The 114,370-nt window shown below is 63.5% G+C and carries 101 protein-coding genes and 1 tRNA gene (2 of these 102 running past the window's edge); 52 read left to right on the forward strand and 50 right to left on the reverse strand.

What is annotated here, in order from left to right:
* The 7 genes from NRG23_RS07455 to NRG23_RS07480 all read left to right on the forward strand — a co-directional run.
* Positions 1-1,260, forward strand: the 3' portion of a protein-coding gene (locus NRG23_RS07455) for an S-type pyocin domain-containing protein (RefSeq protein WP_257374260.1). The gene continues 57 nt to the left of window position 1, outside the view; only the last 1,260 of its 1,317 coding nucleotides appear in the window; the start codon falls outside the window, past its left edge; its stop codon occupies positions 1,258-1,260.
* Positions 1,261-1,267: 7 nt separating this feature from the next.
* Positions 1,268-1,519 carry a bacteriocin immunity protein gene (locus NRG23_RS07460; RefSeq protein WP_038631509.1) on the forward strand — a complete coding sequence of 84 codons (252 nt, stop codon included), beginning with the start codon at positions 1,268-1,270 and terminating at the stop codon, positions 1,517-1,519.
* A 113-nt stretch (positions 1,520-1,632) separates the two neighbouring features.
* Complete coding sequence (locus NRG23_RS32800) at positions 1,633-1,773, forward strand: pyocin S6 family toxin immunity protein (protein WP_235184599.1); 141 nt, start codon at positions 1,633-1,635, stop codon at positions 1,771-1,773.
* 47 nt (positions 1,774-1,820) lie between these two features.
* Positions 1,821-1,895 carry a bacteriocin immunity protein gene (locus tag NRG23_RS32805; protein WP_115344063.1) on the forward strand — a complete coding sequence of 25 codons (75 nt, stop codon included), beginning with the start codon at positions 1,821-1,823 and terminating at the stop codon, positions 1,893-1,895.
* 5 nt (positions 1,896-1,900) lie between these two features.
* Positions 1,901-2,164 (forward strand): bacteriocin immunity protein, encoded by a 264-nt coding sequence (locus tag NRG23_RS07470; protein ID WP_038631508.1) that lies wholly within the window; start codon positions 1,901-1,903, stop codon positions 2,162-2,164.
* A 4-nt stretch (positions 2,165-2,168) separates the two neighbouring features.
* Positions 2,169-2,429 (forward strand): bacteriocin immunity protein, encoded by a 261-nt coding sequence (locus tag NRG23_RS07475; protein WP_038636525.1) that lies wholly within the window; start codon positions 2,169-2,171, stop codon positions 2,427-2,429.
* 57 nt (positions 2,430-2,486) lie between these two features.
* On the forward strand, positions 2,487-3,107 hold the full coding sequence (locus NRG23_RS07480) for a hypothetical protein (protein ID WP_257374263.1): 621 nt from the start codon (positions 2,487-2,489) through the stop codon (positions 3,105-3,107).
* 97 nt (positions 3,108-3,204) lie between these two features.
* Here NRG23_RS07480 and NRG23_RS07485 read toward each other — a convergent pair whose 3' ends face one another.
* Both NRG23_RS07485 and NRG23_RS07490 read right to left on the reverse strand, forming a co-directional pair.
* Positions 3,205-6,294 (reverse strand): efflux RND transporter permease subunit, encoded by a 3,090-nt coding sequence (locus tag NRG23_RS07485; RefSeq protein ID WP_124310860.1) that lies wholly within the window; start codon positions 6,292-6,294, stop codon positions 3,205-3,207.
* On the reverse strand, positions 6,291-7,400 hold the full coding sequence (locus NRG23_RS07490) for an efflux RND transporter periplasmic adaptor subunit (RefSeq protein WP_257375132.1): 1,110 nt from the start codon (positions 7,398-7,400) through the stop codon (positions 6,291-6,293). The genes NRG23_RS07485 and NRG23_RS07490 overlap by 4 nt, the downstream gene beginning before the upstream one ends.
* Before the next feature lie 218 nt (positions 7,401-7,618).
* Here NRG23_RS07490 and NRG23_RS07495 point away from each other — a divergent pair, with 218 nt between their 5' ends.
* Positions 7,619-9,079 carry an efflux transporter outer membrane subunit gene (locus tag NRG23_RS07495; RefSeq protein ID WP_257374264.1) on the forward strand — a complete coding sequence of 487 codons (1,461 nt, stop codon included), beginning with the start codon at positions 7,619-7,621 and terminating at the stop codon, positions 9,077-9,079.
* A gap of 132 nt (positions 9,080-9,211) precedes the next feature.
* On the opposite strand, the gene NRG23_RS07500 is transcribed toward NRG23_RS07495, so the two are convergent.
* Positions 9,212-10,483 carry an OmpP1/FadL family transporter gene (locus tag NRG23_RS07500; RefSeq protein ID WP_257374266.1) on the reverse strand — a complete coding sequence of 424 codons (1,272 nt, stop codon included), beginning with the start codon at positions 10,481-10,483 and terminating at the stop codon, positions 9,212-9,214.
* Between the two features lie 197 nt (positions 10,484-10,680).
* Complete coding sequence (locus tag NRG23_RS07505; RefSeq protein WP_009048299.1) at positions 10,681-11,301, reverse strand: TetR/AcrR family transcriptional regulator; 621 nt, start codon at positions 11,299-11,301, stop codon at positions 10,681-10,683.
* A 365-nt stretch (positions 11,302-11,666) separates the two neighbouring features.
* Here NRG23_RS07505 and NRG23_RS07510 point away from each other — a divergent pair, with 365 nt between their 5' ends.
* On the forward strand, positions 11,667-13,883 hold the full coding sequence (locus NRG23_RS07510; protein ID WP_257374267.1) for an OsmC domain/YcaO domain-containing protein: 2,217 nt from the start codon (positions 11,667-11,669) through the stop codon (positions 13,881-13,883).
* 85 nt (positions 13,884-13,968) lie between these two features.
* On the opposite strand, the gene NRG23_RS07515 is transcribed toward NRG23_RS07510, so the two are convergent.
* The 3 genes from NRG23_RS07515 to NRG23_RS07525 all read right to left on the reverse strand — a co-directional run bounded on the left by NRG23_RS07515 (position 13,969) and on the right by NRG23_RS07525 (position 18,371).
* Positions 13,969-16,806 (reverse strand): TonB-dependent receptor, encoded by a 2,838-nt coding sequence (locus NRG23_RS07515; protein ID WP_257374273.1) that lies wholly within the window; start codon positions 16,804-16,806, stop codon positions 13,969-13,971.
* 96 nt (positions 16,807-16,902) lie between these two features.
* Complete coding sequence (locus NRG23_RS07520; protein WP_257374274.1) at positions 16,903-17,868, reverse strand: FecR domain-containing protein; 966 nt, start codon at positions 17,866-17,868, stop codon at positions 16,903-16,905.
* A complete protein-coding gene (locus NRG23_RS07525) occupies positions 17,865-18,371 on the reverse strand; it encodes a sigma-70 family RNA polymerase sigma factor (RefSeq protein ID WP_101282154.1) in 507 nt (168 codons plus the stop codon). The genes NRG23_RS07520 and NRG23_RS07525 overlap by 4 nt, the downstream gene beginning before the upstream one ends.
* Positions 18,372-18,643: 272 nt before the next feature.
* Here NRG23_RS07525 and NRG23_RS07530 point away from each other — a divergent pair, with 272 nt between their 5' ends.
* Positions 18,644-18,946, forward strand: a complete 303-nt coding sequence (locus tag NRG23_RS07530; protein ID WP_009048294.1) for a hypothetical protein — start codon at positions 18,644-18,646, stop codon at positions 18,944-18,946.
* Positions 18,947-19,211: 265 nt separating this feature from the next.
* Positions 19,212-19,964, forward strand: a complete 753-nt coding sequence (locus NRG23_RS07535; RefSeq protein WP_101282153.1) for a carbonic anhydrase — start codon at positions 19,212-19,214, stop codon at positions 19,962-19,964.
* Positions 19,965-20,086: 122 nt separating this feature from the next.
* Here the strand turns inward: NRG23_RS07535 and NRG23_RS07540 are convergent, their stop codons facing one another.
* Complete coding sequence (locus NRG23_RS07540) at positions 20,087-20,365, reverse strand: hypothetical protein (RefSeq protein ID WP_101282152.1); 279 nt, start codon at positions 20,363-20,365, stop codon at positions 20,087-20,089.
* A gap of 495 nt (positions 20,366-20,860) precedes the next feature.
* Between NRG23_RS07540 and NRG23_RS07545 the strand changes: the two genes are divergently transcribed.
* Positions 20,861-22,660, forward strand: a complete 1,800-nt coding sequence (locus tag NRG23_RS07545) for a hypothetical protein (protein ID WP_101282151.1) — start codon at positions 20,861-20,863, stop codon at positions 22,658-22,660.
* 187 nt (positions 22,661-22,847) lie between these two features.
* Here NRG23_RS07545 and NRG23_RS07550 read toward each other — a convergent pair whose 3' ends face one another.
* The 6 genes from NRG23_RS07550 to NRG23_RS07575 all read right to left on the reverse strand — a co-directional run bounded on the left by NRG23_RS07550 (position 22,848) and on the right by NRG23_RS07575 (position 30,052).
* Positions 22,848-23,942: a hypothetical protein gene (locus NRG23_RS07550; RefSeq protein WP_157832215.1), complete on the reverse strand. Its 1,095-nt coding sequence runs from the start codon at positions 23,940-23,942 to the stop codon at positions 22,848-22,850.
* Between the two features lie 209 nt (positions 23,943-24,151).
* Entirely contained in the window at positions 24,152-24,622 is a 471-nt protein-coding gene (locus tag NRG23_RS07555; RefSeq protein ID WP_101282149.1) for a hypothetical protein, read from the reverse strand.
* Between the two features lie 305 nt (positions 24,623-24,927).
* Positions 24,928-25,476, reverse strand: a complete 549-nt coding sequence (locus NRG23_RS07560) for a cupin domain-containing protein (RefSeq protein WP_009043206.1) — start codon at positions 25,474-25,476, stop codon at positions 24,928-24,930.
* 339 nt (positions 25,477-25,815) lie between these two features.
* Complete coding sequence (locus NRG23_RS07565) at positions 25,816-27,096, reverse strand: FAD-binding oxidoreductase (RefSeq protein WP_257374282.1); 1,281 nt, start codon at positions 27,094-27,096, stop codon at positions 25,816-25,818.
* A gap of 55 nt (positions 27,097-27,151) precedes the next feature.
* A complete protein-coding gene (locus tag NRG23_RS07570) occupies positions 27,152-28,642 on the reverse strand; it encodes an aldehyde dehydrogenase (RefSeq protein WP_257374284.1) in 1,491 nt (496 codons plus the stop codon).
* Between the two features lie 33 nt (positions 28,643-28,675).
* Positions 28,676-30,052, reverse strand: coding sequence for a glutamine synthetase family protein (locus tag NRG23_RS07575; RefSeq protein WP_038580134.1), 1,377 nt, complete (start codon positions 30,050-30,052; stop codon positions 28,676-28,678).
* A gap of 265 nt (positions 30,053-30,317) precedes the next feature.
* Between NRG23_RS07575 and NRG23_RS07580 the strand changes: the two genes are divergently transcribed.
* The 8 genes from NRG23_RS07580 to NRG23_RS07615 all read left to right on the forward strand — a co-directional run bounded on the left by NRG23_RS07580 (position 30,318) and on the right by NRG23_RS07615 (position 38,899).
* Positions 30,318-31,079, forward strand: a complete 762-nt coding sequence (locus tag NRG23_RS07580; protein ID WP_009048286.1) for a gamma-glutamyl-gamma-aminobutyrate hydrolase family protein — start codon at positions 30,318-30,320, stop codon at positions 31,077-31,079.
* Positions 31,080-31,316: 237 nt separating this feature from the next.
* On the forward strand, positions 31,317-32,459 hold the full coding sequence (locus NRG23_RS07585) for an ABC transporter ATP-binding protein (RefSeq protein ID WP_009048285.1): 1,143 nt from the start codon (positions 31,317-31,319) through the stop codon (positions 32,457-32,459).
* 44 nt (positions 32,460-32,503) lie between these two features.
* On the forward strand, positions 32,504-33,385 hold the full coding sequence (locus tag NRG23_RS07590; protein ID WP_164485211.1) for an ABC transporter permease subunit: 882 nt from the start codon (positions 32,504-32,506) through the stop codon (positions 33,383-33,385).
* Positions 33,382-34,269, forward strand: coding sequence for an ABC transporter permease subunit (locus tag NRG23_RS07595; protein ID WP_009048283.1), 888 nt, complete (start codon positions 33,382-33,384; stop codon positions 34,267-34,269). Before NRG23_RS07590 ends, NRG23_RS07595 begins: the two co-directional genes overlap by 4 nt.
* A gap of 163 nt (positions 34,270-34,432) precedes the next feature.
* Positions 34,433-35,530 (forward strand): polyamine ABC transporter substrate-binding protein, encoded by a 1,098-nt coding sequence (locus NRG23_RS07600; RefSeq protein WP_053268688.1) that lies wholly within the window; start codon positions 34,433-34,435, stop codon positions 35,528-35,530.
* Positions 35,531-36,562: 1,032 nt separating this feature from the next.
* Positions 36,563-37,087, forward strand: coding sequence for a DUF2867 domain-containing protein (locus NRG23_RS07605; RefSeq protein ID WP_257374289.1), 525 nt, complete (start codon positions 36,563-36,565; stop codon positions 37,085-37,087).
* Between the two features lie 24 nt (positions 37,088-37,111).
* Positions 37,112-38,284: an N-methyl-L-tryptophan oxidase gene (gene solA / locus NRG23_RS07610; protein WP_257374290.1), complete on the forward strand. Its 1,173-nt coding sequence runs from the start codon at positions 37,112-37,114 to the stop codon at positions 38,282-38,284.
* 174 nt (positions 38,285-38,458) lie between these two features.
* Positions 38,459-38,899 carry a CBS domain-containing protein gene (locus NRG23_RS07615; RefSeq protein WP_007930897.1) on the forward strand — a complete coding sequence of 147 codons (441 nt, stop codon included), beginning with the start codon at positions 38,459-38,461 and terminating at the stop codon, positions 38,897-38,899.
* A 54-nt stretch (positions 38,900-38,953) separates the two neighbouring features.
* Here the strand turns inward: NRG23_RS07615 and NRG23_RS07620 are convergent, their stop codons facing one another.
* Entirely contained in the window at positions 38,954-40,279 is a 1,326-nt protein-coding gene (locus NRG23_RS07620) for an ATP-binding protein (protein WP_257374292.1), read from the reverse strand.
* A complete protein-coding gene (locus NRG23_RS07625) occupies positions 40,276-40,935 on the reverse strand; it encodes a response regulator transcription factor (RefSeq protein ID WP_053268685.1) in 660 nt (219 codons plus the stop codon). The genes NRG23_RS07620 and NRG23_RS07625 overlap by 4 nt, the downstream gene beginning before the upstream one ends.
* A 237-nt stretch (positions 40,936-41,172) precedes the next feature.
* Between NRG23_RS07625 and NRG23_RS07630 the strand changes: the two genes are divergently transcribed.
* The 5 genes from NRG23_RS07630 to NRG23_RS07650 all read left to right on the forward strand — a co-directional run bounded on the left by NRG23_RS07630 (position 41,173) and on the right by NRG23_RS07650 (position 45,609).
* Positions 41,173-41,643, forward strand: coding sequence for a DUF2271 domain-containing protein (locus NRG23_RS07630; protein WP_257374293.1), 471 nt, complete (start codon positions 41,173-41,175; stop codon positions 41,641-41,643).
* 26 nt (positions 41,644-41,669) lie between these two features.
* On the forward strand, positions 41,670-43,865 hold the full coding sequence (locus tag NRG23_RS07635; RefSeq protein ID WP_257374294.1) for a PepSY domain-containing protein: 2,196 nt from the start codon (positions 41,670-41,672) through the stop codon (positions 43,863-43,865).
* A complete protein-coding gene (locus NRG23_RS07640) occupies positions 43,849-44,829 on the forward strand; it encodes an FAD:protein FMN transferase (protein ID WP_124301331.1) in 981 nt (326 codons plus the stop codon). Before NRG23_RS07635 ends, NRG23_RS07640 begins: the two co-directional genes overlap by 17 nt.
* Positions 44,830-45,043: 214 nt before the next feature.
* Complete coding sequence (locus NRG23_RS07645; RefSeq protein WP_009048274.1) at positions 45,044-45,274, forward strand: type II toxin-antitoxin system ParD family antitoxin; 231 nt, start codon at positions 45,044-45,046, stop codon at positions 45,272-45,274.
* Entirely contained in the window at positions 45,271-45,609 is a 339-nt protein-coding gene (locus NRG23_RS07650) for a type II toxin-antitoxin system RelE/ParE family toxin (RefSeq protein WP_041986958.1), read from the forward strand. Before NRG23_RS07645 ends, NRG23_RS07650 begins: the two co-directional genes overlap by 4 nt.
* A 6-nt stretch (positions 45,610-45,615) precedes the next feature.
* Here NRG23_RS07650 and NRG23_RS07655 read toward each other — a convergent pair whose 3' ends face one another.
* Positions 45,616-46,527, reverse strand: a complete 912-nt coding sequence (locus NRG23_RS07655; RefSeq protein WP_124301329.1) for a LysR family transcriptional regulator — start codon at positions 46,525-46,527, stop codon at positions 45,616-45,618.
* A 128-nt stretch (positions 46,528-46,655) separates the two neighbouring features.
* Here NRG23_RS07655 and NRG23_RS07660 point away from each other — a divergent pair, with 128 nt between their 5' ends.
* The 3 genes from NRG23_RS07660 (at position 46,656) to NRG23_RS07670 (ending at position 51,150) form a co-directional block, all read left to right on the forward strand.
* A complete protein-coding gene (locus tag NRG23_RS07660) occupies positions 46,656-47,732 on the forward strand; it encodes an AbrB family transcriptional regulator (protein ID WP_257374295.1) in 1,077 nt (358 codons plus the stop codon).
* Positions 47,733-47,954: 222 nt separating this feature from the next.
* Positions 47,955-50,180, forward strand: coding sequence for an LTA synthase family protein (locus NRG23_RS07665; RefSeq protein ID WP_257374296.1), 2,226 nt, complete (start codon positions 47,955-47,957; stop codon positions 50,178-50,180).
* 130 nt (positions 50,181-50,310) lie between these two features.
* Positions 50,311-51,150 (forward strand): NAD-dependent protein deacetylase, encoded by an 840-nt coding sequence (locus tag NRG23_RS07670; RefSeq protein ID WP_038631458.1) that lies wholly within the window; start codon positions 50,311-50,313, stop codon positions 51,148-51,150.
* Here the strand turns inward: NRG23_RS07670 and NRG23_RS07675 are convergent.
* Positions 51,147-52,052, reverse strand: a complete 906-nt coding sequence (locus tag NRG23_RS07675; RefSeq protein WP_257374297.1) for a LysR family transcriptional regulator — start codon at positions 52,050-52,052, stop codon at positions 51,147-51,149. The two genes, NRG23_RS07670 and NRG23_RS07675, sit on opposite strands and share 4 nt — an antisense overlap.
* 246 nt (positions 52,053-52,298) lie before the next feature.
* Here NRG23_RS07675 and NRG23_RS07680 point away from each other — a divergent pair, with 246 nt between their 5' ends.
* From NRG23_RS07680 to NRG23_RS07695, 4 genes are all read left to right on the forward strand, one after another.
* Entirely contained in the window at positions 52,299-52,997 is a 699-nt protein-coding gene (locus NRG23_RS07680; RefSeq protein ID WP_007920583.1) for a CoA transferase subunit A, read from the forward strand.
* Positions 52,998-53,030: 33 nt separating this feature from the next.
* Positions 53,031-53,690: a CoA transferase subunit B gene (locus NRG23_RS07685; protein ID WP_135006399.1), complete on the forward strand. Its 660-nt coding sequence runs from the start codon at positions 53,031-53,033 to the stop codon at positions 53,688-53,690.
* 14 nt (positions 53,691-53,704) lie between these two features.
* Positions 53,705-54,883, forward strand: coding sequence for an acetyl-CoA C-acetyltransferase (locus NRG23_RS07690; protein WP_257374298.1), 1,179 nt, complete (start codon positions 53,705-53,707; stop codon positions 54,881-54,883).
* Between the two features lie 341 nt (positions 54,884-55,224).
* On the forward strand, positions 55,225-55,815 hold the full coding sequence (locus tag NRG23_RS07695) for a hypothetical protein (RefSeq protein ID WP_038631453.1): 591 nt from the start codon (positions 55,225-55,227) through the stop codon (positions 55,813-55,815).
* Positions 55,816-55,835: 20 nt separating this feature from the next.
* On the opposite strand, the gene NRG23_RS07700 is transcribed toward NRG23_RS07695, so the two are convergent.
* Positions 55,836-57,041, reverse strand: coding sequence for an MFS transporter (locus NRG23_RS07700; protein ID WP_257374300.1), 1,206 nt, complete (start codon positions 57,039-57,041; stop codon positions 55,836-55,838).
* Between the two features lie 72 nt (positions 57,042-57,113).
* Positions 57,114-58,040: a LysR family transcriptional regulator gene (locus NRG23_RS07705; protein ID WP_009048262.1), complete on the reverse strand. Its 927-nt coding sequence runs from the start codon at positions 58,038-58,040 to the stop codon at positions 57,114-57,116.
* Between the two features lie 136 nt (positions 58,041-58,176).
* Here NRG23_RS07705 and lysA point away from each other — a divergent pair, with 136 nt between their 5' ends.
* Positions 58,177-59,415, forward strand: a complete 1,239-nt coding sequence (gene lysA / locus NRG23_RS07710) for a diaminopimelate decarboxylase (RefSeq protein ID WP_009048261.1) — start codon at positions 58,177-58,179, stop codon at positions 59,413-59,415.
* Positions 59,416-59,522: 107 nt separating this feature from the next.
* Here the strand turns inward: lysA and NRG23_RS07715 are convergent, their stop codons facing one another.
* The 9 genes from NRG23_RS07715 to NRG23_RS07755 form a co-directional block, all read right to left on the reverse strand.
* The gene (locus tag NRG23_RS07715) at positions 59,523-59,816 is read right to left on the reverse strand and encodes a DUF3144 domain-containing protein (RefSeq protein ID WP_009048260.1); all 294 of its coding nucleotides are present in this window, start codon (positions 59,814-59,816) and stop codon (positions 59,523-59,525) included.
* Positions 59,817-59,930: 114 nt separating this feature from the next.
* Complete coding sequence (locus tag NRG23_RS07720; protein ID WP_009048259.1) at positions 59,931-60,560, reverse strand: glutathione S-transferase family protein; 630 nt, start codon at positions 60,558-60,560, stop codon at positions 59,931-59,933.
* A gap of 25 nt (positions 60,561-60,585) precedes the next feature.
* A complete protein-coding gene (locus NRG23_RS07725; protein ID WP_257374301.1) occupies positions 60,586-60,822 on the reverse strand; it encodes a hypothetical protein in 237 nt (78 codons plus the stop codon).
* A 43-nt stretch (positions 60,823-60,865) separates the two neighbouring features.
* Entirely contained in the window at positions 60,866-61,897 is a 1,032-nt protein-coding gene (gene rtcA / locus NRG23_RS07730; protein ID WP_257374302.1) for an RNA 3'-terminal phosphate cyclase, read from the reverse strand.
* An 8-nt stretch (positions 61,898-61,905) separates the two neighbouring features.
* Positions 61,906-62,694 (reverse strand): nucleotidyltransferase domain-containing protein, encoded by a 789-nt coding sequence (locus NRG23_RS07735; protein WP_124303652.1) that lies wholly within the window; start codon positions 62,692-62,694, stop codon positions 61,906-61,908.
* Between the two features lie 67 nt (positions 62,695-62,761).
* Positions 62,762-64,105, reverse strand: coding sequence for a PBS lyase (locus NRG23_RS07740; RefSeq protein WP_257374303.1), 1,344 nt, complete (start codon positions 64,103-64,105; stop codon positions 62,762-62,764).
* A gap of 4 nt (positions 64,106-64,109) precedes the next feature.
* Positions 64,110-65,336 (reverse strand): RtcB family protein, encoded by a 1,227-nt coding sequence (locus NRG23_RS07745; RefSeq protein WP_257374304.1) that lies wholly within the window; start codon positions 65,334-65,336, stop codon positions 64,110-64,112.
* A 123-nt stretch (positions 65,337-65,459) separates the two neighbouring features.
* Positions 65,460-65,596 (reverse strand) — tRNA-OTHER (locus NRG23_RS07750).
* Between the two features lie 433 nt (positions 65,597-66,029).
* Positions 66,030-67,580 carry an RNA-binding protein gene (locus NRG23_RS07755; protein ID WP_257374305.1) on the reverse strand — a complete coding sequence of 517 codons (1,551 nt, stop codon included), beginning with the start codon at positions 67,578-67,580 and terminating at the stop codon, positions 66,030-66,032.
* A 204-nt stretch (positions 67,581-67,784) separates the two neighbouring features.
* Here NRG23_RS07755 and rtcR point away from each other — a divergent pair, with 204 nt between their 5' ends.
* Positions 67,785-69,392 carry an RNA repair transcriptional activator RtcR gene (gene rtcR / locus NRG23_RS07760; protein ID WP_257374307.1) on the forward strand — a complete coding sequence of 536 codons (1,608 nt, stop codon included), beginning with the start codon at positions 67,785-67,787 and terminating at the stop codon, positions 69,390-69,392.
* 167 nt (positions 69,393-69,559) lie between these two features.
* On the opposite strand, the gene NRG23_RS07765 is transcribed toward rtcR, so the two are convergent.
* A complete protein-coding gene (locus NRG23_RS07765; RefSeq protein WP_009048251.1) occupies positions 69,560-69,973 on the reverse strand; it encodes a PaaI family thioesterase in 414 nt (137 codons plus the stop codon).
* Positions 69,974-70,191: 218 nt separating this feature from the next.
* On the opposite strand from NRG23_RS07765, the gene NRG23_RS07770 reads away from it, so the two are divergent.
* From NRG23_RS07770 to NRG23_RS07815, 10 genes are all read left to right on the forward strand, one after another.
* On the forward strand, positions 70,192-70,980 hold the full coding sequence (locus NRG23_RS07770; protein ID WP_009048250.1) for a DUF4349 domain-containing protein: 789 nt from the start codon (positions 70,192-70,194) through the stop codon (positions 70,978-70,980).
* Between the two features lie 1,622 nt (positions 70,981-72,602).
* Positions 72,603-73,424: an energy transducer TonB gene (locus NRG23_RS07775; protein WP_257374308.1), complete on the forward strand. Its 822-nt coding sequence runs from the start codon at positions 72,603-72,605 to the stop codon at positions 73,422-73,424.
* A gap of 50 nt (positions 73,425-73,474) precedes the next feature.
* Positions 73,475-74,182, forward strand: a complete 708-nt coding sequence (locus NRG23_RS07780) for a MotA/TolQ/ExbB proton channel family protein (protein ID WP_009048248.1) — start codon at positions 73,475-73,477, stop codon at positions 74,180-74,182.
* On the forward strand, positions 74,182-74,583 hold the full coding sequence (locus tag NRG23_RS07785; protein ID WP_009043172.1) for a biopolymer transporter ExbD: 402 nt from the start codon (positions 74,182-74,184) through the stop codon (positions 74,581-74,583). Before NRG23_RS07780 ends, NRG23_RS07785 begins: the two co-directional genes overlap by 1 nt.
* A gap of 207 nt (positions 74,584-74,790) precedes the next feature.
* Complete coding sequence (locus tag NRG23_RS07790; protein ID WP_103331652.1) at positions 74,791-77,514, forward strand: TonB-dependent receptor; 2,724 nt, start codon at positions 74,791-74,793, stop codon at positions 77,512-77,514.
* A gap of 135 nt (positions 77,515-77,649) precedes the next feature.
* Positions 77,650-79,530, forward strand: a complete 1,881-nt coding sequence (locus NRG23_RS07795; RefSeq protein WP_257374309.1) for an extracellular solute-binding protein — start codon at positions 77,650-77,652, stop codon at positions 79,528-79,530.
* Position 79,531: 1 nt separating this feature from the next.
* Complete coding sequence (locus tag NRG23_RS07800; RefSeq protein ID WP_009043169.1) at positions 79,532-80,596, forward strand: microcin C ABC transporter permease YejB; 1,065 nt, start codon at positions 79,532-79,534, stop codon at positions 80,594-80,596.
* Positions 80,596-81,618, forward strand: a complete 1,023-nt coding sequence (locus NRG23_RS07805; protein ID WP_028682947.1) for an ABC transporter permease — start codon at positions 80,596-80,598, stop codon at positions 81,616-81,618. The genes NRG23_RS07800 and NRG23_RS07805 overlap by 1 nt, the downstream gene beginning before the upstream one ends.
* 1 nt (position 81,619) lies before the next feature.
* Positions 81,620-83,230: an ABC transporter ATP-binding protein gene (locus NRG23_RS07810; RefSeq protein WP_257374310.1), complete on the forward strand. Its 1,611-nt coding sequence runs from the start codon at positions 81,620-81,622 to the stop codon at positions 83,228-83,230.
* Positions 83,231-83,362: 132 nt separating this feature from the next.
* A complete protein-coding gene (locus NRG23_RS07815) occupies positions 83,363-83,803 on the forward strand; it encodes a phage infection protein (RefSeq protein ID WP_257374311.1) in 441 nt (146 codons plus the stop codon).
* Positions 83,804-83,903: 100 nt separating this feature from the next.
* Here the strand turns inward: NRG23_RS07815 and NRG23_RS07820 are convergent, their stop codons facing one another.
* Positions 83,904-85,001 (reverse strand): DUF1615 domain-containing protein, encoded by a 1,098-nt coding sequence (locus NRG23_RS07820; protein ID WP_009048241.1) that lies wholly within the window; start codon positions 84,999-85,001, stop codon positions 83,904-83,906.
* Between the two features lie 186 nt (positions 85,002-85,187).
* On the opposite strand from NRG23_RS07820, the gene NRG23_RS07825 reads away from it, so the two are divergent.
* From NRG23_RS07825 to NRG23_RS07835, 3 genes are read left to right on the forward strand one after another with little or no spacing between them, the layout of a single operon-like run.
* Positions 85,188-85,556, forward strand: coding sequence for a VOC family protein (locus tag NRG23_RS07825; RefSeq protein ID WP_257374312.1), 369 nt, complete (start codon positions 85,188-85,190; stop codon positions 85,554-85,556).
* A 33-nt stretch (positions 85,557-85,589) separates the two neighbouring features.
* Positions 85,590-86,219 carry a LysE family translocator gene (locus NRG23_RS07830; protein WP_257374313.1) on the forward strand — a complete coding sequence of 210 codons (630 nt, stop codon included), beginning with the start codon at positions 85,590-85,592 and terminating at the stop codon, positions 86,217-86,219.
* 52 nt (positions 86,220-86,271) lie between these two features.
* A complete protein-coding gene (locus NRG23_RS07835; protein ID WP_016703312.1) occupies positions 86,272-87,792 on the forward strand; it encodes an FAD-dependent oxidoreductase in 1,521 nt (506 codons plus the stop codon).
* A gap of 180 nt (positions 87,793-87,972) precedes the next feature.
* Here NRG23_RS07835 and hemB read toward each other — a convergent pair whose 3' ends face one another.
* Positions 87,973-88,947 (reverse strand): porphobilinogen synthase, encoded by a 975-nt coding sequence (gene hemB / locus NRG23_RS07840; protein ID WP_009048237.1) that lies wholly within the window; start codon positions 88,945-88,947, stop codon positions 87,973-87,975.
* A 501-nt stretch (positions 88,948-89,448) separates the two neighbouring features.
* Between hemB and NRG23_RS07845 the strand changes: the two genes are divergently transcribed.
* A complete protein-coding gene (locus tag NRG23_RS07845; RefSeq protein WP_009048236.1) occupies positions 89,449-89,991 on the forward strand; it encodes an Hsp20/alpha crystallin family protein in 543 nt (180 codons plus the stop codon).
* 119 nt (positions 89,992-90,110) lie between these two features.
* Here NRG23_RS07845 and NRG23_RS07850 read toward each other — a convergent pair whose 3' ends face one another.
* From NRG23_RS07850 to NRG23_RS07890, 9 genes are all read right to left on the reverse strand, one after another.
* Positions 90,111-90,515: a DUF1801 domain-containing protein gene (locus tag NRG23_RS07850; protein WP_257374314.1), complete on the reverse strand. Its 405-nt coding sequence runs from the start codon at positions 90,513-90,515 to the stop codon at positions 90,111-90,113.
* Positions 90,516-90,868: 353 nt separating this feature from the next.
* Positions 90,869-92,104 carry a saccharopine dehydrogenase family protein gene (locus NRG23_RS07855; protein WP_257374315.1) on the reverse strand — a complete coding sequence of 412 codons (1,236 nt, stop codon included), beginning with the start codon at positions 92,102-92,104 and terminating at the stop codon, positions 90,869-90,871.
* 26 nt (positions 92,105-92,130) lie between these two features.
* Positions 92,131-93,228 carry a carboxynorspermidine decarboxylase gene (gene nspC, locus NRG23_RS07860; protein WP_124301317.1) on the reverse strand — a complete coding sequence of 366 codons (1,098 nt, stop codon included), beginning with the start codon at positions 93,226-93,228 and terminating at the stop codon, positions 92,131-92,133.
* Positions 93,229-93,464: 236 nt separating this feature from the next.
* Positions 93,465-94,973, reverse strand: a complete 1,509-nt coding sequence (locus NRG23_RS07865; RefSeq protein WP_016703306.1) for a tripartite tricarboxylate transporter permease — start codon at positions 94,971-94,973, stop codon at positions 93,465-93,467.
* Positions 94,974-94,996: 23 nt separating this feature from the next.
* The gene (locus tag NRG23_RS07870) at positions 94,997-95,503 is read right to left on the reverse strand and encodes a tripartite tricarboxylate transporter TctB family protein (RefSeq protein ID WP_028682940.1); all 507 of its coding nucleotides are present in this window, start codon (positions 95,501-95,503) and stop codon (positions 94,997-94,999) included.
* Position 95,504: 1 nt separating this feature from the next.
* Positions 95,505-96,476, reverse strand: coding sequence for a tripartite tricarboxylate transporter substrate binding protein (locus NRG23_RS07875; RefSeq protein ID WP_038631415.1), 972 nt, complete (start codon positions 96,474-96,476; stop codon positions 95,505-95,507).
* A gap of 285 nt (positions 96,477-96,761) precedes the next feature.
* Positions 96,762-97,175 carry an arsenate reductase ArsC gene (locus NRG23_RS07880; protein WP_016703304.1) on the reverse strand — a complete coding sequence of 138 codons (414 nt, stop codon included), beginning with the start codon at positions 97,173-97,175 and terminating at the stop codon, positions 96,762-96,764.
* 223 nt (positions 97,176-97,398) lie between these two features.
* On the reverse strand, positions 97,399-98,334 hold the full coding sequence (locus tag NRG23_RS07885) for a Ppx/GppA family phosphatase (RefSeq protein WP_038631411.1): 936 nt from the start codon (positions 98,332-98,334) through the stop codon (positions 97,399-97,401).
* A gap of 313 nt (positions 98,335-98,647) precedes the next feature.
* Positions 98,648-101,152 carry an alpha/beta hydrolase fold domain-containing protein gene (locus NRG23_RS07890; RefSeq protein ID WP_257374318.1) on the reverse strand — a complete coding sequence of 835 codons (2,505 nt, stop codon included), beginning with the start codon at positions 101,150-101,152 and terminating at the stop codon, positions 98,648-98,650.
* A gap of 200 nt (positions 101,153-101,352) precedes the next feature.
* Here NRG23_RS07890 and NRG23_RS07895 point away from each other — a divergent pair, with 200 nt between their 5' ends.
* Entirely contained in the window at positions 101,353-102,378 is a 1,026-nt protein-coding gene (locus NRG23_RS07895; RefSeq protein WP_257374319.1) for an AraC family transcriptional regulator, read from the forward strand.
* A gap of 33 nt (positions 102,379-102,411) precedes the next feature.
* Here NRG23_RS07895 and NRG23_RS07900 read toward each other — a convergent pair whose 3' ends face one another.
* Positions 102,412-103,254: a PhzF family phenazine biosynthesis protein gene (locus tag NRG23_RS07900; RefSeq protein WP_103331661.1), complete on the reverse strand. Its 843-nt coding sequence runs from the start codon at positions 103,252-103,254 to the stop codon at positions 102,412-102,414.
* A gap of 210 nt (positions 103,255-103,464) precedes the next feature.
* A complete protein-coding gene (locus tag NRG23_RS07905; RefSeq protein WP_053268653.1) occupies positions 103,465-104,169 on the reverse strand; it encodes a glutathione S-transferase family protein in 705 nt (234 codons plus the stop codon).
* Between the two features lie 332 nt (positions 104,170-104,501).
* Here NRG23_RS07905 and NRG23_RS07910 point away from each other — a divergent pair, with 332 nt between their 5' ends.
* The gene (locus NRG23_RS07910) at positions 104,502-105,176 is read left to right on the forward strand and encodes a hypothetical protein (RefSeq protein WP_009048222.1); all 675 of its coding nucleotides are present in this window, start codon (positions 104,502-104,504) and stop codon (positions 105,174-105,176) included.
* Positions 105,177-105,186: 10 nt separating this feature from the next.
* Here the strand turns inward: NRG23_RS07910 and NRG23_RS07915 are convergent, their stop codons facing one another.
* The 4 genes from NRG23_RS07915 to NRG23_RS07930 are packed head-to-tail and all read right to left on the reverse strand — an operon-like array spanning position 105,187 to position 108,694.
* Complete coding sequence (locus NRG23_RS07915; RefSeq protein WP_257374320.1) at positions 105,187-106,476, reverse strand: FAD-binding oxidoreductase; 1,290 nt, start codon at positions 106,474-106,476, stop codon at positions 105,187-105,189.
* Positions 106,473-107,219, reverse strand: a complete 747-nt coding sequence (locus NRG23_RS07920; protein WP_009048220.1) for an amino acid ABC transporter ATP-binding protein — start codon at positions 107,217-107,219, stop codon at positions 106,473-106,475. The genes NRG23_RS07915 and NRG23_RS07920 overlap by 4 nt, the downstream gene beginning before the upstream one ends.
* Entirely contained in the window at positions 107,216-107,872 is a 657-nt protein-coding gene (locus tag NRG23_RS07925; protein ID WP_009043142.1) for an amino acid ABC transporter permease, read from the reverse strand. The genes NRG23_RS07920 and NRG23_RS07925 overlap by 4 nt, the downstream gene beginning before the upstream one ends.
* A 60-nt stretch (positions 107,873-107,932) precedes the next feature.
* Complete coding sequence (locus NRG23_RS07930; protein ID WP_041989152.1) at positions 107,933-108,694, reverse strand: ABC transporter substrate-binding protein; 762 nt, start codon at positions 108,692-108,694, stop codon at positions 107,933-107,935.
* A 165-nt stretch (positions 108,695-108,859) separates the two neighbouring features.
* Here NRG23_RS07930 and NRG23_RS07935 point away from each other — a divergent pair, with 165 nt between their 5' ends.
* Together NRG23_RS07935 and NRG23_RS07940 are read left to right on the forward strand one after the other, a co-directional pair.
* On the forward strand, positions 108,860-109,636 hold the full coding sequence (locus NRG23_RS07935; protein WP_257374321.1) for an IclR family transcriptional regulator: 777 nt from the start codon (positions 108,860-108,862) through the stop codon (positions 109,634-109,636).
* Positions 109,637-109,818: 182 nt separating this feature from the next.
* Entirely contained in the window at positions 109,819-110,874 is a 1,056-nt protein-coding gene (locus NRG23_RS07940) for a permease (protein WP_124313205.1), read from the forward strand.
* A gap of 127 nt (positions 110,875-111,001) precedes the next feature.
* Here the strand turns inward: NRG23_RS07940 and mnmH are convergent, their stop codons facing one another.
* The 3 genes from mnmH to NRG23_RS07955 form a co-directional block, all read right to left on the reverse strand.
* The gene (gene mnmH, locus NRG23_RS07945; protein WP_257374322.1) at positions 111,002-112,105 is read right to left on the reverse strand and encodes a tRNA 2-selenouridine(34) synthase MnmH; all 1,104 of its coding nucleotides are present in this window, start codon (positions 112,103-112,105) and stop codon (positions 111,002-111,004) included.
* Positions 112,105-113,139, reverse strand: coding sequence for a selenide, water dikinase SelD (selD, locus tag NRG23_RS07950; RefSeq protein WP_257374323.1), 1,035 nt, complete (start codon positions 113,137-113,139; stop codon positions 112,105-112,107). Before selD ends, mnmH begins: the two co-directional genes overlap by 1 nt.
* A 207-nt stretch (positions 113,140-113,346) precedes the next feature.
* Positions 113,347-114,370, reverse strand: partial view of an autotransporter-associated beta strand repeat-containing protein gene (locus NRG23_RS07955; RefSeq protein ID WP_257374324.1) — the 3' portion only. It continues 9,524 nt past the right edge of the window; the window shows 1,024 of its 10,548 coding nt (coding positions 9,525-10,548); its start codon lies beyond the right edge, outside the window — the gene reads right to left on this strand; its stop codon occupies positions 113,347-113,349.

Genomic DNA, 114,370 nt, shown 5'->3' on the forward strand with positions numbered 1-114,370 from the left:
GTCACCTACCGAGACATGCCCCCCGGCGAACTGGCGGAACAAGACGCCAGGCAACACGCCTATGAGCGGATGCTGGCCCGCCAACAAGCCTATGCCGACAGCCTCGCCTGCCCACCCCGCAAGCAACAGGCGATGGCCGGCTGCACCTTTACCAAATCCTGCAAGCTGCCCGACGGGGTCATGGACTACCTCAGCCCATCCGGGGCGATCCCCACCGACGCCATCAAGGACTATGGCGAGCTTGTCTTGCTGGGTGGTCGTCGGGCGGACGCTGCGGGGAATATCCCGCTCAAGAAAATCAGCGGCGGCGCCCTTCCCGCCGCGCTGGGCAGCCTGGCGCTGGGTGGCGAGGCCATGGCGTCTGCCGGGGCTGGCGTGGCAACCAACGGAGTTGTCGCGGGTGCCCTGGCTGGCGTGGTGGCCATGCTCTGGCCGTCGAGCCTGGGCGATAGCGCCTTGTACACCCCCGAGCAACTCGACGCCCTGAAAGAAGGTCGCACCCGCGTGCGCCTGCATATCGAACAACGGCCCGACGGCACGCTGAAGGGCTACGGCTACAACACGCAAAAGCAGCGTGGCTGGGAAATGGTCCCGGTGGTGCGCTTCGTTACCAAAGGCCAGCAACAGGTGGCCGACTTCGGCGACGGCGTCACCCTGATCTGGCCCCCAGCAGTCAACCCGTCCAGCACATCCGGCATCCCCCCACTGGAGTCCGCGCCCCAGGCGCCGCACATCTGGATCTTTCCGCCCACCGAACAGGCGGACACCATCATCGTCGACCCGATCTACCCACCGGAGTACAAGGATTTCATCCTGGTGTTCCCGCCGGGGTCAGGGGTTCAGCCGCTCTATATCGTGCTGAGCGTGCGCAAGACGCCCGGTGTGGTTACGGGTCAGGGGCAGGATATAAATGGAGTCTGGCTTGCTGGGGCCGGCTCCGGGTTGGGCTCTCCGATACCCACGGAGATTGCTGATCAGTTGCGCGGGAAGGAGTTCAGAAGCTTTGATGCTTTTCGGAGAGCATTTTGGAGGACCGTTGGTGAAAACCCTACACTGTTCGGCCAGTTTAATCAGCGTGCCCAAAAGCGCCTAAGTACAGGTAATGCACCAGCTGTTCGCGATAGAGACGCAGTAGGAAAAAGAGGTACTTTCGAGTTGCACCATATTGAGCAAATTGCAGATGGTGGTGAGGTTTATAACGTAGACAATTTACGGGTAACCACACCTAAAAATCACATCAACATTCACAGAAATCGGTAGGCGCCACATGAAAAAAATCTCCGATTACACCGAGACCGAATTCGTTAACTTCATCCACAAGATACTCGTCATCAACGAAGGTGGTTCCGATAAAGACCTTGGCGAACTACTGATGCAATTCAGACAGCTTACCGAGCACCCAAACGGTACTGACCTTATCTTCTATCCAGAAGATGGGGCTGATGACTCCCCCGAAGGCATAACCAAGACCGTTAAAGAGTGGCGCAAGGCAAATGGGCTACCAGGATTCAAGTCGTGACGGTATTTCGCGCTGGGAAAGCCCCACTGAAATTCGAGATACACGGCGCACCTACAAACAGTGACGACGCTGTATTCGAGACAAAACTACCGACTCTCACTACAGAAATGCTGATGCCGATCATGGATTGGCAGAGCGAAGCAGACGCCGTACATAGCTACCTCCTCACCCAAGAGCAAGCCAGCGCCATAGAACGACTTACAGCCATCCCACTCCCCAAAGATCTGGAGCTGTACATCAGCTGCCACTGCTGACCAACGCTATATGACCGGCCTGACACACCCTCCATGAAGGAAAAACCATGTCCATCCTGGATACCCGAATCGTCAAAGAGTGGCGCAAGGCAAACGGCTTGCCTGGGTTCAAGGAGCCATAAAAGCAATGGCCGCCAAAAGTCGCCTGGATGAATACACCGAAGCTGAATTCATAGAATTCATGCAGGAATTATTCGCTGCAAACAAAGGGGCTCCTGATGAAGTCCTCGACCCGTTACTCGATGAGTTCGAGCGAATCACCGAGCACCCCGCCGGCTCCGACCTGATCTATTACCCCGAAAACGGCGCCGACAGCTCCGCCGAGGGCATTATCAAGACCGTGAAAGAGTGGCGCTCGGCCAACCACCTGCCGGGTTTCAAGGAGGCTTAAGGTGATGACCTCAAGGGGCAGTATTTCTGATTACACAGAGCAAGAGTTCCTTCAACTTCTGACAGATATCTGTGAGGTTAGCTGTCAGAGTGAGGACGACCACTCTGTTTTAGTCCGACACTTTCAGGAAATCTCAGAACACCCCGAAGGCTCAGATCTGATTTTCTATCCTGCTGACGATGCTGATGACTCGCCAGAAGGGATCTTGAAAACAGTCAAGGAGTGGCGCAGAGCAAACGGTTTTCCAGGTTTCAAGGAAACCTAAATCAATGGCCTTGAAGAGCCATTTCAATAAACCCACCAAAGCTGAATCAAGGACGATATGAATTTTTTCAGCCGTATCGCAGCTCTTTTTGACCGAGCCCCCAAAGAGCAGATTGCTGGCTACTCCCTGTCAGAACTCCAATCAATTTTCACCAAACCTCTGCCACACACCACTCCTGCCCTGCCCCTTCCACTGCGCGCGGTTTCTTTGGAAGGCACAGGCGTGCCGGCTTATTACGGGGCCTTGCTGATCGATGGAAGCGATAGGGATTCTTTCCAGGCCCTTATCGAATCCAGCTTCATCCTGACCCACGAGCGAAGCTTCAACGAGCTTCCCGTCAGGCAGTATGAAAACGCCCAGAACAACCAGCGCCTGATTTGCTTTATATCCAGCCGGGAATTCAACGCCGTCACGGTGCGCCTGGTAACCAACAGCACTGACTTCCTCGAGGCCATTCAGCACCAGCGTTTCGCCGTTCCGCCGCCCTGGATAGCCTTCGAGGGCTACAACCCGGCATGGTGGGGAACGCAGTTGCAAGGTGCCCAGGGCTACTACAACGACCAGTACTTCCTGCCGTTTTTTACCGGCTTGAGCGAGGCAGAGAAGCGGGTTTATTACGCCCGCTACACTGCCACGCAAGAGTGGGCTGCCAGCCTGGCGTTAATAGGTGATGAGTGAGAGAAGCTTGCAGACTGGGTATTGAGAACCCAGCTTTGTAGTGAGGTGCACGACGAGAGGACGGGGTGGCGTCCTCTCTTTTGGTAAGTTCGCGTGCTTACGCCAGTTCTGCTGTTTCAGTTTGCCTTTGACTGGCATGACTGATCTTGAACCAGATGGAGTACATCGCCGGCAGGAACACCAGCGTCATGATGGTTCCGACGAACGTGCCTCCGATCAAGGTGTAAGCCAGGGTCCCCCAGAAGACGGAGTGTGTCAGGGGGATGAACGCCAGGATGGCCGCCAGCGCTGTCAGCAGCACCGGGCGAGCACGCTGTACTGTGGCTTCGATCACGGCATGGAACGGATCCAGTCCTTCTTGTGCGTTGTGATGGATTTGTCCAATCAGAATCAGCGTATTACGCATCAGAATGCCCGAAAGTGCGATCAGGCCGACCAGGGCGTTGATACCAAACGGTTGCTGGAAGATGAGCAATGTCGGGACCACGCCAATCAATCCCAGCGGCGCGGTGAGAAACACCATGATCATCGCCGAGGTCGAGCGTACCTGCAGGATGATGATCAGCAGCGTGATGGCAATCATGATCGGGAGCAGCGGCAATATCGCCTGGCCGGCCTTGCCCGACTCCTCAATGGCCCCCGACTGCTCGATACGATACCCATCAGGCAGCTTGTCGATGACCGGCTGCAGCGCCTTCATGATCACGCTCGAGACGTCCGGTGGCTGCAAGCCTTCGGCAATGTCGCCGCGCACGGTAATGGTCGGGGTGCGGTCACGACGCCGAAGGATCGGATCCTCCATACGCACGCCGACTTCCCCTACCTGGGACAACGGAATCCGCTGGCCCGCCGTGCCCACGAGCGTAAAGCCTTCTATTTTTGCAGGGTCGAGCCGGATATCACCCGCAGCACGCCCGATCACCTGCACCGAACGAATGTCCTCACGAACGGCCGTGATCGGTACTCCCGCGAGCAGGAACTGCAGCTGCTGCGCGACAGCGCTGGACGTCAGCCCCACCGCCTGCAAGCGGTCCTGATCCAGGGTGAAATGCAGCGTCGGCGTTAGCGGGCCCCAGTCAGTGTTGACGGTTCTCATCAGGGGACTCGCCTGCATCACGTTCTGTACCTGGTCGGCGATCTCACGCAATGTTGATGGGTCAGGCCCCATCACCCGATAGGCGACAGGAAAGGGTGAATACGGACCAAACACCAGCTGCGTAACCCTGACACGCGCTTCTGGTGCAAGCCCTTGAGCAATGGCCTCACGCATACGGAACTTGAGGGCCTCACGTGCCTCCTGACTATCCGTCAGCACCACAACCTTGGCGAATGATGGATCCGGGAGCTCCGGCGCCATCGCCAGGTAGAAGCGCGGCGCACCTTGCCCGATATAGGCCGTGACGATTTTGGCTTCAGCCTGCTTTTGCAGCCAGGCCTCGATCTTGGCGGTGGTGGCGCTGGTCTGCTCGATGGAGGTTCCATAGGGCATTTGCACTTCGACCAACACTTCTGGACGGTCCGAGGTGGGGAAGAACTGCTTCTTGACCAGGCCCATGCCGAGAATCGCCACGACAAAGGTAGCGATAACGGTACCGGCCACCAGCCATTTACGGGCGATGACGCGCGTCAAGATCCGGCGGAAGCGGTTGTAGCCAGGGGTGTTGTAGATGGCCGCGTGACCCCCTTCGACCGTCTTGATCTTCGGCAACAGCTTCACACCCAGATAGGGGGTGAAGGCCACCGCCACTACCCACGATGCAATCAGGGCAATGCCCACGATCCAGAACATGTTGCTGGTGTACTCGCCGGCTGTCGACTGGGCGAAGCCATTGGGCAAAAAGCCGATAGCGGTCACCAGCGTACCGGAAAGCATCGGTGCGGCCGTATGACTCCAGGCATAGGCGGAAGCCTTGATGCGGTCGTAGCCCTCCTCCATTTTCACCACCATCATCTCGATAGCAATGATGGCGTCGTCCACCAGCAGTCCGAGCGCCAGAATCAGCGACCCGAGGGTAATGCGGTCAAAGTTCTTTCCGGTAGCCGCCATCACCACAAACACCACGGCCAGCGTCAGCGGCACAGCCGCCGCCACCACAATACCTACATGCCAGCCCATGCTGAGAAAGCAGACAAGCATAACCACCAGCAGGGCGACGAAGAACTTGACCATGAACTCGTCGACGGCCGAACTGATATTCACAGACTGATCGGTGACCTTGGTGAGCGTCATGCCCAGCGGCATGCCGTCATTGATCTTCGTCGTCTCCGCGTCCAATGCCTTGCCCAGGTCCAGACCGTTCCAGCCCTCACGCATCACCACGCCCAGTAACAGGGCCTCCTCACCGTTGTTACGCACGAGGAAGGTTGCCGGATCTTCATAACCCCGCTCGACCGTCGCCACGTCCGAGAGCTTCAGTGTTCGACCTTGGACCGCAAGAGGCGTGTCACGAATTTTCTGCACCTTATCGAAGGCACCGTCGAGGCGGAGGAAGACTTGCGGCCCATCGGTTTCAATTGAGCCGGCAGGCGTGAGCACGTTCTGATTGTTCAGCGCGGCAAAAATGTCCTGGGGGGATACGCCCAGCGTGGCCAACCGATCATGGGAGAAGGAAACAAAGATGCGTTCGGCCTGCTCACCAATGATGTTGACCTTCTTCACGCCCGGCACGTGCAACAGGCGCTGGCGCAACGATTCCGCATCACGCACCAACAGTCGCTGCGGCTCGCCTTTGGCTTTCAAGGCGAACAGCGCAAATGTCACATCTGCAAACTCGTCGTTGACCATCGGGCCAATCACCCCCGCCGGTAACTTGATGGCCTCATCGTCGAGTTTTTTACGCGCCTGATAGAACTCCTCCTGCACCTGGGAAGGCGGTGTGCGATCGAGCAGTGTCACCATGGTGAAGGCGAGACCCGGACGGGTGTAGGTTTCCGTGCGGTCGTACCATTTCAGTTCTTGCAGGCGTTTTTCAAGTGGCTCTGCAACCTGGTCCTGCATCTCCTGCGCCGTAGCGCCCGGCCACGCGGTAATGACCGTCAGTTGCTTGACCGTAAACGGCGGGTCTTCCGCACGCCCCAGCTGGAAAAACGACAGGATCCCTGCCACAGCGATCAGGAAGATCAGGAATACCGTGATCGAGCGCTCGCGAACAGCGATCGCCGAAAGATTGAAGCGCCCCTGGCTCATGGATGGCTCCCGGCAACCTTGATGTCACCCTGTTGAGCCAGCCTCACCTCCTCACCATCGCGCAGCAGATGTGCGCCTAAGGCGACAATCTGCTCGCCGGCCTTGAGATCGCCTGCAACTCGCGCTGCGTCGTCGCTCAAGCCCAGGACCCGGACAGGTCGCCAGGTCACCTTCGCTGGTTCGCCAGCAATGACCCACACGCCAGTGCCTTTGCCCGGGTCATAAACAGCAGCGATCGGCACTTGCAGCACCTGTCCATTGGCGGCGTCTTCGGCGATCCGAAGCGTGACGGTCGAACCTAACGGCGCATTGGCCAACGCGCCCTCAAGCACATACCGCGCCTCAAAGGTGCGCGTCATACGGTCGGCCGAGTCAGACAGCAGCCTCAGCCTCGCTGTAACAGCACCCGCGGTGTTGCCGTAAAGCGTCGCCTGCGCAGTGGATCCTGCTGCCGGGCGTAGCGTCTCGGGCAGGTGCACGATGGCTTCGCGCTGCCCGGCCCGCGCCAGTCGCACCACAGGCTGCCCTGGGCTGACGACTTGCCCGGGCTCGGCGAGCGTCTCCACCACAACGCCGTCGGAATCGGCAAACAGCACCGCATAACCGGAAGCATTGCGAGCCACGTCAGCCTGCGCTTGAGCAGCGCTGAGCTGCGCCTTTGCGCTATCAGCCGCGGCTTTGACCTGATCGTACGCCGATGCAGAAATAGCACCTGCGCCGACCAGGTCGCGATATCGGGCCTCATCATCGGCTGTCTGCCTGGCTCGGGCCCGAGCGGCCATGACCGACTCTTGCTGTGCTCGCGCCTGCAACCCCAGGTCGATGGGGTCGAGACGCATGAGCGGCTGACCTCGCTTGACGGTCTGACCCGTATCAACCAAGCGCTCAAGTATCTTGCCTGATACCCGAAAGCCCAGGTCGCCCTGGACGCGGGCAGCCACGACGCCAGTGAAGGAGCGTGAAACGTCGGACGCCCCCTGAACCGCAGAAGCCCTCACCAGAGGGGCATGGGTGCGTGGATCTTCAACGGTGGATGAGTCGCCACACGCCGCCAGGACTAGAGGCAACAAGCAAGCGGCAATGGGGACAGGTCGAGGCCGGCGCATAGGTTCCCTTACTGAACAATAGGACATGGCCCACATTCTCAGTACAGTGACCACATCTGTCAATAGTCACAAATTAACATCCATTGAGACTGCCAGCGATTACGCGAAAAACTCCGTATTCATTGAGTGTTTTTTGAAATACTGGTCAATGCTATTGATTGACAGCTTGTGACCATAACGTAATATGGTCACAAATATCCTCGATTGAAGGAACCTCAATGCCTCCCCTTCGCCCCCTTGCTCTTTTGGTGAGCGCCAGCTTGATGGCAGGCTGCGCGGTCGGTCCGGACTATCAACGTCCGGACGCTCCTCTCTCGGATCGTTACCTGGATCAGTCCGCTGTCGAGCTGAGGCCTGTAGCGACGCCGGCCAGTCTCGTGGCCTGGTGGGAAGGTTTTGGTGATCCGGTGCTAACCGACTTCGTCTCCAAGGCTCTTGAACAGAACCTGGATCTGGCGCAGGCGTCGGCGCGCGTTACGCAGGCACGGGCAGGATTGGCTGCGGCAAATGCCGCCTTGCTGCCCTCGGGAAACATCAGTGGCCAGGCCGCGCGCTCCTACCAATCCATCGAGACCCCGCTCGGCCAGGTGCTGAACTCGACGCCTGGCTATGATCGGTACGGAAGCGCCTACGAGGTTAACCTCGGTGCTGGCTGGGAGATTGATGTCTTTGGCGGCCTGCGACGCGGACGCGAAGCCGCACTCGCCGAGTACCAGGCCTCCGAGGCAGGCGCCGCTGCCACACGACTGGCCATCGCCGCGCAAACCGCCGATATCTACATCAGCATCCGCGGATTGCAGGCGCGGCTGGACATTGCGAATCGACAAGTCAAAACGCAGCAGGGACTGCTGGAGAAAGTCCGCTTGCTCTACGGCAAGGGCCTCGCTGCCCACTATCAGGTTCACCAGACTGAGGGAGCGCTATCGCAGGTCCAAGCGACAGTGCCGGTCCTGCAGACCGGCCTGGATGCTGCCATGAATGCACTGGATGTAATGCTCGGTACACCGCCGGGCACCCATCGCACGCAACTGGCAAATGCAGGGAGTATTCCTCTTGCGCCGCAGATAAAGGCCACGGGAACGCCGGCCGATCTGCTGCGCCGCAGGCCGGATCTCATCGTGGCTGAGCGCCGTCTTGCAGCCTCCAATGCACGCATCGGGGTGGCGATTGCCGAGTACTACCCGAAATTCTCCCTCAGCGCCTTGCTCGGTAGCGCCACGGCTGTATCCGGGGGCAACCTTTTCACTGGCGGCGCCAATCAGTCGGCGGGCGTACTGGGGCTGCGCTGGAGACTTTTCGACTTTGGCCGCATAAACGCTCAAATCGATCAAGCCACGGGACAAGAAGCCGAAGCCCTGGCCGCTTACCGTCAGTCGGTATTACGCGCCACCGAGGATGTCGAGAATGCCTTCTCCGCCCTGGTGAATCGGGACGCTCAGGCAGCCACCCTGACTGAAGGCGAGGCATCTCTGGCACAGGCTCGCCAATCGTCGTTCATTGCCTACGAAAAAGGCACGGCCAGCCTGATTGATGTTCTGCACGCCGACGAAACGATGCTTCAGGCTTCCGATGCCCGAGCGCAGGCGCGGACGGAATCGGCACGGGCGGCGGTCGCGGCATTCAAGGCGCTCGGTGGTGGCTGGCAACCTCCTGAGACCCGGTCCGTAGCGACTCGATGACTTGACCAGGCGACGTGGCGCTCCGACGAAACCGCTTCCCTCCAAGGGGAAATGCCAGGGATGTGCTTTAAAAGGCCGGGGCGTAACCTGCGCTCCCGGCCGGACAATTATCGTAGAACGGCGCTCTGTCTATCAGAAACGATAGCTGACGGAAGTGCCGAGCCCGCTCGCGCTGTTCTTATACTTGGAACTGTATGCGCCCCGGGTCGCGGAAGTATCGTTGACCCGCACACTCTCTTCCCACAGATAGGAATAAGCAACGTCGATCGTGACATTGTCCACCGGGGTCCAGCCTGCACCGAAGCTGATAACCGTTCGGTCGCCCGTTGGAATGCGTGGTCCACGATTGGTGTTGTTGGCGGGCGACTGGTCGACTGACAAGCCTGCCCGAAGAACCCAATGGTTGTTCAGTTGGTACGACGTACCGATAGCGTGCGCCCACGTATCACGCCAGTTCTGTTCTTCGGTAACAGTGCCCAGCGAGCCGCTCAACAAAGGGGGCAACCCCGTGTTCTCGATGGTCAGTTCCTTGAAGCGACTCCAGCGGGTCCAGGTGCTCCCCAGATACAGGGTCCAGTCATTATTGAGCTGATGAGTCACCGAGAAATCCACTGATTCCGGCGTATTCACATCCAGAGAAGCGTCATAGCTTCGGCCGCTAACCCCCAGCACGCTAAAGATGCCGTCGGTGACCTTGGTCTTGGCATCCAGGTGGTAACTAACCTTGGAGTGGTAGGTCAAGCCGAGGCGAGTTCGATCTGTAGCCTGCACCAGAATGCCGGCGTTGAAACCAAGGGCCGTGTCGTCGCCCGTGCTTTTGAGTTTTCCGTCGTTGCGACCAGGGCTGAGCGGATTGGGCACCATCCCGGACAACTCGCCGCTGATACGGTTGATGGTGGGGCCGAACCCGATCGAAACTGTGTCGTTAAAGGCATAGCTGATGGTGGGCTGGAACGTAAGGGTCGTGACCTCGCTTTTGTTGGCGTAGTAACGCCCCGCAAAGCCGCTGCCATAATCGGTGATCAGGCCAAAAGGCACATAAAACCCAACACCGAACGCCCAATGCTCATCAATGGGTTTGACGTAGTACCCCATGGGTACCGTAGTCGCAGGCACCATGTCGCCGTCTTCCTGGCCTCCGAATGTACTGCGGGTCTGGCTTATGTCGGACTTCGCAAAAAGAGTCGCCGCCCCTACGCTGGCTTGTTCTCTTTTCAGACGAGACATGCCCGCCGGATTGCCGAAGACCGTGCTCGCATCTTCAGCAGAGGAAGAGCGACCGGCAAATCCAGAGCCCATCCCGCTGATGCTCTGTTCATTGAGAGCGAAACCGCTCGCAAACACATGGGAAGATGCGAGCACAACAGCGAGGCCAAGTGGGCTCTTGAGCAATATTTTTTTCATTATTGGAACTCTATGGTTATCGCCGAGATGAAAGGGTAGAAACAACGGACGACCATATTTATTCACGTGACCATTTCAGTCAACAGTCACATTACGGATAAATAAATGCCCTTCGACGGTGGGAGGAAGGGCAAAGTGAAAAGCTGATGGAGTGATATGTCGCTTAGCCTGGCAGGCGTGCGACCGTTAGCCGAAGGTCAAGGCATGAGGCTACGCAGGATGAGGTTGGAAGTGAGCGTGGGCGCCTCTTCGACGAAATCGAGGTTGTACTGCAGCAGTAGTGGATTGACGAATGGCCGCAGAGCAAGATGTATCGCCTCTACTGTCTCGTCCAGGGGAGTCTTGCGTTCGAACTCACCAACCTCTCGCCCTTCACGCACAATTTGCAAAATGAATTGCTTGATCTGGGCGTCATAAATTTGCGAGCTGGGCCAACGCTCCGACACAGAAAACGCGGCGATGTCATAGAGTTTCCGGTCATTGAAGAACAGGTTCACCCCTGTGGCGATCACCGTTTTGACCAAGCGTCGAAAGCGCTCCGTTGGTGAAAGGGTCTCGACATTGATGGCCTGCTCGACAGCCGCAACGATTTCTGCCAGACAATTTGTACAGATGGCTTCACCGATCGCCTGCTTGGAATCAAAAAACTTGTAGATATAGGCCTTGGAAAAGCCGATGGCTTTAGCCAGGTCGGAGACCGTGGTTTTGCCATAGCCGTACTGGCTGAAGTGTTCGTTGGCCGCCGCGACAATCTGGTTTCGAATGTCGTGATCGGCTGGGCCGCGGGCGCTGGGCGAAGATATCGATGGCTGATTCATGGGAACAGCTTACTCACCCTATGGCGGACTGACAACTTGTGACCGATAAGATATATAGTCACAAATCGACCGTTCCGAATGCCCCTCCAGGGCGACTGAGAAAACACCAGCGAACATGCGAACAGGCTGAGGTCGGGGCAATCCACATAGCAAATCCGCTGGCCCGAGGAAGGCGCAGCACCTGAAAGCACATTCGATGATCGATCCCACACCCAAGGCCGCGACCTCCTCCCCCAGCGCAAGCCAACGCCCTGCCACCCCACGCGCCCCAGCGACCTGCCCCGCTTGCCGAAAAGCGCAAGACTTCGCGCTGAAAAACCGGATAATGGCCGCCATTTCGTTTTGCTCGTTATTCGGTGTTCCCCATGGAAATCAAGGTCAACTTTCTCGACAACCTCCGACTTGAAGCCAAGTTCGATGACTTCACGGTGGTGGCCGACCAGCCCATCCGCTACAAGGGCGATGGCTCGGCACCGGGTCCGTTCGACTATTTCCTGGCGTCATCGGCGTTGTGCGCGGCGTACTTCGTGAAGTTGTACTGCGACACTCGCAATATCCCCACCGACAACATTCGCCTGTCGCAGAACAACATTGTCGATCCGGAAAACCGCTACAACCAGATCTTCAAGATCCAGGTCGAGTTGCCGGCGGATATTTCCGACAAGGACCGCCTGGGCATCCTGCGCTCCATCGACCGTTGCACCGTCAAGAAAGTGGTACAGGCCGGGCCTGAGTTTGTGATTGAAGAGGTGGAAAACCTCGACGCCGATGCCCAGGCCCTGTTGATGCCGAGCGCGGGCTCGCACAGCACCTATATCGTCGGCAAGGACCTGCCGCTGGAACAGACCATCGCCAACATGTCCGGCATCCTGGCCGGCCTGGGCATGAAGATCGAGATCGCTTCGTGGCGCAATATCGTGCCCAACGTCTGGTCGCTGCATATCCGCGACGCGCAGTCGCCGATGTGCTTTACCAATGGCAAGGGCGCGACCAAGGAAGGCGCGCTGGCCTCGGCGCTGGGTGAGTTCATCGAGCGCCTGAACTGCAACTTCTTCTACAACGATCAGTTCTGGGGCGAGGAGATCGCCAACGCGCCGTTCGTGCATTACCCGGACGAGCGCTGGTTCAAGCCGGGCCCCAAGGATGAGCTGCCCAGCGAAATCCTCGACCCCTACTGCCTGAAAATCTACAACCGCGACGGCGAACTGCGCGGCTCGCACCTGTTCGACACCAATTCCGGCAATGAAGAGCGCGGCATTGTTTCGCTGCCGTTCGTGCGCCAGTCGGACGGCGAAGTGGTGTACTTCCCGTCCAACCTGATCGAAAACCTCTACCTCAGCAACGGCATGAGCGCCGGCAACACCCTGGCCGAAGCCCAGGTGCAGTGCCTGTCGGAGATCTTCGAGCGCGCCGTCAAACGCGAAATCATCGAAGGCGAGTTCGCCCTGCCGGATGTACCGGCAGAAGTCTTGGCCAAATACCCGGGGATTCTCGCCGGCATCCAGGGCCTGGAAGCCCAGGGCTTTCCGGTGCTGGTCAAAGACGCATCCCTGGGCGGTGAGTTCCCGGTGATGTGCGTGACCTTGATGAACCCGCGTACCGGTGGCGTATTTGCCTCGTTCGGCGCTCACCCAAGCCTGGAAGTGGCGCTGGAGCGCAGCCTCACCGAACTGCTGCAAGGCCGCAGCTTCGAGGGCTTGAACGATTTGCCGCCGCCGACGTTCGAAGGCCAGGCGGTCACCGAGCCGAACAACTTCGTCGAGCACTTCATCGACTCCAGCGGCGTGGTGTCGTGGCGCTTCTTCAGCGCCCAGTCGGATTATGAATTCGTCGAGTGGGACTTCTCCGGCCAGGGCGGCTCCAGTGAAAAAGAAGGGTCTAACGCCCAGGAAGCCGCGACCTTGTTCGGCATTCTCGAAGGCATGGGCAAAGAGTCCTACATGGCCGTGTACGAGCACCTCGGCGCAACCGCCTGCCGCATCCTGGTGCCGGACTACTCGGAAATCTACCCGGTGGAAGACCTGATCTGGGACAACACCAACAAGGCGCTGTTCTTCCGCTCCGACATCCTCAACCTGCACAGCCTCGACGAGGATGAGTTGCAGGCGTTGCTCGAGCGCCTGATAGAAAGCGAGCTGGACGACTACACCGATATCACCACCCTGATCGGCATCGAGTTCGACGACAACACCGCCTGGGGCCAACTGACCATCCTGGAGTTGAAGCTGCTGATCTTCCTGGCCTTGCAGCAATATGAAGAAGCCAAGGAGTGCGTGGAGATGTTCCTGCAGTACAACGACAACACCGCCGAGCGTGGCCTGTTTTACCAGGCGATGAATGCGGTGCTGGAGATGGAACTCGACGAAGATCTGGACCTGGCGGATTACGAAGTCAATTTCCGTCGCATGTTCGGCAACGAGCGGATGGATGCGGTGATTGGCTCGGTGAATGGCGAAGTGCGCTTCTATGGCCTGACGCCGACCAGCATGAAGCTGGAAGGGATCGACCGCCACCTGCGTCTGATCGACAGCTACAAGAAGCTGCACGCGGCGCGGGCCAAGGTGACGGCTCTCTCCAACTGATGGCTGTTGTCGATAGTTGCCCCGTCGCGGCGGGCAACTATCGGTCTGGCCAGCCACAAATGGCTGGCCGCCCCTCCCTCTCCCCTTAGAACTTCGTCAACACCCCCACCCGTAACGTCCGCCCCGGCGCCGGCATGAAGCTCTGTGCCAGCGGGTCCAGGTAGTAGCGATCGGTCAGGTTCTGCAGCGACACGCTGAGTTGAGTGTGTTCCTTCAACTTGTAGTTGAGGAACAGGTCGAACAGCGCCACCTCGCGGTAGACCAGCTGCGGTGTGGTGGCGCCGGTCTGCCAGTTCTCGTCGGCCTTGACCGTCGGGCCGGAGCTGTAGGTGGCGCGCCCGCCAAGGGTCAGGGCTTGGTCGAAGAAGCGCAGGCCCGAGGTCAGGTTCGCCGAGAAGCGTGGCGGGTTCTGGGTGTTGGAGTACGAGCCCATGAAGCTGCCCGGCGTACAGTCCGGCGTGTTGCTCAGGTCCCGATAGCGATTGCTGCTGGCCCGCAGCCGAGCGACGAAGGCCGAGTCGCAGGTTTCGGTCTTCAGGTAGTAGGTGGACGAAAAGTCCGCGAACACCCGTCCAGCGTCATAGTGCGACTGCAGCTCCAGGCCGCTGGTCTTGTAGCTGTCGGTATTGCTGAAGCGCATCAGGCCCATCAGGCCCGGGCTCGGGTCGTAGTAGCGAGTGATGTAGTTCTTGATGCTGTTGTTGAAGTAAGCCAGCTTGATCGCCGCCGAGTCGTTGTCCAGCAGCAGGCCTTTGTGCAGGGTGCTGGCGCCGATTTCCCAACTGCTGGAACGCTCGGGCTTCAGGCCCTTGCCCGGCATGGTCTGCAACACGCCCTGGCTGGTTTCAAACAGCGAGGGCATGCGCAGGCCCTGGGTGTAGGAGGCATAGACGAAGGTGTCCGGCGCCACTTCGAGATTGATGCCGAAGGCCGGGGCGAAGGCGCCGCCGCTGTTGCGGTTCTTTCCAGAATAGTCATAACCGCTGACCACCTCGCCGACCTCGGACGGATAGACCCTCGAGTCGGTCGCGCCGAAGTCGTTGTAGCGAATACCCTCGAACGGATAGTTGGTGTTCTTGAACACGATCCCGTTGTTCAACCGCGGATCCGTGGCGTCGGTGTACTGCCCGTTCGAGTCCGGGAACCACATCATGTTGCCGTAGCTTTGCTCGTTGGAAACGCTCAGGTAACGCAAGTCGCGCTCCTCCCGACGCGCCGTCGCATGGGCGACCTTATCCTGGGTGCGGTAGTAGGTGTAACGCCCGCCGCCCCACAGCGTCAGGCTGTCGATCGGTTTGTACTCCAGCTTGCCGTTCAGGCTGAACTCCTGCCGCTCCCCTTCGCGCAGCATGCGGTTGGCATTGATGTCGTGCTGGGTGGTGACCACGCTTTTTTGCGGGCGCAGGTCCTCGACCTGGAACGAGCCGCCCAGGTCCAGCTTGAAATCGCCATAGTCGCTCTGCATGTGCGAGGTGTTGGCCAGGTCGCCACCAATGCGGCGGTCGGCCTGGCGGCTCCAGCTGCGATCCGAGCGATAGGCTTGCGAAGCCGGCGCCGCCACCGAGGTCAGCTGGCTGGTCTGCGCGTCGGTCATCCACAGGCTGGCCGTCAGGTCCACCAGCGGATTGCCGTCGGGCAGGTAGTGGTAGCGCGCGGTGTAGGTGTCGATCTTGGTGTGGCCCAGTGGGTACTGGTAGATGCCGCCGGTGCCGAAACGGAAAATGTCCGACGGCATGATCTCGCCGATGCGCCCGTCGTAGCGGCGGTAGCCCAGGTCGAAGCTGTGGCCGTCTGCCGGGCGCAGGGTGGTCTTGAGCAGGAAGGATTCGGTCTGCGAAGAGGAGTTCAGCACTTCCTCACCGGCGTTATAGGTGGTGGCCACCGTCATCTCTTCACCGCCGTAACGGTCGTAGGTGCGATAGCGGTCCTGGCCCTTCTTGCCGGCGAAATAGTTGCCCTGGTTGCGGTGGGCATAGGCCGCCACCACATCGAAGAATTCATGGCTATAGGCGAACGCGGCACTGCCGGACTCAGCCTTCGAACCGAACAGGCCGCCACGGCTCTGGTGCGGCTCCGAGAACAGCTCCTCGGTCATCGAGTGGCCGTCGCGCGAGGCGGGAGCGACGCCGTTGTTCCACAGGTCACCCTTCAAGCGCAGGCCGATGCTCTTGCCGTCCTGCAGGATATCCTCGACGCCGAGGGTGCGCATCTTCACCGTGCCGCCGATGGCGCTGGAGGTCAGGCTCGGGCCCTTGTCGATGGCGATGTCGCTGATCAGGTCCGGGTCGATGTAGCTGCGTTGCTGGGTGCCCGCATAACCGCGATAGACATCCAGTGCCTGTTGCGAACCGTCGACGGTCACCGCCACCCGGCTCTGGCCCTGGATGCCGCGGATGTTCACATCCAGGCCGCCACCGTTGCGGCTGTCGCCGACCTGGACCCCAGGCTGGCCCTTGAGCAGGTCACCGACCGAGATCACGCCAAAGCGCTGCATGTCCTCGCCGGAGATATACAGCGACGATCGCGGCGCCGAATACACCTCCTTCTGCTCAAGGTCTTCGCCAACGACTTTCTGCGATGGCAGCACCATCTCCCCGCCCGCCCGATACAACTCGAAGCTGCCGTCCACCTGGCGCTGATAGCCCAGGCCGGTTCCCGCCAGCAACCGTGCCAGGCCCGCCTCGGTGCTGAAATCGCCTTGCAGGCCCTGGCTGCGCTTGCCTTCCGTCAGCGTGGCGCTGCCCGCCATATTGATGCCCGCCTGCACGCCGAAACGCGACAGCGCCTGGTCCAGCGGGCCGGCGTCGATGCTGTAGTGCTGGCGCTCGCCAGCGGCGAACACGGCCGCGCCGCAGAGCGGCTGCAAACTGAGGAAAAGCAGACCAAAGGTGCGGGTACACAAGGCACGGGCGGGGAAAATCATGCAAGGCTCCTAGGGGTTGGCACCCACCTGTCCCGGTGGGTCATACCTAAAGGCCAAGCCAGATCGAAAAAACTATCGCCCCGGAGAAAAAAAGTTTCAGGCCGGCACCACAGTCACCCAATAACGGGTTCGTCGCTCGATGCGCACCGGCAGCGTATTGGCCACCAGCGCCAACGCGGCATCGGTGTCGTCCAGCTGGAAACTGCCGGTCACGCGCAAGGCCGCGACCTCTGCGCTGCAACGCAAAAAGCCCGGGCGGTAGCGCGAGAGTTCAGCCAGCAATGTGTCCAGGCGCATGCGCTCGGCCGGCAAGATGCCCCGCAGCCAGGCCTGGGCCATCAACAGATCAACGCGGCTCGGCGCCCCGACGCCCTGGCTGTCGACCCGGGTTTGCCAACCGGCCTCCAGCGGCACCGGTAGCCAATGGCGCCGGGCACTGAGCTGCACCAGACCGCGCAGCACCCTCACCTGGGTGCCCTGCCGATCGTGGCGCACCAGCAGATGGGCGCCACGGCCGTACAGCACCGCGTCCGGGGTCAGCAGTTGCACAGCCGGCGATTCGGCCCGCGCATCCAGCGCCATCTCGCCCTCGATCAACTGCACGGTGCCCTGCTGCGGAGTCAGCTCCAGGTTCACCGCGCTGGCGGTGTTCAGCCACAGCGAGCTGCCGTCCGCCAGGGCCCAGCGCCGACGTTCGCCGATACTGGTGCGGTAAGTGGCCAGGGCCGAACGCACCAGGGTCGAATCCGCACCCTGCCAGGAAGCTCCGCCAAGCAGGCTCAGGGCGAGCAGACACTTGAGCACCTGTCGACGGCGCTGCGGATCGGCCCCGGCCGACTCCAGTGCCCGACGCGCCGTGGCATCGGCCAACAGATTGGCTCCGGGTTGCAGCATCAACGGCAAACTGCTGACCCGCTGCCAGGCGTACTCATGCTCGGCGCTCGCCTGCCGCCACTGCTGCAAGGCCTGATGCTCGGCGGCAGTCATCAGCCCGGACTGCGCCCGGACCATCCAGTCGATGGCACTGTCCCGCACCCGCGGGTCGACAACCGCACTACTCATTCAAAACGGCTCGCGTAACAGACACTGAACGCCTTGCCCATGGCCCGCTGCACCTGGGCCACGCTCAGGCTCAACCGCGCGGCGATCTGCGGGTAGGTCAAGCCGTCGAGCTGGGACAAAAAGAAAATCTGCCGCACCCGCGACGACAACCCCACCAGCAGCAAATCCAGCTGCAACAGGGTTTCGATCATCAGGTGCCGCTCTTCCGGCGAAGGCTCCTCGGCCACTGGCCGCGCCGCCAGGGCTTCCAGGTAAGCCCGCTCGATCGCCTGGCGCCGCCAGCGATTGATCAGCAAGCCATTGGCAATGGTCGCGAGAAACGCCATGGGCTGGCGCAACTCGCGCACATCCTCCTGCGAACGCATCACCCGGACAAAGGTGTCGTGAGCCAGGTCCTCGGCATCGGCACTGTGCCCCAACCGTCGATGCAACCAGCCCCGAAGCCAGCCGTGATGGTTCGCATACAACCGGGCGACGGGCGAGGCAAAGCTGTCGTCGTGCATGTCAGATTCGCATTAATGATAATGCTTCTCATTTTATTATTTGCGGGCGAGAGTTGTACAGCGCCGAGGAGTGGCGCGGGCTTGGGAAGGCCTCCTGAATAGCACATATGACCTATAGGCGCGCCCCAGGCGCCATGCTGAAATGAGTCACTCTACCGAGTCAGATTCAAGAGGGGGTGGCTGGTCAGAATCCCCTGCTTTACGTCTTCCGACGTGCCCCCTGTCGAGGATCGAGGATAACCAGGGCGAAACACTATTAAGGAAAATATGCCATGAACAAAAACTACATCTTTGCCCCCGCGTTACTGCTTCTGGCGGGTACCTTGGCGGGTTGCTCGACCACTCCCAATGTCTTGCAAATACACAAGGTCACCTCGGAAACCATTGGCCTGGCCTCGACCGACGAACTCACCATGGGGCCCGTCACCAAAAGCAAAGAAGACTTTCTCGGCGGCGCGGAACTGAACTTCAAGGCCACCACCGCCAAGGGCCGCGTGTTCAACTGCTCGACCTTCATGACCCCGGGGATTCTGCTCGATCCGCCGAAATATTCACGGCTTACTTGCACGAACTGAGCTGGCGGCAGCGGCTTAAAGCAAAAGGCCCCGACTTGTCGGGGCTTTTGTTTTGATCGGTCGGTAGATTGCCGGGATTTCACATAGTCTGATCTCAGGCCCGACTGTGCGGCGATCTGCGGGTAGGTGATTTGCCATCTGGCCGCATTCAAAGGCGGATACAACGACCCACACAGCACCGTCTAGACTCCAACACTCCAGGGCCGAAGGTTCCTGGCCCCCAACGGCAGTCATTCCCATCGAGTCGACCCGAGTACACAAAATCATGTGTGAATCATGTGATTCAAACTCCGCCGCAAACACCCACGATCGTCGTCGTTTTCTTCGCTTCGCCGGACTGGGAGCAGGCGCCCTGCTGATAGCCGGCGTACTGCCAGACAGGCTGGTCCATGCCGCCGAAAAAACCGCCGCGCCGCCCAAACCACAGAACGCCATCAGCCCCGACCAGGCACTGCAAAGGCTGGTCGAAGGTAATGAGCGTTATGTCAGCGGAAACTCAAAGACCCACGACTTCAAGGACGAGCGCGAAGCCCTGGTTTCCGGGCAGAACCCGTTCGTGGCGGTGCTCAGTTGCTCCGACTCGCGGATCGCTCCCGAATACGCTTTCGACACAGCCCGAGGCGATCTTTTCGCCATACGCGTTGCGGGCAACTTCGTCACCGGCGAAGGCCTGGCCAGCCTCGAATACGCCGTCGCGGCACTCGGCGCCCCGCTTATTCTGGTACTGGGGCATGAGAGCTGCGGCGCCATCGAGGCCGGCATCAAAGCAGTAAAAGACCACGCCGTTTTTCCTGGGCATATCCAGAAACTGACCGATGCACTCAAGCCCTCTATCGAGAAAGTGCTCAAGCAACCCGGGGCGCTTATGGAAAATGCCACAGTGCAAAACATCAAGGACTCGGTCGCCAGCCTTAAACAGGCCACGCCACTGCTCACCGATGCGCTCGACAAAGGCAGGTTGAAAATTGTAGGCGGCATCTACCGCCTTGCCACCGGTAAAGTCGAGTTGATTGCCTGAACCGGACAGTGCGCATCGCCTACCGATAAACCGAGAAAGAGCCCTGCGCGCCGGCTGGGCTCTGCTGGTTTTCGCCGCCTGGATAAACGACCGGGCTTGCACTGCCCGGTCGTGGTTGAGGATCAGTGTCGAGCGTTCAGCGCCAGGGTTCTATCGCCCAGGGTACTCAGCAGATCACAGCCGTCGCTGAGCAGCAGGCCAATGGCAAAACGGATTTGAGCAACATCTTGAGCGCCGGAAGCGCAGTCGAGGATTTCCAGCAGATTGCGGGCAGCGCCGATGCGTTGTTGGGCGCAAGTGTAGAGATCAGAGAGTGAGGCGTTGGCGTCCAGGTAGAGGACGGGGCGGTCGGTGTCGTTGCGGGTGAGTGGAACGAGGTTGCAAATTTCTGTGCGGGTCATTGGTGACGCTCCATGAGTATTTAAGTCCTGCTCCCATCCTGCAACCAAACAGGGAGTCGGTTGATGGATGAGGCGCTATGCACATAGTTTTTGGCCCGCGATGACCAGTCATCAGTCAGCAATGACGTGCTGAACTATAGAAGCTGTGTTCACTTGAGGACAGTTTTTAGGTGGAAGGTTTTTTCGGTTTATCGTTTCAAAAATGTGCCGTGAGCAGCTTGTGAATGGCGGCTTTCGGCCAAAAGCAGTCGTTCAGAGCAGAGCCACCTTCTGTCATACGCACGTGTCGTACGGGACGCGTTCGGCAAAACGCAGTTAGTCCATTATTCTCAAAGATTTGGTAGTGCCTCGGCCTCGCGAAACTCTATGGTGCGTCCAAAAACCAGCTACATTTTATTTGTAGCGCAGCAGGTGGTACTGATTGCTTTCCCTAATGAGTTTATATGTGACCCTATTTTTCCGTTCATAGGTAACAGAGCTTAAAAGGAAGAAGGAATGTCCACAAATACCAGCGAAGCGATAAATGGTGTTTATGACGAAGCAAAGAGCTTTCTAATAATTGGTCTAACGGGGCGCACAGGTTCAGGTTGCTCCACTGCGGCTAGTAAGTTGGGCGCTTCGAGTTTCGACTTTCCAGCCGATGGCTATGAAGGCCTTACAAAAAACGAACTTAAAAAGCATAAAATAATACATAAATACTTAAAGGGAGACGAATGGACCCCATTTTACAAGCTCGAGGCACGTTCGATAATTACATATCATCTGTTGCTACTGGATAAAGAGTCATTCATATCATATCTGACAAGTGTCGCGGGCGCGGATATTCGTCAAGAAAAGGCAATTGAAATTTATAACAACCTGAATTGTGTACGAGAAGAGATACTTCGGCTTCACTCGTTTAACGGAAAAGTTGAGACGGGCGAAATTGCGTCGTGGATGGAGTTGTACTTCTCAACGCTACCCTCTGTGACTGAGAGATTAAAAAACAACTTGGGAGGAGCTACTTTCACCAAGCTCTATCAAGAGTCGGGAGACAACATCAGATCATCAGGCTTTGCAAATAGCAATCTTTTTGATGCCGATAAACTATTCAACTTTCCTAAGCATTTGAATTTTATAATTAAACTTGTTCGCAAGTTTACAAAATCAAAAGGAGCGCCATGCAGAATTGTTATAGATGCCATTAGAAATCCGTACGAGGCATTCTTTCTGAAAAGAAGGTATGCGAATTTCTACCTAATGTCGATAAATACATCAAACTCGAAGAGACTGAATAGTCTACATGAGTATAGAAAGCTTTCAATAAAAGAAGTATCTGATCTCGATAACAAAGAGTATCCTGGGAAAATTTCCGGAACTAGTAAATTTATTGCACAAAATATTCAAGCTTGCATCGAGATCGCTGACATCCACATTCATAACTCAAAAACAAGTGAGTTTAATCAGAATGATCTTGTGAGTCAGTTAGCATGGTATCTAGCACTTATGATGCATCCAGGTTTAGTAATGCCTACATCGGTTGAAAACTGTATGCAAATAGCGTACACAGTTAAGCAAAGCTCAGGTTGTATATCGCGACAGGTTGGGGCTGTAGTAACTGATGATAGCTACAGTGTGAAATGTGTTGGTTGGAATAGTACCCCTCAAGGACAAACCCCATGTTTACTGAGAAGTGCTGAAGACTTGCTAGGCGGAGTTAATATTTTTGATTATAGTGAGTATGAAAAAAACGACAATGTATTCCGCAAAGCATTAAGTGACAAGTATTTTGATTTGATAAAATCTGGTGCTACTCAAAAGCGAAACATTCCATTTTGTTTCAAAGCTATACAAAATGAAATTGAGGGAGAAAAAAATCAGGTTCATACTAGGTCGTTGCATGCGGAAGAGAATGCTTTTTTACAAATAGCGAAAAATGGTGGACAAAAACTTCTTGGCGGCATTCTGTTTACTACTGCCAGTCCCTGTGAGCTTTGTGCAAAAAAAGCTTATCAATTAGGTATTGTGAAAATCATATATATCGATCCCTATCCGGGCATCGCTACTGACCATATTCTTTCTGTTGGTGCAAACAAACCAGTGCTCGAGTTATTTCGAGGTGCGGTTGGGCGTGCTTTTTATCAGCTATACCAACCTTTGATGCCTTACAAAGATGAACTGGAGTTACTCTACACTATTCCCTCGTATCATAATCCAGAGAGCCCATCAAAAAGCTTTCTAAAACAGGAGAATAAAAAATTGCTCGCTGAAATCGATGCACTAAGAGATGAATTGCGCAAAACAAAAGAAAATTGAACAACGGCAGCTAACGCCCCAAAGCGGACGCTAACACTATAGGTTGTCCGGCACCGTGGTTCGCAGAAGGGAGGGTACCAGAGCTGGTCATGAAAATGCCGAAGGCATGGCCAGCTTTGGCGTTCGTGTTGAATCGACAGTTGGGCGAGTAAACGGAAGCACGGTGTTGCAATTACGCTTAACCGCGCTACGTTCCTCGGATGCTCTTGATGAGGTTAGCAAGTTGCTCAGCGCCATCAAAGGTGGAGGGGATGCCTTCGCTTTCTGAGACAAGGCTGCTGAAGACAACGGCCTCGAACTTCGCGAGAGCGCTCGGGTCATCTTTCTTTATCTTCATCGAGTACTCCGCATAGCTTTGTACGAACTGGCACAAAGCTATTCGCAGGTCGAGCTGAAGAACTTGTGCTTTGACGGATCGGAATTGCGCAAGGACAACGCGAAAGAAGTAGATGAGGATCACTTCGATCGCGAGAATCGTTGGAAGCGTATACAGCAGCAGCCCTTTTTTCGACTCTATGGCGTCTAAGTGAGAAACTACGTAAGAAATCTGAAAGGTTGGTGGCGCGATCATCGCTAGTGCGAGCACAATCAGCGACCAGAATGCAACTCTACGTTCAATGAGCTTTGTGGCTGCCAACTGGCGAAACCCATCAACAAGACCAACGAAGTTGTAGGACGAGGTTGCGTCTTTTAGTCCCTGCTTAATGGCCTCGACATGTAGTCGTCGCTCGTCGAGTTCGGAGTCCCAGTCCACTTTGAGCTTCGACGCCGCTTCGACTGTTTGCGAGAATTTTCGAAACTCGGCGATAGCAGGATCGTTCAGGAGTTTCTTCGCTACTTGAACTGGCATCGAGTATCTTGCGAATGTGATCTGGTGCCGGTCGTTCCCGGTGAACAGTTCAAGGTTTTCATCAACGAAGTTTCCGATCCGCCGGACTTCAATGCTTGGTTCTGCAGGCTGCACAAACTCTAGCTCGCACAAGAAGCGGAAAGCTGACGTGAAAGCTGAGTTAATCGCCTCAGATCTCTTGTCGTCGGCAAGATTTGGAAACTCTCGAACCTCTCGCATGAAGTGATCACCGATCCACTCGATGTTCGAAGTGCAATACTCATCAAATCGAGCCGCGTTTGAAATCATCAGCTCGATGATCTGCAGCAGCGATTTCGCGACCTGAGAGGAATCAGATGCTGCTGCGAAACTTCTGAGTGTTCGGGAATAGAGTCGAAGTGACTCCAGGTTTTCTGGTGCGGCGAAGAATGGTGTGTGGGAAGGGGTTGTCATGGGAATTGATGATACCTAACGATTTAGCTAACAGACTCGCAAAGTCGTAGCTTTTACGAGTCCAATGAATGAAGTGAACGGTGTCGAACGCGCCGCTAGAAGCTATATACAAAATTGCCCAGTAAGTCGCCAATGGTTCGAAAAGGGGATAGATATATTTTTCCCACTCTAATGTCCCCTTTTGGCCGAAAGCGAGCGTGTAAGGCTGTTTATAAACTGGCCGTATGCTTCTTGATCAACCCATCAAACTTTTCCAACGCAGCATTGAAGTTCACTAAATCAAAGCACACTGGCTGGCTATTGGCGTCCCACCGGGTCGAAACACCTACTTCGAGCTTTCCGGAAACACTCCAACCAAAACGAGCCCAGCGCACTATGTCGCCTTCGACAACTTGCTCCGCTACCATCACGGTACAGTCAAAATCCATGTCATCGCTACATACCAACAGCGGGACGATTGTGGAAGTGCCCTCTTGTCCAGGGATGAAGCGCCGTTTCGCAAGCGCATCTTCATCCTCATCCAACAACCACATCAGCGAAAGACCAAGTTTGGCGACATCTGGCTCATTTAGATGACTGGATAGCCATTGCTCAATAGCGACGTCATCGATAGTCAACCATGCACAACTACTGCGGGAGAATGACGCTTGGTGGTAAGTAGCATCGATACGGTGAAGCATGGGAGAAATCCTTCGGATTGGCCTTGAGCCTCACTAGCTCAGACGAATTAAAGATCGGAGTACAAGCCGATGATCGACCTGTTGTCAGCCATGATTACATATAGCGAAGCGGTTGCTTTGATGAATGACTGCTTCTGGCCGAAAGCAGACGCTCCTCAACCAAACAGATATCTACATTACTCGTCAGTATTCAAGAACCGAGAGATAGCTCAGAAGCACCCCGTAAAATCACAGTCGTTATAAGCGCGCTAAGCGGCTATCAATAGCCGCTCAGGATTAAGAGAGCGTTTCAGGAATTGCCCGACTCAAAAATTCGCCGGCGTATTCGCACTAATAATCTCCGCCTCATCCTGCCCAATATTGCGAAACTTATGCGGCAAGGTGGTCGGAAAATAATACCCATCCCCCGGGTTCAACACGCTCACCTGCCCATCCACCGTCAATTCCACGGTGCCGCGGGTCACAAGCCCACACTCCTCCCCTTCGCTGTGCACGATCGGTTCGTCGCCGGAGCTGGCGCCGGGGGCGTATTGTTCGCGCAGAAAGCGCATCTGGCGGGTTGGCAGGGCGGCGCCGATCAGCAGCAGGCGGGCGCCGTCGCGGCCGAGGTCGGGTTGTTCGTTGGCGCGGAAGACGTATTGGTGTTCGCGCGGGGGCTGGTCGAAGGTGAAGAAGTCCGCCAGGGACATGGGGATGCCTTCGAGGAGTTTTTTCAGGGAGCTGACGGAGGGGCTGACGCGGTTCTGTTCGATCAGGGAGATGGTGGCGTTGGTCACGCCGCTGCGCCGGGCCAGCTCGCGCTGGGACAGTTTGTAGCTTTCGCGAACGAGTTTGAGTCGAGTGCCCGTGTCCATAGCAGCCTTGTGTGAGGTGTACGTGGGGGGTGTTGCAAGTTGGAGTGCGGCCGGTGACGTTTAGTTGCGAAGTTCGCCGATCCAGTGGCCCCGGAACCTGAAAGGCGGCTATTAAATCACGTTTGTGGGTGGAGCTGTAGCAGTGGCCGACGGTGGTGATTGGCCTTGCCGCAGGGTGTGCCAGGCGTTGAAAACCGGCGGTGTTCTTTCGGGCCTCGGGAGGGCCTGCGGCCCTTATCGCAGCCTGCGGCAGCGGCTACAGGTTTGCGGGTTCGGGGCGGGTTTCGGGGCTGAAAAAAGCCCGCGCAAGCGCGGGCAAACGCAGGAAACGTATCGGGATCAGATGCCGAAGCGATCACGCAGCGCGTAGTACGCCGCACCCATGGCGGTCAGCGGGGCCTGGAAGGTGCGGCCGCCGAACATCGGCATGTGCGGTAGCGAGGCGAAGGCGTCGAAGCGTTCGGCGTCGCCGCGGATCATCTCGGCGATCAGTTTGCCGGCCAGGTGCGAGCAGGTGACGCCGTGACCGCTGTAGCCCTGCATGTAGTAGGCGTTCTTTTCGATGCGGCCGAATTGCGGCATGCGCGACATGGTCAGCAGGAAGTTGCCGGTCCAGCGGTAGTCGATCTTCACGTCCTTGAGCTGGGGGAAGGTCTTGAGGATCTTCGGCCGGATCAGTTGCTCGATGTCGTTCGGCTCACGGGCGCCGTAGACCACGCCGCCGCCGTACAGCAGGCGGTTGTCGGCGGTGAGGCGGTAGTAGTCCAGCAGGTAGTTGCAGTCCTCGACGCAATAGTTGTTGCGGATCAGGCTGCGGGCCATTTTCTCCGACAGCGGCTCGGTGACCACGATCTGCGAGCCGCACGGCATGCTCTTGCGCGTCACCCGGGGGTCGAGGTCTTGCTGCAGGTAGGCGTTGCCGGCGATCAGCAGGTACTTGGCGCGGACCACGCCCTTGGCGGTGCGCACGATATTCGGTTCGCCGTAGGTGATTTCCACCGCCGCCGACTGCTCGAAGATCTTGCCGCCCAGGCCGATGATGGCGCTGGCTTCGCCCAGGGCCAGGTTCAGCGGGTGGATGTGCCCGCCTTGCATGTCCAGCAGGCCGCCGACGTAGGCGTCGGAGCCGACTTCCTGGGCGATCTGCGCCTTGTCCAGCAGCTTCAGGTTGTGGTTGCCGTAGCGCTCCCAGCTGGCCTTCTGTTCGGCCAGGCCCTTGAGCTGCTTCTTGTTCATGGCGGCGAAGATGCCACCCGGGCGGTAGTCGCACTGGATGTCGTAGTGCTGGATGCGCTGGCGAATGATGTCGGCGCCTTCGAAGATCATGCTGCCCAGCACTTCGGCGCTTTTCTCGCCGTAGCGCGACTCGATCACGTCGACGTCGCGGCTGTAGGAGTTGACCAGTTGCCCGCCGTTGCGCCCGCTGGCGCCGAAGCCGACCTTAGCCGCTTCGAGCACGGTGACGCTGTAGCCCGCCTCGGCGAGGAACAGCGCCGAGGACAGGCCGGTGTAGCCGGCGCCGATCACGCAGACGTCGCACTCGACCATTTCTTCCAATACCGGAAAGTCAGTGGTCTGGTTGCGGGTCGCGGCGTAGTAGCTGTTTACGTAGGTTTGCATTATCGAATTCTCCAGCAGGTGCCAGCCGCAGCCAGCCCCGCCGTTGTTATCAGAGTCAGAGCTTGATCCAGGTCGCTTTCAGCTCGGTGTACTTGTCGAAGGCATGCAGCGACTTGTCGCGACCATTGCCCGACTGTTTGAAGCCGCCGAACGGCGCGGTCATGTCGCCGCCGTCGTACTGGTTGACCCACACGCTGCCGGCGCGCAGGCCACGGGCGAAGCGGTGGGCGCGGCTGAGGTTGCTGGTCCAGACCCCGGCGGCGAGGCCGAAGATGCTGTCGTTGGCGATCGTCAGCGCCTCTTCCTCGGTGTCGAAGCTGATCACCGACAGCACTGGGCCGAAGATCTCTTCGCGGGCGATGGTCATGGCGTTGGTCACGCCGTCGAAAATGGTCGGCTCGACATACAGCCCGCCGGTGCTTTCCAGGGTCCGCGCGCCGCCGGCCAGCAGTTGGCCGCCCTGCTCCTTGCCGATGTCGATGTAACGCAGCACGTTGTCCAGCTGGCGCTGATCCACCAGCGCGCCGACGCGGGTCTCCGGGTCCAAGGCATGCCCGGGTTTCCAGGCCTTGATGGCCTCCACCAGCAACGGAATGAACTGCTCGCGGATCGAGCGCTCCACCAGCAGGCGCGAGCCGGCGGTGCAGACTTCGCCCTGGTTGAAGGCAATGGCGCTGGCCGACGCCTCCGCCGCCGCGCGCAGGTCCGGCGCGTCGGCGAACACCACGTTGGGGCTCTTGCCGCCCGCCTCCAGCCAGACGCGCTTCATGTTGCTCTGCCCGGAATACACCAGCAGTTGCTTGCCCACCGCGGTGGAGCCAGTAAAGGCCAGCACGTCCACGTCCATATGCAGGGCCAGGGCCTTGCCGACGGTGTGGCCGTAGCCCGGCAGCACGTTGAACACGCCTTTGGGGATGCCGGCATCCAGCGCCAGCTGGGCGATGCGGATCGCGGTCAGCGGCGACTTTTCCGAAGGCTTGAGGATGAACGAGTTACCCGCCGCCAGGGCCGGGGCGAATTTCCAGCTGGCCATGATCAGCGGGAAGTTCCACGGCACGATGGCCGCCACCACGCCGGAGGCCTCGCGCGTCACCAGGCCCAGTTGATCGTGGGGCGTGGCCGCCACTTCGTCGTAGACTTTGTCGACGGCCTCGGCGCTCCAGCGGATCGCGTTGGCAGTGGCCGGCACGTCGATGCTCAGGGAATCGCCGATGGGCTTGCCCATGTCCAGGGTTTCCAGGAGCGCCAGTTCTTCCTGGTGCTCGAGGATCAAATCGGCGAAGCGGATCAGCACGCGCTTGCGCTCGGCCGGGGCCTTGCGCGACCAGACGCCGGACTCGAACGCCTGGCGCGCCACCTGCACCGCCCGGTTGGCGTCGGCCTCGTCGGTGCTGGCGACGTTGGCCAGGAAACGCCCGTCCACCGGGCTGATGCATTCGAAGGTGGCCGCGCTGGCGGCGTGGCAATACTGGCCGTCGATAAAGGCGCGACCTTCGAGGGTCAAGGACTGGAAGCGCTGCTCCCAGTCGCTGCGGGATTTAGTCATGGCAAATACTCAACGCAGGAAAAGGAATGGCCGTCAGACCGTGTGCAGGTACCAGTTGTATTCGAGGTCGGAGATCGAGTTTTCGAACTCGGCCAGCTCGCTTTCCTTACAGGCGACGAACACGTCGATGTACATCGGATCGATGTACTTGGCCATCACCTCGCTGTCGTCCAGCACCCGCAGGGCGTCGCGCAGGTTGCTCGGCAGGCTCTGTTCGTTCTGCTCGTAGGAGTTGCCTTCCACCGGCGCGCCGGGCTCGATCTTGTTGGTCAGGCCGTGGTGAATGCCAGCCAGTACCGAAGCCATCAGCAGGTAAGGGTTGGCGTCGGCGCCGGCCACGCGGTGTTCGATGCGCACCGCATCCGCCGAACCTGTCGGCACGCGCACGGCCACGGTGCGGTTGTCGATGCCCCAGCTCGGCGAGTTCGGCACGTAGAACTGCGCGCCGAAGCGGCGGTAGGAGTTGACGTTCGGGCAGAGGAAGGCCATCTGCGCCGGCAGGGTTTCCAGCACGCCGCCGATGGCGTGGCGCAGGGCGTCGTTGGTTTCCGGGTCGTCGCTGGCGAAGATGTTGTTGCCTTGCTTGTCGAGAATCGAGATGTGCACGTGCAGGCCGTTGCCGGCCTGGCCCGGGTACGGCTTGGCCATGAAGGTGGTGTCCATCTCATGGTCGTAGGCGATGTTCTTCACCAGGCGCTTGAGCAGCACCGCGTAGTCGCAGGCCTTGATCGGGTCGGAGACGTGGTGCAGGTTGACTTCGAACTGCGCCGGAGCGCTTTCCTTGACGATGGCGTCGGCGGGGATGCCCTGCTCTTTCGCGCCTTCGAGGATGTCTTGCAGGCAGTCGACGTATTCGTCCAGGTCGTCGATCAGGTAGACCTGGGTCGACTGCGGACGCTTGCCGGAAATCGGCGAGCGCGGCGACTGCGGACGACCGTTCACGTTGTCCTGGTCGATCAGGTAGAACTCCAGCTCGAAGGCCGCACAGAGGGTCAGCCCCAGGGCGTCGAATTTACTCACCACCTGCCGCAGCACTTCGCGTGGGTCGGCGAAGAACGGCTCGCCTTCGATCTCGTGCATGGTCATCAGCAGTTGCGCGGTCGGGCGCTTCTGCCAGGGCTCGACGCTCAGGGTGCCGGGGATCGGGTAGCAGATGCGGTCGGCGTCGCCGATGTCCAGGCCCAGGCCGGTGCTTTCCACGGTGGAGCCGTTGATGTCCAGGGCGAACAGCGAGGCCGGCAGGTTGATGCCCTTCTCGTACACCTTGTGCAGGGCGGTGCGTTCGATGCGCTTGCCGCGCACCACGCCGTTCATGTCGGCAATCAGCAGGTCGACGTAGAGGATCTCGGGATGGTTCTTCAGGAAGGCGTTGGCTTCGTTGAGCTGAACGGCACGCAGTGGGACCGACATGATGCACCTATGTGTTAATTATTATGTTCAAAGCGGTTTCGTGGCAGCAGTCAATCCGAAAGGAAAAGTGAAGTCAAGCGCCAGAAATGGCCGCCGATCGTCAATTATTTTGCGCCTCAAGATCTTTATTTACCCCATAACCCGTGCCGTTCGCGGGTTTCAGACGAAAAACGTTTAGAATTTTTTACACAGAAGTTGTTAATTAAAATCAACGAGGATAAGCTCTCGAAAAACTCGTTCCAGCGTGAATTTCGAGGTGATAAAAATGGCATTCAAGCCATTGATCGGCGTTACTGCGTGCGTCAAAGAGATCGGGCTGCACCCCTACCACGTCAGCGGCGACAAGTACTTGCGTGCTGTCAGCAGCGCGGCCGAGGGCCTGCCCCTGATCATTCCTTCCCTGGCGGACCTCATCGATACCGAGGCTCTGCTGCAGAACCTGGACGGCCTGCTGTTCACCGGCTCGCCATCGAATGTGGAGCCCTTCCACTATCAGGGCCCGGCCAGCGAACCGGGCACCGCCCACGATCCCCAGCGCGATGCCACCACCCTGCCCCTGCTGCGCGCGGCGATTGCCGCCGGCGTGCCGGTGCTGGGCATCTGCCGCGGCTTCCAGGAGATGAACGTGGCCTTCGGCGGCAGCCTGCACCAGAAGGTCCATGAGTTGCCGGGCTATCTCGATCACCGCGAAGCCGACCACCCAGACCTGGCCGTGCAATACGCCCCCGCCCATGCCGTCAGGGTGCAACCGGGCGGCGTGTTCCAGGCCCTGGACCTGCCCCAGGAATTCCAGGTCAACTCGATCCACAGCCAGGGCATCGACCGCCTGGCCCCCGGCCTGCGCGCCGAGGCCCTGGCGCCGGACGGCCTGATCGAAGCGGTGTCGGTCGAACACAGCACAGCCTTTGCCCTGGGCGTGCAGTGGCATCCGGAATGGCAGGTGCTGTCGAACCCGGTCTACCTGCGGATCTTCCAGGCCTTCGGCGATGCCTGCCGGCAACGGGCGGCGCAGCGCAACGGCCACTGACTAAAAGCTTCACCCGCGAAATTGACTGCCACGCCCCCCGGCCGGCGGCGGTGCGCCCTTGTGCGCCCGCCTTGGCCTCTGGGGCGGTTCAAGCCACACCCAGCAACATGAAAAACAAGAACCAGCGTCAGGCCGCCAGGACGGCAGCGTCGAATAAACCCGCCACCACGGGTTTGTCATCCATCTATTAAGCCGGGCCGTTTTGGCCCGACGACTGACATCTGTTGGGAGTTCCACATGGCAAACGCCTCCAGCACGTACAGAAAGGCTCTGGAAGGTCACCCGCAACCGCAGAAGGTGCTGGTGAGAGTCGACCGCGTGACCAAGAAGTTCGATGAAACCGTGGCCGTGGACGATGTGTCCCTGGACATTCACCAGGGCGAGATCTTCGCCCTGCTCGGTGGCTCGGGTTCCGGCAAGTCCACCCTGCTGCGCATGCTGGCGGGCTTCGAGCGACCGACGGAGGGGCGTATCTACCTGGACGGCGTGGACATCACCGACATGCCGCCCTACGAGCGGCCGATCAACATGATGTTCCAGTCCTATGCGCTGTTCCCGCACATGACCGTGGCCCAGAACATTGCCTTCGGCCTGCAGCAGGACAAGATTCCCAAGGCCGAGATCGATGCCCGCGTGGCCGAGATGCTCAAGCTGGTGCACATGACCCAGTACGCCAAGCGCAAACCGCACCAGCTGTCCGGCGGCCAGCGCCAGCGCGTGGCCCTGGCCCGCTCCCTGGCCAAGCGGCCGAAGCTGCTGTTGCTCGACGAACCCATGGGCGCCCTGGATAAAAAGCTGCGTTCGCAGATGCAGTTGGAACTGGTGGAGATCATCGAGCGGGTCGGCGTGACCTGTGTGATGGTGACCCACGACCAGGAAGAGGCCATGACCATGGCCCAGCGCATCGCCATCATGCACCTGGGCTGGATCGCCCAGATCGGCAGCCCGGTGGACATCTACGAGGCCCCGGTGAGCCGCATGGTCTGCGAGTTCATCGGCAACGTGAACGCCTTCGACGGCACCGTCATCGAAGACCTGGAAGGCCACGCGGTGATCCATTGCCCGGAGCTGGAACAGAAGATCTACGTCGGCCACGGTGTCAGCACCTCGGTGCAGGACAAGTCGGTGACCTACGCCATCCGCCCGGAAAAGATGCTGGTCAGCACCACCCGGCCCGAGCACCGCTACAACTGGTCCCAGGGCAAGGTGCATGACATCGCCTACCTCGGCGGGCATTCGGTGTTCTACGTCGAACTGCCTGGCGGCAAGATCGTCCAGTCGTTCATGGCCAACGCCGAACGCCGTGGCGCGCGGCCGACCTGGGACGACCAGGTCTACGTCTGGTGGGAAGACGACAGCGGCGTGGTACTGCGCACATGAGTACGTCAACCATGAGCACTCTCAATCAGCGTTTGACCCGTGTGCTGCCCAGCGGTCGCAAGCTGGTGATCGGCATTCCCTTCCTCTGGCTGTTCCTGTTCTTCATGCTGCCATTTTTCCTGGTGATGAAGATCAGCTTCTCGGAAGCGGCCCTGGCCATTCCCCCCTACTCGGAGATCTACAGCTTCGCCGAACAGAAATTCCAGCTGCTGCTCAACGTCGGCAACTATGCATTGCTGGTGGGTGACGAGCTGTATATTTCGGCCTACCTCGGCTCGCTGAAAGTCGCCCTGCTCAGCACCCTGATGTGTCTGGTGATCGGCTTCCCCATGGCCTACGCGATCACCAAGGCCAGCAAGGAAACGCAGAACGTCTTGCTGCTGCTGATCATGATGCCGACCTGGACCGCGATCCTGATCCGCGTCTATGCCTGGATGGGCATCCTCAGCAACAACGGTTTGCTCAACGGCTTCCTGATGTGGAGCGGCCTGACCTCGGCACCGATCGAGATCCTCAACACCAACACCGCGGTCTACATAGGGGTGGTCTACGCCTACCTGCCGTTCATGGTGCTGCCGCTGTACGCCAACCTGGTCAAGCACGACCAGAGCCTGCTGGAAGCCGCGTCGGACCTGGGTTCGAGCAACTTCAACAACTTCTGGAAAATCACCGTGCCCCTGGCCAAGAACGGCATCATTGCCGGTTGCATGCTGGTGTTCATCCCGGTGGTCGGCGAATTCGTGATCCCGGAACTGCTGGGCGGCCCCGAGACCCTGATGATCGGCCGCGTGCTGTGGCAGGAGTTCTTCAACAACCGTGACTGGCCGGTGGCCTCCGCGCTGGCGGTGGTGATGCTGGCGATCCTGATTATTCCGATCCTGCTGTTCAACCGCAGCCAGGCCAAAGAGATGGAGGGACGGGCATGAAACGTTTCGGATTTTCCAGCCTGATGCTGGTGCTCGGCCTGGCGTTCATTTACCTGCCGATGCTGATCCTGGTGATCTACTCGTTCAACGCTTCCAAGCTGGTAACGGTCTGGGGCGGCTGGTCGGTGAAGTGGTACGTCGGCCTGCTGGACAACCAGCAGTTGATGGGCTCGGTGGTGCGTTCCCTGGAGATCGCCTGCTACACCGCGATTGCCGCGGTGGCCCTGGGCACCCTGGCGGCCTTTGTGCTGACCCGGGTCACCCGCTTCAAGGGCCGCACCTTGTTCGGTGGCCTGGTCACCGCGCCGCTGGTGATGCCGGAAGTGATTACCGGCCTGTCGCTGTTGCTGCTGTTCGTGGCCATGGCGCAGATGATCGGCTGGCCGCAGGAGCGTGGCATCGTCACCATCTGGATCGCCCACACCACATTCTGCGCCGCCTATGTGGCCGTGGTAGTCTCCGCGCGCTTGCGTGAGCTGGACCTGTCCATCGAAGAAGCGGCCATGGACCTGGGTGCGCGGCCGTGGAAGGTATTTTTCCTGATCACCATCCCGATGATCGCGCCGTCGCTGGCGGCGGGCGGCATGATGTCCTTTGCCTTGTCCCTGGACGATCTGGTGCTGGCGAGCTTCGTCTCCGGCCCAGGCTCCACCACCTTGCCGATGGAAGTGTTCTCGGCGGTGCGCCTCGGCGTGAAGCCAGAGATCAACGCGGTGGCCAGCCTGATCCTGCTGGCGGTGTCGCTGGTGACTTTCCTGGTCTGGTACTTCGGCCGTCGCGCCGAAGCGGCCCGCAAGCGGGCGATCCAGGAAGCCATGGAATACACCGCCAACGAAGCGTTCCAACCCGCTGCGCAACAGCGCATGCAAGCGACGACGGCCTAGGCCGTCGCGCTCACGACACACAGCGGCGCCTGGATCGCGAGCAAGCTCGCTCCTACAGACATGCACCCTCCCTGTAGGAGCGAGCTTGCTCGCGAAGACGTGCAACCTGACACCCCACGTTCCACATGCAGCAATCTGCACAATAAGAAATGGAGTTGTACCGATGAAAATGCTTGGCAGGACTCTGCTATCACTGTCCCTGATGGGCGCCCTGGTTACCGGCGCCCAGGCCAACGACAAGGAGCTGCGTGTCTACAACTGGTCGGACTATATCGCCCCGGACACCCTGAAAAAGTTCGAGGCCGAGACTGGCATCCACGTCACCTACGACGTCTTCGACAGCAACGAAACCCTGGAAGCGCGCCTGCTCACCGGCAAGTCCGGCTATGACATCGTGGTGCCTTCCAACAGTTTCTTGGCCAAGCAGATCAAGGCCGGGGTCTACCAGGAACTGGACAAGTCGCGGCTGCCGAACTGGAAGAACCTCAACCCGGTGCTGCTGCAGAACGCCGCCGCCAGCGACCCGGGCAACGCCCACGCCTTCCCCTACATGTGGGGCTCGATCGGCATCGGCTACAACCCGGACAAGGTCAAGGCGGTGCTGGGTAGCGACGCGCCGACCAACTCCTGGGACCTGCTGTTCAAGCCGGAGAACGCCGAGAAGCTCAAGGCCTGCGGCATCAGCTTCCTCGACTCGCCAACGGAAATGCTCCCCGCCGCCCTGCACTACCTGGGCTACCCGGTGACCAGCAAGGACAAGGCGCAGATCCTCGAGGCCGAGGCGCTGTTCATGAAGATCCGTCCTTCGGTGACCTACTTCCATTCCTCCAAGTACATCTCCGACCTGGCCAACGGCAACATCTGCGTGGCCGTGGGTTACTCCGGCGACGTGCTGCAGGCCCGTTCGCGCGCCGAAGAGGCCGGTAACAAGGAGAAGGTCGCCTTCAGCATTCCCAAGGAAGGCGCCGGCAGTTTCTACGACATGATGGCCATGCCCAAGGACGCGGCCAACGTCGACAACGCCTACCTGTTCATGAACTTCCTGATGCGCCCGGACATCATCGCCGAGGTCACCAACAGCCTCGGCTACAGCAACGCCAACTCCGCCGCCACGCCGCTGGTGGATGAAGCCATCCGCAACGACCCGGCCTCGTACCCGCCGCAAGCGGTGCTCGCCACCCTGTACGCGGTGCCGGACCAGCCGATCGCTATCCAGCGCGTGATGAACCGTGGCTGGACGCGGATCAAGCTCGGCAAATGACAGCCCGCGCCCGCCCGGCCATCGCGGCGGGCGCTGCTGCCCTCTTCCGTTCAGTCGCGCCTTACCACCGCGACACCCCTGCGAACGGGCTCGCCTGGCTCCCTCGGTTCAGGTGACTCCTTGGCGCCCTCCTCGGGCGCCTTTTTTGCTTTCAGGCCGCACAAAACCCTGTAGCCGCTGCCGCAGGCTGCGTATATGCCGAAGGGGCGCGGCGATCTCGAGACCGATGAAGGCCCTGCGGGCCTTATCGCAGCCTCGCGGGCTCGGCAGCGGCTACAGGCGGCGCGGGATCAGGCTTTGTGTAGCCGCTGCCGCAGGCTGCGATCGACCCGAAGGGGCGCAACAATCTCGAGACCGATGAAGGCCCTGCGGGCCTTGTCGCAGCCTCGCGGGCTCGGCAGCGGCTACAGGGGCGCGGCATCAGGCTTTGTGTAGCCGCTGCCGCAGGCTGCGTACGTCCCGAAGGGGCGCAACAATCTCGAGACCGATGAAGGCCCTGCGGGCCTTGTCGCAGCCTCGCGGGCTCGGCAGCGGCTACAGGCGGCGCGGGATCAGGCTTTGTGTAGCCGCTGCCGCAGGCTGCGTACGTCCCGAGGGGGCGCAACAATCTCGAGACCGATGAAGGCCCTGCGGGCCTTATCGCAGCCTCGCGGGCTCGGCAGCGGCTACAGGGATCGGGGTCTGGCTTCGTGTAGCCGCTGCCGCAGGCTGCGATCGACCCGAAGGGGCGCGGCGATCTCAAGACCGATGAAGGCCCTGCGGGCCTTGTCGCAGCCTCGCGGGCTCGGCAGCGGCTACAGGGGCGCGGCATCAGGCTTTGTGTAGCCGCTGCCGCAGGCTGCGATCGACCCGAAGGGGCGCGGCGATCTCAAGAGCGATGAAGGCCCTGCGGGCCTTGTCGCAGCCTCGCGGGCTCGGCAGCGGCTACAAGGGATCGGCATCATCCAGCGGGTCCCCCCAACCACAAACAATGATATTTTTCGCCGCTTGCGGTGCAGCCGGGCATCGCCACGTTTACAGGGAACCGTATCGATGCAGACCGCTGTCCAGCCTTGTCCATTGCCCAGTCAATCCAGCATTGCCAACCTGGCGGTCGGGGCGAGCTTCATCGATTGCCGCCAGGTGCTGGCCAACGACCCCGAGCGCACGGCCATGCGCCACCTGCTCAACCTGATGAGCCAGACCCCGGCCTGGATCGACCGGATGATGGGCCTGCGCAACCGTGTGGTGCAGTTGTTCGGCCTCAAGGACCTGGGGCGCCTGACACGCATCGACCTGGCCAGGGCGGACGAGGATTACCGGCCGGACGACCGGGTCGGCATCTTCACCCTGCTTGCCCAGGCCCCCGACGAGGTGCTGGTGGTGGACCGCGACAAGCACCTGGACGTGTACCTGTCCCTCAACCGCCTGCCGCTGACCGCCGAGGGCCTACGCCCGGTGGTGCTGTCCACCGTGGTCCATCCGCACAACCTGCTGGGGCGCCTGTACATGCTGCCGGTGGCGCCGTTCCACCGGCTCATCGCGCCCATGACCCTGGCCAATATCAATCGCCGCTGAGCCGCCACTTTCAAGGACACTGCCATGCAGACACCCGAGTTCGACGTTGTTGTAGTAGGCCTGGGCGCCATGGGCGCCGCGACCCTGTACCAGTTGGCCAAGCGTGGGGTGAAGGTGGCCGGCATCGACCGTTTTGCCCCGCCCCACGACCAGGGTTCGAGCCATGGCGACACCCGCATCACCCGCCAGGCGGTGGGTGAAGGCGCCGCCTATGTGCCGCTGGCGATCCGCGCGCAGAAGATCTGGCGCGAGCTGGAAGCCGAGCAGAATGAACCGTTGTTCGAGCAGTGCGGCGTGCTGGTGATGACCTCCAGCGCCACCCCGAGCGGCCAGGACGCCACGCCGGATTTCACCGAAAACACCCTGGCCCTGGCCCGCCAGTTCGGCATCGAGCATGAGGTGCTGGACGCCACGCAGATCCGCCAACGCTTCCCGCAGTTCACGCCGATCCACGACAGCTCCCTGGGCTACTTCGAACCCGGCGGCGGTTATGTGCGGCCGGAGCGTTGCATCGATGCGCAGCTGAGCCTGGCCCGCCAGTTGGGCGCGACGCTGATCACCGGCGAGACGGTGCTGGATATCAAAAACGAGCAGGATCTGGTGCAAATCACCAGCCAGCACCGGCGCATCAGCGCGGCCAAGGTCGTGGTCTGCGCCGGCATGTGGTCCAGCCAATTGCTCGGCGCGCCGTTCGACAAGTTGCTGCGGGTGTGCCGGCAGACCTTGTACTGGTACCAACTGGCGGAACCGGTGATCTTCCCCGAGCACTCGCCGAGCTTTATCGTCCACGGCGCCAGCGACGAGCAGACCTGCTACGGCTTTCCGCCGATACCCGGCGAAGGCAGCATGAAGATCGCCACCGAGCAGTACAGCGAGACCTCGACGCCGGACAGCCTGGACCGCCAGGTCAGCGCGGCGCAGAGCGAGGCGATGTACCGCGATCTGGTACAGGTCAATATCGCCGGGGTCACGTCGCAACGGGTGAAGTCCGCGGTCTGCGCCTACACCGTGACCCCGGACTCGCACTTCATCATCGACGAGCACCCGTGCCTGGCCAACGTCACGGTGGTCAGCGCCTGCTCGGGCCACGGTTTCAAGCACTCGGCGGCGATTGGCGAAGCCCTGGCCCAGCAACTGGTGGACGGACGCAGCGAGATCGATTTGAGCGCGTTTTCCCTGGCGCGCTTCGGCCATTGAGTAGCGCCAGGACGCTCCTGGATGGGGCGCTTTCCAGGCAGAAACGATTCAGTGACGTTTTTCCTCCTGTGGGCGCCGCTTTCAACCTTGCCCCTTCGTTCACTCTCTACGATTCTGTAGAGACCCCCGCGGGGCGGCGCCAGGCCGTCCCAGGCAAAACAACAGGAGCGCCCCATGAAGAGCGTCGCTGAAGTACTGAAGTTGAAGGCCAAGCACAACCAGCAAGTGCACACCATCGCGCCCCACCAAATGGTGCTCGAGGCGCTGATGCTGATGGCCGAGAAGAACGTCGGCGCCCTGCCCGTGATGCAGAACGGCGAAGTGGTCGGGGTGATCAGCGAACGCGACTACGCGCGCAAGCTGGTGCTGCACGGCCGCTCCTCGGTGGGCACGCCGGTCAGCGCGATCATGAGTTCGCCGGTGATCACCGTGGACTCGCACCAGAGCGTGGAAACCTGCATGGGCATCATGACCGACAGCCACCTGCGGCACCTGCCGGTGGTGGAAGACGGCCAGTTGCTGGGCCTGCTGTCGATCGGCGACCTGGTCAAGGAAGCCATCGCCGAACAGGCCGACCTGATCCGTCAGCTGGAACAGTACATTCGCGGCGAGTAAGCCCGCCCCCACGACCCAATCCCCTGGAGCCGGCGGCGCCTTCGCACGCCGGCCCTACACGGGAAATTGCACGCGCACTTCGAACCCATCGCAACGGCCACTGGCCGGTGATGCCAGGTGCAGTTCGCCGCCCACGCCGTGAACGATGCTCTGGGCAATCGCCAGCCCCAGGCCGGAGCCGCTGGCCTCGCTGTTGCCGCGGACAAAACGCTCGGTCAGGCGTTGCAGCACTGGCGGCGGCACCACCGGTCCGCCATTGACCACCCGCAGGCAACCATCGGCGCCAAGGCTGACGTCTACCGGCTGCAACGGATCGCCGTACTTCAGGGCGTTTTCGATCAAGTTGCGCAGCAGGATGCCAAAAGCGTCCGGGTCGATGGCAGCACACACCCGGGCCGTCTGCGGCAACTGCAGCCGGATGCGCGGCGCAGCGCCGCGATTCCACTCCTCCACGCCATGGGCCAGCAGCGGAATCAAGTCCTCGGGGGTTTCGGACAACAGCCCGCCGCCCTCGGCCTTGGCCAATTGCATAAGTTTTTCCGAGAGCCGGGCCAGCTCCCGCAGGGCGTTCTCGATCTTCGCCGCCCGTAGCTGCAACGGCCCCTCCGGGGCTTCATGGCGCAGGCGCTGGATCTGCGCCAGGGTCGCCGCCAGGGGCGTGCGCAATTCATGGGCGCTGTTGGCGGTAAAGCTGCGTTCGGTTTCCAGGGCTTTGCGCAGGCGCTCCAGCAAATGATTGACCGCTTCGGCCAGGGGATCGATTTCCGCCGGCAGGCGCGCCACCTTGATCGGTGACAGGTCGCCCACCCCCCGGGCCTCCACCGCTCGCCGGTAGGCCAAGACGCTGCGCAGGCTGATGCGCACGAACAGCCAGGTGCCCAGCAGGCTGATGGGAATCAACCCGAGCAAGGGCACCAGCAAGGCGAACAGCGCCTCCCGGGAAGCTTCGCGGCGCTGGGCCAGGGGCTCGGCGATCTCGATGACGATCGAGTCGTTCTCGGCGCTGGCGCTGTACAAGCGGTATTTGCCCCGGGTGGTAAAGCCCGGGCTGGGCCGGTGGCTGAAGATCTTCAGCTTGGCGTCGTGGGAGCGCATCAGAATCTGCCCCTCGGCGTCGCGCACCACGTAGGTCAGGTATTCGCTGTCCATCTTCAGGGTCGCCACATGCCGGGCCCGGCGCGGCCCGGAACGGTTGCCGATTTCCAGCGCGGCCAGGGGCAGGATGCGCTGGGCCGTGGCTTCCAGGGCGCTGTCGAAGGTTTCTTCCAACTCATGCTGGACCGCCAGCCAGGTGCCGGCGGTGGCCCCCAGCCAGAGCAGGGTCATGCCCAGGGTCAGCCCCAGGCTCAGGCGCTTTTGCAGGCTGGTCGGACGCTTCATCCGGGCATCAGCCGGTAGCCCATGCCGCGCACGGTTTCGATCAGTTCGCGCCCGAGTTTCTTGCGCAGCCGGCTGACGTAGACCTCGATGGTGTTGCTCTCGATTTCCGCGCCGAAGGCATACAGCCGCTCCTCCAACTGAGACTTGGAGAGCAAGGCGCTGGGGCGCTGGACAAAGGCCTCGAACACCGCCCACTCACGGGCGGTGAGATCGATGATGGCGCCGCCGCGCTGCACGGTGCGGGCGCTGATGTTCACCTGCAGCTCGCCGAGGCGGATCTGCGGGTTGGGGTTGCCGCTGTAGCGCCGGGCCACCGCCGCGACCCGCGCCGACAGCTCAAACAAGTCGAAGGGCTTGACCAGGTAATCGTCGGCACCGGCGTTGAGCCCGGCGATGCGCTCGGAAATCTGGTCCTGGGCGGTGAGGATGATCACCGGCGTCACGTCCCCGGCACCGCGGCGCTGGCGCAGGAATTCCAGGCCACGCCCATCGGGCAGCATCAGGTCCAGCAGGATCAGGTCGTAGGCTGTGCTGGCGACACTGGCCCGGGCCTGCTCCAGGCGCTGCACCCAATCCACGGCGTGGCCATCGTCGGCAATCTGCTCGCGCACCGCTTCCCCGAGTACCGCCGCGTCCTCAATCAATAACACCCGCATGACGCCCTCCCCTGATCTGTGTGGTGACGCACCTTAACCGCCGAACCTGACGCCAACCTGAAGATTCAGCTGGCCATCAAAAACCCCTCATCAGGGTAGCCACACACGCCCCGCGACAGCCGGAGCCAGATCATGAAAAGCCCATTCGCCCGGCCTCGAAGTTTTTTCAACGTCCTTCAGGTTGCTGTCAGCTAAGCGGCTCAGGCTGCAGCCACATCACTTGAAAAGGACACCCTCATGAACAAGCTTTTCGTCGCCAGTTGCCTCGCCGCGGTTCTGGCCTTGCCTGGGCTGGCCCAGGCCCGTGAAGTGACCCTGACCACCCGCCTGAAGGACTACGGCGGCAATGACGCTTACCTGGCGATCTACCTCACCGACGCCAATGGCACCTACCAGCAGACCCTGTGGGTCGCCGGCAAGAAGGCCAAGTACTACAAGCACCTGCCGGACTGGGCCCGGGGCAGCCGCATGGCCGCCGCCCAGTACGACGGCATCAGCGGTGCCAGCGTCGGCAGCGGCGAGACCCTGACCGTCAGCGCCGAGCTGGCGGACAGCCTGATCGACGCCGGGTATCAGATCCGCATCGACAGCGCCGTGGAGGACCAGCGCGATGTCCGCGCCGACGTGGTCCTGCCCCTGACACTCCAGGGCGCAGGCCAGCCGGCCAGCGGCAGCACCTACGTGCAATCCCTGCGCTACGACCTGTAATGCCCACGCCGTCAGGAGGCACAACCATGTTGCGCTCGTTGCACTCGATTCCCGGGCTGATCGCCGCCCTGCTGGTGATGCTGCTGGCCATCAGCGGCGCGACCCTGGCACTGAACCCGGCGCTGGAACGCCTGCACACACCCCAACCGGCCGTGGCGCAAGTCTCGGTCGGGCAACTGGCCGGACGCATTGCCGGCCATCTGAGCGGGATCGAGCAGATCCGGCGCACGCCCTCGGGCTCGGTGATCGTCTACCACAGCCAGGACGGCCAGGCGCTGGCCAGCACGGTCGACCCACTGACCGGCTCGGTGCTCGCGCCCTACACCCCCTCGGCGTTTGCCCGTTGGGTCAAGGAACTGCACCGCTCGTTGTTTCTCGACACGACGGGCCACGCCGTATCGGCCCTGGGCGCCCTGGCGATGCTTTTGCTGGCGTGCTCCGGTGCCGTGTTGCTGGCCCGCCGCGTCGGCGGCTGGGGCAACCTGCTGCGGCCCTTGCGGGGCAGCTTCAGCCAGCGCTGGCATGCCGAGCTCGGACGCCTGACCACCCTGGGCCTGCTGCTGTCGGCCCTGAGCGGGTTGTACCTGTCGGCCGGCACCTTCGGCTTGATTGCCGACGGCAGCCAGGCCGAACCGGCCGTCCCCACCCCAGTCAGCGCCGGCCCGGCCTTGCCGGTGGCCAGCCTGCCGGCGTTGCAGGCCCTGGACCTGAATGACCTGCGCGAGCTGGTCTACCCCAGCCCTGGCAACCCCCAGGACCTGTACAGCCTGCGCACCACCGCCGGCGAGGGCTATGTCGACCAGGCCAGCGGCGCCCTGCTGTCCTTCCAGCCCTACGCCGGCGCGCATCAGGCCTATGAGCTCATCTACCGGCTGCACACTGGCGAAGGCCTGTGGTGGCTGGGCCTGCTGCTGGGGACCTGCGCCCTGGGCGTGCCGCTGATGAGCGTCACCGGCCTGTGGCTGTGGTGGCGTCGACGCCAAGGCGCCACGCCGATCCACGACAACAGCACGGCCGCCAACGCCGACTGCGTGATCCTGGTGGGCAGCGAGAACAACAGCACCTGGGGCTTTGCCCACACCTTGCACCAGGCCCTGGTGATGGCCGGGATCAAGGTCCACAGCGCACCGATGAACCAGCTGCAAAGCGACTACCCCAAGGCGCGCCACCTGCTGATCCTCACGGCCACCCACGGCGATGGCGATGCCCCGGCCTCGGCCACGGCTTTTCTCGCGCGCCTGGGGCAAAACCCGCCGGGGCCGGGGCTGCCATTTGTCGTGCTGGGTTTTGGCGACCGCCAGTTCCCACGCTTCTGCGGCTTCGCCGAGCAAGTGCAGAACGCCCTGGCCGCCAGCGGTGCGCGCCCCCTGCTGCCCCTGGACTGCATCCATCGCCAGTGCGCCCAGGAGTTCCAGCGCTGGGGCCAGGCGCTGGGAGCGGCCCTGGGGCTGGAGCTGGACTTGCAGCACCACAGCCAAACCCCGCCCAGCCATGACTTGGAGCTGGTCGAGTCCGTGGCCTATGGCGCCCAGGTCCAGGCACCGACCCGGATCCTGCGCTTCAAGGCCCCAGCCGACGGCAGCGGCCAAGGCTTGCCCGAGTTCCAGGCCGGCGACCTGGTGGGCATCCTGCCCCCCGGCACTGCGCAGCCGCGTTTCTACTCCCTGGCCAGCAGCAGCGCCGACGGGGTCCTGGAGATCTGCGTGCGCAAGCACCCTGGTGGCCTGTGCTCGGGCTTTCTCCATGACCTGCAAGCGGGAGCGCGGATCCAGGGCTTCATCCAGCCCAATCCGCAATTTCGTCCGCTCCAGGGCTCGCAACCGGTGATCCTGATCGGCGCCGGCACCGGAATCGGCCCCCTGGCAGGCTTTATCCGCGGCAACCGGGCCCGGCAACCGATGCACCTGTACTGGGGCGGGCGCCACCCGGCCTCGGACTTCCTCTACGAGCCGGAACTCAAGGGCTATCTGGCCGACCGACGCCTGACCGCCCTGCACGCGGCCTTCTCCCGGGTCCCGGCGCGCGGCTACGTGCAGGACCGGCTGCTCGCCGATGCCCTGGCGCTACGCCGGCTGGTGGAAAAAGGCGCCCAGGTGCTGGTCTGCGGCAGCCGGGACATGGCCAAGGGGGTGATCCAGGCCCTGGACGAAGTGCTGGCGCCGCTCAACCTCAGCGTACTGACCCTCAAGGCCCAAGGACGTTACCGTGAAGACATCTACTGAAACCGCCGGACTGCAACGCTACAGCCTCAACGGCCCGACCATGGGCAGCCGCTACACCGCGCTGTTCTATGCCGCCCCGGGATTCGCTACCCGAGACATCGCGGACCGCCTGGCCCAGGCGGTGGAACGGGTTGAGCAACAGATGTCGAGCTGGAACCCCACGTCCGATCTCAACCGACTCAACTCGGCGCCCAGGCACCACTGGGTCAGCGTGCCCAGGGAACTGATGAACGTCATCACCACGGCGCTGCAGGTCAGCGAGCAATCCGCCGGGGCCTTCGAGATCGCCGTGGGTGAACTGGTCCAGGGCTGGGGCTTCGGCCCCACGGCCCGGACACTGGATCAGCCAGCGCTGGCCGAACTGGGCCGGCAGCGCCTCGCCCCCGCCAGCTACGCCCTGGAGCTGGAACCCCGGCGCCACCGCTTGCGCAAGCGGGCGAAGCTGCGCCTGGACCTCAATGGCATTGCCAAGGGTTTTGGCGTCGATGAACTGGCCCGCGCCCTGGAAGCCTCGGGCATCCGTGACTATCTGGTGGGGATCGACGGCGAAATGCGCGCCAGGGGCAGCAAGCCCGCCGGGCAACCCTGGACCGTGGCCCTGGAGAAACCCCTGCGTGGGGTCCGCCAAGTCATGGGGGTGATGGAGCTGGGCAATGCGGCCATTGCCACCTCCGGCGACTACCGGCGGTGGGTGGAGATCGCCGGGCAGTCCTATGCCCATACCCTCGACCCGGCCACCGGCGCGCCCCTGGACAACCGCCTGGCCTCGGTCAGCGTGGTGGCCGCCAACTGCATGCTGGCCGATGCCTGGGCCACCGCGCTGTTGGTGCTCGGCGAAGTCGAGGGACCGCGGTTGGCCCAGGAGCGCGGCATGGATGCCTTGTTCGTGATCCGCGACGGCGCGCAGTTGCGCGAGGTGTCTATCGTGGGCGGACAGTTGCAGGCGCAGATCGAGACCCGCTGAAGCCGGTGTCTGTTGCCCCGATGAAACTCATGTACCGGCACTGCGAACGGCACGCTAACGACCGCATCGGTTGGCCGCGAGCTTGGTGGTTGGCCCTTGCGGTGGGAGCACAGCGTGGCGCCATGGATCGGCGGCATGTCCCTGATGTTCCTCGCTGGCAAGGTGAGGCTGCAGGCGTATACTTTGGCAAATTTTGTCAAACGTGGACAAAACCATGAGCACCATGAACATTTCCCTGCCAGAAGCCCTCAAGGCCTTCGTCGACGATCAGGTCAGCCAGCGGGGCTACAGCACCAGCAGCGAGTACGTGCGGGAGCTGATCCGCAAGGATCAGGATCGACAGCACCTGCGCGGCCTGCTGCTGGCGGGTGCTGAATCGGCGCCTGGCACTCCCGTGGACGATCGTTACTTCGACGCTCTTCGCGCCAGAGTCCGCAAGGAATGAAGGCACAGCGGGTCATTCCAAGGGCCCTGGCCAATCAGGATGTAGAAGACGCTGTCGACTACTACCTGGCTCAACAGGCCGAGCAGGCAGCCTTGGGCTTCATCGACGACCTGCAAGCTGCCTATGCGCATATCGCCCGGCATCCGGCCTCAGGCCTTTCCCGCTACCCCCATGAGCTCGATTTGCCAGGGCTTCTTTACTGGCCATTGAGTCGCTATCCCTTTCTGGTGTTCTACGCCCGGCACGACGACCACATTGACGTGTGGCGCGTCTTGCACGCCATGCGGGACATTCCCGCCTCGCTGACGGAAAGCCCCGCACACGGATCGACCTGACGCGGGCTACAGCGCCCCATCAGCGGTAAAGAACTGCCGCCCATCCTGCTTGAGCAGATCCAGCAGCAGCTGGGCCGCCGGCGACAGGTAGCCTTCGGTCCGTACCAGCACCACGATGCTGCGATGCATGCGGGTTTGCGCCAGCGGCACTTCCCGCAGGTGGGCGATGCCCTTGAAGTCGTCCAGGGTTTCCCGGGCCAGGAAGCTCAGCAGCCCGGTCTTGGCGATCAGCCGCGGCAGCAGGGAGATGGTGTTGGTCTCGATCTGCACCGAGGGCAACGGCAGCTTGTGGCTCTGAAACACATTGTCGATCCAGCGCCGGGCCGAGACCCCGGTCCCCGGCAGCACCCAGCGGTAGTCGCACAGGTCGCGCAGGCGCATCGGCGTATCGAACACCGGGTGGTCGCGGCTGGCCACCACCACGGCCTGGTCTTCGAACAGGGTGTGGTGGCTCAGGTGCGGGTCGCCCTCGAACAGCGGGCAGATCACCATGTCCAGGCGCCCCGAGCGCAGGGACTCGCGGAGCACGTCGTCCTGGCCGATCACCAGGTTCAGGGTGATGTCCGGGGCGCGCTCCAGCAAGGTCGCGGTCATCTGCGGCAACAGGTGCTCGGCCATGCTGGCGGCGCACCCCAGGCGGATATTGCCGAGCACGCCGCTGGCAAAATCGCGCACCTCGCGATGGGTCTCGGCGATGTTCTGTTGCAACTGCCGGGCGCGCTGTTGCAGCAACAGGCCCACCGCCGTCAGCTTGATCCGCCGCCCGTCACGCTCGAACAGCTTGGTGCCGAAGGACTCCTCCAGGCGCTGGATGCTTTTGGTCAGCGCCGGCTGGCTGCGGTTGAGCTTCTGCGCCGCGCGCCCGAGGTGGCCGAGCTCGGCGATGGTTTCGAAATAGGTCAGGTCGCGCAGGTCCATGATCGATAAACCAGAGTTATTGGTTGATCACAATTAGAAACTGGACTTGATCAATTGCGCTATCAATAATTTGCTCCGAAGCGCTGGTAGCAACGGTCCCGCAACAGGAACGGCCAGCGCGCTGGAGAATGCCCTTGCCTCGTCCCTCGCCTTTGTCCCTGTCCACCTGGCCCCTTGCCCTGCAATGGCTGGCGCTGCTGATCCTCGCTGGCAGCGCCGGGCAGTTGCTGAAACACTTCGAAGTTCCCGCCGGACAGTTCCTCGGGCCGATGCTGGTGGCCATCGGTTTCGGCATCAGCGGCGCCAGCATCCGCGTGCCGCGCCAGGCCTTCCGCCTCGGCCAGGGCTCGGTCGGGGTCCTGGCTGCCCACTCCATGACCATGGCCGTGCTGGCCTCGATGGCCCAGTCCTGGCCGGTGATGCTGTTCGCCACCCTGCTCACCGTCTGCCTCAGCGCCCTGGTCGGCCTGGCGCTGGTGCGTCTCGGCGGCCTGCCGCCCAGCACCGCGGCCTGGGGCACCGCGCCGGGGGCGGCTTCGGCCATGGTGGCGATGGCCGACGACTTCGGCGCCGACTCGCGGGTGGTGGCCACCATGCAGTACGTGCGAGTGGTGTGCGTGGTGATGATCGGCGCCCTGGCCAGCCACTGGATCGGTGTCCCGGCCGGCGGCAGCCAGGCCCACAGCACCGAGGTGGTGCTGCAGACCTTCACCCTGCTCAACCTCGGCCTGACCCTGGCCACCATAGTGCTCGGCGTGCTGCTCGGTTCACGGGTGCCGGCCGGCGCCCTGCTGGTGCCGCTGCTGATCGGCGGCGCGCTGCAGATCTCCGGGCTGCTGCACATCACCCTGCCCGGCTGGCTGCTGGCCCTGGCCTACGGCGCCATCGGCTGCTACATCGGCCTGCGCTTCGACCGGCCGACCCTGCGCTACGTCTGGACCCGCCTGCCGGCGATGATCTTTGGCGCGGTGCTGCTGATCGCCCTCTGCGCGCTGTCGGCCTGGCTGCTGGCGCACTGGCTGGACAAGGACTTCCTCTCGGTCTACCTCGCCACCAGCCCCGGCGGCCTGGACGCCATGACGATCATCGCGGTGGACACCCACGCCGACGTCGGCCTGGTGCTGGCCATGCAGACCCTGCGGCTGTTCGCGGTGATCGTAAGCGGCGCTTTTTTCGCCCGGCTGATCATCAGGTGGTCGCGCTGAACCCGGGAGACGCGCGTCTTTAAACACTCTGAAATAGTAAATCCGAGCGCCATCCCTCCTTCCCTGGCTCCGTCGCCAGGCGCCTGAATACGGGCGTCAAGGCGCCGCCCTGCAGTGCCCAGGGCCGTTTCGCCAGCGGCCCGGGAGCTTATTTCCCTGTCGAATAAGAAACGTCTTGCCGCCGGCTGTTGTTACCATGGCGCACATTTGCATGACGATTTAATGACTGGCAGGTTTTTCGTGAATTTCATCCGGCGTGTTTTCCATCATCCCCTGGCTCCCCTCGGCGCACTGCTGAGCCTGGTGCTGCTCGTGCCCCTGGTGGCGCGTGCGCTGCTCGGCTGGTCCGACCCTTTGGGTTATCTCTCGGACCTGGGCACCGCGGGTCTGTTGACCCTGCTGCTGTACCGCCGGCCCTGGTGGCTGGCCTTGCCGGTGCTGCTGGTGTGGGCCCTGCTGAGCATCGCCAGCGCCGAGCTGGTCAGCGCCGTGGGCCGCCTGCCCAATGCCTCTGACCTGCATTACCTGTTCGACTCGCAGTTCGTCGGCAACTCCACCGGCGGTGGCCTGGCTCATCCCTGGCTGGCCGCGGCGCTGCTGTCCGGCCTGGTGCTGTGGCTGACCGTGCAATGGGCGGCCCGCGGCACCCGCGCCCCGCGTTTGCCGCGCCATGCCTGGACCGCCCCGGCGCTGCTGTGGCTGGCCCATGGCGGCGTGCAATACCTGAACCCCAGCGAGGCCGACCAGTGGCGCCTGTTCAACCTGCCGCACCAGTTGCTCGCGGCCGCCGCCGGCCAGGGCCAGGTGCAGCTGGAACAATGGCTGGAAGGCGATGTGCCCGAGCTGCCGGTGCAGATGGCCGGCCTGACCCAGCTCGACCTCGACGGAGAGCCATTGCTGGCCGCCCCGGGCCAGGCACGCAACGTGCTGGTGATCGCCCTGGAAGGCATTCCCGGCGCCTATATCAAGACCAACCGCGAGGCCCTGCACAGCCGCTACCAGGACAACCTGATGCCCAAGCTCGGCGCCTGGGCCGAACGCGGCATGAACACCCCGGACTACGTACTGCACAGCCACCAGACCATCCGCGGCCTGTACGCCATGCTCTGCGGCGATTACGACAAGCTCGACAACGGTACGCCCAAGGGCATCGAGCTGCTGACCCAAAGCCAGCGCAACCAGGCCTGCCTGCCGGCCCAGCTGCGCAAGCAGGGTTTCAATACCCATTACCTGCAAGGCGCCGGCCTGCGCTTCATGGCCAAAGACAAGATCATGCCGCACATCGGCTTCGACTCGACCCACGGCCTGGAGTGGTTCAGCAACGCCAACTACCTGGACTTCCCCTGGGGCAAGGACGACAAGGCCTTCTTCGAAGGCGCGCTGGAGTATGTCGGCCAGCTGAAAAAGCAGAAGCAGCCGTGGATGCTCACCCTGCTGACCGTCGGCACCCACCAGCCCTACTCCGCGCCCGAGGAATACCTCAACCGCTTCGACACACCCAAGCAGGCCGCGGTGGCCTACCTGGACGACGCCATCGGCGAGTTCATGGACCAGCTGGAGCGCCAGGGCGTGCTGAAGGACACCCTGGTGGTGATCACTTCGGATGAGTCCCACGGCATCGATGGCGTGCGCCTGGCCTCGTCCTGGGGCTTCAACCTGATGCTCGCCCCGGAACAGGCGCAACTGCCCAGACTCAAGTCCGGGACCTACGGCCATGTCGACCTGAGCGCCTCGGTGCTCGACTACTTCGGCTTCCAGGTGCCGGACAGCCTCAGCGGCCGCTCGCTGTTTCGCGACTACGCCCTGGGCCGGGAAATCATGTCCTACACCAACGGCAAGCTGCGTTATCACGATGGCCAGGGCACCCTGACCGAATGCGATTTCCAGCAGCGCTGCCGCTACTACGCCAGCACCGGTTTCATCGCCGACAGCGCCACCTTCAAGGGCCAGTACGGCGGCCTGCGCGCGCGCCAGATCAGCGCCCGGGCCGAGGGCCTGGACCGTACCCTGCTGCAATCGCCGCTGAACCTGCACTACCAGTTCGGCAGCCCGGCGATCATCCCGCTGCAAGCGCAGATCAAGGACGACTGGGCCGACAACCTGATCGGCGCGCAGTACCTGGAAATGCCCAAGGGCTCGCTGACCCGCGTGCGCTTCACCGTGCGCTCGGCCGACCCGCAGCAGAACGCCTACATCCTGCTCAAGGGCAAGGAGCGCGAGCAGGACGTGCCCCTCGGACTGCCGGAAGAGATGCTGGTCACCCCCGACCAGCCGCTGGAAATGGACTTCAGCTTCGCCAACCCGGAATCGCGCAAAGCCTTCTCCTTCCACCTGCTGGGCTACGGCCTGGGCGCGGTGGAAGTCAGTGACTTCAGCGTGATCACCGAACTGCCGGGGCAAGAAGAAACCAGCGAAGAACCCCAGGACGACAGCGCGCAGTCTTCCTGAATCCCCGCCCCGGGAAGCTGGACGGCAGCACAGCCATCCAGCTTCCGCGCCCTTGTCTAAACTCCTCGTCAGGCACAAGGTATGGCCTCGCTGCGGACCGCAGCGCCACCACCAGAGTATGAGGACGCACATGACCGACACCCTGGACACCCCTCTGGAGCAGTTGCAGCGACTGATGGCCGAGCGCCCCTTCATGGTCCTCACCGGCGCCGGCATCAGCACCCCTTCGGGGATTCCCGACTACCGCGACAACGACGGTGTGCGTCGCGGCAACCAGCCGATGATGTACCAGGAGTTCCTGGCCGAACCCAAGGCCCGGCGCCGCTACTGGGCGCGGGCCATGCTCGGCTGGCCGCGGATCCGCCAGGCGCGGCCGAACGCGGCCCACGAAGCCTTGGCGCATTTGCAGGCGCGACAGAAGATCGCCGGGGTCATCACCCAGAACGTCGATACCCTGCACGACCAGGCCGGCAGCCGCGACGTGATCGAACTGCACGGCAACCTGCACCGGGTGGTCTGCCTGGACTGCACGCAACGCAGCGATCGGCAGGCGATCCAGCAGTTGCTGGAACTGCACAACCCCTACCTGGCTGGCGTCGACGCGGTGCAGGCACCCGACGGCGACACCCTGCTCGACCCGGTATTCGAAGAGCGTTTCCAGGTGCCCCGCTGCCCTCATTGCGATGGCGAACGGCTGAAACCGGATGTGGTGTTCTTCGGCGAAAACGTGGCCCAGGCCACCGCGGCCAAGGCCCTGCACAGCGTCGAGCAGGCCGCCGGCCTGCTGGTCGTGGGCTCGTCCCTGATGGCCTATTCGGCCTTTCGCCTGTGCAAGGTCATGGCTGACCAGGGCAAGCCGCTGATCGCCATCAACTTCGGCAAGACCCGCGCCGACGAGCTGCTGGACCTGAAGATCGCCGCCTCCTGCGAACAGCTATTGCCGCTGCTGGCCGAACGCCTGAGCTCCTAGGAAACCACCGCCAGGCGCTCGGCCAGACCGGCCCCGCGCAGAATGTCGAACAGCGCCTGGGCGGCACTGGACAGCTCATGCCCGGGCTTGGTCAGCACGCCGATGGCGCGTTCCACCACCGGGTCGCGCAGGGTGATGCAACGCGCGCCCAGCTCGCGCATCTGCCCGGCGCACAGGGCCGGCACCGCGCTCACGCCAAGGCCGCTGGCGACCATGCGCCCCACCGTCGCCAACTGATGGCTTTCGAATTCCACCGGCAACTTCATCTGCCGCGCCAGCAAATGTTCTTCGAGCATCACCCGCACCGTGGACGGCCGTTGCAGGGTGATAAAGGGCTGTTCCAGCAGCGACTGCCAGTCGATGTCCTTCAGGTCGGCCAGGGGTGAATCGCTGGGCACCACGGCGACGAAACGGTCGATGTACAGCGGGATGAATTGCAGCGATGCGCTTTGCTGCGGCTCGAAGGCCACCCCCAGTTCCACCTGGCGGTCGCGGACCATCTCCAGCACCTGCTCGTTGATCACATCGTTGACCGTGACGTTGACCTGCGGGTAACGCGCGCGAAAGGTCTTGAGGATCGGCGGCAGCAGGTTGCCGGCAAAGGACGGCATGGCCGCCAGGGTCACCCGCCCGCGTTGCAGGGTGAAGCGCTGGCGCAGTTCGTCCTCGGCGTTGTCCCAGTCGGCGATCAGGCGCCGCGCCAGGGGCACCAGGGCCTCACCTTCCGGGGTCAGGGCGACGTTGCGCGTGTTGCGGCTGAACAGCCGCCCGCCCAGGCCGTCCTCCAGGGCCTTGATGGTCAGGCTCAGGGCCGACTGCGACAGGTGCAGGCGCTCGCAGGCCACGGCGAAACTCAGGCTCTGGGCCACGGCCAGGAAGGCGCGGATCTGTTTCACGGTCATAGGAAGCTCCAAGAGAGAATCAGCTGCAAGCTGCAAGCTAGATGCGGCTTGCGGCTTGCGGCTTGCGGCTTGCGGCTTGCGGCTTGCGGCTTGCGGCTTGCGGCTAATTATCCTGTTTTATAAATCAATCAACCTTAAAAATAAACTTAACAAATGAATGCCTCGGCGCAACACTGCGGCTCACTCTCTTCATACGGCCGGCCAGCCGGCTGGCAACGCAAATACCCATAACAAGAGGATGTGCAGATGGCAGGTTTCGACAAGCGCGTGGCGTCCTACGAGGAAGCCCTCGAAGGTCTCAAGGACGGCATGACAGTGATCTCCGGCGGCTTCGGCCTGTGCGGCATTCCGGAAAACCTGATCGCCGAGATCAAGCGTCGCGGCACCCGCGACCTGACCGTGGTCTCCAACAACTGCGGCGTCGACGGTTTCGGCCTCGGCGTGCTGCTGGAAGACCGGCAGATCAGCAAGGTGGTGGCCTCCTACGTCGGTGAAAACGCCCTGTTCGAGAAGCAACTGCTGAGCGGCGAAATCGAAGTGGTGCTGACCCCCCAAGGCACCCTGGCCGAAAAAATGCGCGCTGGCGGCGCCGGCATCCCGGCCTTCTTCACCGCCACCGGCGTCGGCACCCCGGTCGCCGACGGCAAGGAAACCCGTGAATTCAACGGCCGCGCCTACCTGATGGAAGAGTCCATCACCGGCGACTTCGCCATCGTCAAAGGCTGGAAAGCCGACCACTTCGGCAACGTGGTCTACCGCCACACCGCCCAGAACTTCAACCCGCTGGCGGCCACCGCCGGCAAGATCACCGTGGTCGAGGTCGAAGAGATCGTCGAGCCGGGCGAGCTGGACCCGACGCAGATCCACACCCCCGGCATCTACGTCGACCGGATCATTTGCGGCACGTTCGAAAAACGCATCGAACAGCGCACCGTGCGCAAGTAATCGCCCGCCCAACGACTGACGGAGAATAAAAAAATGGCTCTTACCCGCGAACAAATGGCTCAACGCGTCGCCCGCGAACTGCAGGACGGCTTCTACGTGAACCTCGGTATCGGCATCCCGACCCTGGTGGCCAACTACATCCCCGACGGCATGGAAGTGATGCTGCAATCGGAAAACGGCCTGCTCGGCATGGGCGCCTTCCCCACCGACGACGAAGTCGATGCGGACATGATCAACGCCGGCAAGCAGACCGTCACCGCGCGCGTCGGCGCGTCGATTTTCTCTTCCGCCGAATCCTTCGCGATGATCCGTGGCGGCCATATCGACCTCACCGTGCTCGGCGCCTTCGAGGTCGACGTGCAGGGCAACATCGCCTCGTGGATGATCCCCGGCAAGCTGGTCAAGGGCATGGGCGGCGCCATGGACCTGGTGGCCGGTGCGGACAACATCATCGTCACCATGACCCACGCCTCGAAGGACGGCGAGTCGAAACTGCTGTCGCGCTGCAGCCTGCCGCTGACCGGCGCCAACTGCATCAAGCGCGTGCTGACCGACCTGGCTTACCTGGAGATCGAGAACGGTGCGTTCATCCTCAAGGAGCGCGCCCCTGGCGTGAGCGTCGAGGAAATCGTCAGCAAGACCGCCGGCAAGCTGATCGTGCCGGCCCACGTGCCTGAAATGCAGTTCGCCTGAGGAGCAACCAGACCATGCAAGACGTCGTAATCGTTGCCGCCACCCGCACCGCGGTCGGCAGTTTCCAGGGTTCGCTGGCCAATATCCCCGCGGTCGATCTCGGTGCCGCGGTGATCCGCCAGCTGCTGGCCCAGACCGGCCTGGACGGCGCCCAGGTCGATGAAGTGATCATGGGCCAGGTGCTCACCGCCGGCGCCGGACAGAACCCGGCACGCCAGGCCGCGATCAAGGCCGGCCTGCCCCACGCGGTGCCAGCGCTGACCCTGAACAAGGTCTGCGGCTCCGGCCTCAAGGCCCTGCACCTGGGCGCCCAGGCAATTCGCTGCGGCGACGCCGAGGTGATCATCGCTGGCGGCCAGGAGAACATGAGCCTGGCCAACTACGTGTTGCCCGGCGCCCGCACCGGCCTGCGCATGGGCCATAGCCAGATCGTCGACAGCATGATCAGCGACGGCCTGTGGGACGCCTTCAACGACTACCACATGGGCATCACCGCCGAGAATCTGGTGGACAAATACGGCATCAGCCGCGAAGCCCAGGACGCCTTTGCCGCCGCCTCGCAGCAGAAGGCCGTGGCCGCCATCGAGGGCGGGCGTTTTGTCGATGAGATCACCCCGATCCTGATTCCCCAGCGCAAGGGCGACCCTGTGGCCTTCGCCACCGACGAGCAGCCGCGCGCCGGCACCACCGCCGAATCCCTGAGCAAGCTCAAGCCAGCCTTCAAGAAGGACGGCACGGTCACCGCCGGCAACGCTTCGTCGCTGAACGACGGCGCCGCCGCGGTGATCCTGATGAGCGCCGCCAAGGCCAAGGCACTGGGCCTGCCGGTGCTGGCGAAGATCGCCGCCTACGCCAACGCCGGCGTCGACCCGGCGATCATGGGCATCGGCCCGGTGTCGGCCACCCGTCGCTGCCTGGACAAGGCCGGCTGGTCCCTGGAGCAACTGGACCTGATCGAAGCCAACGAAGCCTTCGCCGCCCAGTCGCTGTCGGTGGGCAAGGAACTGGGTTGGGACGCGAGCAAGGTCAACGTCAACGGCGGCGCCATCGCCCTCGGCCACCCGATCGGCGCCTCGGGCTGCCGGGTGCTGGTGACCCTGCTGCACGAAATGCTCAAGCGCGATGCCAGGAAAGGCCTGGCCACCCTGTGCATCGGTGGCGGCCAGGGCGTGGCATTGGCCATCGAACGCTAACTTACCGCGCACCACGGCCGGCCCTCGGACCCACGACATCCGGCGGCTGGCCGGCAACACACCCGGCGCACCTCATGGTGCGCCGGGTTCATTCTGCGGCCCGGCCGACGCTGAACAGAGGCCGCTGGCAGCCGCCCATCCGTCAGCTACATTCAACTCATACGGCTGGCGAGCCCCGTTTTCCACGCCTTCCTGCCCACTGACTCACGGCTGAAACAGTCCAGGCCGGTGCGCGGTGCGTTATCTGTCGAAGCCGGAGCACAGCGCTCAAGCATGGGCAGCGCCCGGCATGCCAGCCAGCCCTTCGCCTGCTTCATCGACCCGATAACGAGGAGCGGAACATGCGCCTGACCAGATGCCTGCTCTACACCGGCTTTTGCATAGTGCTGGCGGGGCTGGCCAGCCTCCAGGCCACGGCCGGCCCCTCCTTCGATGCGGACAGGAAAGGACTCGAGAAACTCTCGGCCAACGCCGGTGCCGAGCTGCACCGAGGCTTGCAGAAATTCCACGAAATGCTGATGTACCTCGAACTGCAGGACACCCTGCACGCCACCGAGGCCAAGGCAGCGGCCCTGGAACACTTCAGCGAGTCGGTCGTGCTGTTCAAGAAAGTCACTGCAAGCGCCCCCGAGCGCAAGATCCTCTACCAGCCCCGGGATGACAGTGAAAAAGAAGCCATCGCAGCCTTCCAGGACCGCTTGAAAGAGTTGGATATCGCGGTGCCCGATACCGAGAAACAGCTGGCCAACCTGGCCGTCACTGTGCTGACCAAGCATATCCATGTGCTGGAAAAGTCCAGCTTCAAGGCGACCAAGGCCGACTACAGCCCCTTGCGCAAAACCCTGCGTTCACAAGCCCTGCTGCTCGACCTGGGCATCCTGACCTCGATTGTCTGGAGCCTGTCGGCCGATCAGCCCGGCGGGAGCGGCTAGCGCCCTGCCCCGAGAGACCATCACTGCGACTTCGGCTTGCCCATCAGCAACAGCAACGACAAAGCGGCAAACCCCGCGCCGGCGTAGAACGTCAGCGCCGCGCCATGGGCCTGCCACAGCCAGCCGGCGATCACGCTGGCCAGCAACAGGGCGATCCCGCTCAGCAGGTTGAACACGCCAAAGGCGGTGCCCTTGAGGTCGGCGGGCGTGGTGTCGGCCACCAGGGTGGCGAGGATGCCCTGGCTGAAGCCCATGTGCAGGCCCCACAGGGCGACGCCGAGCAGCACCATCGGCACCGAGTCGGCATAGGCCAGCACCAGGTCGGCGAGGATCAGCAACAGCAGGCCGACGCTGAGCAAGGCACTGCGGTTGATGTGGTCCGACCATTTGCCGACCGGATAGGCCGAGACCATGTAGAACCCGGCCATGACCACCATCACCAGCGGCACCCAGGCGGCGGCGAAGCCCAGTTGCTGGGCCCGCAGCACCAGGAACGCCTCGCTGAAGCGGGCCAGGGTGAAGGCCGCGCCGATGGCCACCACCCACCAGTAATACCGGGAAAACCGCCGCAGCGAGGCCAGGCGCAATGGCGAGTGGAAGTGCCGGGTACCGGGGGCGTGCTCGGGTTCGCGGATGGCGAAGATCAGCAGCGCCACCGCCAGCGCCGCAGGGATCACCGCCAGCCACAGGACCTGGGCGATATCGTTGGCCAGCCACAGCATCAGGCCGATGGCCAGGATCGGCCCGACGAACGCCCCCACGGTGTCCAGCGACTGGCGCAGGCCAAAACAGGCGCCGCGAATTTCCGCCGGGGCCACGTCCGCCACCAGGGCATCCCGCGGCGCGCCGCGAATGCCCTTGCCGATACGGTCGAGCAGGCGCGCGCTGAACACCAGTTCCGCCGAAGCCGCCAGGGGGAACAGCGGCTTGGTCAGCGCCGCCAGGCCGTAACCGAGCAACAGCAGTTCCTTGCGTCGACCGATAAAGTCGCTGAGGGCCCCGGAAAAGACCTTCACGATCAGCGCCGTGGCTTGCGCCACGCCCTCGATGATGCCGACCACCAGCATGCTGATCCCCAGGGTACCGACCATGTACAGCGGCAACAGGCTGTGCACCAGCTCGGACGACACGTCCATGAACAGGCTGACGAACCCCAGCGCCCAGACCGTGCGCGGAATGCCGCGGCTCAAATGCTTCCCGGATTCGCTCGTTACAGGTCCCGCCATGACAGACATCCCCCAGGGTTTACCAAGAATCCGGTTGCTCCAAGCCTAGGCCGACAACGGCGGCAATGCCTGTCATGGCTCCCGTTGCAATCGACGCTCGAGGGCCGCGGCCAGGGCCGACGCCTCCTGTTTCAAGGAGGCGCAGAAGGCCTCGACGAAAATCGACGACGGTCGGTAATCCGGGCGGATCAGCATCACCCGGTACGGCACCGACAACTGCAGCGGCCGGATCGCCAGGCCCCTGCCCGCCTCCTCCATGGCGCTCAGCGGGTTGATGATCGCCACCCCCAGTTGCTGGCGGACCATGGCGCAGACCGAGGCGGCGTTGGTGGTTTCGACTACCACCCGACGGTCGATGCCGGCCTGGCGAAAGTGCTCGTCGAGGGTCTGACGATAGATGTCCAGGCCTGACAGGTTGATGAAATCCACCCCGCGAAAGTCTTCGCTGTGCAGCAGCGGCTTGGCCAGCAACGGATGCCCTTCCGGCAGGATGCACACCATGTCGGCGCAGAACAGCAGCTCGCCCTGGGTGCCCCGCGGCAGGTGCTCGCTTTCGGTCAGGCCCAGGTCGTGGCGCTGGGCGCTGAGGGACTCTTCGAGCAAGGGCGATTCCTGGGCGGTGATGCTCAGGCCGATGCCGGCGTGGCGTTGCTGGAAGTGCTTGCACACCCGCGGCAGCAGGGTCTGGGAGAACAGCGGCAGGCAGGTCAGGCTCAACTGGCCGTGCTCGAAGCGGCGGATCGACTGCGCCACGCTGTTGATCCGTTCCAGGCCGACATAGGCCCGTTCCACCTCCTCCAGCAACAGCATGGCCTGGGCGGTCGGCAGCAGGCGGCCGCCCTCGCGGTCGAACAGGCTCAGCCCGGACAGGCTCTCCAGCCGCGCCAGTTCGCGGCTGACCGTGGGTTGCGAGGTGAACAGCAGGCGCGCCGCGCCAGTGACGCTGCCGGCCTGCATGATGGCGCGGAACACCTCGATATGGCGCAGGGAAATGTCCACCGCTTGCTCCTTGGTTTGAGAGGTTGACTCATTCAACCCATATCAAAACTGAATCGAGATACAAAGAATAGATATTTTATTGAATACACCACCCTCGGCATCATGCAGGCCTCTTTCCTCGCCACAGACGATTGCCATGGCCATTCCCTTTTCTCCCGAGCAACTGACCGCCGCCGCCCGCCAGTACGGCACCCCGTTGTGGTGCTACGACGCACGGACCATCAAGGTGCGCATCCAGCAACTGAAGGCCTTCGACGTGGTGCGTTACGCGCAGAAAGCCTGCTCCAACCTGCAGGTGCTGCGCCTGATCCGCGAGGCCGGGGTGCGGGTGGACGCGGTGTCCCTGGGGGAAATCGAGCGGGCGCTGCTGGCCGGGTTCAGCCCGGAAGGCGACCCGGCCGGCATCGTCTTCACCTGCGACCTGTTCGACACCGCCACCCTGCAACGGGTGGTGGAGCTGAACATCGAGGTCAATGCCGGTTCCATCGACATGCTGCGCCAGCTCGGCGAGAAATCCCCGGGCCACCGCGTGTGGCTGCGGATCAACCCGGGCTTCGGCCACGGCCACAGCCGCAAGACCAACACCGGCGGCGAAAACAGCAAGCACGGCATCTGGCACGAACAGGTCGACCAAGCCCTCGCGGTGATCCGCCAGTACGGCCTGAAACTGGTGGGCCTGCACATGCACATCGGTTCCGGCGTGGACTACGGGCATCTGGAGCAGGTCGGCGCGGCCATGGTGGCGACGGTCAAGTCCCTGGACCACGACATCGAGGCCTTCTCGATCGGCGGCGGCCTGTCCACCCCGTACCGCGCCGGCGACGAGCCGGTGGACGTGCGCCGCTATGCCAACGCCTGGCGCCAGGCCCGCGAGGAAATCGAAGCCTGGCTTGGCCACGGCGTGCGCATGGAAATCGAACCCGGGCGTTTCCTGGTGGCCGAGGCCGGCTGCCTGGTCAGCGAAGTGCGGGTGGTGAAAGACGCCGGCAATCATCACTTCGTGCTGGCCGACACCGGCTTCAACGACCTGATGCGCCCGGCCATGTACGGCGCCTATCACGCCATGAGCCTGATCGACGCCAACGGCCAGTCGGCCCAGCGCGAACTGCGTCCCACCGTGGTCGGCGGCCCGCTGTGCGAGTCCGGCGATATCTTCACCCAGGACGACGAAAGCCTGACCCCGCAGCTGCTGCCCCAGGCCCGGGTCGGCGACCTGCTGGTGATCCACGACACCGGCGCCTACGGCGCCAGCATGTCCTCCAACTACAACAGCCGGCCGCTGCTACCGGAGGTGCTGTTCGAGGACGGCCAGGTAAAACTGATCCGCCGCCGCCAGCCGCTGGCGGATCTGCTGGAACTGGAAATGGGGTTGTAAGTCCGCTTTTTTTGCGGCGACACCACTGACGCTATCGCGGGCAAGCTCCGCTCCTACAGAAGCTCACGGTCTTCTTCTGTAGGAGCGAGGCTTGCCCGCGATGCCTTTCAGCTGTCCTGAGGCGTCATGTACAGGCTGAAATTCTCGATGTAGTCGGTGAGGTTCTCTTCCATCATCAGGCGGAACTCCTCGACGAAATAATCCACCGCCTGCTGCTTGGCCGCCGCCAGTTCTTCGGCGTTGCGGCAACCGCAGGCGCTGACCCAGGCGGCAAACCGCGAGTTGGCGTACATCAGCGAGGCACTGGCCTTGCCGCGGCTGCTGTCGCTGATATGGGTGTTCGCCAGTTCGATGATGGCATCGGCGCGGTTGTAGAAGTCCTGATCCGGTTCGTTGGCCAAGGGGCGTTCCTCTTGAGTAATAGGCGGTGAGTAGTAGGCATAAAGAAAGCCGGTGAGTATAAGAGCCTCGCGCTCAACCATCGACGGCTTTTGCTGCCTCGCGCCCTGCCGTATTCAGTCCGGCCAGTGCCGCTCCAGCACCTGCGCCACCTGCGGATGGCGGTCGATGCGCTCCAGCAGATCGCAACACTCGGGGCGTTCGCGCCGCAGGTGCTCGCGCGTGCCGCACCAGCGCGACACCACCGCCGCCTGGACATCCAGGGCCGCCAGGGGTGAACCGCTGGCGTACAGCTGTGTGGCGAACTGATCGGCGAACACCTCCCAGTTGCGGTGCAGGCGCTCCCGGGCCGCATCCCGCACCCGTTCCTTCAGCGCGTCATCGGCGCCCTGCAGCCAGCGCTCCGGGTAATCGATCACGCTGATCGCCGAGTAACAATTGGCGGCGATAAACACCAGGCCGCGAATCGCCTGCGCCCGGGCGCTCTCATCCTCGGGCAGCAGCGCCGAGCGCGGATAACGCAAGCCCAGCTCGATCAGGATCGCCGCGCTCTCGGTGAGGACACTGCCGTCCGGCAGTTGCAGGGTCGGGACCTGTTTCAGCGGGTTGAGCCGCGCCAGCTCGTCGGCCCCGGGCGACGGCGCCCAGGACGAGGCTTCGACGATGCGGTACGGCACCTGGCAACACTCCAGGGCGATCTCGACGATGGCCGAGCCGGAGCCTTGTGTCCCATAAAGTTGATACATGACCATCCCCTCGCTTGACTGGGCCTTACATCTGACGGGTTGCTTGCGCGGGTTGTTCACTCCAGTGCCGGAAGTCCGCGAGACGGTAGTTCGGATGCTGATGGATAGCCTCGGCCGGCACGCGCAACACGCTTCCACGGTAGCTCAAAAGGTAAAGGCTCAGCGGCTCGGGAATCCGCATGCATCGCACCAGGAAATGGATCAAGCGGTTAAGCAGCCCGAAGCGCTCGATCTCCAGCCGCATCCCGGCCTTGACCTGCAAGAACTTGCCGTAAGCAGAGAACCGGGTCTGGTGAGGGACAAGCTCAATGATGCAGGGGGAGAACCTCGACGCGCAGCCCCCCGTGGGTGCTCGCCGAACAGTCGATACGCACCGGCAAAAATGCCTCGATCACCCGGATATTGCTTTGCAGGTGCTCGCTCATGCGTGGGGTGGTGAAGCTCCCGCCGCCGGCCAGGGCCATGGGCAGCAGCAGTTGATCGGCCAGGTGCTCGGCCACCGCCGCGCCGGAATCCAGCCAGTCGCGGGCCTGGTCAATAGCCCGATCGGCCACGCTTTCGGCCCGCAGGCTGCTCTGGCCAAACCCGCTGAACAGCTCGGTCAGGTGCTCGAAGACGAACTCCAGCAACAGCACGTTGCCCGGGCCGCATTGTTCATCCAGCCGCACCGGGCTCAGGTGTTCCCGAGGCAGTTCCAGGCGAGTGCCGACCCGGCGCAATTCGCGTTCCGCCACATGTTCCGGCAGGCCGGCACTCAGGGCCCAGGCCCGGCGCCCGAGCAGTTCGCCCCGCTGTTCCAGGTACAGCGGTTGCAGGGTCGAGGGCTCGATAAAAGCCTCCAGCTCGCCACCGCCGGCGGGAACGAAGCCATGGCGCAACAGCTGCAACTCCACCTGCCCGCCCATGCGCCGCAGTTGCGGCAGCCAGGCCTGCTGGAGGAAATCCACCGGCGGCGCCAGCGGGTTGTGGGTGCCGCCGCTGATGCTCACGCGGCTCGGCGCCGGGGCCTGCAACAGGGCTGGCAGCAGGGTCTGCAACACCAGGGTGCAGCTGCCGGCGGTGCCGATGGCGAAGCGGTAGTCGCCGCCGCGAATCGGCCCCGGCTCGAAGGTCAGCGCCCGGGAGCCCAGCTCGGCGCCCGAGACCCTGGCCGCGCAGACCTGCGCCGCCGCCAGCACCGCGGTCAGGTGCTGGCGCAGCAGCCCCGGGCGAGCGCGCCGGGCCCGTATGTTGTGGATACGCAGGGTCTTGCCGGTGAGCATCGACAGGCTCAGGGCACTGCGCAGGACCTGGCCGCCGCCGATGGCGCCGTCCAGTTCGATGACATCCTGTTTCATTACATTCCTCAGGCATAACGCCGGACGCTGTCTCGCAAGTAGGCGTCCAGCAAAGCATTGTCTTGATGGGTGCGCGCCAGCTTGGGCACCGGGCGTTCCAGTTCGGCGGCGATAAAGGCGTGCAACGCCGGGCGCCTGGGCCCGTAAGCGGCCTCGTCGGCGCTGCGCTTCAAGGCCAGCAACTCATCCACCTCGTCCAGCAGTGGCCGATGCTCGACGGTGCTCAGCAGGTCGGCGAAGGTCATCGGCGGGCGGCCGCGCCCCTGATCGATCCAGCGCACCGCCAGCAACGGCCGGAGCACGTAGAAGTACTTCTTGAACCGCACGCTGTCGCCTTGCAGGTAACCGCGAAAGTTCTTCCTGGCCATCGACAGGTAGTGATGACGGGCCGCCGGCGGGCTGTAGAAGGCCTCCGCCAGCTCGCGCAGGCGCGCGGTTGCCGCCGGCTCGCTGCGATACACCAGGGGCGAATCCAGCCACTCCAGCAGGGTCGGGTTGGATTTGCGCAGCAACCCGAGGGTCTTGCGCAGTTCCCAGCCGCTGATGTCCAGTTCGTCGTCCAGCGGCCGCTCGATCACGTCCCGCCCGGCGTCCACCTGGATGAACCACTCGGGCTTTTCCACATAGACGAAACGCACATCGTAATCACTGTCGGTGGAGGCAAAGCCCCAGGCCCGACTGCCCGATTCGCAGGCATACAGCACCCGCACATTGCGCTCGCGCTCGATCCGCGCCAGCTCATCCAGTACCCGTGCGCGCATGGCGCTGCTCAGCGGGTGACGTTCATGAAGTTCCATGGTTCCTTGTCCTATTCAATCGACAATCGTCAGCCGCTTCTCGCGCTGGCCTGATCGTCCTCTTCGTTCACAACAGGCGCTTGAGCGATCCCCGAGGCACGTCGCCGGCCTCCTCCATCGCCTGTAACCGCTGCGCCAGTGCTTCTCGCAGCGGCTTGGGGGTTACCGGGTCGAACATCGCGTAGCGGCTATCGCACCAGCGGGCCAGGGCCTCGCGCCAATAAGCGGCTTCGCTGCCCGCCTGGTCCAGGCGATGCAGCAGGTATTGCAACTGGCGCCAGCCTGGCTTGAGCCCCAGCAAGGCCCAGCGCCGCGCCTTGGGCAGGTCATGCCAATGCTGGTCCAGACGCTGCTCCAGAGCCTCCTCGAACGCCGCCCAGGGCTGCTCGCGCAGCAGGCCGAGGGCGCAGTCGAAGACCTTGTCCGACGGATCGTCCAGGGCCGCCAGCTGCTGGGCCAGGCCACGCTCGCCGAGGGTTCGCAAGGCCAGCAGGCGCACGGTCAGCGCCTTGGAGGCGAGGGCCTGTTGCAGCATGGCGTCGGCCTGTGGCTCCCGCAGTTCCTTGGCCAGCCCCAGCAGGCCCAGCCACTCGCGCTTGTTCAGCGGTGCCGGCTCGAGCAGCCGGGCCAGCAATACCTCCCGCGGGTCGAGCCGATGGCGCGGCGCCGCCCAACGGGCCAGGCAACGCAGGGCTCCCGAAGGGTCCAGCAAGGCCTGGCGCAGATGCGCGCCCGGGTCGGCCAGCAACGGCAGCAACAGCCGCAAGGCCTTGACCCGCACACTGGCGCCACAGCTGCGCATCACCTCTTCCAGCAAAGGCAGCGCCTGCTCGTCGGGCAGTTCGGCGCAGGCATCCACCGCCATCTGCCGCACGCTGACCTCGGCGTGGCGCAACGCCATGGCCAGCAGCGCCGGCCGGTCCTCGACGCCCTTGAGCAACAGCTCGAAGACAAAGCGCGCGGCCTTGCCCCGGCAATCGCCAAAGGCCCCTTGCACTTCGTCGCGCACCTGGGCCAGTTGCAATACCGCAGTGGCCCGCTCCAGGGTCGCGCCGTGGTCGGCCCGCTGCTTGCTGGCAAGGGCCAGCAACGGTGCCAGGGTCTGCAACAGCAGCCCGGCGTGCTCCGGCGCCCAATACGCCTCGACTGCCGCGGCCGCTTCCTGGCGAACCTGGGGCACCCAATCGTTGAGGCGCTCCAGCAAGGCGGCCAGGGCCTCTGCCGAAGGCTGTGCGGCCAGGCCGCGCACCGCGGCCTGGCGCACGAACCCGTTGCCGAAGCGGCTCAGTTCCAGCCAGGCGCTGTGCCTGTCCAGGGTGTCCATCACCTCCCGCACGCGGCGGGCTTCGTAGTCGCTCAGCTGGTCATGCCAGCTGGGCGGGGCCGCTATCACTGCATCCATGTCGTCCATTGTTCTACCCCTTGACGCACACCACCTGACGCAGGGTGTGCAGCACTTCCACCAGCTCGCGCTGGGCGTGCATGACTTGGTCGATGTCCTTGTAGGCCATCGGGATTTCATCGATCACCGCGGTGTCCTTGCGGCACTCCACATGGGCGGTGGCGCGGATCTGGTCGGCCAGGGTGAAGGTGTTCTTGGCCTTGGTGCGGCTCATGGTGCGCCCGGCACCGTGGCTGCAGGAGCAGAACGCCTCCTCGTTGCCCAGCCCGCGAACGATGAAGCTCTTGGCGCCCATCGATCCGGGGATGATCCCCAGCTCGCCCTTCTGCGCCGACACCGCGCCCTTGCGGGTCACCAGCACCTCTTCACCGAAGTGGCGCTCCTTCTGCACGTAGTTGTGGTGGCAGTTCACCGCCTCCAGCGCCACCTCGAAAGGCTTGCGGATCACCTGGCGGGTGGCCTGGATCACCAACTGCATCATCAATTCACGGTTATGCCGGGCAAAGTCCTGGGCCCAGGCCACGGCCTCGACGTAATCGTCGAAGTGCCGGCTGCCTTCCTCGAAGTAGGCCAGATCGCGGTCCGGCAGGTTGGCGATGTGCTGGCGCATGTCCGCCTGGGCCAGGTGGATGAACAGGTTGCCGATGGCGTTACCCACGCCACGGGAACCGCTGTGGAGCATGAACCAGACCCGGTTGGCTTCATCCAGGCAGACCTCGATGAAGTGGTTGCCGCCGCCGAGGGTACCCAGGTGCTGGCGGTTGTTGCTGTTGGCCAGAGCCGGGTACTTGTCGGTGATCGCCTTGAAGCGTGGCTGCAAGGCCGCCCAGGCATGGTCGGCCTGGCGCGGCACGTCGCCCCATGCGCCCTTGTCACGACCGCTGCGCGGCGAAGTACGACCGTGGGGCACCGCCTGCTCGATGGCGCTGCGCAAACCGTGCAGGTTATCCGGCAGGTCGGCAGCGGTCAGCGAGGTGCGGGCGGCAATCATGCCGCAGCCGATATCCACCCCGACCGCCGCCGGGATGATCGCGCCCAGGGTGGGGATCACGCTGCCGATGGTCGAACCCTTGCCCAGGTGCACATCCGGCATCACCGCCAGGTGCTTGAAGATGAACGGCATCTTCGCGGTGTTCATCAGCTGCTGGCGGGCTTCGCTTTCCACCGGCACGCCCTCGGTCCACATCTTGATCGGCTTGCCGTTGGCGACTTCCAGCAGTTGGTAGGTCTTGTGTTCCATGTTCCTGACTCTTTTTTCTGTGGTCGAAAATCCGACCTTGTTCGGTGGCCGGTGGTCCGGCATAAACGGCGACCAGTGAAGGTGAAACATGCAGCGCGCTCTACCACTGAGCTAGCCCCTTGCGGTTGGCGGGAATCGAACCCGCGACCACGCTGCCCTGTAGTTCCACCGGCATTCGCCGGGTCAATCGGTGCAGGCCGGGCCTGCGGGCAGCGACAAGAGAACAGGCACATTTGCTCTACCGACTGAGCTACAGCCTTGCGGCTGGCGGGACTCGAACCCGCGACACCTTGTAGTACCTGTGGCATTCGCTGCCATCCCGCTCGGGCGGGAGAAAAACCTGCGACGACAAGGGTCGATGAAACCGTGCACTCGTGTTCTGACCGTTGAACTACGGCGCCTTTCCAGGCACCGGCGGGACTCGAACCCGCATCACGAATCTGGGATGTAGTTCCATCAGCATTCGTCGCTGAAACTGCAAAAAAGGTGGCACGACAAAAGAAGTGACTGATCGCCGGAATCGAACCGGCATCACCAGGATGTACAGCCACTGGCATTCGTGCCTTCACAGGCCCTGACTAAATCTGCTGGGACGTCTTTGGATGTAGTCACAGCGGCATTCGGGGCCAATGAACAAAAATTCTTCGGCGTGCGCCGGGTGAGCGGCGCACGGTTTATCTCATGTCTTGCCGATCAGGGCGCCATCGCCTCGATCGCCTCGACCCAGTGCTGCGCACCGTAGTTGCCCGCGGTGAACTGCTGGATCACATCGAACACCGCGTCACTGAAGCCGCCGACGTTGAGGATGTCCTCGCGGTCCGGCGCCTGGGTGGTGGCCCCGGGCTGCATATCGATGCACACCAGCCGCGCCTGCGGGTTGATGGCCTTGATCCGCTCCCACTGGCGCAGGGTTTCAGTCGCCCCATGGCGCCGCGCATCGATCCACGACTCGTTGTCCGAGACCAGGATCAGGGTGTCCACCTTGCACTTGGCGTTGGCCAGTTGTGCCAGGGGCGCCGAGCAGTTGGTCCCGCCACCGCCGATGGCCGCCAGTTTCTGCGCATTGCTCATCACGCTGTCCCGCGGGTTGAGGCGAATATCCACCACCCCGACCTCGAACGGCATGACCCGCGCCGCCGGCTGCTTGCGCAACACCGCTGCCGCCACCAGCGCCGCCACATCGATGCAGCGCACCGCCGTGGTGGCGCCCTGGCGATAACCGGTGACCGGGCTGTGCATCGACCCCGAGACATCCGGGCACACCACCACCGCGCCTTGCAGCGCCGGCACGTTGGCCAGCGACAGCTCCAGGGCATCCTGCAACGCCTCGCGAACCTGTTGCGGCACTTCGTCCCCGGCCATGCGGTAGGCCGCCAACAACTGGTACGGGTAGACCCGGGCCTTGGCCACTTCGGCGGCATCCGCCAGCCGCACCGCCACATACTCGGTGCAACCCGGCACCTGGAACGCGCCATGGCGGGCCAAGGTGTTGAGGTTCATGCGCAGCCCCTGCCAGCCCATATTGTGCGCCTGTTCGGCCCATTGCTCGCGGCTCAGGGTTTCGTTGCCGAGCAACTGGAACGGCACCTGCGGCACCGCCGTGGTCGCACCGCTGCGAAACGCCAGCAAGGCGCGGGTCAGCTCGGGCAGCGCCTGCGCATCCACCGGCTTGCCGATCAACCAGGCGAAGAAGGCTGCGCGCCAGGCCTCGCTTGGCTTGGGGTGAACCATCTTGACCACGTCCGCCAGCGACGGCTGGTTACCCACCGAGGCCTGCAACAGCTGGCGTTCGCTGGCGCTGTTCAACCAGTTCTGCACCAGGCGCTTGGGCTGCGACCCCAGGGATCTGCGCCCGGTCGCCCCACTGCGCAGGATCTGCACGAAGTTGCGCAGCATCTTGCCGTTGTCCACCACCTGGGCAAACAGCTCCGGCACCAGGGCCGAGCGTTGCGCGGTCAACGCCGCCAGCAGCAAGGCCGGCATGTCTTTCATATGACCCTGCTGCCGAGCGTAACGCGCGGCCTGGGCGACGAAACGGCTGTCGACTTCGCTCACCAGCTGCAGCACCGCGTCCAGCTGACCTTCAGGCGAGGTGTAGAAGGTCGAGTTCAGGCAACCGGTCACCGCCAGTTGGGCCAGGCGGTGCTTGGCGTTGTAGGCATAGGCCGGGGCCTGGGCAGCGTTCCGGGTGTTGCTCGCCGGCGCTTTTGCCTGTTGGGTGTTGAACAGCTGGAAGTTGGCCATCTTGGCGTCTCGCTCTGTTGTCTTGTTCGTTGCCAGAGAGATTGCAGCCGCTGTGCCAGTTTTATTTTTTCCTGCGAATTATTTTTTAACTTATTGATTTATAACTATTTTATTTTTAAATCATTTTTCCTCTGCAAGTCTTCGAGACAAAGCTGTCGATAATTTTATATCTTTGTTTATCGCTTTTTATCTTCAGGTATAAGTATGTCAGGCAAGCCCACGGTCGCCATAGGTTTTGTCGGTTCCACCCTCGATCGCGTCGGCAAGGGCGCCAACCGCTGGAGCCACTGGCGCCCCAGTGTCGGCCTGTGCCAGCAGCAGGACGTGCTGATTAATCGCCTGGAACTGATCCACGGTGTCGACGCCCGGGACGTCAGCCTGGCCGAGCGGGTGGCCAACGACATTCGCCAGGTGTCGCCGCAAACCACGGTGCGCCTGCACCCCATGGGCCTGAAGAACCCCTGGGATTTCGAAGAGGTGTACGGCGCCCTGCACGACTTCACCAGCGCCTACCCGTTCGACACCGAGCGCGAGGAGTACCTGGTGCACATCACCACCGGGACCCACGTGGCGCAGATCTGCTGGTTCCTGCTGACCGAGGCGCGCTACCTGCCGGCGCGGCTGATCCAGACCTCCCCGGCGCGGCGCCGCGACCCGGAGCAGCACGCCACCGGCACCCATGCCCTGATCGACCTCGACCTGTCGCGCTACGACCGCATCGCCTCGCGCTTCGCCGGCAAGCGCCTGGAGGGCCTGGCCTTCCTCAAGTCCGGGATCGCCACCCGCAATGCCGCGTTCAACCGCTCCATCGAACAGATCGAACGTGTCGCTGTGCGCTCCAGGGCGCCGATGCTGCTGATCGGCCCCACCGGTGCCGGCAAGTCGTTCCTGGCCCGGCGCATCTATGAGCTCAAGCGCGGCCGGCATCAGGTCCAGGGGCGTTTTGTCGAGGTCAACTGCGCCACCCTGCGCGGCGACGGCGCCATGTCGGCGCTGTTCGGGCATATCAAGGGCGCCTTCACCGGCGCCCAGAACGCCCGCGACGGCCTGTTGCGGGCGGCGGACGGCGGCATGCTGTTTCTCGACGAGATCGGCGAGCTGGGGCTCGACGAACAGGCGATGCTGCTCAAGGCCATCGAGGAAAAACGCTTCTTCCCCATGGGCTCGGACAAGGAAGTGGACAGCGACTTCCTGATCATCGCCGGCACCCACCGCGACCTGCGCGGCCGGGTCGCCCAGGGCCTGTTCCGCGAGGACCTGTATGCGCGGATCAACCTCTGGACCTTCAACCTGCCGGGGCTCGCCGGGCGGCGCGAGGACATCGAGCCGAACATCGATTTCGAACTGGAGCGCCACGCCCGGGAACAAGGGCGCCTGGTGCGCTTCAACCTCGAGGCGCGGCGGCGCTACCTGGCGTTTGCCAGCTCCAGCGAGGCGGCGTGGCTGGGCAACTTCCGCGAGCTGTCGGCGTCCATCACCCGCATGGCCACCCTGGCCGACAGCGGGCGCATCGACGAAGCCCAGGCCGAGGAAGAAATCGAGCGGCTCCGTTATGCCTGGGGCTTGAGCCAGGCGCAGGATCCGTTGGCCAGCCTGCTGGGCGACACAGCCGAACTCGACCTGTTCGACCGCCTGCAACTACAGGCGGTGCTCGAAGTCTGTCGCCAGGCCGACAGCCTGTCCGATGCCGGACGCAAGCTGTTTGGCGTGTCCCGCCAGACCAAGGCCCAGCCCAATGACGCCGACCGCCTGCGCAAGTACCTGGCGCGCTTCGGCCTGGAGTGGAAGCAGATGGTTGCACCAGCGGACTAAGAGGGGTTGCCTGCGAGCGCTGCGCGCTCGATCGCAGCCTGCGGCAGCGGCTACACAAGCCCACGGCCCCTCCCGCCAACGGCACAGATCGCTTCCCCGGTAGCCGCTGGCGAAGCCTGCGATCGAGCGCGCAGCGCTCGCAAAAGCGCCCCCCCCCACACCTGCCCTCAGCCGCCCGGCACCGCGAACACCGCGTTGGCCCTGGCCACCACCCGTTCGCCGACCTGCAGGGTGACGGTGGCAAAGGCCATCTGCCGGCCGCGCTTGGAGTGCTCCAGGCGCACGTCGATCCACTCGCCGACCTGCACCGCACCGAGGTAGTCCAGGTGCATGCTGGCGGTGATCAGCGGCAGCGGTGGGTCACTGGCAAAGGCCATGGCGTAGCCCATGCCGATATCGGCCAGGGTGGCGAGGATGCCGCCGTGCACGGTGCCACGCCCGTTGGCGTGACGGCTGTCGGCGCGCAGGCCGATCTCCAGCTGCAGGCCACTGCCACGGCAATACACCGGGCCGATCAGCTCCAGCAACGGGCTGCTGCGGGACAAGGGGGCATAACCTTCGGGTAACTCGGGCGTGCTCATGGCGGGTCTCCGTTGCCGATGGTGATGACCGGGGTGCGGGTCATCGGCCCCCGAGGTGTACCCCGAAGCAGCACCCGCGCCCAGCCGTATCCATCCGGCAAATCCCTGGCGATAAGCCGCGGCGACACCACATCCTCGCCCCTCATGAGGCAATCGACGATAAGATACGCAGCCGTCCCGCCAGCCCCGGGCACGATCATTTATTTCAAGGAGCGACCATGCACCCTCAGGACGACACCCCCACCCCGCTGCGCAGCCTCGCCGTGCTGCTGCTCAGCACCCTGCTGGCCGCCTGTTCCCCCAGCGATCGTTCGTCCTCGGTGGCGGTCGGCGGTGCCCAGGGCAAGGCCGGTGCGCAACTGGCCTACGAACACGAGCTGAGCCTGTCGCTACCCTCGGCGCAGATCGCACCGCGCCTGGCCGCCACCCGCGAAGCCTGCGAAAACGCCAAATTCGGCGCCTGCAATATCCTGCGCCTGCAACAAGGCCAGTATCACGCCCAGGTGATCCTGCGCATCGTGCCCGACGGCGTCGAACCGATAGTCGCGCTGGCCGCCCAGGGCGCCGAAATCGGCGAACGCATCACCAGCGCCGAAGACCTGGCCGACGCCGTGGCCGACGTGCAGCGCCAGCAGGAACGGCTCAAGGCCCAGCAGCAACGCCTCGACCAGCTGGCGGCGCGCAAGGACATCACCGTCAGCGACCTGATCGCCCTGAGCAAGGAACAGGCGAGCATCGAGAACGACCTGCAAGCCCTGGCCCAGGCCGCCGCCGGGCACCAGCGGCGGCTCGACACCAACCGCCTGACCCTGAACTTCGTGCCCACCGACAGCAGCCAGCGCGGTTCGAAATTGCAACGGGCCTTCGACAACCTGCTGGACAACCTCGCCTACGGCACCGCCGAAGCCCTGGAGAAAGGCAGCTACGTGCTGCCGTTCCTGATCCTGGCCTTCCCGCTGGTGATGATCTGGGTCTGGCTGTGGCGCCGGTTCGTGCGCCGCCGTTGAATCGCAGCACTCTGCAAAACCCGAGAAGCCCGGCCTGATGTGCCGGGCTTTTTCATGGGCACGATCAGCCTCGCCTCACCAGCATCCCCTGCCCACCGCCAAGCCCCGCTAAACAAGGCCTGGCGAGCACTGACGAAGAAAACTGCACGAACGTACCTGAAACTGGCACGTTTTTCCCATGCACCTGCAGCTTGCGAATCGACCCACCAGAAGAGCCGCATCGACGGTGCCTACCCGCACCAATAGCAATCATCGGACGCTATCCGCGTCCCTATAAAGTGCAGACGGCGAGCCAAAAGCTCGTTGAGCTGAGACTGGCGATAAGGAAGTCTCATGTGCGATGTGCAGTCATGTTCACCGGCGTTTTCCGCTATTGGCTCCACCGTTTCGCCCCTGGTTCCGCCTCGTCCGGCAGCCCTGCCCGGACCGGCCCTCGCGCCCTGCGCGTCATCAACGGTCGACCTTGCGCACGCTACCCGGCGCTGCCTGGGCCAGCGTCTGCTAATGCCCCCTACTCCAGTCGACAGGACAACTTCCAGGCTGGCGATCGCGACCGTTTTAACGCCGACCCTGTCCCGCTACCGATATCCAAGCCAGTCTTCCCGGGTACTGTCCACTGTATCCCGACACACGCATTCGCCCCCTGCCCGGTCTCGCCACTGTTCAAGTAGCGTCGACGGAAGAAGCCTCGACAAGATCGGCCGTCGACTGTTTCTAAACCACTAAGCAACCACTTTACTTTGCACTCGGCGACATTTCACCGAGCGAAAGTCGTGTTCCCATCGTTGCGTATTCGACAATAAACAAACGCTCCAAGGCGCGTTAAAAGTGGATGGTCAAAGCATTGTCAGACAATAAGGCAATTCAACATCAACGCATCGGCCATTTGATAATGAGCAGAGCACTATTTACAGATACTCAATGTACGTACCGGTTAATTATTTATACCTCAACAGGCTAATAAGACGTCCGCCACCGCCCAGTTCCAGGGCGGGCTGGCGAGCGCGCCATAGAGACTCAAGATGCCCACGAAGCAGGCCACCAAAGGCTGCAGAAGCGCTACACAGAGCCCAGAGAACAACAAGATCAAGGACCTCCAGACAATGACCAACTAGTCACTGTTTATTTGCACCAAATCAATTCGCCAGACACTTTTTAGTGCGTTGGCCACGCTATTGATCATCCCTGTTTCCGGCTGAAAATCGGATAACCCAGGGCAGGCTGGCTCGCCCCCATAAAATATTAAAGGTCAACTTTTCGAAGTACCGAATCTATATTGTCGCGCCAGTTTTTCTCGCAAATTTATATAAATGCGACATGCACTACGGGCCGTCGCCAATTGCATAACAAGCGACACAATCTGGCATAGCGGTTGCTATATGTAACGAGTACGAGACAGGTGCACTACAAACACCGGCTCATCCCATAACAATGTTCCAGGGAGTGGTAATGAACAATCTAAGCCGAAGGCGTTAAGCCACTCGTTTGCACAAGGCCGTTCAACTGGATAGTTCAACTATCGGCTTTTGCTCACCCTTGAAAAAGTTAAACCCGTCTTTCGAATATTCCAGCCAATGTTCGAACGGTGCCTTATTGCCCTTCATCCAACCGAGGGAGCTTTAATGAACGATGCGGTAAAGAACAGAACCCTGCCGAGGCCCTTGGGCGATGAAGCCGTCGTCCAGGTTGCGCGGGGCCGTCCTTATAAGGGCAATGCATCGAAACCCGGAGGCCTGAGCAAGCGTCAGGTGCTGTTGCTGGTGACGGTCTCGGCCCTGCTCCATGGTGGCGCCTGGTGGTTCTTCCAGCAGACCCGCGCCGCGCCACTGGAAACGCCCCCGGAAATCCCGGAAATGACCGTCGAGCTGAGCAGCCCGACCCCGCCCGCGCCGCCCACCCCGGAACCCCCGCCGCCTCCGCCGCCGCCCGAACCCGAGCAACCGGTGAAAGACGAAGACGCACTCAAGCCGCCGCCCAAGCCGGTGGAGAAACCCAAGCCCATCGAAAAGCCCAAACCGGTCGAAAAACCCAAGCCGGTGAAAAAGCCCGAACCACCGAAAACGCCGGCGCCACCCGCTCCCGCGCCACCGGCCGCGCCCACAGCGCCCAGCCAGCCGGCCGCCGCTCCGGCGCCTGCCGCGGCCCCCGGGCCGGTCAAGGAATCGGCGGCGGTTTCCGGCCTGGCCAGCCTCGGCAACCCGCCGCCGGAATACCCGTCCCTGGCCCTGCGCCGCAACTGGGAAGGCACGGTGGTGCTGCGCATCAAGGTGCTGCCCAACGGCCGCGCCGGCAGCGTGGAAGTCACCCGTTCCAGCGGCAAGCCGCAACTGGACGAGGCCGCCGTGGCCGCGGTGAAGAACTGGAAATTCATCCCGGCCAAGCGCGGCGACACGCCGATCGAAGGCTTCGCCACCCAGACCATCGATTTCAAATTGCCGCAATGACCGCGGCCTGACCCGAACTCACAACCTGTTTACGCATGCGAGGTGTAGCCATGAACGATTCCCTGACATCCCTGATTGTCCCCGGCGTGCTCTGGGCCCTGGTGCTGTTTTCCGTGGTCAGCTGGGCACTGCTGCTGGTCAAGTCGGCGCAGTACCTGCGGCAGAAGACCCAGAACCGGCAGTTCAGCAAAGCCTTCTGGAGCGCCCCGGACCTGCTCACCGCCGCCGAACACGCCAGCCAGTACCCCGGCTCCCTGGCGCGCATCGCCAGCAGCGGTTTCGAAGCCCTGCTGGTGGAGGAGTCGCCGCGCACCACCCAGCAACTGGCCCACACCATCAACCGCGCCGACCGCCTGGAGCGCAATCTGCGCCAGCAGATCCAGAAGGAACGCCGGGCCCTGGAAAGCGGCCAGGCGGTGCTCGCCAGTATCGGCAGCACCGCGCCCTTCATCGGCCTGTTCGGTACGGTCTGGGGGATCATGGAGGCCCTGCAGAGCATCGGCGCCAGCGGTTCGGCCAGCCTGGAAACCGTGGCCGGACCGATCGGCCATGCGTTGATCGCCACCGGCGTGGGCATCGCCGTCGCCGTGCCGGCGGTGCTGATCTACAACTTCTTCCTGCGCCGCCTGAAGCTGGCCTCGGCCAGCATGGACGACTTCGCCCATGACTTCGACGCCCTGGCCCAGCGCAGCGCCTTCGCCATCAGCCGCCAGGCCATCGCCAGCAAGACCGCCCACGCCGTACGGGAGGCCAGCTGATGTCCTTCTCCACTCAAGACAGCGACGAAGTACTCAGTGAAATGAACGTCACGCCCCTGGTGGACGTGATGCTGGTGCTGCTGGTGGTGTTCATCGTCACCGCCCCGCTGATGACCAACGCGATCAAGGTCAACCTGCCGAAGACCGACGCCGTGGCCCCCGCCGAGAAGAAAGACCCGGTGGTGGTCAGCGTCGACCAGGACGGCAAGTTCTACCTGGCCAAGTCCGAAGTGGCCCCCGAGCTGCTGGAAAGCAGCCTCAAGGAAGTCAAGGCCAAGGACAGCGAGGTGCGCGTGCAGCTGCAGGCCGATGCCGCCGTCAACTACGGCCAGGTGGCCAAGGCCATGGCCTCCATCGAACGTTCGGGGATCACCAGGATATCCGTGATGACCACCCGATGAAGGCAGTGCCTGGCGCCCCCTGAGAGACGCGCCAGGCACTGCTTCCAGGAATCCCGTCGCAATCGGCCGACCGCAAGACGCCACGCGCCTGCGGAGGGGATCGGCTTGCTTGAAGAAAGTGGTTTTCCGGGGTCGGTACAACCCAGCCGGAGCAATGAGGGCCCACAAGGCCATTTCGATAAACGTCTGAAAGAGTCGGAAGTAATCATGCTGATGAACATTCCACGTTTCACGCTCAAGCCACTGGTGACCACGCTGCAACGGCACCGTTTTGTCCCGCTGTACCTGATGGCCATGGGCCTGGGCGCCGGCACCGCGCACGCCGCCGAAGAGGACGCTGACAGCAGCGCCGCCGTCCCGGCCACCAGTGCCGCGGCCGTGGCGCCCACCACCCAGCTGCAACGGGTCGAAGTGACAGGTTCGGCGATCCGCCGGGTCGATGCCGAAACCGCGGTACCGATCACCATCCTGCGCGCCGAAGAGCTGCGCAAACAGGGGGTGAGCACCACCGCCGAACTGGTGCAGCGCATCACCGGCAGCCAGTCGATCAACAACAGCGCCGGCTCAGTGGGAGCCGCCACCGGCGGCGCCTCCTTCGCCGACATGCGCGGCATCGGCGCCAACAAGACCCTGGTGCTGCTCAACGGCCGACGCCTGGCCAACAACGCGTTGTCGGGCACCAACTCGGCCGGCGGCGCGGTGGACCTGAACATGATCCCCTTCGCCGCCATCGACCGCGTCGAAGTGCTGCGCGACGGCGCCTCGGCCCTCTACGGCACCGACGCCATCGGCGGTGTGATCAACTTCATCACCAAGAAATCCCTGACCGACGGCCAACTGACCCTGGGCGGCGAAACCCCGACCCACAGCGGCGGCGGTGCGAGCAAGGATATGAGCGCCAGCTGGGGCTTCGGCGACCTGGAAGAAGACCGCTTCAACGTGCTCGGGGTGTTCAACTACAACAAGCAGCAGAACCTCGACGCCAACGACCGCTCCTTCGCCACCGACTACCGCCCCGGCCGCGGCCTCGACCAGACCTCGGGCACGGCCTTTCCGGGCAATTACACCCAGGGCGACAACGCCACCAACCCGCTGGCCGGCAGCAACTGCAACGGGCCGAACCTGATTGCCCGCCAGGGCCTGTGCCGCTTCAGTACCCGCGAGTACATCGACCTGGTGCCGGAGACCGAAAAGACCTCGTTCTTCGGCAAGAGCACCGCCAAGCTGGCGGACGATCACAACGTCAACCTGGAGTACTTCTGGTCGCGCAACAACAACGCCACGGCGGTCGGCCCGGCGCCCCTCACCGGCCTGAGCCTGGACGCTTCCTCGCCCTACTACCCGGGCAACGGCATCACCCCGGCGCCGACCGGCTTCAGCCTCGACCCGAGCCAGCCGATCGGCGTGAACTGGCGTGAAACCGCCGCCGGTGCCCGGGAATCCAAGGACCAGAACACCAGCCAGCGCTTCGTCCTGAGCTTCGACGGCCTGGTGGCCGGCTGGGACTACAACCTCGGTGCCTCCTACAACCAGAACAAGGTGGTCTCCAGCGTCACCAACGGCTACGTCAGCGACCGCGCGATGATCGCCGGCCTGGCCAGCGGCCTGCTCAACCCGTTCGGCCCGCAGACCCAGGCTGGCCAGGACTACATCGAGCAGGCGGCCTACCACGGCGCCTACTCCACGGCAGTCGGTCGAGTGGTCGGTTTCGATGGGCGCGTCAGCCGCGAGATCGGCGACTGGTTCGGTGCCGGGCCCTCCGGCCTGGCCCTGGGCGGCGAGTACCGCAAGGAGAAATTCCACCAGGACTACGAAGAGTTCGCCGGCGACATCCAGAGCCTGGGCATCGACCCGTCCGGTAGCGTCGAGGGCAATCGCAGTGTCAGGGCGGCCTACGCCGAACTGAACGTACCGGTGCTCGACAGCCTGGAGCTGTCCGTCGCCATCCGCCACGACAAATACAGCGACTTCGGCAGCACCACCAACCCGAAATACTCGTTCCGCTACCAGCCGCTCAAGGAGCTGGTAGTGCGCGGCGCCTACAGCGAAGGCTTCCGCGCGCCGTCGCTGTACGAGCTGTATGCGCCGCGCAGCATCACCTACACCCAGGGCTACTACAACGACCCGGTGCTCTGTACCGGCGGTGTGGTACAGCCCGGCGGCAACGGCGGGCGCGACTGCGGCCAGCAGTTCCTCAACCAGATCGGCGGCAACACCGACCTGGCGCCGGAAAAGGCCCGCAACGTGACCCTGGGCTTCGTCTACCAGCCAATCCGCGACCTGTCGGTGGGCCTGGACTTCTGGTGGATTCACATCTCCAACCAGATCCAGCCGTTCCCCGAATCCACGGTGTTCGACCAGTCCGGCGCCTATGCCGACCGCTTCGTGCGCAACGCCGACGGTTCGCTGAACTACATCGTCACCGGCAACGCCAACCTGGGCATAGTCGAAACCAACGGTGTCGACGTATCCCTGGACTACCGTTTCCCCAATACCCCCTACGGCCAGTTCGGCCTCGGGCTGCAAGGCACCTACGTCAAGAGCTACGACTTCCAGAGCACCATCAAGGGGCCGTTCACCGACAAGGTCGGCGACTTCGAGGGCGATGGCGTGATCGCCCGCTGGAAACACAACCTCACCGGCACCTGGACCCTGGGCGCGGCGCGGGCCTCGCTGAGCAACCGCTTCACCACCGGCTACAACGACTACGACCGCACCACCAATGCCCGCGTGGCCTCGTACTCGGTGTGGGACCTGGCGGCCGGCTACACCTTCGACAAGGTGCTGGACGTCGACGCCGGGGTGAAGAACGTCTTCGACCGCGACCCACCGTTCTCCAACCAGGCCTACAACTTCCAGAGCGGCTACGACCCCCGTTACACCGACCCGCTGGGCCGCACCCTGTTCGCGCGCATGACGTACCACTTCTGAGTCACCGCCGGGGCCGCGCAAGACTCCGGCCGGCCCCGGCCGCATTGCGAATTCGCACCCCATGGCGGCCCGCCGCCGTGGGTCTTTTCGCCCTGCCGCCCCAGGCTTTCCGGCATCACGAGGAACCTTTCGATCATGTCTGCACTGACTCGCACCCTGGCCAGGCTGGCGCTGGCCACCGCGCTGCTTGGCGCCGCCGCCGAGGCCCTGGCCGCCGCCCACGGCAGCTATGCCATGACGGTCTATGGCGAACCGCCGAAGTACCCGCCGGGCTTCCAGCACTTCGACTACGTCAACCCCGATGCGCCCAAGGGCGGCTCCCTGAGCCGCGCCTCGATGGAGATCGGCCAGTTCAACTACATCACCCCCTATGCCGATCAGGGCATCGCGGTGGCCCAGGTCAACGACTGGGTGTATTCGCCCCTGGCCTTTCGTTCCCTGGACGAGCCCTACACCGTCTACGGGCTGGTGGCCGAACGCATGGAGCGCGACCCCGACGGCCTGTGGGTGCGCTTCTACCTCGACCCCAGGGCGCGCTTCGCCGATGGCACGCCGATCACCGCGCAAGACGTGCGCTACACCTTCGAGCTGCTGCTGAGCAAGGGCAGCCTGAGCTATCGCCAGCAGTACGGCGACGTGCGGGACGTGGTGATCGAAGGCCCCGGGCAGGTACGCTTCGACTTCAAGAACAACCTCAACCGCACCCTGGCCCTGGACCTGGCGACCCTGCGCGTGCTGCCCGAACACTGGTGGAAGAGCCGCGACTTCGCCAACGGCGGCGGCTTCGAGCCGCCCCTGGGCAGCGGGCCATACAAGGTCGGCAAGGTCGACGCCGGGCGCAGCATCAGCTTCGAACGCGATCCGAACTGGTGGGCCAGGGACCTGCCGGTCAGCCGCGGCATGTATAACTTCGACAGCCTGACGGTGAACTTCTACGGCGACACCGACGTCGCCCGCCAGCTGCTGCAGGCCGGCGCCTTCGACTACAACCGCGAGTTTTCCTCGTCCGGTTATGTGGTCGGCTACGACAGCCCGGCCCTGCGCGACGGCCGCCTGCAACAGGCGATCCTCGCGCCGGACAAGTCCACCGCCGCCCAGGGCTTTGTGTTCAACCTGCAAAGGCCGGTGTTCCACGACCGCCGGGTGCGCCAGGCGCTGACCCTGCTGTGGGATTTCGAGTGGACCAACAAGCAGATGATGCGCGGCTTCTACGTGCGCCAGCAGAGCTACTGGCCGAAAAGCGAAATGGCCGCCAGCGCCCTGCCGGATGCCCGCGAGCGGGAGATCCTCGAACCCTTGCGCGGGCAGATCCCCGACGAAGTCTTCAGCCAGGTCTACCGGGCCCCGCAGACCGACGGCAGCGGTCGCATCCGCGATAAGCAGCTGCAGGCCCTGCGCCTGCTGGCCGAGGCCGGCTGGACACCCCGCAATAACCGCCTGGTGAACGCCGCCGGCGAGCCGCTGGAGTTCACCTTTCTCGATGGCCAAGGCGGCTTCGACCGCATGCTGCTGCCGTACAAACGCACCCTGGCGCAGATCGGCATCACCCTCAACCTGCGGCGCATCGATTCGGCGCAGTACATCAACCTGCTCAACGCCCGGGACTACGACATGATCGTCACCAGTTTCCCCCGCAGCGGCGACCCCATCGTCTCCCCGGGTCGCGAGCTGTACAGCCTGTACGGCTCGCAAAGCGCGACCCAGGTCGGCAGCTCCAACGCCATGGTGCTGGCCAACCCGGCGGTGGACCGCCTGATCGACGGCCTGGTCCAGGCCAATAGCCGCGACGAGATGGTGCATTACGCCCGGGCCCTGGACCGGGTGCTGCAATGGGGCCAATACATGATTCCCAATTACTACTCCAAGGGCACGCCCACGGTGTTCCAGAACCGTTTCGGCCGGCCGGCCATCGCGCCGATCTACGACGAGGGCCTGAACACCTGGTGGGAGGTCAACCCCAAGGCCCTGACCGCCAGCCAGATGAGCGCCCTGCGCGGCACCGTGGGGGCGCACTGACATGGGCCGTTACCTGAGTCGTCGCCTGCTGCTGATCATCCCCACCCTGCTGTGCATCCTGGTGGTCAACTTCCTGATCGTCCAGGCCGCGCCCGGCGGCCCGGTGGAACAGGCCATCGCCCGCCTGCAAGGCTTCGGCGGGCATGCCATGGGCGGTGGCGCCGAGGTTGCCGCAGTGGGCGGCGGTGGACGCAGCAGCCGGGGCCTGGACCCGGCGCTGATCGAGGAGATCAAGCACCACTACGGCTTCGACAAGCCGATGCACCAGCGCCTGTGGCTGATGCTGAAGAACTACGCGCAACTGGACTTCGGCAACAGCTTCTTTCGCGGGGCCAAGGTCACCGACCTGATCCTGCAGAAGCTGCCGACCTCGCTGTCCCTCGGCCTGTGGGCGACCCTGATCACCTACCTGGTGTCGATCCCCCTGGGGGTGCGCAAGGCGATCCGCAACGGCAGCGCATTCGATGCCTGGACCAGCAGCGCCATCGTCCTCGGCTACGCCATGCCGGCGTTCCTGTTCGCCATCCTGCTGATCGTGGTGTTCGCCGGCGGCAGCTACCTGGACTGGTTCCCGGTGCAGGGCCTGGTCTCGGACAACTTCGCCAGCCTCGGGCCCCTGGCCAAGGTCGGCGACTACCTGTGGCACCTGGTGCTGCCGGTGTCGGCCCTGGTGATCGGCGGCTTCGCCACCCTGACCCTGCTGACCAAGAACAGCTTCCTCAACGAGATCAGCCGCCAGTACGTGGTCACCGCCCGGGCCAAGGGCCTGAGCGAACGCCGGGTGCTCTACGGCCATGTGTTCCGCAACGCCATGCTGCTGGTGATCGCCGGCATTCCCACGGCGCTGATCGAGGTGTTCTTCGCCGGCTCGCTGCTGATCGAGACCCTCTTCAACCTCGATGGCCTCGGGCGCATGAGCTACGAGGCGGCGGTGTCGCGGGACTACCCGGTGGTGTTCGGCGCGCTGTTCCTGTTCACCCTGTTCGGCCTGCTGATCAAGCTGATCGGCGACCTGTGCTACAGCCTGGTCGATCCGCGCATCGACTTCTCGGCGAGGACTGCCTGATGTTCACACTCTCTCCCCTGGGCCGTCGCCGCATCGAACACTTCAAGGCCAACCGCCGGGGTCGCTGGTCGCTGTGGCTGTTTATCGGCCTGTGCCTGGTCTGCCTGGGCGGCGAACTGATCGCCAACGACAAGCCCCTGGTCATCCGCTATCACGGCGCCTGGTATTTCCCGATCCTCAGCGACTACGACGAAACCGAGTTCGGCGGCGAACTGCCGTTCCAGCCGGACTATGCCAGCAGCTACGTGCACGAACTGATCGAGGGCCAGGGCGGCTGGATGCTGTTCCCGCCGATCCCCTTCAGCTACGACACGGTCAACTACGACCTGGCGCAACCGGCGCCCAGCCCGCCCTCGGCGCAGAACTGGCTGGGCACCGACGACCAGGCCCGGGACGTGCTGGCGCGGGTGATCTTCGGCACCCGGGTGTCGATCCTGTTTGCCCTGGTGCTGACCGCCATCAGCGCGCTGATCGGCATCACCGCCGGCGCCCTGCAGGGTTATTACGGCGGCTGGGTCGACTTGTTGGGGCAACGCCTGCTGGAAATCTGGTCGGGGCTGCCGGTGCTGTACCTGCTGATCATTCTCTCGGGGTTCGTCTCGCCGAGCTTCTGGTGGCTACTGGGGATCATGGCGCTGTTCTCCTGGCTGGCCCTGGTGGACGTGGTGCGCGCCGAGTTCCTGCGCGGGCGCAGCCTGGAGTACGTCAAGGCCGCGCGGGCCCTGGGCCTGAGCGACGGCGAGCTGATGCGCCGGCACATCCTGCCCAACGCCATGACCTCCACCCTGACCTACCTGCCGTTCATTCTCACCGGCGCCATCGCCACCCTCACCGCCCTGGATTTTCTCGGCTTCGGCATGCCCGCCGGCACCGCCTCCCTGGGCGAACTGATCGGCCAGGCCAAGCGCAACCTGCAAGCCCCCTGGCTGGGCCTGACGGCGTTTTTCGCCCTGGCGCTGATTCTCTCGTTGCTGGTGTTTATCGGCGAAGCCTGCCGCGACGCCTTTGATCCCCGGAGCTGACATGCACGACAACCTGATTGAAATCCGCAACCTCAAGGTGGCCTTCGCCGGCACCGAAGTGGTCCATGGCCTGGACCTGGATATCCGCCGCGGCGAATGCCTGGCCCTGGTGGGCGAGTCCGGCTCGGGCAAGTCGGTGACCGCCCACTCGATCCTGCGCCTGCTACCGGCGCAGAAGGTGCAGACCCAGGGCAGCATCCGCTACGCCGGCCTGGACCTGGTGCAGGCCAGCGACGCCCAGTTGCGCACCCTGCGCGGCAACCGCATCGCAATGATCTTCCAGGAGCCCATGACCTCGCTGAACCCGCTGCACACGGTGGAGAAACAGATCGGCGAAGTGCTGGACGTGCACAAGGGCCTGCGCGGTCGCGCGGCCCGGGTGCGAACCCTGGAACTGCTGGAGCTGGTGGGCATCGGCGAGCCGCACAAACGCCTCAAGGCCTACCCGCACCAGCTGTCCGGCGGCCAGCGCCAGCGGGTGATGATCGCCATGGCCCTGGCCAACGAGCCGGAGCTGTTGATCGCCGACGAGCCGACCACAGCGCTGGATGTGACGGTGCAGCGCAAGATCCTCGAACTGCTGATCGCGTTGCAGCAACGCCTGGGCATGTCGCTGCTGCTGATCAGCCACGACCTCAACCTGGTGCGGCGCATCGCCCAGCGGGTGTGCGTGATGCGCCAGGGCGAGATCGTCGAGCAGGCCGAGTGCGAGGCACTGTTTCGCGCCCCGCGGCATCCCTACAGCCGCTTGCTGATCGAAGCCGAGCCCAGCGGCGCCCCGGTGCCCAGCGCCTACTCGCACAATCTGCTGGAAGTGAGTGAACTCAAGGTCTGGTTTCCCCTGCCCAAGGGCCTGTTCAGCCGCCAGCGCGACTACATCAAGGCGGTGGACGGCGTCAGCCTGAGCCTGCACCGGGGCAAGACCCTGGGCATCGTCGGCGAGTCCGGCTCGGGTAAGTCCACCCTTGGCCAGGCGATCCTGCGGCTGGTGGAGTCCGAGGGTGGCATCCGCTTCGGCAACAAGGAGCTGAGCATCCTCAACCAGCGCCTGATGCGCCCCTTGCGTCGGCAACTGCAGGTGGTATTCCAGGACCCCTTCGGCAGCCTCAGCCCGCGCATGTCGGTGCAGCAGATCATCGCCGAGGGCCTGCTGACCCACGGCATCGGCACCGCCGAGGAACGCGAGGCGGCGGTGATCCGCGTGCTCGAGGAAGTCGGCCTCGACCCGCAGAGCCGCCACCGCTACCCCCACGAATTTTCCGGCGGCCAGCGCCAGCGCATCGCCATCGCCCGCGCCCTGGTGCTGGAGCCGGCGCTGATCCTGCTGGACGAACCCACCTCGGCCCTCGACCGCACCGTACAGAAGCAGGTGGTCCAGCTGCTGCGGGAGTTGCAGGTACGCCACGGCCTGACCTACCTGTTCATCAGCCACGACCTGGCGGTGGTCCACGCCCTGGCCCACGACCTGATCGTGATCAAGGACGGCAAGGTGGTGGAACAGGGGCCGTCGCGGGCGATATTCAGCGCGCCGCAACACCCCTATACCCGGGAACTGTTGCAGGCTTCGGGGCTGCAATGGAGCCCGCCGCAGGCCTGCGAAGAACCGGCCTGAGGCTCTGTTCCGGGGGTTGGCGCAGCTATCATTGGCGTCGATGGTCACCATCGACCCAATGAAATTCTCAAAAAAAATCCTCCGCGTAACATCTGCTCCATACCAACCAACAACACCCCGGAGCACACCACCATGAAACGCCAAATTCTTCTCAGCATCGCTTTCTCGGTTCTTGCAGCAAACGCTTTTGCCGCGTCCTCGGCCTACCCGGTAGTCGCCGAAGGCGGCTCGGATCGCCTGATTGAAAAACGTGTCGCCGAAGGTGGCGCTGATCGCTTGATCGAACGTCGTGTAGCTGAAGGTGGTTCCGATCGTCTGATCGAACGCCGTGTAGCCGAAGGTGGCTCCGATCGCCTGATCGAACGTCGCGTTGCCGAAGGTGGTTCCGATCGCTTGATCGAACGCCGCGTCGCTGAAGGTGGTGCTGACCGTCTGATCGAACGCCGCGTTGTCGAAGGTGGCTCCGACCGCCTGATCGAACGTCGCGTTGCCGAAGGTGGTTCCGATCGTTTGATCGAACGCCGTGTAGCCGAAGGTGGCTCCGACCGTCTGATCGAGCGTCGCGCCGTATGATTGCGCGGTCCGCAGTACTCGAAAAAAAGCCCGGCCTAAACAGCCGGGCTTTTTTCATTTCAGGGCATCGGGATTCCCCGATCGATCGCTATCACCCTGCTCACCTGGCCATGCAGCGCTGATAACGCTCATCCACCCGTTTGGCGAACCAGGCGGTGGTCAGTTTGCGGGTGATCTTCGGGCTCTTCAGCTGGATGCCCGGCAGGATCTGCCGCGGCAACGCCTTGCCCTGGGCCTGATCGGCCAGGGCGAATACCCGCTTGTACAGCTTGGTGTCCTCGAATTCGAGGCTGTTGCCCTTCTCCAGCTGGTTGCGAATGGTCGGATTGCGCATGTCCAGGGATTTGCCCAGGGCGCGCGCCGCCAGCTCGGTGCTGCCGGGCATGATCGAGTCGTAGCGGATCAGGTCGCCGTCCAGCGCCAGGGAAATCCCCGAGGCCACGCTCAGGGCGTTCTGGAACGCGGCATTGCGGCTGGCGTACCAGCCGGCGTTGAAGTCGGCGAAGCGGTACAGCGGCTGCGGGTAATTCACCGGGTAACCGAGCAGGTGGGCGATGCCGAAGTACATGCCGCCGCGCCGGCTGAACACCTCGCGGCGGATCGAGCCGTCCACGCTGTAGGGGTAATTGCGCGCCTGCTGCTCGGCGAAGTCGATGCTGACCTGCATCGGCCCGCCGGTGTGCACCGGGTTGAAGCCGCCGAACAGGGTCTTGCCCATGGGCACGCTGCCGATGAAGTCGTCGAAGATCGTGCTCAGCTCCTTCTCCGTGCGCGCCCCGGCCAGGCGCTCGCTGTAGGACTTGCCGTTCGGCGAACTCACCTGCAGCGCCGCGCTGACCAGCATCGACGGCACATGCACCTTGGCCGCGCGGCGGTCGATTTCGCTGCGGGCGATCTTGCCCAGCCCCGGCACCGGCGGGTCGACCTGATAGGTGGACTCCTGCTCGGCCACCGCCAGCACTGCGCAGAGGTTGCTCTTGCTCGGCTCGATGCCCTGGGCGGTAAAGGCCACCTGGATATCCCGGGCCCAGCCCTGGCGATCGGCGACCTTGGCCGGCAGCAGGCGGGCGACCTGGGCCTGGACCTGCGCCGGGCTTGGCGCCGGCGCCTTTGAACCGAGCTGGCCGGCACAACCGGCCAGGGCCAGCGAGGCCGCGACAGCGGCCCAGCGAAGTGAATGCAGAGGTTTTATAGACATGGCTTCCCAGTAATTCCGAAGGTGGCCCGCGCCCGAGGGAAGCGCGTCGCCGCGGATATCGACCCTCAAGGCGCCGCGCTGTTCCGTACCGGCGACGAACCATTTGAGCATTCCCCGTGACCGACGGCGAATTTCACCTAATCTGAAACCTCATCGCCCACAGAAAAACAACAGGCGGGGCCCATCATGAGCGTGCAACTCAACCACACCATCGTCTGGTGCCGCGACAAGCGACGTTCGGCGGATTTTCTCGTGCAACTGCTCGGCCTGCCACCGCCCACGCCCTTCGGCCCGATGCTGGTGGTGCAGCTGGATAACGGCGTGTCCCTGGATTACTACGACAACGACCCGCCCATCGCGTCCCAGCACTATGCCTTTCTGGTCGCCGCCGACGACTTCGAGCCGATACTGCAGCGTATTCGCCAGCGCGGCCTGGCGTTCTGGGCCGATCCGGGCAAGCAGCGCCCAAACGAAATCAACCGCCATGAAAGCGCTCGCCGGGTGTATTTTGATGACCCCGACGGCCACCTGCTGGAAGTGTTCAGCCAGACCTGAGCCTCCTTTACCTGCCCTGGAGTCCCCTGCGCCATGCTCTCACTGGATTTTCTCATCACCTCGCTGATTGTCGTGCTGATCCCTGGCAGCGGCGTGATCCTGACCATTTCCACGGCGCTGGTGGCCGGCAAGCGCGCCAGCCTGTTCACCGCCATCGGCTGCACCGCCGGGATAGTCCCGCACCTGCTGGCCTCGGTGCTGGGCCTGTCGGCCATCCTGCACACCAGCGCGCTGGCCTTCCAGGGCCTGGCTTTCCAGGGTTTGAAGCACGCCGGGGTCGCCTACCTGCTGTACCTGGCCTACGCCACCTGGCGCGACCGTTCGGCCTTCGCCGTCGACACCAGCGCTCCCGCCGCCAGTGCCGACGGCCTGGTGCTCAAGGCCTGCCTGCTGAACATCCTCAACCCCAAGCTGACGATTTTCTTCCTGGCCTTCCTGCCGCAGTTCATCAGCCACGACGGCCCGTCGCCGGCCATGCAGATGCTCGGCCTGAGCGGCGTGTTCATGGCGATGACCTTCGCCGTGTTCGTGGTCTACGGCCTGCTGGCCAACCTGTTCCGCAAGGCGGTGATCGAGTCGCCCCAGGTGCAGAACTGGCTGCGCCGCAGCTTTGCCGCCAGCTTCGCCGCCCTGGGCCTGAACCTGGCGTTCGCCCAGCGCTGAACCGTTGTACGCAACACCGGCATGACATTGATCTCTCGACGAGGGCAAGGACATGAACCGCAGCGACGTACTGATCATTGGCGCCGGCCCCACCGGGCTGGTTCTGGCGCTGTGGCTGAGCCGGCAGGGGGTCAAGGTGCGCATCCTCGACCAGACCGCCGGCCCCGGCACCACCTCCCGGGCCCTGGCGGTGCAGGCGCGGACCCTTGAGCTGTACCGCCAGTTGGACCTGACCCAGGCCATCCTCGACCAGGGTCACCGGGTGCCGGCCGCCAACCTCTGGGTCAAGGGCGAACAGGCCGCCCACCTACCCCTGAGCAGCATCGGTGCGGACCTGACCCCCTACCCCTTCCTGGAAATCTACCCGCAGGACCAGCACGAGCAATTACTGATCGAGCGCCTGCAGCGTTTCGGCGTGACGGTCGAGCGCCAGACCGAACTGCTGAGCTTCACCGACCACGGCCACCTGATCAGCGCCCAGCTGCGCGGCGCCGACGGCCAGGAGGAAACCTGCCAGGCCTTCTACCTGGCCGGCTGCGACGGCGCCCATTCGACGGTGCGCAAAACCTTGGGCATCGACTTTCCCGGCGGTACCTATCAGCAGGTGTTTTATGTGGCGGATGTCGACGCCCGGGGGCCGGCGCTCAATGGCGAACTGCACGTCGACCTCGACGAGGCGGATTTCCTCGCGGTCTTTCCGCTGGCCGGCGAAGGCCGGGCACGGCTGATCGGCACGGTGCGCGACGAACGCGCCGAACAGGCGGAGACCTTGAAATTCGAGGACGTCAGCCGGCGCGCCATGGACAACCTCAAGGTCCAGGTCGACCGGGTCAACTGGTTCTCCACCTACCGCGTGCATCACCGGGTGGCCGAGCGCTTTTTCAACGGCCGCGCCTTCCTGCTTGGCGACGCCGCCCACGTGCACAGCCCGGCCGGCGGCCAGGGCATGAACACCGGGATCGGCGATGCCATCAACCTGGCCTGGAAACTCGCCGCGGTGCTCAGCGGCAAGGCCGAGGAGCACCTGCTGGCGACCTATGAGTTCGAACGCATCGAATTCGCCCGGCGCCTGGTGGCCACCACCGACCGGGTGTTCAGCTTCGTCACCGCCGACGGGCCGATCGCCAACCTGCTGCGCACCCGCCTGGCGCCGCTGCTGATTCCCAAGGTGACCGCGGTGGAAGCGGCGCGCGAGTTCCTGTTCCGCACGGTGTCGCAGATCACCCTCAACTACCGCGACATGCCCCTGAGCTGCGGCAGCGCCGGCCATGTCCACGGCGGCGATCGCCTGCCCTGGGCCCACGGCGCCGTCACCGACAATTTCGCCAGCCTCGACCACCTGGGGTGGCAGGTGCATGTGTACGGCGTCACCAGCGACGCCCTGCGCGCCTGGTGCGCCGAGCGGCAACTGCCGCTGACGGTGTTCGACTGGGAACCGGCGCACCAGGCCGCCGGCCTGGCGCGCAACGGCTTCTACCTGCTGCGGCCGGACACTTATGTGGCGCTGGCGGAAAAATCGGCGGACCCGAAGGTCATGGAGCGGTATTTCGAGGAGCGCAAGATTGCGTTGTGATTTGTGTTGCGGCCGCAGTCGACTGGGTAGCAGGGATTTTTTGCGGTGTCAGAGCTGACGCTATCGCGGGCAAGCCTCGCTCCTACAGAAGCACACGGTCTTCTTCTGTAGGAGCGAGGCTTGCCCGCGATGGGGCCCTTGAGGACCATACATTTACATCTGGAACACCGCTGGAGCGCTTCAGATCCCGCTCAACGCCAGATCCATCGCGAAGTAGGTGAAGATCAGATCCGCCCCGGCACGCTTGATCGAGCCCAGGCTTTCGCGCACCACCCGCGCCTCGTCGATGGCCCCGGCCAGGGCGCCGAACTTGATCATCGCGTACTCGCCGCTGACCTGATACGCGGTCACCGGCAGGCGCGAGGCTTCGCGGATGTCGCGGATGATGTCCAGGTAAGCGCCGGCCGGCTTGACCATCAGCGAGTCCGCGCCTTCCTGCTCGTCCAGCAGCGATTCACGCACCGCTTCGCGGCGGTTCATCGGGTTCATCTGGTAGCTCTTGCGATCGCCCTTCAACGCGCTGCCGCCGGCCTCGCGGAACGGACCGTAGAGCGCCGAAGCGAACTTGGTGGAATAGGCCATGATCGCGGTCTGGGTGAAACCGGCTTCGTCCAGGGCACGACGGATGGCCTGGACTTGCCCATCCATGGCCGCCGACGGCGCGATCACATCGGCGCCGGCACGGGCCGCGGCCACCGCCTGCTTGCCGAGGTTGACCAGGGTCTGGTCGTTGTCCACTTCATGGCCGTGCAGCACGCCGCAGTGGCCGTGGTCGGTGTACTCGCAGAAACAGGTGTCGGACATCACGATCATCTCCGGCACCGCGTCCTTGGCGATCCGCGACATGCGCGACACCAGGCCGTTGTCGTTCCAGGTGTCGCTACCGTTGCTGTCCAGGTGGTGAGACACGCCGAAGGTCATCACCGACTTGATCCCGGCGCGGGCGTAACGCTCGATCTCCCCGGCCAGCTTCGATTCCGGAATGCGCATCACCCCCGGCATGCTCTTGATCGGCACAAAATCGTCGATCTCTTCCTCGACGAAAATCGGCAGCACCAGGTCGTTGAGGGTGAACTCGGTTTCCTGGAACAGGCTGCGCATCTGTTCGCTGCGGCGCAGGCGACGGGGACGGGCTTGGGGGAACTGGCTGGACATGGGATTTCCTCAGGGCAGGCCACATGAGACAAGGCTGGGTGCGATAACGACCGCAGCTAAAAAGAGCGAAGCTTATGCCCGAAGCCGCGACCGGCACAAACACCACGTCGCCAAGACTGCGTTGCCGCTTTGGTAACAATGCCCATGAATACGGGTGGTTACGCCTGTCAGACAAACAGCCCGAGACGAAACTGTCGGGCCGATTTTCGATCTAACTAATACACGCCCGAGCCGTTCGCGCGAGCCTTGAAGGCCAGTGCCTGCGGCAGGTATTGCTCGCGTGTGCAGGACCGCCCGCCCCATGGAGGCGGCCCCTGGCGGATCGCCTGCCGGGCATCCTCGAGCACTCAGATCGAGCCCTTGGCAGCGCGTTTCGCGGGATGGCTGTCGTGGGCGGAAAGACCGGGCTTGCAGGCCTGCGGGCCCGGTTGCCGTTCTGTCGTGGCGGGTCGCCCCAGGGATGGCTCGCGGCCCGCCCTCAACCCGGGAGGAGAAGCGAAAATGGCCAACTCCGTGAAAAAAATGCCGATCCAGACTGAAGACAAGGCCACCCGGCGTTCGAGCATGAGCGACCTGTGGCAACCTCTGGAAAAACTGCGGCAACAGGTCGATCACCTGTTCGATGACTTCAATCGCGGCCCCGGCCTGTCTCCCTTCAGCCGTGGGCTGTTCGATGTGGATCCGTTCTGGCGGCGCGAACTGATCGGCCGTGGCATGCCTGCCGTCGATATTACCGAGAAAGACGAAAGCTTCGAAATCACTGCCGAATTGCCCGGCATGGATCAGAAGAATATCGAGATCAAACTCTCTGACGGCAGCCTGGTCATCAAGGGTGAAAAGAGAGAGGAAACGCAAGAAAACAGAAAAGGCTATCACCTGAACGAACGTCATTACGGTTCCTTCGAGCGGGTGTTCAACCTGCCCAAAGGGGTCGATGCCGAGAAGATCGAGGCGAGCTTCAGCAAAGGCGTGCTGAGCATCTCGCTGCCGAAAAAACCTGCCGCCCTGAATGCGGACAAGGTCGTGCAGATCAAGGGCGAATGACCCAGGCCAGCCAGCCCCTTGCCGGGAAATCGGCAAGGGGCTTTTTTTGCCGGCCAACAATAAGGACCGTGAATCATCGTGCCGGCAAGGCGCATGACAACCAGACGCGAATGCCCCGCTCAGCGCGAGCGGTTGAGCGCCACGGCCGCCAGGATCAGCGCCTGCAAGGCGGCCTCGTCCAGGCTGTCACCCTCATGCAGATCGATCGCCCGTCGGGTATTGCCCTCGAGGCTGGCGTTGAACAGGCCTGCCGGGTCGTCCAGCGCGGCGCCCTTGGCGAAGGTCAGCTTCACGACGCTCTTGTAGGTCTCGCCGGTGCAAAGGATGCCGCCGTGGGACCACACCGGCACCCCGCGCCACTTCCACTCCTCGACCACCTGCGGATCGGCCTGCCTGATCAGCCCCCGGACCCGGGCCAGCATCTCGCCGCGCCAGTCGCCCAGTTCCTCGATGCGCCCGTCTATCAGCCGGGAGGCCGCACTGCTCTCCTCCGCTGGCTTGGCGTCGCTGGTGTGTTTTTTCATCCTGGTCATCCTCTGGAGGGGTGTCGTTCCGACCCTTGAGTATCGCTGACGGGCCGTTTCCCTCCAGGTAACCGACGAGCGTCACACCGGCAGTTCGGTGCTCAGTTTGATTTTCTGCACGGGGACTTCCGTCTTCAGGCGCTGCACGCCCTTGATCCGGGCCAGGTGCTTGATCTGGAACTGCCGATAGGCCACCCACCCAGCCTCGATGCAGGCTTGCTTCTGGCGTCGCTCGGATACGGTGGCGCCCCTGAGAGAGCAGGAGGTCGCTGTGTTGGCAGGAGGGAGTAGCGGGAATCGAGAGCCAGGCACGCCATCCATGCGCACCTGGTTTCTTTACAGCGGGAGGTGAATCAGTTCCAGGGACGGTCGCCGTTCTCGTCCTTGACGCGGGTCGGCAGGCCCATCAGGTCCAGCGCCTTGAGGAACGGCTCGGCCGGCAGCTCCTCGACGTTGACCATGCGCTGCACGTCCCATTCGCCACGAGCCACCAGCAGGGCCGCGGCCACCGGCGGTACGCCCGCGGTGTAGGAAATGCCCTGGCTGTCGGTTTCGGCAAAGGCTTCTTCGTGGCAGGCCACGTTGTAGATGAAGACTTCGCGCGGCTGGCCATCCTTGGTGCCCTTGACCAGGTCGCCGATGCAGGTCTTGCCGGTGTAGCCCGGCGCCAGCGAGGCAGGATCGGGCAGCACGGCCTTGACCACTTTCAGCGGCACCACTTCCAGGCCTTCGGCGGTCTTGACCGGTTGCTCGGAGAGCAGGCCGAGGTTCTTGAGCACGGTGAAGACGTTGATGTAGTGCTCGCCGAAACTCATCCAGAAGCGCACGTTGGGCACGTCGAGGTTCTTCGACAGCGAGTGCACTTCATCGTGACCGGTCAGGTACAGGTTCTGCGAACCGACCACTGGCAGGTCGTCGGTGCGCTTGACTTCGAACATGGTGTTGCTGGTCCACTGGTTGTTCTGCCAGCTCCACACCTGTCCGGTGAATTCGCGGAAATTGATTTCCGGATCGAAATTGGTGGCGAAATATTTGCCATGGGAACCGGCATTGACGTCGAGAATGTCGATCGAATCAATGCGGTCGAAATACTGTTGTTTGGCCAGGGCCGCATAGGCGTTGACCACACCCGGGTCGAAGCCCACGCCGAGAATGGCGGTGACGTTCTTCTGCTGGCATTCCTCGAGGTGCTTCCACTCGTAGTTGCCATACCAGGGCGGCGTCTCGCAGATCTTGCCCGGCTCTTCGTGAATGGCGGTGTCCAGGTAGGCCACGCCGGTATCGATGCAGGCACGCAGCACCGACATGTTGAGGAAGGCGGAGCCGACGTTGATGACGATCTGCGATTCGGTCTCGCGGATCAGCGCCTTGGTCGCCTCGATGTCCAGCGCATTGAGCGCGTAGGCCTTGATTTGCGCGGGCTGTTTGAGGCTGCCCTTGGCCTTGACGCTGTCGATGATGGCCTGGCATTTGGAGATGTTGCGCGACGCGATAGCAATACGACCGAGTTCGTCGTTGTGCTGCGCGCACTTGTGGGCCACCACCTTGGCGACACCTCCTGCACCAATGATAAGAACGTTCTTCTTCAATTTCTTTATCTCTCCTTTCCGCCAGCTTACGAGAGGCTGGACAGGTAGTCTTCAAACCCAAATTCACGAACCACCTCGACACTACCGTCGAGTTGTTTCACTACGATGGACGGCATTTTCAGGCCGTTGAACCAGTTTTTCTTGACCATGGTGTAACCCGCCGCATCAACGAACGACAGCCGATCGCCGATGGCCAGCGGACGATCGAATTGGTATTCGCCGAAGATGTCTCCGGCCAGGCAAGACTTGCCGCACACCATGTAGGTGTGTTCGCCCGAGCTGGGCGCCAGCTTGGCGTTCAGGCGATAGATCAGCAGATCGAGCATGTGCGCTTCGATAGAGCTGTCGACCACTGCCAGGTGCTTGCCGTTGTAGAGGGTGTCGAGCACGGTGACTTCCAGCGAGGCGCTCTGGGTGATCGCCGCTTCGCCCGGCTCCAGGTAGACCTGCACGCCGTACTTCTCGGAGAACGCCTTGAGGCGCGCGCAGAACTCATCCAGGGCATAGCCTTCGCCGGTGAAGTGGATGCCGCCGCCGAGGCTGACCCATTCGACCTTGTGCAGCAGGTGGCCGAAGCGCTCCTCGATGGTGCCCAGCATCTGGTCGAACAGGCCGAAGTCGCTGTTCTCGCAGTTGTTGTGGAACATGAAGCCTGTGATCTGCTCGATCACGGCCTCGACCTTCACCGGGTCCCACTCGCCCAGGCGGCTGAACGGACGCGCCGGGTCGGCCAGCAGGTAATCGGAACTGCTCACCTGGGGGTTGACCCGCAGACCGCGGACCTTGCCTTCGGACGCCGCGGCGAAGCGCTGCAGCTGGCCGATGGAGTTGAAGATGATCTTGTCGCAGTTGTCGAGCATCTCTTCGATTTCGTCGTCGGCCCAGGCCACGCTGTAGGCGTGGGTCTCGCCGGCGAACTTCTGCCGGCCGAGCTTGAGCTCGTACAGCGACGACGAGGTGGTGCCGTCCATGTACTGCTGCATCAGGTCGAACACCGACCAGGTGGCGAAGCACTTGAGCGCCAGCAGGGCCTTGGCGCCGGACTGCTCGCGCACGTAAGCGATCTTCTCCATGTTGCCGAGCAGTTTCTGTTTGTCGATGAGGTAGTACGGCGTTTTGATCATTTCGAGGCCTCCGGCCAGGCCAGCCAAAAAAAGGATGCGCATTGTGCCTTCACTTGCCGCGTATCGAAAGGGCAGAAAGCACCGCTCGCCGGGTCAGTGCCTCGGCACCGCCCCCGGATCGGCTCTGTTGCAGGCAATGCTCCAGGACGCAAACCGCCTGGCAGCCCCTATCCTAGGGGCCTGCCATGACGTTCTGAAGTGTCGTGCCACGCCGGCTGGCACGCAGCGCCGTGTGCTCAATCATCCTCGTGCAATTTGATGCCCCGGGCGTGCAGCAGGTGGGGCACCACCAGCACCAGCAGGGTCAAGCCGAGGAAGGCCGCGGCTATGGGTTGGGTGACGAATATCGACCAGTCGCCCTGGCTGATGGACAAGGCGTTGCGCAGCTGTTTTTCCGCCATCGGCCCCAGCAGCATGCCGACGATCACCGGCGCGACGGGAAAATCGAAACGCCGCATCAGCACCCCGCCCCAGCCGATCGCCAGCATCAGCAACAGGTCGAAGGACGAATGGCGCATGCCGTACACGCCGATAGAAGCGAACACCAGGATCCCGGCATTGAGGTACGGCCGGGGGATCTGCAGCAGCTTCACCCAGAGCCCGACCAGGGGCAGGTTCAATATCAGCAGGATAACGTTACCGATATACAGCGAGGCCACCAGGGTCCAGACCAGGTCGCCGGAAGTCTGGAACAGCAGCGGCCCCGGCTGCAGGTTGTAGTTCTGGAACGCCGCCAGCAGGATCGCCGCGGTGGCGGAGGTCGGGATGCCGAGGGTCAGCAGCGGCACCAGGGAACCGGTGGCGCTGGCATTGTTGGCGGCTTCCGGGCCGGCCACCCCTTCGATGGCGCCCTGCCCCTTACTGGCGGCAAAGTCTTGCGGGTGCTTGCTCAGCTTGCGTTCGGTGGAATAGGACAGGAAGGTCGGGATTTCCGCGCCACCGGCCGGGATCGAGCCGAACGGAAAGCCGATCAGGGTGCCCCGCAGCCAGGCGGGAATCGAGCGTTTCCAGTCGGCGCGGGTCATCCACAACGAGGTCAGGCGATGCCGGCCGGACGCTTCCTCCTTCTGATACAGCAGGCTGTACAAGGCCTCCCCCACGGCAAACAGGCCGACCGCCACCAGCACCACTTCGATGCCATCGACCAGCTCGGGAACGCCCAGGGTGTAGCGGGCAATGCCCGAGGTCGAGTCGAGGCCGATCAGGCCAATGCCCAGGCCAATCCCCAGCGAGGCGAAACCGCGCAGCATGGACGCACCGAGCACCGCCGACACCGTGGTGAAGGACAGCACCAGGATCGCGAAATACTCCGCGGGGCCGAACTTCAGCGCCAGCATGGCGACGATGGGGGCGAACAGGGTCAGCAGCACCGTGGCGATGGTGCCGGCGAAAAACGAGCCGATCGCCGCGGTGGCCAGGGCCGGACCGGCGCGGCCGTTACGGGCCATGAGATTGCCTTCCAGGGCGGTGACCATGGACGACGACTCGCCCGGGGTATTGAGCAGGATCGAGGTGGTCGAGCCACCGAACTGCGCGCCGTAATAGATGCCGGCGAACATGATCAGCGCGCCGGTGGGATCGACCTTGGCGGTGATCGGCAACAGCAGGGCCACCGTCAGCGCCGGGCCGATCCCCGGCAATACGCCAATCGCCGTGCCCAGCAGGCAGCCGATAAATCCCCAGAGCAGATTGATCGGCGCCAGTGCCGCGGAGAAACCTGTCGCCAGGTTCAAGAGAATGTCCACCGTGTGACCTCCTTCGGCCCGGATCAGATCCAGGCATTGACCAGGGGTGGCAGGGCCACGCCCAGCCCGGCACTGAACAGCCAGTAGATCGGCAGGGTCAGGGCGATGCCGATGGCCAGGTCGCGCAACGGACGCCGGCTGCCGAAACCCCGCGCCGAGCAGGCAAACAGCAAGCCGGCGGCCAGGACGAAACCGATCAGGTTGATCAGTACGGCAATCGCCACCAGGCCCGCGGTGACCCAGGCCGCCCCGAGCCTGCCGCCGGGCTGGGCGCTGTCGTCGCTGTCGTCGCTGTCGTCGCCGGATGCGGCCAGCTCGCGCAAACCACCGGTGCAGGCCTGGTAGCTCAACAGCAGGCCCACGGCGCCCAGAAAGGCGCCGACGGCGCTGGGATAGACATGGGCACCGAGGATGACGAAGCCCATCTCGGGCGGAAAGCGCAAGGCGCCGATGACCAGCACCAGGCTGATGGCGATCAGCCCCAGGCCAATCGCCAACTGCGACAGCACGACCCTGCTGCGCCCGGCCATCTCAAAGCAGCCCGACCTTGACCAGCATCGCCCGCAGGCGCTGGTGTTCCTCGTCGACGAATTTGCCGAACTCATCGCCGGTGAGGATGCTCGGCGACCAGGCGTTGGCTTTCACATTGTCCTGCCAGACCTTGCTGTTGGTGGCGGCCAGGACCGCGTCGGTGACTTGCTTGCGCTGCTCGACCGTGAGGTTGGCCGCGCCATAGACACCGCGCCAGTTGCCGATGATCACGTCGTAGCCCTTCTCCTTGAGGGTCGGCGCATCGATGCCGGGAACGCGCTCCGGAGCGCCGATGGCGAGCAGGCGGAACTGCTTGGACTGCACGTACTTGGCCAGCTCGGCATAACCGCCGGTGATCACCGTGATGTGCCCGCCCAGGGTCGCGGCCACCACTTCGCCGCCGCCGGCATAGGCAACGTAGTTCACCTGGTTCACCGGCACCTCCATCTTGCTCGCCAGCTCGGCGATGCCGATATGGTCGATGGAACCCTTGGAGCCACCGCCCCACTTGATGCTGGCCGGGTTGGCCTTGAAGTCCTTGAGCAGCTCCTCGAGGGTCTTGTAGGGCGACTCCTCACGCACGGCGAGCACGTTGTATTCGGTGAACAACCGGGCAATCGGCGTCACGTCCTTGAGGCTGATCTGCGGCTTGTTCTGCTCCACCGCGGTGACCATGATCGCCCCCACCACCAGCAGCGCATTCGGGTCGCCCTTGGTGCTGTTGGCGAACTGCGCCAGGCCCAGGGTGCCGCCGGCTCCGCCCTTGTTCTCGAAAGTCACGGACTTGGCCGTGCCGGCCTCGAGCAAGGCCTTGCCCAAAACCCGCGCGGTCTGGTCATAACCGCCGCCCACGGAGCCCGGGGCCATGAACTTGACTGTATCCAGGGCGAACGCCGGGGTGGCGAGGGTGAGCGTGGCGAGGCTGGCGGCAATGGCCATGCCGCGGCTGAATCGACGCAGTGCTGTGAACATCAGGTTTCTCCCGAGACTATTGTTTTTGTTGATACCGGTTGAATGCGCCCAGGGCCGTCGCCCTGTGTGGCCTGCGGTTAAGTGTAGACGGCCGGCGGTTGGCGACCGCCAGAGGAGAGAACCCCGGGTAAAGAATGCGACCAGGGCCTGACGCTCCCGCCAAGGGCGCGCCTGGGGAGTCTTGATTCGGGGTGGAAAGCAGTTGGCCGGGATAGAAGCCCGGCCGTGCTTATCAGCAAGAGAAGATCAGCGATTCAGCAAGAGAGGATTTGCGATCCTTGCCCATCACGAACGGGTCTTCACCGTGATGAACATATGCAGCCGATCGTGGATTTCCTGGAGGGTGTGGCGGAACGGTTCATGTCTGTCGCTGGTGACCGGGTCCTCGAAGTTCCAGACGATCACCTCGCCGGAGGACGGCATGCGCGCGGCCTCTTCCGAGGACTTGTCGCACAGGGTGATGACATAGTGGAACTGCTGCCCTGCGAACTCGTCGAGGGCCTTGCTGCGCAGCCCCGCGGTATCGATGCCGATATGTTCGAGAGACTCCAGGGTGCGCGGGTCGATCTCGCTGGCCTCCAGGCCGGCGCTGAAGGCGTCGAAATCTTCGGCGTCGGCGTGGCGCAGCAGCGCTTCGGCCATCAGTGAACGGGCGTCGTTTCTGGCGCAAACGAACAGCACGCGGCGTTTGTCACTCATGGTTCATTCCCCTGTTTTCAGACTGCTGGGATAGTGCCGCGGGAAATCGCACTTTTTATGACAGCCTGTTTTTCGACGGCGGGATAGCGCGGCGACGGCGTGCACGCGTGGCCGTCAGCTGATTCCGGCGTGGCCGGTAAAGGATTGAAATAGAGCGACGGAACACCCTGGCGGGAACCGCTGGCCGGAGGAAGGCCAGCGGCTTGCAGATGACGCTTGGTAATCAGTTGTTACATATCAGGCCATGCAGCACGCCAAAACGCAGCCCCGGCTCGGAAGGCGTCATATGGGTGACGCCAAACACCTTGAACGCCGCCAGCATCACCGCCAGGCCGCCGGGCAGGATGCTCAGGCGATGGGATTGCAGCCCGGCCAGCCGCAGGCGTTTGACATGCCCGGCTTGCAGCAGGCGCAGCGACAGGCGCAACAGCCCACCGTAGGTGATGCCGTCCTGGCCATCGTCGTTCAGGCCGTTGGCCTTGAGCACCTTGGCCAGGAACCGGGTGGTGCCCGAGGAGCCTATGGCCTGCTGCCAACCCAACTGGCGATAACGCCGGGCGACTTTCTCGAACTTCAGGCTGGCCAGGCGCTCGGCTTCCTGCAGGGCGTGAGCCGAGACCGCGCCGCCCGGAAAGTAGCGCGCGCCGAAGGTCGCGCTGCCAATGGCGATGCTCTCGGTCAGCAAGGGCTGGGCGCCCTGCCCCAGGATCAACTCGGTGGAACCGCCGCCGATGTCCACCACCAGCCGCATGCTTTCGCTGCCCGGCACGGTATGGGCCACGCCGGCGTACACCAGCCGCGCCTCTTCATGCCCGGAAATGACATCGATGCGAAACCCCAGGTGACGCTCCGCGCTGGCCAGGAACAGCGGCGCATTGTCGGCTTCGCGCACGGCGCTGGTGGCCACCGCCCGCACCCGCCCGGCCTCGAAACCGCGCAGTTTCTTGCCGAAGCGCGCCAGCGCCTGCCAGCCCCGGTCCAGCGCCAGCGCGTCCAGCGCGCCCTCCTGAAAGCCCTCGGCCAGGCGCACCGGCTCCCGCAGGGTCTTCACTTCCTGGATCATGAACCCCTGGCTGCGCCTGACCGGCTGGCCGATCATCAGGCGAAACGCATTGGACCCAAGATCAATGGCCGCGAACAGAGAGGCGTCACCTTTCATGGAGGATTCCTGGCAGATTCATCGACCGGCAGGCCGCAGCCTGTCGAGAACTAAAGACGGTTTGCGGCGATCTTGCCATTCCATCGATGACGCCAAGATGACAGCCACCCGCCTTGATACGCCCTGCCCCCCAGTTGGCGCTCACCCAGGCCTTGCCCTGCCGCAACCCGGTCACGAAAGGCTGTTCGGCGGCAAGGGGACTGTCATCATTTAGTCATTTTTCGCAGTGATACTCGCGCTATCAACAACGCGTGCTCTCCTTTAACGCTGCCATCTTGGGCGGCTTTTTTTTGCCCGAAAATCCTGGCGACAACTACCCATCAATGGCTGCGACATCCGTCACCGCCACTCCTGCAACCGCGTCGGCACAAGGCTCGCCACGATCCTCCAGGCGGCTGCGAGCGAACAGGGCTGCTGAACGCAGGGCTTGCCTGGCCGAACGCAGGTAGAACGCCTGCAACTGGAATACATGCCACCTCGCCGCATGCACCTCCAGGCGACATGCCACGCCGCAGTGCAGCGCGCGCTCGGCCAGGCGTGTGGAGTCCGCCAGCAACAATTCCTGATCCCCCACCTGGATCAGCAGCGGCGGCAAGCCGCGCAAGTCGGCGGTCAATGGGTTGTGCAACGGGCTATCGGCAGGCGCTGCGTAGGCGCGCAGCCCTTGCTCGAGCCAATCACGGCGCAGCATGGGGTCGGCGTACTGGCACGTAATGAGGGTCGGCCCGCTCAGCGTCGCATCCGTCACCGGGGACAACAGCAGCAAGCCCGCGGCAAAGGGCTCGCTCCGCTGTTGCAGGGTAAGCGCCAGGGCCAGGGCGAGAGAGCCACCCGCGGAGTCGCCGGCCAGCAGGATCTGCCGCGCCGAATAGCCTTGCGCCCGGATCGCCTGGTAACAGGCCAACGCATCTTCCAGGGCCGCGGGAAACGGGTGTTCCGGTGCCAGCCGATAGTCCGGTACCCAGACAGCCATCCCCGCTTCCCGGGCCAGACGGCTGGTAACGCTACGGTGAGTGACAGGGCCGCCCAGGCAGAAGGCGCCGCCATGCAGATAGAGAATCACCCCACCCGCCTCGGTATGGTCCGGTGTCAGGATCCGCAGCGGTACGCCCGAGATGTGCACCTGTGCCTGGCGCACGCCCGCGCAGCCCGGCATCGACCACGACAGGCCGTTGACGATACGCCGCTGTGCGGCAAGGCTTCGCGGCGGACCGATCAGCGCCCGGAAGCTCACTCGCAAGAGTTGGCGCAACAAGCCAGCACTGAGGACTTCGAGACCATCGCGGGGCTCGGCGACCAGACGCCCGTAGACCTGGCCCGACTCGCTGGCCAGCGCCCTGGAAAAACCATAGGCGCGCAATGCCGAATAACGGGTCAGCCAGCGATAGGACAAGGTGAAACCCGGCCAGTTGGTGCTGTTGTGGCCCGCTGCGTCGACATACCAGCTCTTGCAACCGCTCCACACGGATCCGGCCAGGCGGCGCTGTATCCGTTGATGAAAACGCTGCTCAGTCTGCTCGTCGACTTCGACGGTGGTGGCCGCAGCCTTGTGCATCGCGCGCCAGCAGCGCATGACATGGGATATCTGGCTTTCCAGCATGTAGACGATCGAGTTGTGCCCCAGGTTGGTATTGGGGCCATACAACATGAAGAAGTTGGGAAAGCCCGGCACCGCCAGCCCCAGATACGCCCGGGCGCCCTGCTCCCAGGCGTGCTGCAGCGCTACCCCGTCGCGCCCGACGATTGTCATCGGCGCAAGAAATTGCGTCGCCGCGAAACCCGTCCCGTAGATGATCGCATCGACCGGGTGGTGCTTGCCGTCCAGCGTCTCGATGCCCTGCTCGGTGATGCGCCCGATGCCCTCGGTGATCAACTGCACATTGGGCCTGGCCAGGGTCTTGAGGTAATCGCTGGACAGCAGGATGCGCTTGCAGCCGATAGGGTAGTCCGGGATCAGTTGCCGGCGCATCTGCGGGTCGCCCACCGACTGGTTCAACAAGCGGCGGAACGGCAGGCCGACCGCCCACTTCATCAGCCCCTTGAGGCGGGTAAAACCCAGGGCCCTGGATTCGTAGCGCAGGTAGATGGCGGCGCGATGCAGCGCCATGCGCCAGGGCCTCCTGGCGAACAGCTGCTTTTCTTCGTCGCTGTAGGCGCGATCGGGCCGGGGCAGGATGTAGGCCGGCGAGCGCTGGAATACCTTGAGCTGCGCCACCGAGTCGGCGATGGCCGGCACGAACTGAATGGCCGAAGCGCCCGTCCCTATCACCGCCACCCGTTTCCCCGCCAACGAGTAGCCGTGATCCCAATTTGCGGAGTGGAACACCTGCCCCTTGAACGCCTGCATGCCTTCGAACGTCGGCAGCGCCGGCTGGCTGAGCTGGCCAGTGGCGCTGATCAGCAAGGCGGCGCGATGCACCCGTCCACCGACTTCGGTGACGCACCACTGCGCGCTGGCCTCGTCGAATCGCGCTGCCTGTACTTCAGCGCCGAAGCGGATGTGCCGCGCCACCTCATACTTGCGCACGCAATGCTGCAGATAACCCTGTATTTCCGCTTGCGGGGCAAACATTCGCGTCCAGCCGGGGTTGGGTTCGAATGAAAACGAGTACAGGTGCGATGGCACATCGCAGGCCGCGCCCGGGTAACTGTTGTCCCGCCAGACGCCGCCGACATCCTGCTGTTTTTCCAGGATGATGAAGTCCGTGATGCCGGCCTTGCGCAGCGCGATGGCCATGCCGATGCCGGCAAAACCGCTGCCGATGATCACGGCGGTGAGTGGCGACGTCGATGGCAGGTCGGGTTCGAGTTGGGGCATGCAGCACCTCTTTTCTTGTTTTTTCATGGGCAGGCGCAGGTCTTCGCATGATGGGGTCCACGGCCTTCCCGGCAATCCCGATCAGCGTAGCCTGTGCGCCCATCATGCTTGCCCGGCCTCGCCAGTCCCATGACGTAAAGGGACAGATACTTTAGTATTCAGGCCAATTCTTTTCCCTGACCGGGGTAGCGAGCATGAACATGCTGGAGTTGTTGCGGGGACCGGCCAGTGCCCTGCTGATGGTGGATTTCGGTCGCGAAAGAGGCTTCTCGCCTGCGCAATTGCTGGCCGGTTCGGGCCTGTCGCTGACCCGGCTGGCAGATCCCAATTTCGAGCTGTCATGCACCCAGGAACTGCGCCTGATCAATAACCTGCTCAACCTGTCGGGGCACCCGCAGGGGCTGGGCTATCAAGTGGGCGCCCGCTATCACTTCTCGACCTACGGGCTGTTCGGTTATGGCCTGATCAGCAGCGCGACCGTAGGTGATGCCTTGCAGCTGGCCCTGCGGTTCTTGCCGCTGACCTACGCGATCACCCGGATCGCCTACCATGAGCAACCGTCGCTCGGCATCCTGACGTTCACCGAACCGGCGCTGGCGGATGATTCGCTCAGGGACTTCGTGATCGAGCGCGACATGGCCGCCGCCGCGGTGCTGCTCAAGGAAATAGCTGGCAGTGAGTTCTCGCTGGCGGGTTTTACCCTGAAGAAGAAACGCCCGGTCGATCAGTCGGCCGCCAGTGCTGGCAGTATTCTTGGCATGCGCCCCGACTACCTGGCCGACAGCAACAGCCTGGCCTTCGATCGTTCGCTGCTGAGCCGCCCGCTGCCCCAGGCAAACACCGTCACCGTCTCGATGTGCGAGCAGATGTGCGCGCAATTGATGGAGCGCCGGATCCCCCGCACGGGCACCGCCAACCTGGTCCGCCAGTACCTGAACATCACCCCCCTGGGCGCACCGCCAGACCTGCCGAGCATGGCCAGCCTGATCAATCTCAGCGAGCGCACCCTGAAACGGCGCCTGCACGACGAAGGCACCAGTTACCGGCACCTGCTGGAGCAGTCACGCAGCGCCGCGGCCCTGGAGCTGCTCGGCGACCCGACGCTCAAGCTGACCGACATCGCCGAAAAACTGGGCTACAGCGACCTGTCGAGTTTCTCCCAGACCTTCAAGCGCTGGTACGGCGTGTCTCCCAGAACCTATCGCCACGCGTCCAAGGCCACTTAGGCGACAGGCCGGGCCAGCCCCCGCCGCCCTCGCCTACAACGTCAGGCTGCCCTCGATACAGGTCACCGCCGAACCGCCGATCCAGATTTCATCGCCGATCCGCTCGACCTGGATGCGCCCGGCCCGGCCCATGCTCAGGCCCTGGCTGACCACGTAGGACGCCGGCGCCAACCCCGCGCCCAGCAGCCATTGGGCAATGCCCGCGTTGAGGCTGCCGGTGGCCGGGTCTTCCGGCATGCCGTCGCCGGCGATAAAGGCGCGCACTTCGAACTGCGCCGCGTCGCCGTCGCGCTCGGGGTTCCAGGGTGCGATCACCCCCACCGCGAGGTCCTTGAGCTGGGAATAGTCAGGTTGCAGGTCGAGCACCTGGCCGCGTTCGGCGAGCAGCACCGCCAGCCAGCCGGCGCCGTTGTCCACCCATTGCGCGTCGACGATGGCGCCGGGCGCCAGCCTCAGGCCCTGGCGCACCTGCTCCAGCAACCCGGCCTCCACCGGGCCGGACTTGAGCAAGGGCGGTGCGAGAAACGCAAGTTCGGCGCCGTTGCGGCGAATGCGCACCAGGCCCACCGCGCACTCCTGGACGATCTCCTCGCCCTTGGGCACGCCGCCGGCCTCCAGCCAGGCATGGCAGCTGCCAAGGGTCGGATGGCCGGCGAACGGCAGCTCCTGCAGGGTGGTGAAAATCCGCAGGCGATAGTCGGCCCGCGGGTCCCGAGGTTCGAGGATAAAGGTGGTTTCGCTGAGGTTGGTCCAGTTGGCGAACGCCGCCATGCGCGCGTCGCTCAACGGGTCGGCGCCGAACACCACCGCCAGCGGGTTGCCCTTGAGCGGCTCGTCGCTGAAGACATCCACCTGCTTGAAATCGAATCGGCGCATTGCGGGTCCTTGTCTGAATGAACGTGGTCAGGCCTGGATCGGCCTGACCTCAAGCATGGAAACCTGTAGCCGCTGCCACAGGCTGCGATCGACGACGCAGTCGGCGTAGAACCTGACGACGCGGACTGTCTGGCACAACGCATCAGGCCTTTTTGCGCCGACTGCGTCGTCGATCGCAGGCTTCGCCAGCGGCTACAGAGTGCGGGGCAGTCAGACCGGCTTGGGAATTTCCAGGCCGCGGATCACCGCCGGGCGCGCGAGGAAACGCTCCAGCACGCGCTGCACGTTGGGGAAGTCCTTGAAGCCCACCAGGTCGCCGGCTTCATAGAAGCCAATCAGGTTGCGCACCCAGGGAAAGGTGGCGATATCGGCGATGGTGTAGCGCTCGCCCATGATCCAGTCGCGACCTTGCAGGCGGCCTTCGAGCACGCTCAGCAGGCGGCGGGACTCGGCGACGTAACGGTCGCGCGGACGCTTGTCCTCGTAGTCCTTGCCGGCGAATTTGTTGAAGAAGCCCAGCTGGCCGAACATCGGGCCGATGCCGCCCATCTGGAACATCAGCCACTGGAGGGTCTCGTAGCGCGCGGCGGATTCCTGGGCCAGCAGTTGCCCGCTCTTGTCCGCGAGGTAGATCAGGATCGCCCCCGACTCGAACAGCGCCAGCGGCCGGTCATCCGGGCCATGGGGGTCGAGGATCGCCGGGATCTTGTTGTTCGGGTTCAGGGAAAGGAACTCGGGGGACAGCTGGTCATTGGTTTCGAAACTGACGCGGTGCGGCTCGTAGGGCAGCCCGATCTCTTCGAGCATGATCGAGACCTTGACGCCGTTGGGAGTCGGCAAGGAATACAGCTGAATCCAGTCGGCGTACTGCGCAGGCCATTTCTGGGTGATGGGGAATGCGGAGAGATCGGTCATGACAGGCTTCCAATGACAGTCAGATGAAAGGCCGTGGCCCCGGGCCGGGCGGCGACGGCGCTAGATTACAGGCATCGGTTCGCGGCGCGCATTCTTAAATTCGAAACATCCGGTGGTTAAGCTTCCCGGCAGCCAGACAGCGGTGCGGATAAAGTAACGGGCCCACGCTCGCGGTCCCCCGCCCGGATCGAACCAAAAGGCGTCCTGGGACTCAGAGCACTGCCCGCGGGCAGAAACACTCGTTCAACGACAGGGAAAACCACGCGAAGCCGGGAGCTCGCCGTGGAAAGGTTTGTCAGCCTTAACCGATTGCGCTGAAGTACCCACACTCGATGAAGAATCTGCTGAGTTTCACCCAACGCCTGCAACGCCGGTCCTACGTGTTTTTTCCGGCGCTGATGCTGACCAGTGCGCTGCTGCTGTCGCTGGAATCCAGTGAAAGTCGCGCCCAGCCGGTGGACGGCACCCAGACCCTGATCTTCCTGCGCCATGCGGAAAAACCCGCCGGCGGCCTCGGCCAGCTCAACTGCCAGGGCCTGAACCGCGCCATCGACCTGGCGTCCCTGCTGCCGGAAAAATTCGGCAAGGCCAACTACGTGTTCGCCGCCAACCCGACGCGCAATGTCGAGGAAGGCGAACTCGACAACTCCTACAGCTACATCCGCCCGCTGATGACCATCAGCCCCAGCGCCATCAAGCTCGGCCTGCCGGTGAACATCGAATTCTCGGCCAACGACACCAGCGCCCTGGCCGACGAGCTGCTGCATGACCGCTACCACAACTCGATCATCTACACCGCCTGGTCCCACGGCTACCTGCCGGAACTGATCAACAAGGTGGCGCGGGAAGCCGTCGGCGAAAAACGCACCATCACCGACGACTGGGCCTCCAACGATTTCGACTCGCTCTACGTGCTGACCCTGACCTGGCAAAACGGCAAGGCCACCCTCGACAGCCGCAGCTACAAGCAAGGCCTGGATAACGGCGAGGAAAACTGCCCGACCTGATGCACCGCCCTCAGCGCAGGGCGTCCAGCAGGCGGTACCAGGCGATCCCCGCCCCCAGGTACAGGCGCTGCAAGCCATGCAGCGGAATCGGCCGGATCGGCGTCACCGGAAACGGAAATTCACTGCTCGCCCCCGACAGCCGCGCCGCCAGGTGCTTGCCCAGGGCCGTGGACAAGGCGATACCGCGACCGTTGTAGCCGAGCAGGATCGACAACCCCGGCTGCGGTTCATGCAGCTGCGGCAGGAAACTCTGGTTCAACGCCACCCGCCCGCTCCAGCGATACTCGATGGGCGTGCCCGCCAACTGCGGAAACAAGCCCAGCAACGAACGCTCCAGGTGACGCCAGTCGCCGCTGTGGGTCGGTTCGGAAAACGGCCCGCGCCCTCCCAGCAACAGACGCCCCTGGGCATCCTGCTTGAAATACAGCAGCAGACGCCGGGCGTCGGAACACACCTCGCCGTTCGGCAAGATGCTCTGGCGCAGCTCGGCCGACAGCGGGCGGGTGGCGATGATGAAACTGTTGGCGGCAATCACCGTCTGCCGCAGCCGTGGCCACAGGTCGTCGGTGTAGCCATTGGTCGCCAGCACCACGCGCTGGGCCTGGACCCGATGGCCCTGGGCGGTGCGCAGTTGCCACTGCCCGCCTTCGCGTTGCAAAGCCTCGACCCGAGTCTGCCCGTGAATCCGCACGCCCTGCTGCTGCGCCACCCTGGCCAGGCCGCGCGCATAGTTCAGCGGGTGCAGGCTGCCGGCACGCGGATCGACCCAGCCGCCGAGGTAGTTCTGGCTGCCGATGCGCCGACCGACGGCGGCGCGGTCGAGCAACTCCACCGCCACCCCGCGCCGGCGCCACTGCTCGGCGCGCTGTTCGATGGCCTGCAGGGAACTGGCGGAAAACGCCGGCTGAATCCAGCCCTTGCGCGTCGCGTCGCAGGCGATGCGATGCTGCTCGATCAGGGCGAACACTTCATCGGCCGCGGAGCCGGCCGCCTCCAGCATGGCCTCGGCGCGGGCCGGGCCGAACCTGGCCAGCAATTGATCCGGGTCGTACTTGAGCCCGGGAATCACCTGCCCGCCGTTGCGTCCGGAAGCGCCCCAGCCCGGTTCCCCGGCATCCAGTACACAGACGCTGGCCCCGGCCTCGGCCAGGCGCAGCGCGGTCACCAGCCCGGTGTACCCGGCGCCGACTATGGCCACGTCGGCCCGCAAGTCTTCGGCCAGCGCCGGGGTCTCGACCGCCGCCGTCGCCGTGGCGGCCCACAAGGAAGGCGGCAGGCGCAAGGTTTCGGCGGCCTTCATGCCTGCACCTCCGCGCCCTGGTTGAGCAGGCGCTTGAGGAAGTCCTGGGTGCGCGGATGGCGCGGCGCGCTCAGCACCTGCTTCGCCGGCCCGGCCTCGACGATCTTGCCGCTGTGGAGGAAACACACCTTGTCCGCCACGTCCTGGGCAAAACCCATTTCGTGGGTGACGACGATCATGGTCATGCCTTCGTCGGCCAGCTTGCGCATCACCGCCAGCACCTCGCCCACCAACTCCGGGTCCAGCGCCGAGGTCGGCTCGTCGAACAGGATCGCCTGCGGATCCATGGCCAGGGCCCGGGCGATCGCCACCCGCTGCTGCTGACCGCCGGACAGCTCGTCCGGATAGGCGTGCATGCGATGGGCCAGGCCGACCTTTTCCAGCAGCGCCTCGGCCCGCTCCCGGGCCTGCTGCGGGTTCTGCTTCTTCACGTAGATCGGCCCTTCGGTGACGTTCTGCAACGCGGTGCGATGGGGGAACAGGTTGAAGCGCTGGAACACCATGGCCACCTGGGTGCGCAGTTGGTGAATGGTCTTGCCGTGGCGGTCGACACGTTCGCCGCTGACCAGGATGTCGCCCTGCTCGTAGCTTTCCAGGCCGTTGATGCAGCGCAGCAGGGTCGACTTGCCGGAACCCGAGGGGCCGATCAGGCACACCACTTCCCCGCTCTGCACGCTCAGGTCGATGCCTTCGAGCACCGCCACGTTGCCGAAACTCTTGTGTACGCCCTTGATCTCGATCATGACTTTCTCCGGGTGCTGAAGCGCGCCTCCAGGCGACGCAGGGCAAAGGACAACGGCAGGCTCAGGGCCAGGTAGAGCAAGGCCACCAGGGTGTAGACGGTCATGTTCTCGAAGGTCGAGGAAGCGATGAGCTGACCGGCGCGGGTCATCTCGGCCACGGTGATGGTGGACACCAGCGAGGAGTCCTTGAGCATCATCACCAGGGTGTTGCCGTAGGGCGGCAAGGCGATGCGAAAGGCCTGGGGCAGGACCACCCGGCGCATGATCATGCCGCCGCGCATGCCGATGGATTCGGCCGCCTCGATCTGCCCCTGGTGAATGGCCTGGATGCCGGCGCGGAAGTTCTCCGCCTGGTACGCCGAATAGGCGATGCCCAGGCCGATCACCCCGGCCTGCATGGCCGTGAGCTGGATGCCGAAATCCGGCAGCACGAAGTAGATGTAGAACAGCTGCACGATGATCGGCAGGCCGCGAATGACGTTGACCACGCCAATCGCGAACAGCGAGATCGAGCGCACCTTGGACACCATCATCAAGGCGAATACCAGGCCGATCAGCGAGCTGAGCACAAAGGAGCCGGCCGTGACCTGCAAGGTGACCACCGCCCCTTTCAGCAGAATGGGGAGGAAGTCCAGAGCGTTCTGGAGAAACATAGGAGGACCTGCGCAATCAGGAGTGAAGCGACCCCGCCGGGCGGCCGGGCCGCGGGGTGGTCAGTTGAGCTTCCACTTCTCGATGATCCGCTCCAGGGAACCGTCGGCCTTGATCGCCGCGATGCCGCGGTTGACCTCGTCCAGGGTCTGCGCATCGCCCTTGCGCACGATCAGGCAGACATCGCCCATCACCACCGGCTGGTAGCTTTTCACCAACTGCACCTTGTTCTGGGTGCCCTGGGCCAGTTGGTAGGCGACGATCGGCCGGTCGGCGAAACCGGCCTTGATCCGTCCCAGTGCCAGGTCGCGCAGCAGGTCGGGGATCGAGTCGTAGCCGCGCACTTCCTTGAAGATCCCGCGCTTGTTCAACTCATCGATGAACACCGTGCCGACCTGGGCGCCGACCACCTGGTCCTTGAAGTCTTCCATGCGGGTGTAGGCGGTGTTGTCGTCGGCGCGCACGATCAGCCCCTCGCCGTAGCTGAACACCGGGTTGGAGTACTGCACCACCTTCTCCCGCGCCGGGGTGCGCAGCATGGCGGCGGAGATGATGTCGATCTTGTTCGAGGTCAGCGAGGGGATCAGCGCGGCGAAGGTGGTCTGCTGGATGTCCACCTCGAAGCCGCCGGCCTGGCCCACCGCCCGGGCGGCGTCGATCATCATGCCTTCGATGCTCTGGCTCTTGACGTCGAGAAAGGTGAAGGGAATGCCGGTGGCGGTGGCGCCGACCTTGTACACCGGCGCGGCGCCGGCACTGGCGGAACCGATGAGGCCGGCGCTGAGTGCGCAGCACAATGCAAGGACACGAAAACGCTTTTGCATGGCGAATCTCCCATTGGACGATTTTATTGTTTGAAGTCCGTGATGGTTGGCCTCTGGGGGTGGCAGGAGGCATGGACCGACTATAAACAATTTACAAAAATCGTAAAGAGATTTATAAATATCGAATATCGATATTTAAAACACAAAAAATCCAAAGGAACCGCCATGAGCGACACCCCCAATAGCCTGTTCAATCAGTCGCTGGAAAAAGGCCTGGCGGTCCTGCGCGCCTTCAACGCCGCCCAACGGACCATGAACCTGGCGGAAATCGCCGAGGCCGCCGAGATCAACAAAAGCTCGGCGCAACGCATGATCCACACCCTGGAGCAGCTCGGTTACGTGCGTAAGCACCCGCAGACCAAACGCTTCCAGCTGACCCCGCGGGTGATGGAGATCGGCTACAACTACCTGGCCGCCGACACCCTGGTGGACGTGGCCAACCCGTTCCTCGCCGAGCTGGCCCAGGTCACCGGCGAAACCACCAACCTCACCGAGCCCGACGGCCTGGACATGGTCTACGTCGCGCGCTTCGTGGCGCCCAAGTTCATCCCGATCCACATGCCCATCGGCAGCCGCATTCCGATGTACTGCACCGGCTCCGGCCGCGCCTACCTCAGCGCCCTGCCCGACCAGGAAGCCCTGGCGATGCTCCAGGCCAGCGACCGCCAGGCCCATACCCGCCACACCCTGACCGGGATCGACGCGATCCATGGAAAAATCGTCGCCACCCGCCAGCGCGGTTACGCCCTCAACCAGGAAGAACTGTTTCTCGGCGACATGAGCATCGCCGCGCCGATTATCGGCAGCCAGGGCCTGCCGGTGGCCGCCGTGCACGTGGTGATCCCCAGCAGCCGCTGGACCCTGGAAGAAGCCGAACGCAAGCTGGCGCCCTCGGTGATCGAGTGCGCGCGGGCGATTCGCACCTCGATTCGTACCCTCTGAGTGGCCATGAGCCTTTTGTAGGCGCCGGTGCAGATTCCGGGATTTGGCCCGGCACTCCGTGTTGCGAGGCTTTACGGCCGCTGTGCGATCGATCGCAGCCTGCGGCAGCGGCTACAGAGGCGCGCAGGTGCGCGAGTAGGCTAAGATTCGCGGCCTAATGTCACTGCCCGGAATCATTGTTCATGTCCAGCCTTGCTCCTGCCAGCCCCGTCCGGGGCTGGTCGTTCTGGTGGAAACCCGCCCTGTTCGTCCTGGTGGCGTGCGTCGGCCTCTACTTCGTCAAGTGGTCGCCCTACTACGCCAAGGCCTTTATCGCCGCCGACAGCCACAGCATCGGCGCCTCGATCATCAACGATCAGCCCTCCTCGCCTTTGAGCGCCGCCCTGGCCTATGCCCAGGTGTATTTCCTGGCGATCTGGAAAGCCGCGGTGCTGGCGGTGATCCTCGGTTCGCTGCTGCAAGTGCTGATCCCGCGGGACTGGCTGCTGCGCCTGTTCGGCCGCGCCGGTTTCGGCTCGACCCTGCGCGGCGGGCTGTTCGCCCTGCCGGGCATGATGTGCTCCTGCTGCGCCGCGCCCGTGGCGGCGAGCATGCGTCGGCAGAATGTCTCGGTCGGTGCGGCGCTGGCCTTCTGGATCGCCAACCCGGTGCTCAACCCGGCGACCCTGGTGTTCATGGGGTTTGTCCTTGGCTGGGGCTTTACCGCGCTGCGCCTGGTGGCGGGCATCGTGCTGGTGCTGGGGGTATCGCTGGTGGCCCAGCGCATCGCCCGTCCCGAGCAATTGCCGGAGGCGGCGGTGGAAGCCGTGGTCGACGCCAGCACGGCTAACGACGGCGCCTTCTTCAGCCGCTGGGCGCGCAGCCTGTGGCAGCTGTTCTGGAGCACCATTCCGATCTATGTGCTGGCGGTGCTGGTGCTGGGCGCGGCGCGGGTCTGGCTGTTCCCCCACGTCGAGGGCGCGATTGGCGACAGCCTGCTGTGGCTGGTGCCGCTGGCGATTGTCGGCACGCTGTTCGTGATTCCCACCGCCGCGGAAATCCCTATCGTGCAGACCATGATGACCCTGGGCATGGGCACCGGCCCGGCGGTGGCCTTGCTGATGACCCTGCCGAGCATCAGCCTGCCGTCGCTGCTGATGCTGCGCAAGGATTTCGACGCGCGGGTGCTGGTGACCGTGGCCGGCCTGACCATGCTGATTGGCGTGGTGTGCGGGTTGATTGGTGCGGCGTTGTTGTAACCAGAAGTTCGATGGCGTCTGCATGGACGTCATCGCGGGCAAGCCTCGCTCCTACATGGACGGCGCGGAACCCTGTAGGAGCGAGGCTTGCCCGCGATGGGGCCAAAGGCCCCGCCCTTCTATCGACTCAACCCTGCTGGCGAGCCCGTTCGCGCAAATACTCCAGCACCGCCGCCTGCTCGCCGACGAACTCGATGCGCGCGCCCTTGCTTTCGCGCTGGAAGGCATACATCGGGTCGTAATATTCCTTGAGCAACCCTTCGATCCAGGCCCGGTGCAGGTCCACGCTGCCGCTGCGGGCCTGCTCGGCCAGGGCGGCCTCCAGCAGCTGGTACAGGCGCTGGTGACGCTCGCCACCGAGGCGCTTGCGGATGTTGTTCAGGCTTTCCAGCAGGCGCTCGGAAAACCGTGCGAAGCCGTCCTCGCCATGCACCGCGACGAACTCCGCGCACAGGTCGATCACGTAGTCGCGCAGGATCCGCTCGATCCGCCCCTCCAGGCCATCCTCCAGCCAGACCATGGGAAAACTTTGCATGCCCTGGTACAGCGGCAACGGCAAGGCGCAGCTGCCGATCATGCGGTTCTCGTCTTCCAGCACGAACCCGGCGATGCCGCGCTCGCGCTTTTTCAGGATGTCCACCGCCAGGCGGTTCTCGAAGTCGATGTTCGACGGCTGGCCGCTGGCGCGCTTGCCGAAACTGGAACCGCGATGGTTGGCGTGGCCTTCCAGGTCCAGGCCGTTGGCCAGTTGATTGAGCACCTCGGTCTTGCCGATGCCGGTCATGCCGCCGAGCAGGACAAAATCACACTCGGCCACCGCGCCCTCGAGGGTGTCGAGCAGGAAGGTACGCATGGCCTTGTAGCCGCCGCCGACCCGCGGGTAGTCGATACCGGCCTCGTCCTTGAGCCACTGCTGGACGATCTGCGAACGCAGGCCGCCGCGAAAGCAGTACAGGTAACCATCGGGATGGGCCCGGGCGAAGTCGGCCCAGGCCTGGATGCGTTCGGCCTTGATCGCCCCGGACACCAGTTGATGGCCGAGGACGATCGCCGCCTGCTGGCCCTGCTGCTTGTAGCAGGTACCGACCCGCTGCCGTTCGTGGTCGGTCATCAGCGGCAGGTTGACCACGCCGGGAAAGGCGCCCTTGGCGAACTCGATCGGCGCGCGGGTATCCATCATCGGCCGGTCGTTGAGGAAGATTTCGCGGTAGTCGGTGATATCGATGGGCATCAGATCACCTCGACCGCGTTGCTCTGTCGTTCCACCAGCTCACCGATCGGCGCCAGCTCCAGGCCCAGTTCGGCGGCCAGCGCGAGGAAGGCCGCATTGCCCTCGGGAGTGACAGCGATCAACAGCCCGCCGCTGGTCTGCGGGTCGCACAGCACCAGCTTGTGCAGGGCCTGGATACGCCCGAGCCTGTTGGCGTAGCTGTCGAAATTGCGCTGGGTGCCGCCCGGTATGCAGCCCTGGTCCAGGTAGTACTCGACCCCAGGCAGGCGCGGCACGCGGTCGTAGTGAATGCGCGCGGTCAGGTTGCTGCCGTCGGCCATTTCCACCAGGTGCCCGAGCAGGCCGAAACCGGTGACGTCGGTCATTGCGGTCACGCCATCAAGCTTGCCGAAACGGCTGCCGGGCTTGTTCAGGGTGCACATCCAGTCACGGGCCAGGCCGACGTCGGCGCTGCGCAGCTTGCCCTTCTTCTCGGCGGTGGTCAGCACGCCGATGCCCAGGGGTTTGGTCAGGTACAACAGGCAACCGGCGGTGGCGGTGTCGTTGCGCTTCATGTGGCGCTTTTCCACCAGGCCGGTGACGGCCAGGCCGAAGATCGGTTCCGGCGCGTCGATCGAATGGCCGCCGGCCAGGGGAATGCCAGCCGCGTCGCACACCGCGCGGCCGCCGCGAATCACCTCGCGAGCGACTTCCGGGGCCAGCACATTCACCGGCCAGCCAAGAATGGCGATGGCCATCAACGGGTCGCCGCCCATGGCGTAGATGTCGCTGATGGCGTTGGTGGCGGCGATGCGGCCGAAGTCGAACGGGTCGTCGACGATCGGCATGAAAAAGTCGGTGGTCGAGACCACGCCGCGCTCTTCGTCGATGGCGTATACCGCCGCGTCGTCGCGCGAGGCGTTGCCGACCCAGAGTTTCGGGTCGAGGTTCTGCGCACCGCTGCCGGCCAGAATCACCTCCAGGACCTGGGGAGAAATCTTGCAACCGCAACCCGCGCCGTGGCTGTACTGGGTCAGGCGAATCGGCTCGCTCATGGGGCACCTCTGAAAGTCATGGAGCGGCGATTCTAGCAGAGCCTTCAGCGCTGAGCCCTCGGCGCTAATAGAGAGCCCTGCGCGCTGAGCGTGTCCTGAGCCATCGACCACCGGCGCCGCCTGCCTGCCCTCCAATCGATCCGGCCCGCAAGCATAGCGGCAAAAAAAACCGCCCTTTCGGGCGGTTGCAAGAAACCTCGGTGGTGATCAGAAACCGAGGGTGAAGCTGAGGGTCATCGCATGGTCGCGGTTGTCGTGGGACAGCTGGCCCGAGTAACCGATGCCCAGTTTGCCCGTGGGGCTGATCTGGTAGTCCAGGCCGGCCTCGACCAGGGCGCTGTCCTTGGCGATCGGTACACCCTGGGTGGTGAACGAGCCGCCCCCCTCGATAAAGGTCAGGTCGGCATCGGGCTTGGTATCGCCGTAGGCATGGCGCCAGCCCAGGGCGGCGCGCGGTGTGATCTGCGAACCGTTGCCCAGGGTGATGCGCTTGCCGGCCCGCAGGCCCACCGTGGAGAAGGTGATGTCCTGGCTCGACTTGGCGCTCAGGCGTCCGGCGCCGCCTTTTTCGTGGCCGGTATCGCTGTCGTAGTTGACATAGGCCAGGCCGACGAAGGGCTCCAGCGCCACGCCCGCCGCTTCCAGGGCGTAGCCAACCTCACCGAACACCTGGGCACTGCGCGCGTCGTAGTTGGCTTTCAGGCGATCGTTGTAGCTGCCGACGCTGACGTTGCGCTTGGTGCTGACCCGGTGCCAGCTGTAGGCCGCGCCGAGGCGGACCGCCAGGGCGTCATGCTGGGAGTTGAGGTAGGCCGCCAGGTGGGTGCTGTTGATCGTGGCATCGGACTGGCGCCGCTGCGCATCGATATCGCTGTGGGTATAGCCGGCTGCCACGCCGCCGCGCCACTGATCGCCGAGCTGGCGGTCGGTACCGAGCATGAAGCCGGACAGGTTGCGGTCCAGGCCGGCGGTGTTGCTGTCGCCTTCCATGTCGCCCCAGGAACCGAGCAGCCGCAGCCAGCCGACCATCTCGTCCTGGCCCTGGCAGCCTTCGCGGCTCAAACGGTTCTCCCCAGGCGCCAGAGTGCGCCGCAGCTCATCCTCCTCGGTACCGCAGCCGGGCTGGCGCATGCGGTCGTTGAGGGCATCGCGCACATGGCGCGAGTCCTCGAGCAGCGAGCTGGCGGTACTGGCGTGGATCTCGCCCGACAGGCTGTCGAACGCCGCGCGG

Origin of the sequence: Pseudomonas sp. T8 (assembly GCF_024610635.1) — a bacterium.
Lineage (GTDB): Bacteria > Pseudomonadota > Gammaproteobacteria > Pseudomonadales > Pseudomonadaceae > Aquipseudomonas > Aquipseudomonas chlororaphis_I.

What these genes read in the sequence shown, in the direction of transcription:
- NRG23_RS07460 (WP_038631509.1), top strand. Translation starts at nt 1,268, where the DNA reads ATGAAAAAAATCTCCGATTACACCGAGACCGAATTCGTTAACTTCATC.
- NRG23_RS32800 (WP_235184599.1), top strand. Translation starts at nt 1,633, where the DNA reads ATGCCGATCATGGATTGGCAGAGCGAAGCAGACGCCGTACATAGCTAC.
- NRG23_RS07470 (WP_038631508.1), top strand. Translation starts at nt 1,901, where the DNA reads ATGGCCGCCAAAAGTCGCCTGGATGAATACACCGAAGCTGAATTCATA.
- NRG23_RS07475 (WP_038636525.1), top strand. Translation starts at nt 2,169, where the DNA reads ATGACCTCAAGGGGCAGTATTTCTGATTACACAGAGCAAGAGTTCCTT.
- NRG23_RS07480 (WP_257374263.1), top strand. Translation starts at nt 2,487, where the DNA reads ATGAATTTTTTCAGCCGTATCGCAGCTCTTTTTGACCGAGCCCCCAAA.
- NRG23_RS07485 (WP_124310860.1), bottom strand. Translation starts at nt 6,294, where the DNA reads ATGAGCCAGGGGCGCTTCAATCTTTCGGCGATCGCTGTTCGCGAGCGC.
- NRG23_RS07490 (WP_257375132.1), bottom strand. Translation starts at nt 7,400, where the DNA reads ATGCGCCGGCCTCGACCTGTCCCCATTGCCGCTTGCTTGTTGCCTCTA.
- NRG23_RS07495 (WP_257374264.1), top strand. Translation starts at nt 7,619, where the DNA reads ATGCCTCCCCTTCGCCCCCTTGCTCTTTTGGTGAGCGCCAGCTTGATG.
- NRG23_RS07500 (WP_257374266.1), bottom strand. Translation starts at nt 10,483, where the DNA reads ATGAAAAAAATATTGCTCAAGAGCCCACTTGGCCTCGCTGTTGTGCTC.
- NRG23_RS07505 (WP_009048299.1), bottom strand. Translation starts at nt 11,301, where the DNA reads ATGAATCAGCCATCGATATCTTCGCCCAGCGCCCGCGGCCCAGCCGAT.
- NRG23_RS07510 (WP_257374267.1), top strand. Translation starts at nt 11,667, where the DNA reads ATGGAAATCAAGGTCAACTTTCTCGACAACCTCCGACTTGAAGCCAAG.
- NRG23_RS07515 (WP_257374273.1), bottom strand. Translation starts at nt 16,806, where the DNA reads ATGATTTTCCCCGCCCGTGCCTTGTGTACCCGCACCTTTGGTCTGCTT.
- NRG23_RS07520 (WP_257374274.1), bottom strand. Translation starts at nt 17,868, where the DNA reads ATGAGTAGTGCGGTTGTCGACCCGCGGGTGCGGGACAGTGCCATCGAC.
- NRG23_RS07525 (WP_101282154.1), bottom strand. Translation starts at nt 18,371, where the DNA reads ATGCACGACGACAGCTTTGCCTCGCCCGTCGCCCGGTTGTATGCGAAC.
- NRG23_RS07530 (WP_009048294.1), top strand. Translation starts at nt 18,644, where the DNA reads ATGAACAAAAACTACATCTTTGCCCCCGCGTTACTGCTTCTGGCGGGT.
- NRG23_RS07535 (WP_101282153.1), top strand. Translation starts at nt 19,212, where the DNA reads ATGTGTGAATCATGTGATTCAAACTCCGCCGCAAACACCCACGATCGT.
- NRG23_RS07540 (WP_101282152.1), bottom strand. Translation starts at nt 20,365, where the DNA reads ATGACCCGCACAGAAATTTGCAACCTCGTTCCACTCACCCGCAACGAC.
- NRG23_RS07545 (WP_101282151.1), top strand. Translation starts at nt 20,861, where the DNA reads ATGTCCACAAATACCAGCGAAGCGATAAATGGTGTTTATGACGAAGCA.
- NRG23_RS07550 (WP_157832215.1), bottom strand. Translation starts at nt 23,942, where the DNA reads ATGACAACCCCTTCCCACACACCATTCTTCGCCGCACCAGAAAACCTG.
- NRG23_RS07555 (WP_101282149.1), bottom strand. Translation starts at nt 24,622, where the DNA reads ATGCTTCACCGTATCGATGCTACTTACCACCAAGCGTCATTCTCCCGC.
- NRG23_RS07560 (WP_009043206.1), bottom strand. Translation starts at nt 25,476, where the DNA reads ATGGACACGGGCACTCGACTCAAACTCGTTCGCGAAAGCTACAAACTG.
- NRG23_RS07565 (WP_257374282.1), bottom strand. Translation starts at nt 27,096, where the DNA reads ATGCAAACCTACGTAAACAGCTACTACGCCGCGACCCGCAACCAGACC.
- NRG23_RS07570 (WP_257374284.1), bottom strand. Translation starts at nt 28,642, where the DNA reads ATGACTAAATCCCGCAGCGACTGGGAGCAGCGCTTCCAGTCCTTGACC.
- NRG23_RS07575 (WP_038580134.1), bottom strand. Translation starts at nt 30,052, where the DNA reads ATGTCGGTCCCACTGCGTGCCGTTCAGCTCAACGAAGCCAACGCCTTC.
- NRG23_RS07580 (WP_009048286.1), top strand. Translation starts at nt 30,318, where the DNA reads ATGGCATTCAAGCCATTGATCGGCGTTACTGCGTGCGTCAAAGAGATC.
- NRG23_RS07585 (WP_009048285.1), top strand. Translation starts at nt 31,317, where the DNA reads ATGGCAAACGCCTCCAGCACGTACAGAAAGGCTCTGGAAGGTCACCCG.
- NRG23_RS07595 (WP_009048283.1), top strand. Translation starts at nt 33,382, where the DNA reads ATGAAACGTTTCGGATTTTCCAGCCTGATGCTGGTGCTCGGCCTGGCG.
- NRG23_RS07600 (WP_053268688.1), top strand. Translation starts at nt 34,433, where the DNA reads ATGAAAATGCTTGGCAGGACTCTGCTATCACTGTCCCTGATGGGCGCC.
- NRG23_RS07605 (WP_257374289.1), top strand. Translation starts at nt 36,563, where the DNA reads ATGCAGACCGCTGTCCAGCCTTGTCCATTGCCCAGTCAATCCAGCATT.
- solA (WP_257374290.1), top strand. Translation starts at nt 37,112, where the DNA reads ATGCAGACACCCGAGTTCGACGTTGTTGTAGTAGGCCTGGGCGCCATG.
- NRG23_RS07615 (WP_007930897.1), top strand. Translation starts at nt 38,459, where the DNA reads ATGAAGAGCGTCGCTGAAGTACTGAAGTTGAAGGCCAAGCACAACCAG.
- NRG23_RS07620 (WP_257374292.1), bottom strand. Translation starts at nt 40,279, where the DNA reads ATGAAGCGTCCGACCAGCCTGCAAAAGCGCCTGAGCCTGGGGCTGACC.
- NRG23_RS07625 (WP_053268685.1), bottom strand. Translation starts at nt 40,935, where the DNA reads ATGCGGGTGTTATTGATTGAGGACGCGGCGGTACTCGGGGAAGCGGTG.
- NRG23_RS07630 (WP_257374293.1), top strand. Translation starts at nt 41,173, where the DNA reads ATGAACAAGCTTTTCGTCGCCAGTTGCCTCGCCGCGGTTCTGGCCTTG.
- NRG23_RS07635 (WP_257374294.1), top strand. Translation starts at nt 41,670, where the DNA reads ATGTTGCGCTCGTTGCACTCGATTCCCGGGCTGATCGCCGCCCTGCTG.
- NRG23_RS07645 (WP_009048274.1), top strand. Translation starts at nt 45,044, where the DNA reads ATGAGCACCATGAACATTTCCCTGCCAGAAGCCCTCAAGGCCTTCGTC.
- NRG23_RS07650 (WP_041986958.1), top strand. Translation starts at nt 45,271, where the DNA reads ATGAAGGCACAGCGGGTCATTCCAAGGGCCCTGGCCAATCAGGATGTA.
- NRG23_RS07655 (WP_124301329.1), bottom strand. Translation starts at nt 46,527, where the DNA reads ATGGACCTGCGCGACCTGACCTATTTCGAAACCATCGCCGAGCTCGGC.
- NRG23_RS07660 (WP_257374295.1), top strand. Translation starts at nt 46,656, where the DNA reads ATGCCCTTGCCTCGTCCCTCGCCTTTGTCCCTGTCCACCTGGCCCCTT.
- NRG23_RS07665 (WP_257374296.1), top strand. Translation starts at nt 47,955, where the DNA reads ATGACTGGCAGGTTTTTCGTGAATTTCATCCGGCGTGTTTTCCATCAT.
- NRG23_RS07670 (WP_038631458.1), top strand. Translation starts at nt 50,311, where the DNA reads ATGACCGACACCCTGGACACCCCTCTGGAGCAGTTGCAGCGACTGATG.
- NRG23_RS07675 (WP_257374297.1), bottom strand. Translation starts at nt 52,052, where the DNA reads ATGACCGTGAAACAGATCCGCGCCTTCCTGGCCGTGGCCCAGAGCCTG.
- NRG23_RS07680 (WP_007920583.1), top strand. Translation starts at nt 52,299, where the DNA reads ATGGCAGGTTTCGACAAGCGCGTGGCGTCCTACGAGGAAGCCCTCGAA.
- NRG23_RS07685 (WP_135006399.1), top strand. Translation starts at nt 53,031, where the DNA reads ATGGCTCTTACCCGCGAACAAATGGCTCAACGCGTCGCCCGCGAACTG.
- NRG23_RS07690 (WP_257374298.1), top strand. Translation starts at nt 53,705, where the DNA reads ATGCAAGACGTCGTAATCGTTGCCGCCACCCGCACCGCGGTCGGCAGT.
- NRG23_RS07695 (WP_038631453.1), top strand. Translation starts at nt 55,225, where the DNA reads ATGCGCCTGACCAGATGCCTGCTCTACACCGGCTTTTGCATAGTGCTG.
- NRG23_RS07700 (WP_257374300.1), bottom strand. Translation starts at nt 57,041, where the DNA reads ATGGCGGGACCTGTAACGAGCGAATCCGGGAAGCATTTGAGCCGCGGC.
- lysA (WP_009048261.1), top strand. Translation starts at nt 58,177, where the DNA reads ATGGCCATTCCCTTTTCTCCCGAGCAACTGACCGCCGCCGCCCGCCAG.
- NRG23_RS07720 (WP_009048259.1), bottom strand. Translation starts at nt 60,560, where the DNA reads ATGTATCAACTTTATGGGACACAAGGCTCCGGCTCGGCCATCGTCGAG.
- rtcA (WP_257374302.1), bottom strand. Translation starts at nt 61,897, where the DNA reads ATGAAACAGGATGTCATCGAACTGGACGGCGCCATCGGCGGCGGCCAG.
- NRG23_RS07735 (WP_124303652.1), bottom strand. Translation starts at nt 62,694, where the DNA reads ATGGAACTTCATGAACGTCACCCGCTGAGCAGCGCCATGCGCGCACGG.
- NRG23_RS07740 (WP_257374303.1), bottom strand. Translation starts at nt 64,105, where the DNA reads ATGGACGACATGGATGCAGTGATAGCGGCCCCGCCCAGCTGGCATGAC.
- NRG23_RS07745 (WP_257374304.1), bottom strand. Translation starts at nt 65,336, where the DNA reads ATGGAACACAAGACCTACCAACTGCTGGAAGTCGCCAACGGCAAGCCG.
- NRG23_RS07755 (WP_257374305.1), bottom strand. Translation starts at nt 67,580, where the DNA reads ATGGCCAACTTCCAGCTGTTCAACACCCAACAGGCAAAAGCGCCGGCG.
- rtcR (WP_257374307.1), top strand. Translation starts at nt 67,785, where the DNA reads ATGTCAGGCAAGCCCACGGTCGCCATAGGTTTTGTCGGTTCCACCCTC.
- NRG23_RS07765 (WP_009048251.1), bottom strand. Translation starts at nt 69,973, where the DNA reads ATGAGCACGCCCGAGTTACCCGAAGGTTATGCCCCCTTGTCCCGCAGC.
- NRG23_RS07770 (WP_009048250.1), top strand. Translation starts at nt 70,192, where the DNA reads ATGCACCCTCAGGACGACACCCCCACCCCGCTGCGCAGCCTCGCCGTG.
- NRG23_RS07775 (WP_257374308.1), top strand. Translation starts at nt 72,603, where the DNA reads ATGAACGATGCGGTAAAGAACAGAACCCTGCCGAGGCCCTTGGGCGAT.
- NRG23_RS07780 (WP_009048248.1), top strand. Translation starts at nt 73,475, where the DNA reads ATGAACGATTCCCTGACATCCCTGATTGTCCCCGGCGTGCTCTGGGCC.
- NRG23_RS07785 (WP_009043172.1), top strand. Translation starts at nt 74,182, where the DNA reads ATGTCCTTCTCCACTCAAGACAGCGACGAAGTACTCAGTGAAATGAAC.
- NRG23_RS07790 (WP_103331652.1), top strand. Translation starts at nt 74,791, where the DNA reads ATGCTGATGAACATTCCACGTTTCACGCTCAAGCCACTGGTGACCACG.
- NRG23_RS07795 (WP_257374309.1), top strand. Translation starts at nt 77,650, where the DNA reads ATGTCTGCACTGACTCGCACCCTGGCCAGGCTGGCGCTGGCCACCGCG.
- NRG23_RS07800 (WP_009043169.1), top strand. Translation starts at nt 79,532, where the DNA reads ATGGGCCGTTACCTGAGTCGTCGCCTGCTGCTGATCATCCCCACCCTG.
- NRG23_RS07805 (WP_028682947.1), top strand. Translation starts at nt 80,596, where the DNA reads ATGTTCACACTCTCTCCCCTGGGCCGTCGCCGCATCGAACACTTCAAG.
- NRG23_RS07810 (WP_257374310.1), top strand. Translation starts at nt 81,620, where the DNA reads ATGCACGACAACCTGATTGAAATCCGCAACCTCAAGGTGGCCTTCGCC.
- NRG23_RS07815 (WP_257374311.1), top strand. Translation starts at nt 83,363, where the DNA reads ATGAAACGCCAAATTCTTCTCAGCATCGCTTTCTCGGTTCTTGCAGCA.
- NRG23_RS07820 (WP_009048241.1), bottom strand. Translation starts at nt 85,001, where the DNA reads ATGTCTATAAAACCTCTGCATTCACTTCGCTGGGCCGCTGTCGCGGCC.
- NRG23_RS07825 (WP_257374312.1), top strand. Translation starts at nt 85,188, where the DNA reads ATGAGCGTGCAACTCAACCACACCATCGTCTGGTGCCGCGACAAGCGA.
- NRG23_RS07830 (WP_257374313.1), top strand. Translation starts at nt 85,590, where the DNA reads ATGCTCTCACTGGATTTTCTCATCACCTCGCTGATTGTCGTGCTGATC.
- NRG23_RS07835 (WP_016703312.1), top strand. Translation starts at nt 86,272, where the DNA reads ATGAACCGCAGCGACGTACTGATCATTGGCGCCGGCCCCACCGGGCTG.
- hemB (WP_009048237.1), bottom strand. Translation starts at nt 88,947, where the DNA reads ATGTCCAGCCAGTTCCCCCAAGCCCGTCCCCGTCGCCTGCGCCGCAGC.
- NRG23_RS07845 (WP_009048236.1), top strand. Translation starts at nt 89,449, where the DNA reads ATGGCCAACTCCGTGAAAAAAATGCCGATCCAGACTGAAGACAAGGCC.
- NRG23_RS07850 (WP_257374314.1), bottom strand. Translation starts at nt 90,515, where the DNA reads ATGAAAAAACACACCAGCGACGCCAAGCCAGCGGAGGAGAGCAGTGCG.
- nspC (WP_124301317.1), bottom strand. Translation starts at nt 93,228, where the DNA reads ATGATCAAAACGCCGTACTACCTCATCGACAAACAGAAACTGCTCGGC.
- NRG23_RS07870 (WP_028682940.1), bottom strand. Translation starts at nt 95,503, where the DNA reads ATGGCCGGGCGCAGCAGGGTCGTGCTGTCGCAGTTGGCGATTGGCCTG.
- NRG23_RS07875 (WP_038631415.1), bottom strand. Translation starts at nt 96,476, where the DNA reads ATGTTCACAGCACTGCGTCGATTCAGCCGCGGCATGGCCATTGCCGCC.
- NRG23_RS07880 (WP_016703304.1), bottom strand. Translation starts at nt 97,175, where the DNA reads ATGAGTGACAAACGCCGCGTGCTGTTCGTTTGCGCCAGAAACGACGCC.
- NRG23_RS07885 (WP_038631411.1), bottom strand. Translation starts at nt 98,334, where the DNA reads ATGAAAGGTGACGCCTCTCTGTTCGCGGCCATTGATCTTGGGTCCAAT.
- NRG23_RS07890 (WP_257374318.1), bottom strand. Translation starts at nt 101,152, where the DNA reads ATGCCCCAACTCGAACCCGACCTGCCATCGACGTCGCCACTCACCGCC.
- NRG23_RS07895 (WP_257374319.1), top strand. Translation starts at nt 101,353, where the DNA reads ATGCTGGAGTTGTTGCGGGGACCGGCCAGTGCCCTGCTGATGGTGGAT.
- NRG23_RS07900 (WP_103331661.1), bottom strand. Translation starts at nt 103,254, where the DNA reads ATGCGCCGATTCGATTTCAAGCAGGTGGATGTCTTCAGCGACGAGCCG.
- NRG23_RS07905 (WP_053268653.1), bottom strand. Translation starts at nt 104,169, where the DNA reads ATGACCGATCTCTCCGCATTCCCCATCACCCAGAAATGGCCTGCGCAG.
- NRG23_RS07910 (WP_009048222.1), top strand. Translation starts at nt 104,502, where the DNA reads ATGAAGAATCTGCTGAGTTTCACCCAACGCCTGCAACGCCGGTCCTAC.
- NRG23_RS07915 (WP_257374320.1), bottom strand. Translation starts at nt 106,476, where the DNA reads ATGAAGGCCGCCGAAACCTTGCGCCTGCCGCCTTCCTTGTGGGCCGCC.
- NRG23_RS07920 (WP_009048220.1), bottom strand. Translation starts at nt 107,219, where the DNA reads ATGATCGAGATCAAGGGCGTACACAAGAGTTTCGGCAACGTGGCGGTG.
- NRG23_RS07925 (WP_009043142.1), bottom strand. Translation starts at nt 107,872, where the DNA reads ATGTTTCTCCAGAACGCTCTGGACTTCCTCCCCATTCTGCTGAAAGGG.
- NRG23_RS07930 (WP_041989152.1), bottom strand. Translation starts at nt 108,694, where the DNA reads ATGCAAAAGCGTTTTCGTGTCCTTGCATTGTGCTGCGCACTCAGCGCC.
- NRG23_RS07935 (WP_257374321.1), top strand. Translation starts at nt 108,860, where the DNA reads ATGAGCGACACCCCCAATAGCCTGTTCAATCAGTCGCTGGAAAAAGGC.
- NRG23_RS07940 (WP_124313205.1), top strand. Translation starts at nt 109,819, where the DNA reads ATGTCCAGCCTTGCTCCTGCCAGCCCCGTCCGGGGCTGGTCGTTCTGG.
- mnmH (WP_257374322.1), bottom strand. Translation starts at nt 112,105, where the DNA reads ATGCCCATCGATATCACCGACTACCGCGAAATCTTCCTCAACGACCGG.
- selD (WP_257374323.1), bottom strand. Translation starts at nt 113,139, where the DNA reads ATGAGCGAGCCGATTCGCCTGACCCAGTACAGCCACGGCGCGGGTTGC.